Origin of the sequence: Flavobacterium zhoui (assembly GCF_042787235.1) — a bacterium.
GTDB lineage: Bacteria > Bacteroidota > Bacteroidia > Flavobacteriales > Flavobacteriaceae > Flavobacterium > Flavobacterium zhoui.
The window spans coordinates 57,672-153,500 of record NZ_JBHZPY010000011.1 but is presented as its reverse complement, the minus strand read 5'-3'; the positions used below and the strand labels follow the sequence as shown (position 1 = coordinate 153,500).

Genomic DNA, 95,829 nt, shown 5'->3' with positions numbered 1-95,829 from the left:
AACTATTAATCCAAAACCAGTTGTTCCTGTAAGTGGAGGCAATCAAACGGTATGTGCGTCGACTCCAATTCAAACTTTGACTGCTGGAGCGACAGCTCAAACAGGAGAATCAGTAGTCTGGTATGATGCAGCAACAGCAGGAAATAAAGTAACGAATCCAACTTTAAATAGCTTAGGAACGGTAACTTATTACGCAGAAGCAGTAAACAATGCGACATCTTGTGCAAGTACTTCCCGTGTCTCAGTTACATTAACTTTAAACCCAACACCAATTGTTCCAACAAGTGGAGGGAATCAAACGGTATGTGTCTCCTCACCAATTCAAACATTAACGGCTGTGGCTTCAGCTCAAGCAGGAGAAACAGTAGTTTGGTATGATGCAATAACTGGAGGAAACGTAGTATCAGATCCTTCTTTAAGTGCATTAGGAACAATTACCTATTATGCTGAATCGGTGAAAAACACAACACCATGTGTAAGCAACTCTCGAACTTCAGTAACCTTAACTATTAATCCAAAACCACTTGTTCCAACAAGCACTGGAGATCAAACGGTATGTGCGTCGACTCCAATTCAAACTTTGACTGCTGGAGCGACAGCTCAAACAGGAGAATCAGTAGTTTGGTATGATGCAGCAACAGCAGGAAATAAAGTAACGAATCCCACTTTAAATAGCTTAGGAACGGTAACTTATTATGCAGAAGCAGTAAACAATGCGACAGCTTGTGCTAGCGGCTCACGTGTTGCAGTAACTTTAACTTTAAATGCTACTCCAGTTGCTCCAACGAGCGGAGGTAGTCAAACAGTATGCGCTTCTTCTCCATTACAAACCTTAACCGCCACTGCATCGGCTCAAGCTGGAGAAACAGTGGTATGGTATGATGCAGCTACTGGAGGAAACGTAGTTTCAAACCCAACATTGAATTCATTAGGTACTGTTACTTATTATGCAGAAGCGGATAGTAATTCAACACCTTGTATGAGTATTTCCCGTACTGCAGTAACTTTAACAATAAATCCATTACCAGTTGTTCCTGTAAGTGGAGGCAATCAAATGGTATGTGCTAATACGCCAATTCAGACTTTAACCGCTGGTGCTACAGCACAATCAGGTGAATTAATAGTTTGGTATGATGCAGCAGCAGGCGGAAATGTAGTAGCTAGCCCTACTTTAAGTTCATTAGGAACGGTAACTTATTACGCAGAAGCAGTAAACAATATTACAGCTTGTGCTAGCAGCTCACGTGTTGCAGTAACTTTAACTTTAAATCAGAGACCTGTTGTCCCAACTAGTGGCGGAAATCAGACAGTTTGTACAGACGGAACAACAACCCAAACTTTAACAGCTACAGCTACTGGTAATACAGTAACATGGTATACTGCTGCTATTGGAGGAAGTCTAGTTCCAAATCCTAAGCAAGTAGGTGTTGGTACAGTTACTTACTATGCTGAATCTTCAAACGGACTTTGTTCTAGTAGCACTCGTGCAGCTGTTACTTTAACAATTGTAGGTGTAGTTCCAAATCCAATAGCTAACGATCAGACAGTTTGCGCAAATGGAACAACCACTCAAACTTTGACAGCAACAGCTACTGGGAATACAATTACATGGTATACCGCCGCAGTAGGAGGAACTGTTGTATCAAGTCCTACTCAAGTAGGTGTGGGGACGGCAACATATTTTGCAGAATCTTCCGTTGGAAATTGTTTAAGCGCAGCCAGAACTAAAGTTGTTCTAAGTATCACTGCAGTTCCGGCAATACCATCGGCAACGACGAATAAACAACCAACTTGTACTAATTCAACTGGAGAAATCACTTTTGTCAGTCAAACAGGCGCTGAGTACAGTATTGGAAATGGGTTTCAAGACAGTCCTGTTTTCATAAACGTTGCCTCAGGTACATATACAATAAGCGTCCGATATAAGAATAATACCACTTGTGATATTAAGGGTGCGGCTTTGACAATAAGACCAATTCCTCAACAAATTCAATTCGAAATTAACGGAGAGTGTGTAGATAAAGATTATGTGTTAACAGCTACTCCATTGTCTAATTCATATGATCCTAATAATGTTGATTATGAATGGAAAGATAGTGCAGGTATAACTGTAGGAACAAATTCTAATGTTTTTAATGTTTCGAATTTGATTGCTTCAACTTCTGAAAAAGAAATTTTTCCTTTAAATTATACTTTAACAGTAACATCAACTTCAACAGGTTGTCAAACTATAAAAGGAGTAACAGTTGAAACTATAACTTGTAATATTCAAAAAGGAATTTCGCCTGATGGTAACGGAGCGAATGATAACTTCGATTTAAGATTAATGGATGTGAAAAAACTGCAGATATATGATAGATATGGTATAAAGGTTTACAGTCAATCGAATTATACAGACCAATGGAAAGGACAGTCAGATAAAGGCGATGATCTGCCTAGTGCAACATATTATTATGTAATTGAGCTTAATGAAGGTCAATCAAAAACAGGTTGGATATATCTAATCAGAGAAAAACAATAAATTAATTTATTTTTGAAGTCCATGAATATCTTTTGGACGAATAAAACGAAAAAACAAATAGATATGAATAAAATATTTTTGACCTCTCTTTTAGTTCTTATTGCCTATATAGATTCAAATGCGCAACAGAACCCTCATTATACCCAATATATGTATAATATGAATGTCGTTAATCCTGCTTATGCAGGTTCGAAAGAAAGTATTTCTTTTGGAGCATTGTATAGAAAGCAATGGGTTAATATAGAAGATGCTCCAACTTCTTTTACTTTTTCTGGACATGCGCCAGTTGGTAATAATGTTGGACTGGGTTTGTCTTTTATATCAGATAAAATTGGACCTGTAACTGAACAGAATGTGTTTGGAGATTTTTCCTATACTTTGCAATTAAATGAGACAAGCAAATTGGCATTGGGAATAAAAGCGGGTGTCTCATTTCATCAAGTTGGTCTGAGAGATATACAATCTTCCTTACCGGATCCTTCAGAAGGTATTTTTGGTCAAGATATAAATGACGCATCATTAAATTTAGGTGTAGGGGCATTTTATTATACAGATAATTATTATGTTGCTTTTTCAATTCCAAATGTAGCAAAATCAGCCCATTTAGATTATAACGGTCGTGAATACGGTTCAGATGTATCCCATTATTTTTTAACAGCGGGATATGTATTTGACATTAATTATGAATTAAAATTCAAACCCTCGATGATGTTGAAATCTGCATTTAATGTAACTCCTTCCTTAGATGTTTCTGCAAACTTTTTGTACAAAGAAAAATTCGAAATAGGTGCCACTTATAGATTGCAAGATAGTTTTGGTGGAATGGTTAATTTCGCAGTAACACCAGAATTAAGAATTGGTTATGCATACGATCACATTATATCAGATCTGAAAGTGACCACTCCTTCTTCTCATGAATTTATTTTGTTGTATGATCTATTTACGGCTAAAAAAGTTTCACGTTCTCCAAGATTTTTCTAATATTAAACTTTACAATTAATGAAAAAAATTACTATACTGTTGTTTTTGGTGCTAATTAATATTTCACTAATGGCACAAAATAAAGATACGAAGAGTGCTGATAAACTTTTTGACAGATATGAATATAGTTCAGCTGCTAAAGAGTATCTGTCTTTAGTTGAAAAAGGTACTTCTGACCCTTACGTTTATAAACAACTAGGGGATTGTTATTATAATATGTCTAATACTGCTGAAGCAGAAAAATGGTATTCAAAAGCAGTAGAGTCTAAACAAGGTTTAGAGACCTTTTATAATTATGCGCAGATGTTAAAATCAAATGGTAAATATCTAGAATCCGATAAACAAATGAGAGTTTTTGCTGCCATGTCACCTAATGATCAGAGAGCAATAGAATTCAACAATAATCCTGATTATCTTGTGAAGCTAAAAAATATAGAAAAGCTATTTGATATAAATAGAATCACTGTAAATTCTGAAAAATCTAATTTTGGGGCTGTTCTCTATGGTAATTCTCTTTATTTTGCGAGTGCAAGAGATAAAGGAAGCAAAATTTACGGATGGAATAACGAACCTTTTTTAGATTTATATCAGTCTGATTACAATGAAACAGCAGGAACGTATTCAGAACCAACCGCAATTTCAGAATTAAACACGATTTACCACGAAGGTCCATTAACGATGACTAAAGATGGGAATACGATTTACTTTTCAAGTGAAAGTTTTAATCAAAAATTATTTGTAAAAGATAATTCAAAAAAATTAAAATTTGGACAAGTTAGCTTGTATAAGGCTGTTAAGGATGGCGGAAAATGGTCATCAGTTACTCCGCTACCGTTCAATAGTAAAAATTATTCTACGGGTAATCCATCTATAGATAAAGAAGGGAAAACACTTTATTTCGCGTCTAATATGCCTGGCTCAATTGGAGGTACAGACATATGGAAAGTAGTAGTTAATCCCGATGGTACTTTTGAAACTCCAGAGAATCTAGGAGATAAAATAAACACGGTGGGTGATGAAAATTTTCCATTTATATCTGATGATGGCATTTTGTATTTTTCTTCAAATGGTCTAATGGGTTTTGGGGGATTAGATGTTTTTTATGTGGATTTGAATAAAAATGATTCGCCATATAATATGGGGAGCCCTGTCAATACAGAAAAAGACGATTTTTCATTTACATTAAATAAAGAAAAAAACAGTGGGTATTTATCCAGTAATAGAGCGGGTGTAGATAATATCTATAATGCAATCCCAATATGTAAATCAGAGATGCTTGCTATCGTAAAAAATGCCAAAACAAATGCATTATTAGCTAATTCCAGAGTGGTTTTTTTAGATGCTGATAAAACTGTTTTAGATACAAAGATAACTAACGATAAAGGAGAAGCGTTATACAGTACTGATTGCCAAAAACAATTTTCTATCGATGTTTATAAAGATGGGTTTGTTACTAAATCTTATCCTGTTAGTATGATTGAAAAAGGAGTTCGTACGACTATGGATATGTTTATAGATCCGATCGAAATGACTGTCGCAGAAACAGAAATTATATTAAACCCAATTTATTTTGATTACAACAGAAGTAATATTACGCCGCAAGGTGCAACGGAATTGGATAAATTGGTCTATGTAATGTCTCAAAATGATAAGTTGAATATATATGTAAAATCTCATACCGACATTAGAGGTACTGATGAATACAATTTTTACCTTTCGGAAAGAAGGGCTAAATCTACCGTCGCATATATCATTTCAAAAGGGATTAGCGGGGAAAGAATTACAGGTAAAGGTTTTGGGGAATCAGAACTAAAAGTAGATTGCAAAGAGAAATGTACCGAAGAAGAACATGCTTTAAACAGACGTTCAGAATTCATGATCATCAAATAACAAGCAAATAAGGTAAAAAAAAAGGATGTTCAAAAATGGGCATCCTTTTTTTACAACTATTTTCAAAAATATTACCCATGTACGGTTTCGTTTTTTCCGTACTTAACAATAATTGAAGTTTCAAAGTCAATCCATTCTTGCCAGCGTTTGTCTACATCAACGTTATCTGCATATTTTTTGGCAAAACCAATAAAAGTGGTGTAATGCCCAGCTTCAGAAATCATAAGGTCTCTATAAAATTTAGCTAACTCGGGGTCTTTTATGTTTTCTGATAACACTTTAAATCGTTCGCAACTTCTCGCCTCAATCATCGCTGAAAATAATAAACGATCACATAACGCATCTCTTCGGCTTCCATCTTTTTTCATGAACTTAAAAAGTTCATTTACATAATGGTCTTTTCGTTCTCTGCCTAATGTTAAACCTTTACTTTTCATTAAATTATGAACTAATTGTAGATGGTCTAATTCTTCTTTTGCGATAATTAACATTTCGGTAACCAATTCTTCTAATTCAGAATTATAAGTCACTAAACTTATCGCATTTGATGCTGCTTTTTGCTCGCACCACGCATGGTCTGTTAAGATTTCTTCTATGTTCGATTCGACTATATTTACCCAGCGTGGGTCTGTGGCTAATTTTAAACCTAGCATAATGTTGAAATTTATTTAGTTGCAAAATTAGTGTTTTCTTCCTGATTTTTATTCAAAACGAAGGAATTGCAATTAAAATAGTATTATTTTGCACGTATAATTTTATTCAAATAAGAATCAAGTGCAACAACTTTTAATTATTGGTTTTGTGTGGCCTGAGCCCGATTCGTCTGCGGCAGGAGGAAGGATGCTGCAATTAATTTCACTTTTCAAAGAACAAGGATATAACATTACGTTTGCGAGTCCGGCCCAAGACAGTGATTTTATGGTGGATTTGGAAGATATTGGAGTTGAAAAGAAATCGATTGCTTTAAATTGTGCCAGTTTTGATGGCTTTATAAAAGGGTTGAATCCTACTGTTGTCTTGTTCGATCGTTTTATGATGGAAGAGCAATTTGGTTGGCGAGTTGCCGAGAATTGCCCAAATGCCTTGCGATTATTAGATACCGAAGATTTGCACTGTTTACGTTTGTCACGCCAAAAAGCATTCAAAGAAAATCGTTTGTTTCAGACTTCAGATTTAATGACAGAAGAAGTGGCAAAACGAGAAATTGCCAGTATTTTGAGATGTGATTTATCGTTAATGATTTCTAAATTTGAGATGGAGTTACTTACAAGTAGATTTAAAATCGATAAAGCACTTCTGTATTATTTGCCTTTTTTATTGGAACCAATAACTGTATCAGCTTTCGAACAATTCCCGCCTTTTGAAGAAAGGAAAGAATTTGTTTTCATCGGAAATTTTCTTCATGAGCCCAATTGGAATGCCGTTCTATATCTGAAGGAGTCCATTTGGCCGCTTATTAGGAAACAACTTCCTCAAGTTGCTTTGAATATTTATGGTGCCTATCCTTCACAAAAAGTGCTGCAATTGCATCAACCAAAGGAAGGGTTTTTAATAAAAGGTCGTGCTGCTAAAGCACAAGAAGTGGTTTCGAAGGCTCGTGTTGTTTTAGCTCCATTGCGTTTTGGTGCGGGTGTAAAAGGAAAATTGATAGAAGCGATGCAATGTGGAACGCCAAGTGTAACAACTACTATTGGAGCCGAATCAATGCATGGTGATTTACCTTGGAATGGTGCTGTTACCGATAGCCCACAAGTGTTTGCGGATGTAGCAGTACAATTATACAATGATAATAAACGGTGGCTTGAAGCCCAATACAACGGATTAACTATTATCAATCAGCGTTATTTAAAAGGACTGTTTGTGGAAGATTTCAATAAGCAAATACTATTTTTGCAAGCTAATTTGCATCAACACCGATCGAATAACTTTATGGGAGCCATGTTGCAACATCATACGTTAAGCAGTACAAAATACATGTCTCGTTGGATCGAAGCTAAAAATAAATAAAAAAATCCCGTCAAGTTTTATAACATGACGGGACTTGTATTTTAAAAATCAAATTGTTACGCAAGCATTGTAACGGGATTTTCTATAAATTGTTTCAATGTTTGTAAAAATTGTGCTCCAGTTGCACCATCAATTGTTCTGTGATCACAAGCTAAGGAAAGCATCATTGTATTACCAACAACAATCTGACCGTTTTTAACCACTGGTTTTTCAACAATAGCTCCTACTGAAAGGATGGCAGAATTCGGTTGATTGATAATAGAATTGAACTCAACAATTCCAAACATTCCAAGATTAGAAACAGTAAAAGTACTTCCTTCCATTTCAGTTGGGAGTAATTTTTTGTTTTTAGCTCTTCCGGCAAGATCTCTTACGCTTCCGCCAATTTGAGATAAACTCATGGCATCAGTAAATTTCAATACGGGAACTACTAATCCATCTTCAACAGCTACTGCTACTCCAACATTCACATGATGGTTGATGGTAATAGCATCTTCTTTCCATTGGGAATTAATTTTTGGATGTTTTTTCAAAGCCATCGCGCAAGCTTTAATAACCATATCGTTAAAGGATACTTTTGTATCAGGAACGCTGTTTATTATCGCTCTTGATTTCATTGCTTCATCCATTGTAACTTCAATTGTTAAGTTATAATGAGGTGCAGTAAATAAAGATTCTGCCAAACGTTTAGCGATGATTTTTCGCATTTGCGAATTTTTGATTTCTTCTGTGAAAACTTCTCCTGCCGGAACAAATACTTTTGGTGCAGCCACAGTTTCTGTTTTTGCTGGTGCAGATGTTGCCGTAACTGGAGCAGAAGTAGCTTGAGGTGTAAAGTTTTCGATATCGCTTTTTACGATACGTCCATTTTCACCAGAACCTTTTACCTGTGTCAATTGAATTCCTTTGTCACTTGCAATTTTCTTTGCTAATGGCGATGCTAAAATTCTTTGTCCATCCGTTGATGCTTCTTGTACAATTGGTTCTGCTGATTTTTCAGCTGGAGCTGGTTTTGCTTCTTCAGTTGCAGTTGCAGCTTGTGGAGCTCCTCCAGTTTTATAATTTTCAGCAATACCGCTAATGTCAGTTCCTTCAGGTCCGATAATAGCCAACAGACTATCAACTGGAGCCGAATTTCCTTCTTGAATTCCGATATATAATAATGTTCCTTCATTGAAAGATTCAAATTCCATTGTAGCTTTATCAGTTTCGATTTCAGCAAGAATATCACCTTCGGCAACTTTATCTCCTACTTTTTTCAACCAAGTTGCTACGGTTCCTTCGGTCATTGTATCGCTTAAACGAGGCATTGTAACTACCACAACTCCTTGAGGAAGTGATATTGTTGTTGCTGCTACAGGAGTAGTAGCAGTTGTAGTTTCGGAACTTTTAACATCAGGAGCAGTTGCTGTTTCTTTAGATTCAGGTTTAGCTTCAGCCGTATCAGGAGTTGCAGGAGTCGATTTTCCAGCTATTAAAGCGGAAACATCTTCGCCTTCATTTCCTATAATCGCCAGTAAAGAATCTACTGGTGCAGTTTCTCCTTCTGGGATACCTATATATAAAAGAGTTCCTTCATTGAAAGACTCAAATTCCATTGTTGCTTTGTCCGTTTCAATTTCTGCTAGGATATCACCTTCGCTGATTTTGTCACCTACTTTTTTTAGCCAAGCCGCTACCGTTCCTTCCGTCATCGTATCGCTCAAACGAGGCATTGTTATTATTGTTGCCATAATTGATTTATAGTTTATGAGGTAAAAATGGATAGTTTTCTTGATCGTATACTACGTCGTATAATTGTTGGATTTCAGGATAAGGTGATTCTTCAGCGAATTTTACGCATTCTTCAACCAAATCTTTAACTCGCTGATCAATAGCTTCAATCTCTTCTTCTGTAGCATACTTTTGATCTTTAATTACATCTAAAACTTGAGTAATTGGATCAATTTTTTTGTACTCTTCCACTTCATCTTTCGTGCGGTATAATTGCGCATCAGACATAGAATGCCCTCTATAGCGGTAAGTTTTCATTTCGAGGAATGTTGGTCCGTCACCACGACGAGCTCTATCAATAGCCTCTGTCATTGCTTCGGCAACTTTAACGGGATTCATTCCGTCAACTGGTCCACAAGGCATTTCGTACCCTAAACCTAGTTTCCAAATATCAGTATGATTAGCAGTCCTTTCTACAGAAGTTCCCATAGCGTAACCGTTATTTTCTACGATAAAAACGACTGGAAGTTTCCATAACATCGCCATATTAAAGGCTTCATGTAATGAACCTTGACGAGCGGCACCATCACCAAAATAGGTCATAGTAACTCCCCCAGTTTCAAAATATTTATCTGCAAAAGCCAATCCGGCTCCTACTGGAATTTGACCTCCTACAATTCCGTGTCCACCATAAAAACGGTGTTCTTTTGAGAAAATATGCATAGAACCACCCATACCTTTTGAGGTTCCGGTAACTTTACCCATAAGTTCTGCCATTACGCGTCTTGGATCAACACCCATTCCTATTGGTTGTACGTGATTTCGATATGCAGTAATCATTTTGTCTTTTGACAAGTCCATTGCGTGTAAAGCACCAGCAAGAACTGCCTCTTGACCATTGTATAAGTGTAGAAATCCTCTAACTTTTTGTTGAATGTATAATGCTGCAAGTTTGTCTTCAAACTTTCTCCAAAGCAGCATGTCTTCATACCACTTTAAATAAACCTCTTTTGTAACTTCTTTCATTTGGATTTTTTCTTTTGCTTAAGCGTTATTGTGTTATAAAATGTTACTTATAACGCAAAATAGTTTCCTCACACAAATTTGCGAAAAGCAAAAATAAGACATTACAACTAAGAAGTGAAATTTATAGAGTAGTTTTTGGGTTTTTTAAAGGAATTTTTTGTCAAACATGAATGGAAGTAAATTTTTTAGGGATGCTGATTTGTTTACTTCGCCTTCTTCTCCCATAAAGTAAATTTCTATTGGGATGTCTTGTTTTATTTCATATTCTGCGATAGATTGTCTACAGGAACCGCAGGGAGGAATGGGAGTAGTGGTCTTGTTCGTATCTGAAGCGGCAGTAATTGCCATTTTTAAAATTTTTGCTTCCGGATAGATTGATCCAGCATAAAAAACAGCGACTCTTTCTGCACAAAGTCCTGAAGGATAAGCGGCATTTTCTTGGTTTGAACCTAGAATAATTTGTCCGTTGTCTAAAAGTATGGCTACGCCAACTCTAAATTTTGAATAAGGTGCGTACGCTTTTTTTCTTATGGCGACGGCTTCTTCCATTAGGCTGTAAACATCTTTTGGTAATTCTTTAACTGAATCGAAAACTGTGAACTGAGTTGTTATGGAAATTTCTTTCATTCTTTTTTTTTGAGGAAAAAAAATCCAAATCTCATCAAGTTGAAATTTGGATTTATAGTTATTTAAAATTTTTAATACTACTAATATTCATCGTACTTGTCACCGAAATTAAAAGTAAGGGAGAATCTAAGGGTGTTTTCTAATGGATTTTTGACTTTCGAGGCTGAGAATAAGTAAGATACATCTACTTTTACGATATTGTATTTAAATCCTGCTCCAAGCGAGAAAAACTGACGTGCCCCTTTTTGTGGGCTTTCGTGAAAATATCCCATTCTCATTGCAAATGAATCTTGATATAAATATTCAGCACCTGCGGCATACGTGAATTCTTTTAATTCCTCTCCAAAACCATCCGGAGCATCTCCAAATGATTTAACGACACCTGAAACCCATCCGATAGAGCGATAATCTTCAAAATTTTGTGCACGTTCTTCAGTTGTTACCGTTCCGTCTCCGTTTAAATCTGGATTTTGTGGAGTTGGCACTAATAATTTATTAAACTCCAGATTTAAAGCTACTTTATTATAGTCATCAAAAATGAAATCAAAACCAGTTCCTATTTTTAAATTGGCTGGCAAAAAATTAGTACTAAATTCATCGTTGTCATAACTTATTTTTGGACCCAAATTTTGGATGTTAAATCCGCCTCTCCATCTTCCGTTAAATTCGTTAAAAGCAATTTCTTCAGATTGATAGAATCCTGCTACATCAACCGCGAATGAGCTGGCTGGTGTTGCATCACCATTATCAGATGCGACTTTTAAGCTGGAATGAATGTAACGCCCTGCTACTGCCATAGAAAATCGTTCACTTAGTTTTAATGAATAAGAACCGTCAAAGGCAAATTCATTTGGAGAAACTATTCTGGGTACTTCGTCCGGATTGCCAGTTTCACGCAATTCGATGTTACCTAAGCCGAAATAACGCAAGCTTGCTGCAAAGGCACTTTTTTCGTTAAATCTGTTGTAATAAGTCAATTGTCCCAACGAAATATCATTTACTAAATCTGTAAGATAAGGAGTGTAACTCACGGAAAAACCTTGTTTGTCTATTGCAAAGGCATATTTAGCCGGATTCCACTGTTGTGAAAAGGCATCTGCAGAAGATGAAACTCCCACATCAGCCATACCTGCAGCTCTTGCATCTGCAGAAACTAATAAAAACGGAACTCCTGTTGTAATAACTCTATCCTGCGCGTTTGCAAGAAAAATTATAAAAAAACAGATAAAAAGTAAAGCTATTTTTTTCATTTTTATATAAAAATTGATTGGACAAATATAATATTTTATTAAAGTATTACAAGTTTTTCGTACTTTTCAGTCTTTTTATTAGTCAAATTAGATTTTACGGTAAGTTTATATATGTAAACTCCTTTTCCAATTTTACTTCCAAAGTCATCTTTGCCATCCCAAGTAATATCTTTAGATAAAAACCCATCGGTGGTAATGATCTGATTTTTAGTCCAGACCACTTTTCCTGTTATTGTCATAACTTGAACCTGAACTTCAAGAGCTTCGTAAGGTCTATTGTGCGTAAACCAAAACTCCGTGTAATTGACAAATGGGTTGGGGTAGTTCAATACGTGCGTCAATGTTATGGTTTCATCACCAACTACTATAAACTGAATTTCGACTATAATGGGATTGTTATAAACATCCCAAGCTTTGAATGTGATTGTATGTAAGCCTAATGATAAATTATGTAGTGGAAATCGAAGTGTTCCACTAGTATAATCATCTAATGTTGTTTGGTAATAATCGTTTAGTATATAAGGATTATTCACATCGCCATCTAATATTGCAACAATATCATGACCTATTCCGCTGGCTGTATTTATGCCGTTTTCATCTTCAAGAAAAGCAAGAAGGAAAGGAGATTCATTTGTTGTGCCTCCCGAAACAAAAGTTTCGTCATTCATATATAACTTAACTCTTGGACTAATATTGTCTGCGACTGCATTTTCATTTATTCCGCCCACTTTGATGCTTGTATTATAGCCGGTTTCATTTTCTAAAAATTGATTTTTTTTTGCGTAAAAACTGATTTTTCCGTTGGCTAATGGAATACGGATGTCTCGGGGAACGACAAAACTAAATTCAAATTTGCCATTTGTAACTGATGCATTTCCTCTAAATATTGTTTCTCCTAATACATTGAAATTTAGTGGAGCACTATTGCCGTCATTATTGAAAGTTGTTCTTGCAATGATTTTATCAAAAACAGTTGTGGAAAGTTCACCATTATAGGTTGTTAATAAATTGTTATTCTCATCCGTGATTTCGCCGGTCAATTTTATCTTAGATAATGATTTGAAGTCATCAATGGATTGCGATATTGAAATGTCATTAACTTTTGTAAGACTTATTTTTGGTTTTGGTATGGCAAGCATCAAGGCTGGGTCACCTATGTAAAAAACTACATTGGTTGCTGAATTTGGGTTGCTGTTTTTAGAGATGCGCAAAGCTTCGGCAATAGATGTATATTGGTTTGAACCATACGATAATAAGTTTTTGGATAATACATCATTGAAATTTTCGGCGCTATATTGTCCTATTGCTCTTATGGTTGTAATCATAGCAATTGCTCCTCCTTTTGGGTTCCAATACGTATATTCGCCTGCGGTAGGTCTGGACGGATTGTCAAAACGAGAAAATTCACAAGTTATAGTTATGAATAAGGGATATTTATATTGATTGCTTAAGTTTTGGCCATCAGATTTCTCCCAAATGCGTTCGCTGGATAAGCCATCTTCTCCGCCATGTCCCAAATAGTTAAATATTAATGCCCCTTTTTCGAAAGCATTAAAAAAGTCAGTTCTTGCTTTTGGATATCGGAAGCCACCAGCTGATGCTTCTTGGATATAAGAGTCTAAAAGTATTTTAGTGACGTTTAAAAAAGGTTTTTCTGAAGCAATACCATCTGCTAAACTATTTTGTCGGTTCTGTAAACTGGCATCCGATGTTCTATCTGAATCGTCAGAAACTAGAACAATATTATTCCTCCAACTGCCGTAAGATTTTAAGTCATGGTATTCGATTATTTTATTTACCATTTCATCAGCTTGCTTGTTGTCATTGACAAGCATTCTTCCAACAGCAATGTCGATTCCTCCAAAATAGGAAACAATATTTCCTTCGTTTGAATCCATCAATCCATAAAAATCATCAGAAGCGAATGAAGCTTCGCCAGATGTATTACTTTTTAAGGCGTGGTATATAGGAACAATATTGGTGTTATTGGCAATTCGGTTTTTAAAATCATATGAGGCGTCTCCAAAAAGATTTACATATTTTATACGTTTCTCAGGGGTTGAGGCATTTTCATAAATATATTTGATGCAATTTCTTATAGCAGAAATATCTTGTTTACCTGAAGAGAATTCTAGATAAATAGATTCAAGAGAGATTACTTTTACATTTAAATTTGATTTCGAACGATGAAAAACGGCTAATTTTTCTGCTTGATTTGTTAAAAAAGCGGGAGATATAATTGCATAATCAATGTCTTGAAATTGACCTTGAGCATTTTTGAAAATTGTTCCTTTTAAGTTCTGATTGGCAATTTTAGTTTTGGTACTTTTTAAAGGTGTAAGATAATCTGACGTATCAAGTGCAATATATTTTCTAAGCTCACCTAGATTTGATTTAAAACTAAACGTACTCTGATTTGGGTTTTCAGCTTTGGTTACATTATATAGGTCTGTAACATCCCAAACTTCAGGAATACTTGCAGAATTTGCGATAGAATAAGTTGCAACTCCTAAACTAGAATTTGATAAATCATATTGAAAATGAAATTGCTTTCCGTAACCTTGAAGTTTTCTTTTGGCGATAAGCTGGATAAAATCAAGATATCCTTTTGATCCTGGAACCCCGTTGTTATTGTACGTTAATTTAATTTTTACATTTTCGGAAGCAGTGAAAGTGACGTTGCTTGGTAACGATCCGGTATTAAATTCGGTATCTGAATTTGTGTTTAAAGCGGGAAAAGGGATATTTCCTATTTCTTGTCCGTTTGCTGATATTTTGAACGAGGTAGGGGCAAAAGCTGCCGAAGCTACTGTAGCCTTTATTTTAATTGCAGAAGATAGCTCGACGTTTGGAAAATTAAACTCAAATTCTTGTTCTTGATTTATGTCAAAGGATTCGCCAAACCATTGTCTGCCCAAATGTGAGATGTTTACAAGATCTGTTTCATGATATTGTCGGTCATCAAAGGTGTTTATGGTGATTGTGCTGTTTCCTGCAGGCTGATTCATCGGTGCCATTCTTTTTCCTTCGGTATCTTGAACTGTTACATAATAGTAAGACTTTGTATCGTATAAATTAATATTGGTTTGACTTTCTTCATTCCAAGTATCTAATCCCTCCCCATAAAATAAGATATAATCGTCTTCATTAAATACACCATCGTTTTCTCCTATAACTTCAATAGCGTTTTCAGTTAAATCTGAAGGATAGTAGGTGTTGTTTGATAATGGGAGCATTTTTCCCCCATTGCCATAGATTTTTATTTTTTTTGGATCAATGCCACTTGTGGTTAATCCTAACTGTTGTAAGAAACTTTTAGAAATCTTATAAACACCAGATTTCTCTATGTAAAATTGATAAAAATCCCCTGAAGCTAAAATGGAATTAGAAATAATGTTTGTGCTTTTATTGGATTGTAAAATTCTAGAAGAACTACTTTTTGTACTATAAGAAAACGATTTAATCCGCTTGAACCCAAAGTTGTCTTTTACTATCGGGGAAAGCACAAGAAAGGTGTATTTAAGTTCTCGGGCAGTCGTTGTTTTTAAGTAGGCATCAGGTGTTTCGGGTATGTTTTTCGGGTCTAAATCGCCAAGGTAAGATGCTGAAACGGGTTCGTAAATAACGTTGGTAATTTCAATATTATTATTGTTTAAAGAACCAAGTTCTGCTATTTTTAAAGAATAAGTAATTGCTTTTTTTGAGACGTCATAATAATAATTTTCACCGATAAATTGAGGAGCGTTCATTACGATATCCCCAAAAGAAATTTCTTTTTTTTCTAACCATTCAATGGTAATGTTGCCGTTAATTTGGGCAAAAGAGATAAATGGGATTAGAGATAAATAAACTAGAAGTGTTTTTCTCATTGTGTTTTTTAACGGGATTGAGACTGAATTATTACGAATGAGTAAAAATAAATCATTTAGTGTAATTGTAAATAATAAATATTATAAATTTGCGTTTTTGTAATATGATTTTTTGATAAACTTTATTAAAAAAGCATTTTGCAAGTTAATGGTTAATTGTTATATTGCGTCACTTTAAAATTATTACCTACTAAAGAGTATGAAACTAAACAAAATTTTGGCCTTTCGATTGATAATGTCAATACTAATGATTGCAGGTTTGGCTAGTTGCAGTAAAAAATCTAGTTCCAAAAATGCGTCAAGGGCTACCGGATGGAATGTGGATAGTAAGAAAGGTTCAAAAAGTAAAAAACAAGAAGCAGGACCTGGTTTGGTTTTTGTTGAAGGTGGTACATTTACAATGGGTAAAGTACAAGATGATGTTATGCATGACTGGAATAATACGCCAACGCAACAACACGTTCAGTCCTTTTATATGGACGAGACTGAGGTAACAAATTTCATGTATTTAGAATACTTAGATTGGTTAAAACAAGTATTCCCACCAACAGAAGAAAATTATAAAAACATATACGAAGGTGCTTCACCAGATACTTTAGTTTGGAGAAATAGATTAGGTTATAATGAAACGATGACTAATAATTATTTGAGACATCCATCTTATGCTAATTATCCGGTTGTTGGTGTAAACTGGATTCAAGCAGTTGAATTTAGTAAATGGAGAACAGATCGTGTAAATGAAGCTGTTTTAGAAAAAAATGGGTATCTTAAGAAAAATGCTAAAACTCAAGATGTAACCGCTGAAAGTTCTTTTAGTACTGAAACTTATTTAAATAGTCCTACATCAACTTATGGCGGAAATGAAGAGATTGTTTTAAAAGGTAAGAAAGGAGCGAGAGCGCCTAAAGCTGGGAAAGATGGTAAAGTCACAGAAGCTAAAAATATATATGCACAACGTTCTTCTGGAATTATTCTTCCAGAATACAGACTTCCAACTGAAGCAGAATGGGAATATGCAGCTGCAGCAGATGTAGGGCAAAGAGAGTATAATATTTACAAAGGACAGAAAAAATATCCATGGTCAGGAGATTATACTCGTTCAGGAAAAAGACAAAGTAAGGGTGACCAATTAGCCAATTTCAAGCAAGGAAATGGAGATTATGGTGGTATTGCCGGTTGGTCTGATGATGGTGCTGATATTACTAATGCAGTAAAAAGCTATCCAGCAAATGATTTTGGATTGTATGATATGGCTGGAAATGTAGCCGAATGGGTTCAAGATGTTTACAGACCAATTATTGATAATGAATCTAATGATTTTAATTATTTTAGAGGAAATCAATACACTAAAAATAAAATTGGGGCTGATGGTAAGGTTGAAATCGTTACCAAAGATAATATGAAATACGATACGTTGAGTAATGGAAGAGTGATGGCTAGAAATTTCCCAGGACAAATTGCTCAAGTTCCAGTTGATGAACAAGAAACATATTTGAGACAAAATTTTGATAAAAGCGATAATAGAGATTACAGAGACGGTGATAAACAATCTACAAGATATTATAATTTTGGATCTGAAGCAGAGAACGAAAAACAAAAGGAGGAAAAAATCATGTACAATTCTCCTAAACACAATGTAACAACTGACAGTTTAGGGAAGATGGTTAGAAAATATGATAAATCAAGCAAAAGAACTACTTTAATAAACGATGAAGTTAGAGTTTATAAAGGTGGGTCTTGGAGAGATAGAGCTTATTGGTTAGATCCAGCTCAAAGAAGATACTTTCCTCAGGATATGGCTACCGATTATATCGGATTTAGATGTGCCATGTCAAGAGTCGGAGCTAAATCGGACAAAAAGAAATCAGCAAGAAATTAATTTTTCATAAATAATAATCAAAGCCCTTTCATTAGGGCTTTTTTTTAAATCAGTTTTAAATGAATATAGCGAGCATTCATAATTTATTTTTAAAGTGTAAATCAGTTTCAATAGATACTCGTAAAATTGAGCCCAATTCCTTATTTGTAGCCATAAAAGGGGAGCGTTTCGATGCCAATACTTTTGCTAAAGAAGCATTACGAAAAGGAGCGTCTTTTGTGATAATTGATAATGAAGCATATTTCATTGACCAAAGAACTATTTTAGTTGAAGACAGTTTAGTAGCGCTTCAGGAATTAGCGAAGTTTCATCGGGAATATCTAAAATTACCTATTATTGCTCTTACAGGTAGTAACGGGAAGACAACTACAAAAGAACTTATAGCTGTTGTTCTATCGAAAAAATATAAAATCAAAGCTACCGTTGGCAACTTAAATAACCATATTGGTGTGCCATTGACTTTGCTTTCTTTTAATTTAGAAACTGAAATAGGAATTGTAGAAATGGGTGCCAATCACAAAAAGGAAATTGAATTTCTATGTGAATTAGCCAAGCCGGATTATGGCTATATCACTAATTTTGGCAAGGCGCATTTAGAAGGATTTGGTGGAGTAGAAGGTGTGATTGAAGGGAAAAGCGAGATGTATCAATATCTTTTGAAGAATGAGAAATTGGCTTTTATAAATTTAGAAGATCCAATTCAAGTTGAAAAAGCAAAAATATTAAAATCATTTTGTTTTGGAATAAATAATGAAACAGCTGATGTAAATATTACGGAAGTAAAAGCAAACCCTTTTGTGGTAATCCGTCATTCTGATTTTACGATTTCATCTCGTTTAATAGGTCTTTACAATGCTAATAATATAAATGCGGCACTAACTATAGGAAAGTATTTTGATGTAGCGGATTTAGCAATTAAAGAAGCGCTGGAAAGTTATATTCCTGAGAACAATAGATCGCAATTATTAACTAAAGGAACTAACCAAATTATTCTGGATGCTTATAATGCTAATCCAAGTAGTATGAATGTTGCAATCGAAAATTTCCTGCAGTTAGATAATCCAAATAAGATTATGATTTTGGGGGATATGTTTGAGTTGGGGCAGGAAAGTCAAAATGAGCATCAAGCAATTGTAACAATGCTTTTGAATGAAAAAAATGTAACCAGTTACTTTATTGGTAAAGCATTTTATGACAATAGAATTGATAAAAATAATTTTCATTTTTATGAGACATTTGATGCCTTTTCAAGTCGTTTAAAGGAAACTAAAATTGAAAATAGTACTGTTTTAATAAAAGGTTCTAGGGGCATGGCTTTGGAGCGAACATTAGATTTCCTGTAGTAACGAATTCATTTTTTTATTTCAAATACTCATTAAAAAACCAGTGAGATTTTCTTTTTTATGAAGTTCTATTTTTTTTCGTAGTCGGTATCGGGCTAATTCAACACCTCCGCTTGAAATATTCATGATTTCGGCAATTTCTTTCGTGGACATATTCATTAGTAGATAGGTAGATAGATCTAATTCTCGTGGAGAAATTGTTGGATATTTGTCTTTTAATCTTTTTAGGAAATCAAAATGGACATTCTTAATGTGTTTTTCTAAATCCTTCCAACTTTTGTCTGCATTTACTTCCTTCGTAATACTTCTGTTCAGTTTCGTAAATTGGAACTTGGTCGATTCATCAAAGGATGATACATCTATATCTTTTAGCTTATAGATGATTCCGTTCAGGATTTTGTTTTTCTTTACTACTTGCAAGGAATTATTAACAAGTTCCTTGTCTTTTGCTAAAATTTTAATTTGAAGCTTATCATTTTTTAATTTTTCAATTTCTTTTTCCAGTTCATATGATTCTTGCTTAATTTTTGATTCTTTTTCTAAATAAAGTCTTCGCTGTTCTATGGTTTCGTAGTATTTGTTTTTGCGAATTTTTATTTTTATTCGTTTTCTAATAAGAAATACCGATGCTGCAATAAGAAGTAAATAAGCGAAGTAAGCCAGAAAATGCCTGTACCAAGGAGGAGAAATGCAGAAATTTAATATGGTTTGTTCCGATTGTTTACCATAATTAGTTCTAGCTTTTAACTTCATAGTGTAATCGCCTTCTCTTAGATTGGTGTATTCTTTAATGACATTTGTAGACCAATTACTCCATTGGTTATCAAAGCCCTCCAGCTGATAAGAAAATTCAAGATTCTCAAGATTTTCATACGAAGGAGATGAAAAAGTGAATTTTACATGATTAGAAACATATGGAATTTTATAATTATCCAATGCTTTTTGGCCATTTCCTAAAACTATGGTGTCTCCGGGGAAGGAAAAGCCTCTTATATAGGCTTTTGGTTTTGCTTCGTAATTGGTCAATAAATTAGAATCATAATGAGCTAATCCATCTGTTAAACCAATGAATGTATCATTAGGGCCAGTCGTATTTATGGATAGATTATTATATACTATATTACCGGTAAGTTTTGAAAAGGGAGATACAATATTTTTGTAATTACCCGTTTTGGTTTTCATTAAGACGCCTAATGATTCATCAAAAACATACCAAATATTTCCATATTTATCTTGAGTTAAAGTGTTTGTTTTTGGAAGATTAGCAAATAAATCACTCATTTTTTTATCTTCAAAAAATAAATTTTGGTCGTAGGAATAGTTATAAAAGTGATTGTTTGTTTGAAAATAGACCTTGTTTTCCAACTGTTGTATATTTCCAATTCCTTTTACCGTTTCCGACAAATCTTGATATGTTTTTATAGATTCAAACCTTTTCAGGTCGTTACTTAATGTCATTCTATAGGCTAAGTTGTCTTTTTTTATCCAAATGTTTTTTCCTTCCATTTCAAATGATCCAGATGACTTAGAAAAGCCTTCAATTCTATTTTTAAATTGCCAGCCATTTAGTGTTTTTTCAAATATTGAAAAGCCATTATAATTGGAGCCAATTAAATAATTTGGATGATTGGGGATTTGCATAAATTTCCAATAGCCTATGTTGTCCAATATCTTTATAGTTTTTGCTCCCGCTATCAATAGCGCTCCTGTGTTGTGTGAACAAAATAATTGGTCGTCAATCACTTGTATGTTCCATGCTTGTCCGGTAGTTCCTTCTACTAGTTTAAAAGTATCTTCTTTGGTTGAATTATTCCAAGAATGATAAAAAACACCTTGATTAGTAGCTACATATAGATTCCCTTTATGCAATGCCGTACCATAAACAGTACTTAGATTATAACTAAATCCAAAATAAGTAAAAGGAGAGTTTTCATTCACAAAAGAGATTCCGTTATCAAGGCCTAGCCATAGATTGTTTTTGCTGTCAACAAAAGAGGTGAGAACAGTATTGTTTTGCAACCCTTTTGTGCGGTTGATATGTTGAATAATTTTTCCATATAAATCACATACAATTATTCCCTCTAAAACGGAATTGAGTACAATGAATTTATCTTTTATTGCTACACCACCAAGTGAACTATTCTTTCTAATGAAAACATTCGCTTCGGTATTCCAAGGAATCATTTTTTCATTGTCATATATATAAAGACCTTTATTTAAAGTGGCAATTAATAACTTATTTTCTGGTAAAGTAAAAATACCCCAGATTTCTGTGTTATTTAAAATGGTGGAATTTTTTAGTTGGAATAGTTTTCCGTTTTTGTACTCCAATATTCCCATTGAAATATCTTGTATATAAAGGTGGTTTTTTACTTGAAATGAGAATTGGAATCTTTTAGGGGCCTTGAGGATTTTAATTTTTTTGTTTTTAAAGATGTACGTTCTTTCAAATGATTGAAAAATAACTTCGTCATTATGAATGTGTATTTTCCAGATAAAATCCATCAGTTTTAAATTGGACTTGTTTATCATTTTAGACAAAGAAAAATAAACCAATTTCCCTTTTGAATCGGATTTAAAATAACCAAATTCACTGTACCCTCCTACGAAAATTTTTCCTGAGCCATTAATTTTTACGCATCTTACCGCGGTGGAGTTTGGTATATTATATTTTCGCCATGAAGTACCGTCAAATTGGAAAAGACCATTGTTATTAGCAAAATATAAATTGCCATTTTGGTCCTGATCAATATCCCAGTTTTGTGTGCCTCCTTTATAGTCAGTCCTTTTATAATTTTGAATGTCTGGAAGTCCAATGTTTTTGACCTGACTGCAGAGTGCTTGTGTTACTAATAAAATAAGAATATGGTATTTTGTAAATCTCATGATTAAATTCTAAAATGTAATGAATTGATTATTATTTGAAAGAAAATCAATTTCTGTTCGTAAAAGGATAAAAAGCTGGGCTTATTTTTATCAAATTTAAAGAAAAATGTGTCTTTTTCGTTGATTTTATAAATGTAGTGGTTTTTTTTTAAATTAACATTTGTATAACAGTATTATTATAAATTTAAAGCGCTTAAAATAAAACATTTATTTAAATTTTGATGTGTTTTTGTTATGTAATAAAAAAGCCTTTGATGTGTTTTTGTAAGGAATATTTAATGTGAATATAGAAAAAATAGATATAATATTGCTAGAAATTAGTAATTAATTAACCAAAATTTTTAGAAATATGAAATTTACAAAATTGTTTATTTTTTGTTTTTTATCTATTCTATTCTCAGTTTACGCACAAGCACAAGATGTTAATGTAAGCGGAAAAGTTTATGATGAAAACGGATTGCCCATTCCAGGAGTATCTATTTTAATTAAAGGAACTTCTAAAGCTACGGCTTCGGATTTTGATGGGAATTATCAGATAAAAACCGCTTCAAAAAGCACTTTAGTGTTTAGTTATGTGGGTTACATTTCAGTTCAAGAGTCTACTAACGGTAGAAATCGAATTGATGTAAAACTGAACCCTTCAACGGAATCTTTGCAGGAAGTTGTGGTCGTTGGGTATGGTACTCAGAAGAAAAGTGTTGTTACAGGAGCTATTTCCAGTGTTAGGGCTAAAGATCTTGAGAAAGTTCCTAATGGTCGTATTGAACAAGCGCTACAAGGTAGAGTTTCTGGAGTTACTATCGCTGCCAGTTCTGGTCAGCCTGGTGCTTCGTCCACAATCCGTGTTAGAGGTGTAACTACTTTTGGAGAAGGTGGTAATGATCCTCTTTGGGTTGTAGACGGTGTCGTAGTAGATGGCGGGGGAATTGGATTTCTTAATCAATCTGATATTGAATCAATCGAAGTTCTTAAAGATGCTGCCTCAGCTGCGATTTATGGAACACGTGCTGCTACTGGGGTTATTTTGGTTACAACTAAGAAGGGTAAATCTGGAAAAATTTCTGTTAACTATAATGGATTTTCTGGAATTTCATCACCTGAAAAGACGCTACATTTGCTAAACGCAACGCAATATGGTGCTTTGTTAAATGAAAAATCAGTTGCTGCCGGCGGACCGCTTGTGTTCCCTAATTTAGCTGCTTTGGGTGTTGGAACAGATTGGCAAAAAGCTATTTTTAATACAAATGCTTTTCGTTATTCTCACGAATTGAGCATTAGTGGGGGAAGTGATGTCTCAAATTTTTACGCTTCTTTTGGGCTTCAAGATCAAGAGGGGATTGTTTCTACTGAAATTTCTAATTACACTAAAAAGAATTTCCGTTTAAACTCGACACATAAAATTTCTAAAGTATTTACTTTTGGACAAACTTTTGGATTTTCGAGACAAAAAACAATTGGAATCGGAAATACGAATAGTGAATTTGGTGGGCCATTGAGTTCTGCAATCAATTTGGATCCGACTACTCCGATTGTGGAAACCGATCCTGTTAAAGCAAATGGTGCTCCTTATAGTACAAATCCTGTAATCCGTGATGCAAATGGAAATCCTTATGGAATTTCAAGTTTAGTTGGCCAAGAAATGACTAATCCTTTGGCTTATGCCAAAACTAGGTTAGGAAGTTATGGTACTTCTGATGATTTAGTGGGGAATGCTTATTTAGAAGCAGCAATTACAAATCACATCAAGGTTAGATCAACCCTTGGTGGGAAATTATCGACATGGGGAGGTCAAGGTTTTACTCCAGTTTTTTACTTAAGTGCGACTTCAAATGTGCTTAAAAACAGTTATAGTAAAAATGACAATAAAAGTTTTGCATGGAATATTGAAAATATATTAACGTATGCAAATGATTTCGGGAATCATAATTTAACCGTTTTATTGGGTCAAGGATCCTATGTAGATAATATTGGAGGTGGGTCTGGTTCAACATTGTTTGGATTGCCTGTTACAAATTACCATGATGCATCATTTAACTTTGATATACCGCAATCAGATAGGAGTAGTCATACCTTCGATTTGACGGAACATAAATTGACTTCTTTGTTTGCACGTGTAAATTACGATTTTAAGGAAAAGTATTTATTTACAGGAATTATTCGTCGTGATGGTTCAAGTCGTTTTGGAGCAAATAATAAATTTGGAGTATTTCCATCATTTAATTTAGGATGGGTTGTAACCAAAGAAGATTTTTGGAAAGAAAACAAAGTGCTTAATACTTTGAAAATTAGAGGAGGATATGGAGTTGTAGGAAATGATGCAATCCCAAATTTCAGATACCTTTCTTTAGTTGAAGGTGGTTACAATTATTCTTTTGGAAATGCAGGGGCGATAACTACTGGTTATGCGAATCTTACTTTAGATAATCCCGATTTGAAATGGGAGGAAACTTCTCAGACAAATATCGGTTTTGAATCTAGATTTTTCAATGCCGTAAATCTTACGGTAGATTTATACAAAAAAACAACTAATGGAATTTTGCGCCCTATTAATATACCTGGTTATGTTGGGGTCGCTTCAAATCCCACAGGTAACGTTGCTGATATGGATAATAAAGGTATCGAGGTTGAATTAGGTTATAAAAAGACTTTTGGAGATGTAAGTTTTTCTGTTAATGGGAATGTTGCTTATTTAGAAAATAAAGTTACTTATATAGCAGCTGATTCTGATTATATTTCAGGAGATGCTTCTTTTCAATCTATGGGACAAGTGACAAGAACCCAAGTTGGACAATCGTATAATTCATTCTACGGATTTAAAACAGCAGGTATTTTTCAAAATCAGGCTGAAATTGCATCTTATACAAATGCTGCAGGTGGTCTAATTCAGCCAAATGCACATCCTGGAGATTTTCGTTGGATTGATACTGATGGTAATGGTTCAATAGGTGAGAGTGACAAAAAGTTTTTAGGAAGTAATATTCCAAAATATACATTTGGTTTAACCTTGAATTTCGATTACAAAAATTTCGATTTTATGGCATTTACTCAAGGGGCCGCTGGGAATAAAATTTTCCAAGGATTACGCAGATTAGATGTTGGTAATGCTAATTATCAAACTGTAACATTGAGCCGTTGGACTGGTGAAGGAACTTCTAATGATTATCCTAGACTTACAAATAATGATTCGAACGGAAACTTTAGCAATATGTCAGATTTCTACCTTGAAAAAGGGGATTATCTGAGATTGAAATTAGTTCAATTAGGGTATTCGTTGCCTAGTAATGCCATCAGTAAAATTGGAGCCAGCAAAGTCCGTTTGTATATAACGGCCGAGAACTTATTGACTTTAACTAAATATACAGGATATGATCCTGAAATTGGCGGAGGTGTATTCGGTATAGATAAAGGGATTTATCCACAAGCAAGAACGTTTATGTTTGGAGCCAATGTACAATTTTAATAAAATTAAGAATTATGAAAACGATAAAATTTAAATACTTTCTTATTGCAATAGCAATGGTTTCTTTTGGATCCTGTTCGGAAGATTTTGTGAATATAACACCAAAAGGGGCTTTTCTTTCGGATAATTATTATGCCAATGAAGAGCAAGCTACAGCTGCTTTAGTTGGAGTTTACGATGCTATCAGAAAAAATTCAGGTGGTTTTGAAAATATGATTTCTATGATGAATGCAGGTTCAGATGACTTCTATGCAGGTGGTGGTGGAGCAAGTGACGGGGCAGGAATTCAAGGATTTTCTACGCACACACTTAACGCTACAACTGTTCCGGGAAGTTTTTGGAACGATCATTACCAAGGAATTTTCAGAGCGAATACTTTGCTTGTAAAATTACCAGAGGTTGCTATGGCTGATAATTTAAAAGTAAGATTTGCAGCAGAGTCAAAAGCATTGCGTGCTATCTATTATTTTAATTTGGTACGAATGTTTAAAAACGTTCCATTATTATTGAATCCTTTAACAGCGACTAATATGTATGATGTGGAGCAAGCAACTCCTGAAGCAGTTTATACTCAAATCGAAAAAGATTTATCAGATGCAATAAGTAGTTTACCAACAACGGTTCCAGCAGCTACAGAGTCTGGACGTCTTACAAAAGGTGCTGCTCAAGCCATGCTTGGGAAAGTATATTTGTACGAAGGCAAAAAAACAGAAGCAGCTGCCGTTCTAGCTCAAGTAAATGGAACTCCAGGCGCAACAAATCAATATGGCAATAAATTGTTGTCTAACTTTAATGATTTATGGGTAGTTGCCAATAAATTTAATACGGAATCAATTATAGAAGTATCGCATACAAGTGCTGGTAATTCTGATTGGGGATTCTGGGGAAGTGGTAGAGACGAAGGAAATTCATTAAATGTTATGATAGGTCCTAGAAGTTACTCTATACCTTCTGGTTCCACAGCTCCAGATTTACCATCCGGATGGAGTTTTAACGTTATTACACAAGATTTATATGATGCCATTAAATTGGATCCAAGATTTGGCGCTACAGTATTTGATCTTAAAGCTTTGAAAGCGGCAGGTAAGGCAGATTACATTGGTGGATATCAAGATACAGGATATTTCTTGAATAAATTTCTTCCTAGAAAAGCGGATGTTCGCACAGGCGGTGGAGCAGCCGAGTTGAATTACAGACAGAATACGTACGTGATTAGACTTGCAGATACTTATTTAATGGAAGCTGAGGCATTAGGTTCAGGAGCAAGAGCACAAGCATTACTTGATGCAGTTAGAACAAGAGTTGGTTTACCTTCTGTTCCGGTTACACTTGCAGCCATTAAAAACGAAAGAAGAATGGAACTTGCAGGCGAAGGACATAGATTCTTTGATTTAGTGAGATGGGGAGATGCTGCTACTAAATTAGCAAACAGAGGCTTCGTAGCAGGTAAAGATGAAATTTTTCCTATACCAACGAGAGAACTTCAAGGAACTAAATTGAAACAAAACTCAGGGTATAATTAATAAAAGATAAAATTATGAAAAAGATAAAATTTATTTTCAGCTTTGTATTACTACTGGCTGTTACTATAAGTTGTACTGTTGAGGGAATCAATAATGACACTGCTCTTTTAGGGACAGATTCATCAGCGAATGTCAATAAAATATTTGATATCAGTACGGATAACTCAGGGAAAGTAAAGATAACTCCAACAGCTGATGGCGCTACTTCGTTTCAAGTAGTTTATGGACAAGGTACTGGGTCGCCAGCTACAGTTGCTCCAGGAGCAAGTACAACTCACGTTTATCCAGAAGGAAAATATACGGTAAAAATTATCGCTACTTCTATTTCGGGTGCTAAAACAGAACAGACATTTCCATTAGATGTTGTTTATAGAGCTCCCGAAAGCTTAATCATTTCTACCTCTGGTGAGATGAAAGTAAAAGCTACGGCTTTATATGCCAAATCATTTTTAGTTTACTATGGAGATGTAGCGAATGAAGTTGGGAAAGCTATGGCAATAGACCAAGAATTACCAGCTCATACTTACCCGGCAACAGGCGGTCCTTTTGTCTTGAAAGTAGTAGCTCAAAGTGGTGGTGTTGCGACCAGTCAAGCAACTAAAACATTATTTGGATTTCCTATTGATTTTGAAACGGCAGCAGTAAATTACTTTTTTGGAACTTTTGGGGATGTGACTTTTTCTAAAGTAGCAAATCCAAACGCGACAGGTTTAAACACGAGTGCAACAGTAGGTAAATATACGAAACCAACTGGAGCAGCTTCATGGAGTGGTACTTATAGCCCATTAGATGTTCCTGTTAATTTTGCTTATGGCAGTAAAGTCAAAGTTTTTGCTTACAATCCAGATCCTGCAAATATTGGTAAGAAACTAAATGTTGAATTAGAATGGGCTGTTGGAGGAACTCCTGCAAATGGAGTTGCCGTACTAAAAGCACCATTTACTACATCTGGCGCTTGGGAAGAAATTGTATTTGATTACGGTGCTATTTCAGGAATACCTGTAGGAGCCAAATTTACGCAACTTGTTTTGCGCTACAATGATTCGGATTCTGGAATTGGAGAAGTTATTTATGTTGACAACATTAGATTAACAAATTAAAATAAAACTATGAAAACAAATATAAAATTCATTTTTGGAATTTTCTTTGCGTTACTTCTAACAGTTAGTAGTTGTACGCAGGAAAACTATTCGTTAGGAGATTTGAGTGCTCCGTCAAACATTATTGTCAATACACAGGTTGTAGGGCAAGATGCAACACATCCAAATGGTGATGGTTCAGGTAAAGTAAAAATTTCTATAACTGGTGACAATGCTCTTTCTTATAAAATAGATTATGATGCCAGTACACCGGTTGATTTAGTTTATTTACCAAATGGTACTGTTACTAATAAATACACAACTCTTGGTGTAAAAACCTATCGTATTACTGTCGTTGCTTATGGTAAAGGGGGATCTTCAACTAATGTTACTAAAGATGTTACAGTAAGAAGTGATTTTACCGTAAATCCTGCAATTGTTACTGCTCTAACAAATGACGCATCAAAAACTTGGGTTGTTGATAAAAGTGTACCAGGTCATCTAGGTGTAGGTCCTTGGAATGTATCTTCTATTAGACCGGAATGGTGGGCTTCAGGAATTAATGAAAAGGTAGCTTCTGCAAATTGTTTTTATACTGCCTCTTTTACTTTTGCTAAAGTTGCCGGTACAGGAACTTATTCTTTACAAGTTGCTACTCCAGATGGGGCATTTACAAAAACAGGTTCATTGACAACTCTTCCCGGTATCCCCGCAACAGGAGATGAAGGATGTTACAATTATGGAGGAGGAACTTCAGCTTTTTCTTTTATTCCTTCTTCAAGTGGAGCACCGGCATTGCCTTCAATGGCCGATAATTCACCATCAACTCAAACAAGTATTCTATTATCTGGAGTTACTACTTTTATTGGATATGGTGCTGTTCAGAAAGAATATGAGATTTTGGTTATAACATCAACTTATATGTATGTTAGAGTACAAGGAACCGAAACTGGAAATGCCTGGTATTTAAAATTAAAACCGGCACTCTAAGAAATTGAAATGAAATATAAGCTCAGAACTACATTTGAGAGTTCTGAGCTTTATTTAAATATTGATCAAAAAAAATAAATGATGAAAAATAATGTATCGCTTCAATTTTTTAAAAACAATGAATTCTCGAAGGCTTTGTTTTTTATCACTTTAGCTAATTTTTTAATGTTGTTTTCTTGCAGTGGGAATAACAATGAAGGAGACGAAGCAATAATAACACCTTCAAATCTTGCAATTTCTGCAACAATAGTTGGAGCAAATGCACAAAATCCAAACGGGAATGGTAGCGGAACCGTAAATTTTAGCTTAAGCGCAACTAATGCAACTTCTTATAAAATTTTACTTGGAAATGGAGAAACTAAAGAGCTGACAAGTGGTGATTTTACTTATACTTATACAACATCAGGAACAAAGACTTATGTTATATATGTATCTGCATATAATTCGGGGCATTTTGTTTCTACAACACTTTCAGTAACAGTTTTCGTAGGATCGTCTTTAGTTTGGTCAGATGAGTTTAATATTGACGGAGCGCCTGACGCCTCCAAATGGAATTTTCAAATATGGGATCCAGGTTATGTGAACGACGAACTTCAGTCGTATACCAATCGTTCAGAAAACACAATTGTTGAAGGGGGAGTTTTAAAAATAAAAGCCATTAGAGAAAAATATGGAAAGGGCGACTTCACTTCTGGAAGAATTGAATCCAATGGAAAATTTGATTTCACTTATGGAAAAATAATAATTAGGGCAAAAGTGCCTACTGGAGTAGGAACATGGCCAGCAGTCTGGATGCTGGGTAGTAATATTGGGAGTGTAGGATGGCCAAAATGTGGCGAGATAGATATTCTAGAGTCTGTTGGGAAAAATTTAAACCAGAATCATTCTTCTTTACATTCAGAAGGACGTTCTGGCGCTACTCCTGATACTGGTATTATAAAAGTACCAAATAGCAATACAGAATTTCATATCTATACAGCAGATTGGACAGCTACTTCTATAAAGTTTTACGTTGATGATATTTTGTATTATACTTTTGTAAATTCAGATAAATTTCCATTCAACAAGAACTTTTACTTGATTATAAATTTAGCAATGGGAGGCGTTTGGGGAGGTCCTGTAGATCCTAATTTCACATCATCAACTTTTGAGATTGATTATGTGAGGGTTTACAATTAATAAGTTTGTTTGGTTAGTCAGTTCTTCATTGTGAGCTTCTATTTGTAAGTTGGATAGAAGCTCTAGTGGGGAATAATAATTTAAAATAAAAAAATGAATCAGTCAAAAAAAATAATTTATTCCGTGCTTTTTCTTTTAATGAGCGTTTATTTTAATGCTCAAACATTAAAAGTGATGACATACAACATTCGTCTTGATATTGTGAGTGATGGGGAGAATGATTGGAATCATCGTAAAGATTATTTTACATCGCAAATTCAATTTTACGAACCGGATATTTTTGGAGTTCAAGAAGCAAGACCCAATCAGGTTATTGATATTGCATCATCGTTATTGCAATATAATAATGTTGGTATGGGAAGAGAAGGAATAGGGAAAGGTGAATCTTCTAATATTTTCTATAATAAGGAAAAATTTAGAGTTAAAGAAACTAGTACTTTCTGGCTATCTGAAACGCCAAATGAAATTTCCAAAGGCTGGGATGCTGCTTTTAACAGAGTTTGTACCTACGCACTTTTCAAAGATTTAAAAACAAAACAACTATTTTGGGTTTTTAATACCCATTTGGACCACATTGGCGAAGACGCAAGAACCAAAGGAATACAGCTTATTCTTTCGAAAATAAAGGAATTGAATACTAAAAAATATCCTGTAATTTTCATGGGAGATTTCAATTCAGAACCCAATGAAAATAGAATAGTTATACTCAAAAAAGTGATGGACGATTCTAGAGAGATTTCACAAGAGAAGCCTTTTGGTCCCTCAGGAACATTTAATAATTTCATTCACAATCAACCGGTGACCAAATTGATAGACTATATTTTTATTTCTAAAAACAGTATTTTAAAAGTAAAAAAATATGCGATTTTGAGCGATTCAAAAGATTTAAGATATCCATCAGATCATTTGCCAGTTTATGTCGAAATAAACTTTAAATAAAATATGAACACTATAAAAAATACCATGAAAATTTTCATTTTAATAACCTTTTCATTCCTGCTGTCAAAATGTTCTCCGGGTAGTGACACTGTTAATCCGGCTCCAACGCCAACTCCTCCGGTGGCTGTAAATGAAGTTGACTTTTGGTTGACCAAAGGCAATCAGACCGTAAGTCTTCAAAAGCAAACATCAATTTTAGCATTTGGGACATCCTATAATAATTATGCCTCTGTTGAGGTTGATGATTCACAAATTTTTCAAACTGTTGATGGATTCGGTTATACTTTAACGGGTGGAAGTGCCCAAGTTATTAATCTATTAAACCCGCAAAAAAGGCAAGAATTATTGCGGGAATTGTTTGGTGCCAATGATAATTCAATTGCTGTAAGTTATTTAAGAATCAGTATTGGTGCCTCAGATATGAATGCTACGCCATTTACTTATGATGATTTGCCAAGCGGACAAACAGATGTAAATCTGGACAACTTTAGTTTGGCTCCAGATAAAACGGATTTGATTCCAATGTTAAAAGAAATTGTAGCAATCAATCCTAAGATTAAAATTATGGCTACGCCATGGTCACCGCCAGTATGGATGAAAGATAATGCTAATTTTGTTGGAGGAAGTTTAAAACCGCAGTATTACGGAGTTTACGCACAGTATTTTGTGAAATACATCCAAAAAATGAAAGCCGAAGGAATTACCATTGATGCCATTACACCTCAAAATGAACCGTTGCATCCCGGAAATAATCCTAGTATGCTGATGCTCGCTTTACAACAGGCTGATTTTATCAAAAATCATTTGGGTCCTGCTTTTCAAACTGCAAATTTGACGACTAAAATTGTAGTATATGACCATAATTGCAACAAACCGGAATATCCAATAGCAGTGTTAAGCGATGCTTCGGCCTATCCTTTTATTGATGGCTCAGCTTTTCATTTGTATGAAGGAGATATAAGTGCTTTGTCAACAGTTCACAATGCTTTCCCTAATAAAAATTTATATTTTACGGAACAATATACTTCCTCTACCGGAAGTTTTGAAGGGGATTTGAAATGGCATGTAAAAAATGTAATAATTGGCTCTTTGCGAAATTGGAGTAAAACCGCATTAGAATGGAACTTGGCTAATAATGCCTCTTTTGGACCGAATACTCCGGGCGGTTGTACTACTTGTAAAGGAGCTTTAACTATAAATAGTAGTGATAATTTTACCAGAAATGTGGCATATTACATTATTGCACATGCCTCTAAATTTGTGCCTGCCGGTTCCGTTAGAATTGCAAGTAATATAAGCGGTAACTTAAATAATGTAGCTTTTAGAACGCCAAGTGGTAAAAAAGTTTTAATTGTTGAAAATGATGGAAGTACAGCCGAAATTTTCAACATTAAATTCAATGGAAATTGGGTTACAACTTCTTTAGAATCAGGTTCAGTAGGAACATATATTTGGTAGAAGTTCTTATATTTGGGAAACAACAATAACATTAACATAATATTTTTAGGTATGAAAAAAATAATCACGACAGCGCTTTTGGCTGTGTCTTTTTTTGCAATTTCGCAACAGAAAAGTAAAATAAAACCAGTCTCTTTTTCTGTAAAGGGGAAGACAGTTGCTGTTTACACCTCTGCTGACGGTACAAATTTAAGATTAACAAAAACAGATAATCTACAATTCACGGATCTAAAACAACCGTTAGAAACTCAACTTTGTGTTTTTGTGAATCCAAGTAAAACCTTTCAAACATTTTTGGGTATTGGTGGAGCAATAACGGATGCAAGCGCTGAGGTTTTTGCTAAATTGAATAAAGAAAATCAGAAAGAATTCTTAGAAGCTTATTACGATAAAGAAAAAGGAATTGGGTATTCCATAATAAGAACCAATATTCATAGTTGTGATTTTAGTTCAGGAAGTTATACTTATGTCGAAGAAGGTGACAAAGCGTTAAAGAGTTTCAACATCGAGCATGATAAAGAATTCAGAATTCCATTAATCAAAAAAGCAATTGCAGCTGCAGGAGGAAAGGCTACATTATATGTAACTCCATGGAGTCCACCCGCTTTTATGAAGGATACTAAAAACATGTTGAAAGGTGGTAAACTGTTACCTGAATTTTATCAGTCTTGGGCTAATTATTACGTAAAATTTATTAATAGCTACCAAAAAGAAGGAATTCCAGTTTGGGGATTAACAATCCAAAATGAGCCAATGGCTACACAATCATGGGAATCTTGTATTTATACTGCCGAAGAAGAACGTGATTTCCTGAAAAATTATTTGGGACCAACATTGAAAAAAGCGGGGCTTGGAGATAAAAAAATTACGGTTTGGGATCACAACAGAGATTTATTAGCACAAAGAGCAAGTACAATTCTAGATGATCCAGAAGCCAATAAGTATGTTTGGGGAATTGGTTTTCATTGGTATGAAAGTTGGAGTGGAGGAGAATCCATGTTTGAAAATGTTGGAAAAGTGCACGAAATGTATCCTGACAAAAACTTAATGTTCACAGAAGGCTGCGTGGAGAAATTTGATTATAAAAAATTACAACTTTGGGCAAATGGGGAACGATATGGAGAATCCATGATTCATGACTTTAATAACGGAACTGTAGGTTGGACAGATTGGAATATTCTTTTGGATGAAAATGGAGGGCCAAATCATGTAGGTAATTTTTGCTTTTCGCCGATACATGGCAATACAAAAACAGGGGAATTAATTTATACGCCTTCCTATTATTTTATTGGTCATTTTTCTAAATTTATTGGCAAAAGTGCAAAAAGAATAAGTAGTGTTTCCAGTCAAAGCTATTTAATGACTACATCATTTTTAAATCAAGATGGTAAAGCCGTAACGGTTGTTATGAATAAAACCGATAAGAAGTTGAAGTATAATTTATGCATTGGAACAAAAGCAACGGAAATTAATATTCTGCCTCATGCTATTCAAACATTAGTTTATTAAATCTCAAAAACGGTTTGTTTTAAAACCTTCTTTATGAAAAAAATAGTTTTAATAGTCTTTGGTTTCCTATCAGTTTCCTCCTTCGGACAAGGGTTTTTACATAGAAATGGGCAAAATATTGTCGATGGAAATGGACAAAATGTTGTGTTGCGAGGTTTAGGATTAGGCGGTTGGATGGTTCAGGAAGGATACATGCTTCAAACCGGTTCGTTTGCAGGTTCGCAACATGCAATAAAGCAGAAAATTACCGATTTAATTGGCACAAAAAACATGGAGAAGTTTTATGACTCCTATAAAGCAAACGGAATTACAAAAAGAGATATAGATTCATTGGCGGCTTGGGGTTTCAATTCCATTCGATTGCCAATGCATTATAACTTATACACATTGCCTATTGAAAAAGAAGCGGTTTCGGGTCAGAATACTTGGTTGAAAGAGGGTTTTAAAATGACCGATGATTTATTGAAATGGTGTGCTACCAATAAAATATATTTGATTTTAGATTTGCATGCAACTCCAGGAGGTCAGGGAAAAGATGCAAATATCTCCGATTATGATGAATCAAAACCATCACTTTGGGAAAGTACTGCAAATCAGGATAAAATGGTGGCGCTTTGGAAAAAGTTAGCGGTGCGTTACAAAGATAATCCTTGGATTGGAGCCTATGATATTATCAATGAACCCAATTGGAATTTCACGGGAACGAATCAAAATGGTTGTGATGAAAAGTCGAATGCGCCTTTGAGAGCGTTGCAACTCAGAATCACAAAAACCATAAGAGAAGTGGATACCAATCATTTAATTTTCATAGAAGGTAATTGCTGGGGAAATAATTACAATGGGATGTTCCCGCTGTGGGACGATAATATGGCGTTGAGTTTTCACAAATACTGGAACGATAATGATACGGCTTCCATACAGAATATGTTGAATTTTAGAACGCAATACAATGTGCCAATTTGGTTGGGTGAAAGTGGTGAGAATTCTAATGTTTGGTTTAAGGAAGCTATTTCTTTGGTTGAATCCAATAATATAGGTTGGGCTTTTTGGCCAATGAAAAAAATTGAAAATTTAGCTGGAGTTACTTCGGTTACAAAAACACCAGAATACGAGCAATTATTGCAATATTGGACAACCGGAGGAAAAAAGCCAACAGTAGCTTTTGCAAAAAAAGCATTAATGCAAATTGCTGAAAACTACAAAATGAAAAAACTGACTATCAGATACGATGTAACCGATGCGATGTTCAGACAAGTACAAACAACTGATACTAAAAAATACAAAAATCATCCATTGCCAGGGAAAATATTCGCGACTGAATATGATTTAGGACAAAACGGATTTGCTTATTTTGATAAAGATATCGCCAATTATGACGGAACTAAATTTACCAAATGGAATAAAGGTGGCGCCATGAGAAATGATGGTGTTGACATTCAATCTTGTACGGATAAAAGTACGAATGGTTTTCATGTTGCGTTTATTGAAGACGGAGAATGGTTGCAATACACCGTTGAGGTAAAAGCCAAAACTACTTTTGATGTTGCTATTCGGTATTCAAGCGAGGTCGCAGGAGGGAAGCTTTTTCTTAAAGATGAAAACGGGCAACTTTCTGAAACTATTACTATTCCATCTTCTGGAGGGATTGATAAGTGGCAAACGGTGACTTTGAAAAATGTGGTTTTAAAACAAGGAACGAATAAAATCAGAGTCTATTTCGAAAAAGGAAATTTCAATTTAAACTTTTTAGAATTTAAAAAACCAAGTGAGTAAAAAATAAAATGCCATTTCCTACTCTTTGGATTATGGAATAAATGAATTTGATTATAAAAATAACACTGCACTTAGAAATGAAAAAAATAGTAACTACAACACTTTTATTGACCTGCTTTATTGCGTTTTCTCAACAAAAAACGATTGACCAAAAAGTGGATGCTTTGCTAAAGCGAATGACTCTTGAAGAAAAAATAGGGCAACTTAATCAATATACCGGTGACAATGCTGCTACTGGACCCATTACCATAAATCCAAATAAACAATCTGAGATTAAAACAGGTTTAAATGGTTCTATGTTGAATGTTTTGGGAACGCAACACACGAGACAATACCAAGAATTAGCGATGCAATCGAGATTGAAAATCCCGTTGTTATTTGGCCAAGATGTTATTCATGGATATAAAACTACTTTTCCGATTCCTTTGGCGGAAGCCGCAAGTTGGGATTTAGATGCGATGGAACTTTCTGCAAGAATTGCTGCAACCGAAGCGGCTGCAAGCGGAATCCATTGGACATTTGCGCCCATGGTGGATATTGCGCGTGATCCTCGTTGGGGGCGTGTAATGGAAGGTGCCGGAGAAGATACCTATTTGGGTTCGAGAATTGCTTATGCGAGAGTGAAAGGTTTTCAAGGAAAATTAGGTGATGTTAATTCTGTAATGGCTTGCGTGAAACATTTTGCTGCTTATGGCGCTGCAATTGGCGGAAGAGATTATAACTCGGTTGATATGAGTGAAAGAATGCTTTGGGAAACGTATTTGCCGCCTTTCAAAGCCGCTTTGGATGCAGGTGCCGCAACCTTTATGAATTCGTTCAATGACCTTAACGGAATTCCGGCAACAGGGAATAAATATTTGCAAAGAGACATCTTGAAAGGAAAATGGAATTTTAAAGGTTTCGTCGTTTCGGATTGGGGTTCAATAGGCGAAATGATCAACCACGGATATGTAAAAGACAGTAAAGAAGCGGCATTAGCTGCTATAACTGCGGGAAGTGATATGGACATGGAAAGCAATGCGTACCGATATAATTTGGCACAATTAGTAAAAGAGAAAAAAGTGCCAATTGCCTTGATTGATGATGCCGTGAAAAGAATTTTACGCAAGAAATTTGAATTGGGATTATTCGAAGATCCTTATAAATATTCGAATCCGGAAAGAGAACAAGCAGCGTTAAATAATCCGGAACACAGAAAAGCAGCTAGAGAAATTGCGGCAAAAAGTATCGTATTATTGAAGAATGAGAAAAGTGTTTTGCCAATTTCAAAACAAACAAAAACAATTGCTTTTATTGGCCCTTTGGTTAAAGAACGAAAGCAAAACATGGGTTTTTGGTCTGTAGAATTACCGGAAGTGGATTATGATAAACATGTTATTTCACAATGGGAAGGTTTGCAAAATAAAGTAGGGAATACGGCCAAATTGCTTTACGCCAAAGGTTGTGAAATTGAAGGGGATAATAAAGATGGTTTTGCAGAAGCAATCGCTATTGCGAATCAAGCGGATGTTGTGATTTTAAGCATTGGTGAAAGAAGAGATATGAGCGGAGAAGCTAAAAGCCGCAGCAATCTTCGGTTATCTGGTGTTCAGGAAGAGTTGATAAAAGCGATTCAAGCAACTGGAAAACCAGTTGTGGTTTTAATCAACGCAGGAAGACCACTTATTTTTAATTGGACTGCTGACAATGTTCCTGCAATTCTGTATACTTGGTGGTTGGGAAGTGAAGCAGGAAATGCTATTGCCGATGTTTTGTTTGGCGATTACAATCCTTCGGGGAAATTACCAATGTCTTTCCCGAGAGAAGAAGGTCAGATTCCTATTTATTACAATCATTTTAACACAGGAAGACCAGCGAAAAATGAAAATGAAACAAACTACGTTTCGGCATATACAGACTTAAAAAACAGTCCGAAGTTTCCTTTTGGATATGGATTGAGTTATACGACTTTCGAATATTCGAATTTGAAATTGTCTAAAAACAAAATTAAAAGTACGGAAAAAATTACCGTATCATTAAATGTAACCAATTCAGGAAAAGTAGCTGGAGAAGAAGTTGTTCAGTTGTATTTGAGAGACAAAGTAGGTTCAGTAATCCGTCCAATTATTGAATTGAAAGATTTTCAAAAAATAAAACTGAATGCTGGGCAAACGAAAACGATAAAATTTAGTATTGACAAAGAAAAAATATCTTTTTATAATGCTAATTTGCAGTGGGTTGCTGAGCCTGGAGATTTTGATGTGATGATTGGTTCGTCTTCTGCGGATATTCGCTTGAAAGATAGTTTTGAATTATTGAATTAAGAAAAGCAATATAGTATCCAATTTGTATTGTTGAAAAATAAAATAAGATTAATAAGAAATCCATTAGAAATAATGGATTTTTTTGTGATTCATTCGCGACTTTTTGAGAAGTGTTTTTATAGCTGTTTTAGTATTTTAAAGGAGTTGTTAGTCATAAATAATTTATAATTATGATCTTATCCCATCCCTATCGTCATTAAAATGCACTAACTTAACCAAAGTTAAAAATTTTAAATACTATGACGAATCTAAAACTTAGGGCTTTTATACCTCTTTTTTATCTTGTTTGGTCCGATGACCTATTGACACAAAAAGAGTTTTTGACTTTACAAGAGTTTATTGGTTCACAGAACTGGCTTTCCGAAAAGGAGAAAGAATTGCTTTTTTCGAAAGTGAATGTTTTAAATCCGCCGTCACGGGAACAGCTTATTGATTGGAAATCTAAAATAGAAAAAATTATTCAAGATAAACCTTCGGTTAGGCGCATTTTTGATATTTCTATAATACTTTCAGAAAACGACAAAACTATTATAGAATTAGAACAGGCATTTACAAAACTTGAAAATGACCTCGGAATTTTAGGTGGAGAAGTTTTTGGGGATTTTAAAACTACTGCAAATACCTTAACTTCAAATTGTCAAACGGTCAAACGGTTCGACACAGAAAAACTGACACAGATTCTGGACGGTAAAGAGGCCGAGATTATCAAGAAAGTGAAATCAATCATCAGCCGTCTGGATTTTGCCTACGAAACTTCGACTGATACTGATGTCTATCGTGAAAAAGTATACGATTGGTGTAAAATTCTCGCTGAAGAAAACTTAGGGAATATGGCCTATCCAAAGCAATATGGCGGAGGGGGAAATCTGGCTGATTATTTTGCCATCATGGAAACATTAAGTTATCATGATTTGAGTTTGGTGATTAAATTTGGAGTTCAATTTGGGCTTTGGGGTATGAGCATACAAGCGCTGGGTACACAAAAACATTATATAAAATACTTAAAAGATATTGGTTCACTAAAATTACCCGGTTGTTTTGCAATGACAGAAACCAATCATGGTTCGAATGTCAAAGGACTTGAAACAACGGCGACCTATAATCACGGTGACCAAACATTTACTATTCACACACCGAATGAAAATGCGCAGAAAGAATACATTGGGAACGCGGCAAAACACGGCCAAATGGCTACAGTTTTTGCGAAATTAATCATTGGCGGTAATGATTATGGTATTAATGCGTTTATCGTTGCGTTGCGTGATACTAGCGGTAAGATACTAAAAGGGATTGCTATTGGTGATTGCGGACTTAAAATGGGGCTTAATGGTGTTGATAACGGGACGATCCGTTTTGAAAATGTTGTCATTCCGAAAGAAAATATGCTAGATCGGTTTGCTTCAATAAATGAAAAAGGAGAATTTGAAAGTCCGATTCCAAGTGACAATCGACGGTTTTTTACCATGCTCGGGACTTTGGTAGGAGGCAGAATTGGAATTCCAAGATCTGCATTGGCTGCAGCCAAATCAGGATTGACAATAGCGATTAGGTACAGCAACCAGCGCAGGCAATTTGGACCTGAAGGCAGCTCGGAAGTTCCAATTTTAAATTACCGAATGCACCAACGCCGACTAATTCCATTGTTGGCAAAGACCTATGCGATTCATTTTGCTTTGCAATATCTGACTAACCGTTTCATTAATAAAAATGAATCTGAAATGCAGGAAATCGAGGCTCTTGCCGCTGGAATGAAAGCCTATTCAACATGGAGTACCAGAGATACATTGCAGGAATGTCGCGAAGCTTGTGGCGGCAAAGGATATTTGTCCGAAAATCGTATAGATGCCTTAAAAAATGATACGGAGATTTATACCACTTTTGAAGGCGATAATACCGTATTGATGCAATTGGTAGCCAAGAATCGTCTGTCAGAGTTCCGTAAATCATTTGGTGAAATGGATGCAATGGGAATAATCAATTACGTTTATGAGAATGCTAAGACCGCAATTTCTGAAAGAAACCCGATTATAACCCGAAAAACGGATGATGATCATTTGCTCGACGACCAGTTTCATTTGCATACCTTTCTGTATAGGGAAAAAACGACATTGGCATCAGCGGCAAAGCGACTTAAAAAACTCATTGATGGTGGGCTTGAATCTTATGATGCCTTCAATGTAGTACAGCACCAAATGATTGATGTTTCTCAAGCTTATCTCGAAAGAATAATCCTCGAGCAATTTCAGGCAGCCATACAATCCATTAAGGATGAAAAGTGCAGAGAAATAGTATTGAAACTGTGCCAATTGTATGCGCTTTCGCAAATTGAAAGGAATAAAGGCTGGTATCTTGAAGATGGTTATATGGAAGGGGTAAAGACGAAAGCAATCCGTAAGATGGTGAATCAACTTAGCTGGGAAATCAGACCGGATGCGGTTTCTTTGGTTGAAGCGTTTGACATTCCCAAAAGTTGTCTTGCGGCACCTATTGCGTTGTACTAATCTATAATTTTTTTGGGATATTAATTGGACCCTTTTTAAAGTTGTTATTTGAGGTTTGTGCGGGATGTTTTAAGCGAAATAAGACATAAAAAAAACTCCTTAATTTCTTAAGGAGTTTTTTGTGGGCTGTCAGGGACTGCAATCGAACACTTGGTGCCTATATTGACATTTTTTGACAACTTAAAGTAACATTTTCAAGTTCGTTCTTTAGTACGACATAGAGAGTGAAAATAGATAATTTTTCAGGATTGATAGAAAAAAAATTAGTTTTTACAGTTTTATAATGAGCTTTATCTTGCTTTACTATAACTGTGATCTTCTACGTTTTAAAGTTTAATATTTATAAATAATTATATTTCAATAAATTTATCTTCAAGTCAATGTACTCCAATTGAAGATTATTTTTCAAAACATCATATTCCGCCGAAAGCGATTGATTTTTCACTGAGGAATATACAATAGCTTCCACTTTACCACTTGTAAATTTAGCTTGTGTAGTGGCTAAGGAAGATTTGGCAAACTTTTGCTTCTCCATCAATTTATGCTGAAGTTGCGAATAATTCCTTTTGTTTTGTTCTTCCAATACAACTTGTTTGTCCAATAGTTGTTTTTCCTGCTCTATGACTAGTTTTGCCTTATCACCTACTATTTTTGATGCACTGATTTTTTTATTGTTTCTAAAGCCATTAAAAATTGGAACGCTCAACTGCATACCAACTTGTTGACTTTTATTATCTTCTAATTGATTGAAAAAAGAATCTGTGTTTGCATTTTCTTGTTTAATATTTTTATAATAAAAAGTGGAATACCCATAATAGGCTGACAATATTGGATAATTACTCGTCCTTTCTAAACGGATCAACTTCAAACTGTTTTGATAATTGAGCTCGGCAAGTTTAATTTTAGGATTATACAACTCATTATCAGAATCTTTAGTTCGTTCCTTTAAATATGGTTCTAATACAACATCATTGGTCGCTACATCCGTAACATTCATCAACTGGAATAATTCTGTTTTTTTTATGGCACACAATTGTTCAGTTTCAAGATTTCGATTTTCTTCTTCCGAAAAGCTCAATTGCATATCGTACAAATCACTTTGAGGTTTACTCCCAATGGTCACTTCTTTAGCTACTCTGTCCAGATTGAATGAAGCTTGCCTAAGCTGCTCTTTTTGGATTTTCGATAACTCCTGAGTATAAAGTGCCTGATAATAGCTTTCCAAAAGCTGCAATTTATATTCGTTTTCTAAGACTTCTTTTTCGGCTTGGGCTTGCTCAATATTGATTTTATCTTTTTGAGCATTCGCAAAAGCACTAAAATCTATCAGATTAGTTCTGGCATTAAGGTAGAAATTATTATTTTGAATGTTAGAGCTTACTCTTCCGTTAGTCGACGGATCAATCGTAGATCCAAAATTATATCCTTGTTCTGCATACAAGTTAATAGTTGGTAACATTCTATTTAAAACTGAATTCTGTGACTTTTGAGTTCTTTTTATTTCGAGTTGTCCGATTTTTATTTCGATATTATTCTTCAAAGCCGTTTCCATACAACGTGTGAGCGACCAAGAAGTATCCTGAGCACTTGCCAATGCACAAAAGGCTAAAAAGACAACCGTAAAAACAATTTTTTTATTCATATTTTAAATATTTCAAAACATCTGTTTTTGTTGCTTGATAGGCTCTTGACAAAACAATGATTAACGTTAAAACCAATAATATTATAAAGCCAAAAAGGAATGGAAACAAGGTCATTTCAATTCTAAAAGCAAAATTCTCAAGCCACATATTCAATAAATAATAGGTGGGAAACAAAGCAATTAAAAACCCAATGACACAATATAAAACATACTGTTTAGAGAGTTCTTTCAATAATAAATTGGTTTCTGCTCCAAGCGTTTTTCTGATTGCAATTTCTTTCATGCGTCTTTGAATTGAATACGAAGCCAAGGCGAATAACCCGAAAAGCGCAATACCAATTACAACAATATTTAACAATGAAAAAAGATTCTTTTGCTTCACATACGATTCATAGGTTCTAGCGTATAGTTTATCTACAAAATCGTATTTAAACGGATATTCGGTATCGACTTTGCTCCATAATTTTTCAATATCGGCAATCGTATTTTCAATATTATCTGCTTTTAGTTTTATATAAACTTTATCTATGTTTTGAGCAATACCAATTGTTTTAAGATGATAGAAATACATCCCGGACACCGCAACTTCAGGACTTAATAAATTAAAATCTTTTACAACTCCTATGATTTTTAATTTTCGTTCTTTGATAATTAGTTCTTTTCCTATAGGCTCTTTCATGTTCATCAACTTTTGTGCTGTTTCATTAATCACCACAGAAGTAATAGTATCCGAAGCATGTTTCTGATCTAGAGACCTTCCTTTAACTACTTCTATTTTCATCATTTCGAACATACCAAAATCAACTGCAATTGTTCGTGCTTTAAAAAGTTCATCATTGTACAATACACCTCCTAATGAATCATCTGAACCATCAAATGAAATCAATCCTGTAGAAGCTTGTTCTACACCTTTTATTTTAGCCAGTTCTTGTTTTATTGTACTGTATTTGTTGTAGATATTTTGCCCTACGTTTTCCACTTCATAATCCGAATCAGGAAAATTCAAATTAATTTCAATCACTTGATCTCCTTTAAAACCTAAATCTTTATTGGTTAGATAATCGATTTGCTGATACACAATGTAAGAACCAACAATAAAGAAAGTAGCCACTGTAAACTGGAAAATCAACATTCCGTTACGCAACCAGATTCCGTTTTTATTTCTTCCAAAATTACCTTTCAGAACTTTTAAAGTTTCGAAATTAGCAACATAAACGGCTGGAAGTATTCCTGCTACCAAAACTGTAATACTAAAAATCAGAATTAATTGCAGATAAAACTGACTGCCTATTATTCGTAAACTCTTATTTAAAAAATCATTGTAATACGGCAAAGTCAACTCAACAATAACTAATGCTAGTAAAATCGAAAACAAACTTATTAGAGCAGTTTCAAAAATAAATTGAATAACAATAGTACCTTTTGAAGCCCCCACAACTTTACGAACACCAACTTCTTTAGCACGTTTAACCGCATTCGCTGTAGCCAAATTGATATAATTTACAATCGAAAGAATGAGAATTAAAACAGATAACCCAACCATAATCAACAAAAACTGATAATTTCCTCTCCCTTCTGGATATCCATCTGTAATAGAATGTAATCTCGCTTTTGAAAGTGGCTCTATAACTACATTAAAATGACCTATTTTCTTAGCCATTTCTTCTAAAGTAAAACCTTCTTCCTGCGCAATTCTCCGAACAAAATCTTGGTTGTAAGTTTTCTCTAAACTCTTTCGAGTATTCTCAATTTTTAATGGATCTTTAATTTTAAGAAGTAACTTGAATATAAAAGGTCCTGTCGTATTTTCACTTTTGAACTGCGTCATTTTATTCATTATAACATCTGGAGCAATTGAAGAGTTCCCTGGAATATGATACACAGCGCGCACTATAAACATTTGATCCAAACATGTTATTTGTTTACCAATCGGATTTTCGTCACCAAAAACTCGTTTAGCAATCACATCTGAAATAGCAACACTTGAATCATCCTTTAATGCCGAAACAGCATCTCCCTTAATAATTTCAAATGGAAAAAGAGAAAAGAAATCAGGCTCAACATTAATAATTTTATCAACTATTTCTTTCTTGCCTTTGTAGATAATTTTATCCTTTTGATACCAGCTGTCAGCATAAACTACCTTTTCTACATTAGTATCTTTATCTAAAATAGGTTTTAGGAATAAAGCACAATCTGAAAAAACTGGCATTCCTGTTAACTGTACTAAAACCTGATATATATTGTCTTTTTCGGGATTCCAAGCATCATAACTTTGTTCTTCATTCCAATACAGTAATGCGAAAATTAATCCTGAAATTCCAATGGCCAATCCAAAAATGTTTAGAAATGAAAACAGTTTGTTTTGCTTTAAATGATAGAGGAATATTTTTATATAGTTTAATAACATTATTTGGGTTTTGGTTAGTTAAAAAAGGGTATAAATCTTTTAATTATTCGTATTTTAAATATTTTAAAACATCCATTCTGGTTACTTGAAAAGCTTTTGCCAATACAATTATTAATGTTAAGAACAGTAAAGACAGAAAAGCAATTGCAAAAGGAAAAATTTGAATTGTAATTCGGTACGCAAAATTTTCGAGCCATTTTTCTAATAATAAGTAGGCAGGAACTACGCCGATTACAAAACCTATTAAACAGAAAACAAAATATTGTTTTGATAATTCTTTGAGCAAAACATTGGTTTCGGCACCTAAGGTTTTTCGAATAGCGATTTCTCGTAATCTTCGCTCCATAGAGAAAGAAGCCAGAGCAAACAATCCAAAAATGGCAATAAGAACAACCACCACATTTAGGATTGAAAATAGATTTTTTTGTTTTACATATTCCTTAAAAGATCGTGCGTATTTTTTATCTACAAACTCATACGAGAACGGATATTCGGTATCCACTTTAGTTTTCCAAAATTGTTCAATATCGCTCATCGTTTCTTCAATATTTTCTCCTTTTACTTTTACAAAAATTGAATTTATACCTTGCAACATCAATGGCATTGTCTTTAGATGCGTAAACACCATTGATGAGTTTTTTTCTTGAGGTCCTCTTAAATTGAAGTCTTTTACAACGCTGATTATTTTGAATTTCTCACCATTACGAGAAACAATTTCTTTTCCTACTGGCTGTTTGATTCCTAATATTTTTACAGCTGTTTCATTAACCATTACATTATTGATGGTGTCTGAAGCGAATTGAGAATTGAAATACCTTCCTTCACTTAATTTGATATTCATCATTTCCATCATTCCAAAATCAACAGCCATGTTTAGCCCTTGAATGCGAGCGTTTTGAAAAGCATAATCGCTTGAAGAACGTGCACCATTTCCAAAAGAGAAATTTGCAGTAGCCACTTGATTAACGCCTTTCATTCTGCTCAATCTATCTTTTGTTGCCAAATAGTTCTTAAAAAAATCGTTCTTATAACTTGCCTCAGATTGTTTGTCAAATTTTTTCAGAAAATCAATTTCAATAACTTGATCACCCTTAAAGCCAAGGTTTTTATTGGTTAAGTAATTTACCTGTTGGTAGACAATCGTTGTGCCGATAATAAAAAAAACAGCTATAGCAAATTGAAAAACCAACATACTGTTGCGCAACCAAATTCCAGTCTTACTTCTGTTAAAATTCCCTTTTAAGACTTTTTGTGCTTCAAAACTTGAAATATATAGCGCTGGGAAAAATCCTCCTAATAAAACCACTGTTCCGAAAATAAATAACAATTGTAAATAGAATTGACTACCATAAATTTTCAAATCTTTGTCTAAAAGTTCATTATAATAAGGCAATGAAATCTCGACAATTACTAATGCGAAAAGAATAGAAAGGAGAACAATTACTAGTGTTTCCGAGATAAATTGAAATGTGATATTCCTTTTACTTGCACCCAGTACTTTGCGCACTCCTACCTCTTTCGCTCTCTTAATAGCACTGGCAGTAGCTAAATTTATATAATTAATAATGGAAAGAATCATTATTAAAATAGACAATCCTGCCATTATGATTAAATATTGATAATTTCCCACTCCTTCTGGATATCCCCAACCTCCTACTAATGAAGAATTGAGACGAGCCTCTTTAAGTGGTTCTAGATTTATAGCAACTATCCCATGTTCTTTTATTTGCTGTTGTAAACTAATATTGGCTTCTTTAGCTTCGGGTTTAATAACATTATCAATAAAAAGTTGCTCAATTTTTCGTTCTACTAACTCTTTTTTAGAATTATCCTTAAGTTTTATAAGCAAACAAAAATTAAAAGTCTCCCATTGGTCTAAACTCTGTGTTATAACTTTTATAAAGTTATCTGTCATCACAACATCAGGAGCAAAAGAGCTTTTCATTTCATTTTTATAAACACCACTAACGGTATAAAAGTTTTCTCCAAATTTTATTTGCTTACCTATTGGGTTTTCTTTGTTAAAAAAAGTATTATAAATTTTCTCAGAAATAGCAATAGAAGAATCATTTTTTAAAGCATTTTTAGCATTTCCGAAAATAAAAGGAAAGGGGAAATAATCGAAAAATTTGTTTTGAGTATTAAATGCCTTCGCTATTTTTTGTTTTTTTCCATTATAGCTAAACAAATCTGAATCATACCAATTATAGCTGTAATTGTAACTTGCTACATTGGGATCATTTTTCAAATATTGTCCTATGGGAGCAACTGTATAAGGCCATTTATTGTTGTTCAAAGTATTTATAACCATATAAACGTTATCCTTTTCAGGATTCCATTTATCATAACTATGTTCGTCATTCCAATATAAAATGGCGAAAATCACGCCTGCAATACCAATGCTCAAACCCAAAACGTTGAGAAAAGAAAACAATTTATTTTGCTTTAAATGATAGAGAAATATTTTTATCCAATTGAGAATCATAACTTTTTGATTGATTTAATTTTGATTGATGAAGTTTAAGAGGTTTACAAAAGTATTTTGCAAAGCAACTTAAAAATGATTGTGATAATTGATATGAGAATAATTATCATTTTTATACTTTAAAAACATCAACATTTCTTTGATTTACCTTTTCAGAAATGACAACTCCATCTTTCATAAGGATTGTCTTCTGCGAGAAGGAAGCATCATAATCTGAGTGCGTCACCATCAGGATTGTGGCACCGTTGGCATGCAAATCAGTCAATAATTCCATTACTTCATTTCCGTTCTTGCTGTCTAGATTTCCTGTTGGCTCATCGGCAAGAATAATCTTTGGGTCGTTAATCAAGGCTCTTGCTACCGCTACACGTTGTTGCTGTCCTCCGGAAAGTTGCTGTGGAAAATGTTTTAATCGGTGGGAAATTCCTAGTTTATCAGCTATTGCTTCTACTTTTTTCTTTCTGTCAGAGGATGGAACTTTATTGTAAATCAACGGCAATTCAATATTGTCATAAACTGATAATTCATCTATTAGGTTGAAATTCTGAAAAATAAAGCCAATATTTTCTTTTCTTGCTTTCGATTTTTCTTTCTCTTTCAGCCCAATCATTTCTTGATTAAGTAACTGATAACTCCCGCCCGAAGCACTGTCTAGCAACCCAACAATATTTAATAAAGTGGACTTTCCGCTTCCCGATGGTCCCATAATCGAAACAAAATCTCCTTGATTAATGGTTAATGAAACTTCACTTAATGCCATGGTTTCCACTTCTTCGGTTCTAAATACTTTTGAAAGATTTTTAATTGTGATCATACTATTCGTTTTTTGATTGATGCTATTTTTATCTAAATTAATTATTCACTACTTTTTTTATTCTAAATTCAAAACTTCGACTTCTTTGTAATCTTTATAAGAGGAAGTGATCACTTTTTCACCTGCTTTCAATCCGCCGAGTACTTCATAGTATAATGGATTTTCTCGACCCAATTTGATTGCTTTTCTCTCTGCTTTGTTACCCTTGACTACAAAAATCCATTTTCCACTAGTTTCTTCGTTAAAGCTTCCTTTGGAAAGTACTACCGTCTTGGTTTTTTCTGATAGGTTTAATTTTACGCCAAAACTCAATCCTTGTTTTAGATCTAATTTTTCAGCAGAAACAAAATCCAATTCTACTTGAAACCTTCCGTTTTTAATTTCGGGAATCACTTTAGTTATTTGAACTTCGATGGATTTATTTTCAAAATCTACTGTTCCTTTTTGTTGCTCTGCAATTTTATCCAAATAAAATTCATCGATGTCGGCCATCAATTTATAGCCTTTCCTGTCATCAATAGAACCAATACTTGTATTTTGTACATAGGTTTTCCCGAGTATAGGTTCAAAGGAAGAAAGTCTTCCAGAAATTGGTGCTGTAATAAGGAAATTCTTTTTATTCATTCTTAAAATATCCAAACTTCTGTTCATGAAACCAATGGATTGATTCAATTGTCCTATCTGGACTTGATTTGCCAATTTTTCTTTTTTGACACTTTTTTTGATGATATTCATGCGCTCTTTTTGAAAACGATAATTTTCTTGGGTCTTTTCCCATTCATTTTTAGAAAGTATTTCTTTATCAAAAAGTTTTTGGTTCAATTCGAATAAGTTTTTAGCATCAAGATAATCGTGCTCTATCCCAATCAAGTCTTTTTCTAAATTCAGTTCCTGATTTCTTAAATCGAGTTTGGCTTTGTTCAAATTATTGATTTGTTCGATAATCGCTGTTTCCTGTTGCATATACGCAAGTTCTGCATTAGGATTATACAAGCGCGCTAACGGCTGTCCTTTTACAACCATATCTCCGTTTTCAACAAATATTTCCTGAACTGCTCCACCTTCTATAATATTAACTAACATTGAATTTAAAGGAACTGCTTTTGCCTGAAAAGACATAAAATCTTCGAAAAAATTATTTTCTACGGTCTTGATCGTAATTTCAACTTTTTTTACGTTCAAACTTCTTTTTTTGGTCGCAGAAGTAAAAACAAAATACCCAAAGAGTAAGATAATTGGCAAAGCGATTAAAAGATACTTATTTTTGTTAGTTTTACCTGTGATTACGGTGTCCATTGTTTGTTATTTGTTAACCTTAAAGGGATTTTTATGCCGATATTTTAAACATTGTAATAGCCTTATTTTTAAGTTTTTATTTTTAATAAAATTCACACGGTGTCCATTATCGAACATCTTTTGTCCGAAACCGAACAGTAATGAAATCTTTTTGATTCCAAATTAAAATTCAAAATAGAGAAAAAAGATTCCATGTTCCTCTAAAAAAGCAAATATTAGCTTCACATGAAAAAGACCAACGCCTCCATATTAGTCATAGACGACCAAGAAGATATTCTTTTTGCTTCCAAAATGCTTCTTAAAAAGTACTTTGAAAATATTTATACACTCAATAATCCAAAAAATGTAGTTGAATTATTGGCAAAAAACACCATTGATGTGGTTTTACTCGATATGAATTACAGAATTGGGTTTGAGGATGGTAAAGAGGGTTTGTATTTGTTAAGAGAAATAAAAATGCTTTCGCCAAAGACTATAGTCATTTTGATGACTGCTTTTGGCAAGGTTGAAACGGCCGTGGAAGGTTTAAAAGCAGGTGCTTTTGATTATATTTTAAAACCTTGGGAAAACGAAAAATTACTTAGCGTTGTTAAGCAAGCTGTTGATAAAAGCAGGAAAGAGCAGAAGAAATCAAATGATTTCGGGATTGCAGAAGAATTTTTTGTTGGGAATTCGGATATTATAAAAAAGGCTTATTCGCTGGCAGATAAAGTCGCAAAAACCGATGCCAATGTTTTAATTCTTGGCGAGAACGGAACCGGTAAATATGTTTTATCACATCATATTTATTGCCAATCGGAGCGGAAAAATAATCCTTTTATTCATGTTGATTTAGGTTCGTTGAACTCCAATATTTTTGAAAGTGAATTATTTGGCTATGCTAAGGGCGCTTTTACAGACGCAAAAGTTGATACTCCAGGACGTTTTGAAATGGCTCAAAACGGAACTATTTTTTTGGATGAAATTGGAAATGTCCCATTGCATTTACAATCTAAACTCTTGCAGGTTATCCAAAACAAAACGGTAACCCGATTGGGAGAATCAAAAGCGAGACCGTTAAATGTCCGGATTATTACAGCTACTAACTTAAATCTGAAGCAGGCAGTTGTAGATAAAAACTTCAGGGAAGATTTGTATTATCGCATCAACACTATGGAAATCGTGTTACCTCCATTGCGAGAACGAGACGAAGATAAAATCCCTTTGGCACACTATCTCTTGCGAAAAATGATAGCTAAATACGGACGGGATGAAATCACTTTTAACGAAAAAGCATTGGAACAAATAGCAAAGCATGCTTGGAACGGAAACATTCGGGAAATGGAAAACAGAATAGAACGCGCTGTGATTCTTTGCGAGAATAATCACATTACTGTCTCCGATTTGGATTTGGGACAAATAACCACTTACGAAGAAAACCAAGACGATATTCAACTTTCAGCTGTCGAAAAAACAGCCATCGAAAAAATATTATTCAAGAACAACAACAATATCAGTAAAACCGCTGAGGAATTGGGATTGTCCAGAGGCGCATTATACCGACGTTTAGAAAAATATAAAATCAACTAATATGTTTACATCCTTAAAAATATACCAGATCCTTTTTCTTAGATTAATTTTTATTCTTTGCCTTTCCGGAATTTCCATATTTATTTTAAAAAAAGGATTCGTCTTTTCAGCACTTTTTGGGCTACTCGTACTTTTTATTCTCTTAGTCGAAATGTATTTTTATATTAAAAATACGTTTTTGCTTTACGACAGAACAATCACTTCGATTCTGCAAAATGATTTTACATCGGATTTTTCGAAACATAAATCGTATCAAAATTATTCTATTTTATTCAAGCTGTACGAAACGCTAAAAAATAAAGAAAACGAGCAGGTTTCAAAAGATATTGTCTACCGTTCTATTTTAAATACTATCGAAACAGGAATTATCATCTTGCAAAAGGAAGGAAATGACTGGAACATTTTTTTGATGAATGATTTTTTTGCTAAACATTTTGATGTACCAAAAGTCTCCAAATGGAAGTATCTAAAAAATCATTTACCTGCGTTATGTGAAATTATCGAGAAACAGGATTTTCAGGAAATTAAAACATCATTAGAGATTCGTGTCAATCAGCAAGACACGCAAACATTTGTGATGCAGACTTCGAGTAGTGAAATTTATAAACAACATTATTTTATTGTTTTACTGGATTCAATTCAAAATGTAATTGAAAAAAAAGAGAAAGAGGCTTGGATCAATTTGATGAAAGTAATCTCGCATGAACTTTTGAATTCGATAACTCCAATTCGCTCACTGTCCCAGAATTTACAGGACATGGTTCAGCAAGAAACCATTTCGGCAGAAGATTTGGACGACATGAAAAGCAGTGTTGCTACAATGTTGAGACGAAGCGACCATTTACAACAATTTGTAGAAAGTTACCGTAAACTGGCCATGTTGCCATCTCCAAAAAAAGAAAAAACCGAATTGTTGCAGTGGATTGAAAACGGCTTCCAAATTATGGCTCCAATCTTCAAAAAAGAACAAATAGAAGTCATAAACACGATTGCTTTCGACCACAGGCTAAATGTTGACATGCAACAAATGGAACAAGTACTGATTAATCTTTTTACGAATTGCATTTATGCTTTGGCAAATGCAGAAAAAAAACAGATTATTATTTCGGCAGAAGTTAAAGAAAAGAGAATTTTTATCATGATTACCGATAACGGAAAAGGCATCGAAAAAGAAATAGAATGTAAAATATTCTTACCCTTTTTCACCACTCGCAAAGAAGGTGCCGGAATTGGCTTGACTTTATCCAAAAGTATTGTAGAAGCTCATGGCGGCTATTTGGCGCATAGAAATCATGATGGAAAAACCACTTTTGTAATTTGTCTGGTTGATCATTAAATTTTAGTTACGGAAAAATGCTAAAAAGAGGAAGAAAATGTAGGAGATAAAAACCATTATTGCTATTGAATTATGTCTTAAGACCTTACGCAATTCGAACCTGCCATTGTTAGTAATCAATGGTGTTGAGAGATTTTATAAAATATCAGTCAATTTTTCAAACAAAAAAAACCTCCAAAATCAAATGATTTTGAAGGTTTGTGAATTATGGTGGTCCATACGGAACTGTTTACGAACCATTTTCTATATGATTTCAAGAAGCTGGTATTAAAAACTTAATGATTAGAGATGCACACTATTCATACTTTGTCTATGGCTTTGTTTCATACAGTACCCCCCCCCCCCCCCAGTTAATATTGATCTTTGACAGTTTGTTATGTAATCCTTTCTTCAATAAAACCTTTCCAAATTACAAAACCTTTTCTGTCAGCTGAATAATCGTGAAGTATTCTACTAAAATTATCTGGTGGATTTTCTATAAAAGCTTGTCTTCCGTCATTTCTAATGATATTTAGGTAGCTATCAATTTGTTTTAATTTATTAGGAAGGGATTGTTTGTCATTGTCAAAATGCCAAATATAAGTTGCTTCTTCTGTATTTAGCGTTTCTAAAACAATATGAAATCCTGTTTTCCCAGCTAGAAGAAAAACAAATGAAAATGGATTCAAAACGAATCGGATTTTAAGAATAGTTCTTTCATGATGGTTGGCTAAATATTCTAAATGCGTTTGGTGTTTGTAATTTTTATTTTGTAAAAAATCATTCAATAATTCATCTCCCGAATTATATAATTTGATATTATTTTCATTTTGTAATTGATTTATATCGAGTAAATTTTCTTGACTAACGGGATTTTGTTTTCCTAAGAAAGTCGTGGCTACAAATTTAAACTTTACACTTTCAATCAATTCTCTATTTATTTTTTTTAGATCATTGGATAATGCCAATTGCGACATTAGTTTTCCATTTTCAAATTCTGCGTGAATAGTAACTTCTATATTTTTAATTTTGAGTGTCTTTGAAAAATAAGTCTTCAAAACCTCAAATTCTGGTCTCATTTCAAGATTTTCAATATCAAATTCAAGTTCGGTTTTCATTTCTGAAATTTCATATTTAAAAGATATACTTCCATAACGAAATTCAAGTTTTTCAAATGCAATTTTTACTTTTTTATCAATAATAAAATTGCTTTTTGAAACAATAATTTCCTCTTCGGGTTCGTCAAATAAAGTTGCCTGTTTGTCTATTTTTCGATAATAGACATTTCTTTTCAGAAACATTTTGTTCAAATAATCAATTTTACTATCACGATAATCATAAATAGTTGGTGTTATTTCTAAACGTTGCACTCTACCGATGTATTGGATTAGTTTTCCTTCAAAAGAAAACGGATAAACTAGAAAAAGACAATTGGCATTTTGCAAATCGGTTCCTTCGCCAAAGAATTGCCCAGTGGTTACGATTACTTGATAGCTTCCTTCTTTTAGCAATTTCCATTTTGAGTTTTTACTGCTTTCAGAATCTTCTCCACTCAACGTAATTGTTTCGTAAGACTGCTTTAAATATTGATAAAGCGAGTCAATATGTTCTTTACGTTCAGTAATAATAATGACTTTTCTATCCGATTTTAATTCATTGATAACATCTTGAAGAATGGTTTTGTTTCTTGTGGAATCGTGAATTAGGATTTTTGATAATGTCTCAAATTTGTCCGTTTTTGAATTGAATGGAACATCAAGTTCTGTGTTTCTAATAATGATTTTCGGTTTTTTAGAGGTAGTTATTTCATCAGATTTTATTTCCGCAATCATTTCGCCCAAATGAATAAAAATCAATTTACTATCGTTGTATTTTCGGAATGGTGTTGCCGTCAGCCCATACAAATAAAAGGTTTGCAATTTTGAAATTGTATTTCTAAATGTTTCAGCAGGAATATGATGGCATTCATCCAAAATAATAGTGCCAAAAGCATTCAAAATTTTCTCGCCATCAGGTTTCTCCAATTCTTTTGACAAACTTTGAATCATTGCAACCGTTATCTGCTTACCGATTTTGGTTTTCCCTTGACCAATTTTTCCAACCTCATTTTTTGGAATTCCAAGAAAAGTTTCAATTCTTTCTATCCATTGGTCTGCAATTTGCTTGCGATGGGTGATGATTAATGCAGGTTGTTTTTTCTCTGCAATTATTTTTAATCCCACTATAGTTTTTCCAGAACTTGGAGGAGCAACAATTACTCCTAAATCTTTCTTTGCAATTGTGTCAATCACTATTTGCTGATGTTCTCGGAGTTGTGCATTGAATGAAAAAGCAACCTCTTTTAACTTTTTCCTTTCATCTTTAAAATTATAATCGATTTTATTTTCTCTACAAAATCGAATTATTTTCCCGATAAAACCTCTAGGAATAATGACTTCGTTTTCTTTTTCTTCAATCAGTTTGAAATAACGTTCTGTTCCAAAAGTGTTTTTGCCAATCTTCTTTTTGACTAAAAATTCCGTATTCAGAAAATTCAATTCTTCTTTTAGAAAATTAATTAATGGAGTTGAAATAGCATTGTGATTAATTTTTATGTCATTTGCCAATCTTATCGTTAGCTTTTCATTGTCCAATTTGGGTACAATCGAAGCAGTAATGTTTTGTGGTGTATCAATAATTTGGTATAATTCATCAAGCTTTATTGTCGAAATTCTTTGAATATTTTTTATGTAATCCCATTGATTTGGAATTGGCTCTAGACTTTCTACATCTATAAAACAACTGTTTCCTTGTTCATAAGTTTTCTTATACAAAGGAAGTGCTATCAAATTTCCAAATCCTTTTCCGGAAAGAAAATCTTGATTGGGAAACATTCTGTCAAAACTGGAGCTTTTGTCAAACAAAGAAAAGACTCCTGTTTGTTGTAAAACAGAAATAAATAACTGCCTGCTTTTTATGGCTGGATATGGCTTTTCAAAAAACACCCAAACGTGTCCGCCTTTACCTGATCGAGAGCGTTCCAAATAGGCAGGAATTCCTTTTTCATTACAAGCATTTATAAACTTTTTGCAGTCATCAGCCCAATCTACTTTATCAAAATCTGCCACGATAAACCACGAAGTATTGTCTTTGAGTAATGGATAAACTCCAATATGTTGTTCTCCGTTTAAGTGTTTTTCAATTTCCCTTTCTGTAAAAGGCAAATATTCTTTATCTGCATAATTTTGAAAAGTGCCACTATTCATTTTATGAACTCGATACCGATATGGGTCATAAAAATAGGCTGGCATATAGCCACTGTTACTCCCTTTTTCCCACCGAACTGCAAATACATCTTCTCTTCCTGTAAAAATAGATTTGAATAGTTGGATGTTATTTCTCTCGGCTGATGTTGACATAATTTTAATGTTCAAATAGTCTATTCGTTAAAGAAATTACAAGTGAATTAGAATGTTAGATTTACAGACTATTTTATATGCGTTGGATATAATATATTTTGTAATTTATCAATTGCTTCTTTGTGCTTTTGGGTAGGCATTTTTTCAAGATTTATCATTTTCCAAAGCACCGAAGGAAGGTTAGAAATAACGTCAACATTTTCCATTTCTAGTAAATTCCAATCAGGAGTTTTGTTTTTGAATGACAAAAGAAATTTCTTTTCATTATCTGTCATTTGAGAATTGATTTGATGAATTAGATTTTCTCTAGCTTCTTCCAATTGTTCTAAAGGAACATCCACTTCAGCCATTTGTTTGAACTCTGTTTCGTAAATTTCACTAATTTCTTTTCGATTTGGGGCCAACAGTTCTGACATTGGTCTTTGATGACTTATTAGAAATATTAAGAATGTTTTTCGTAAATTATCCGTTATCCCTTCGTTTTCGAGAAGAAATTTTACATCAAATAAATCCCTTGGATGTTGTCTGTCTAAAGCTGCACATAATTTACCAGCATATAAATCTGGAAGTGATGCTACTTGCATTTCTACATATCCAAATTCGTTTTCCACTTCTTCAACAACCTCCATCCTTACTTCTGGAAAAACAGTTCCTCTAATTACTGGCGATAATTCTACCTTAATACGTATATCTCCTTGACTAACAATTAGTCGTAATGCATCGCTTTGGTCGTGTGCATCTTGTACTTTACTTCCAGGTATTTTTTGCTGTATCAATTTGCTTATTCTTGATAAAGCAGCTCTAATATTAATCAATGCTGTTTCTCGATCACCCATTGGTATGTATAGTAAATCGATGTCAACCGAAAGTCGAGGAAGTGTTCTGTAAAATAAATTGATTGCAGTTCCGCCTTTTAGCGCAAAACATTTTTCGGTGTCCACTAACGGTAAAACACGAACTAAAAGTTGTACTTACCTGCGGTATATATTGTTTGCGTCTATAGCCATTCTGGAACTGTTATTTTATATTTGTTATCTAATTTTCCGCCTTTTATTATCATTCTGTTTCCAGAACCAAATGTTATGTTTTCTCGATTTATTTTACCCAACCAAACATAATTTTGACGGTCTGCAAACCAAAAGAAAAGCCGTTTTACTTTCACGTTTTGACACCATTCTAGTGTTTTTTGAAGATTTCTAGGCGACAATGTTGTTAGCCCTTGCATTAATTGATCAGCGTGTTCAAAAGTTATTTTTTTTGGTACGTCTAACAATACTTCGAGATACGCTCTTTCTGGCGAAGATATAATTAGTTTTCGATTATCATTATCCCAATCCCTTTTTGATGTAAAAGGTTGTAATTGTTTGTTTTCTTCTGGATTTTTAACAAATAAACTATTAGTAGTATGTCTAACAAATTTTACATTCAAATCTAAATTTGCAACCCATTCCGGCAGTACATCATTTCCGAATAAATGTACTATTTTGTTATCTGATAATGATAAGTAATGCGATAATCCCTGTATTTTGAGTGCTGTTAAACCACCTACAACCAAATCTGTTTTCAATATTGACTGCAACGAGAAAACTACCGACTGCCAAGATATTTTACTGACATTTCTAACATAAACTCCTTTGCTTATAGATTCTAATTGGTTGCTTTTAAGTAAATTGTCTATTGCATGACGGCTTAAATTATTTTCCATAAGCCATTTATGAGTAGTTACTAAACCCTCGGGCATTATTTCGTATAACTCTTTTCTTCGCGCTACATTTACTGCCATAATTTAAAAATTTAGCATATTACGGCGTTAATCGCCGTTATGTAAAGGTAATATAAATTATTTGGTTTACAAAATATTGTTTTAACGGCGATAATCACCGTTGTTTTTAATTGGTTTAAATTCTGCAATTATGGTGTTTTTTATTACAAATGTAATATGTAGGGCTTTATTGTTAAAGAGACCTTACGTAATTCGAATCGTCTAATCCAAGTAAATTTAGGGGCTGACAAATATTAGATAAATATCAGTCAATTTTTCGAACCAAAAAAAAACCTTCAAAATCAAATGACTTTGGAGGTTTGTAAATTATGGTGGGCGATGAGGGGTTCGAACCCCCGACCCCCTCGGTGTAAACGAGGTGCTCTGAACCAGCTGAGCTAATCGCCCTAGTGCAATTTAGTTACTTTCGTTCCCGTTATTGCGTGTGCAAATATACGCCACTTTTCTAGATTTGCAAGTAAAAAATAAAAAAAAATTATAAAATTTCTGCTACTACAAAGGTGCTTCCGCCAATGAATATAAGGTCAGAATTTGCAGCGTTCTGTTTCGCTTTTTGATAAGCGTCTGTTACAGAATTGTATACTTCTCCTTTCAGGCCGAACATAGTTGCTTTTTTTTGTAAAATAGAAGCCTCTAAACCACGAGGAATATTAGGTTTACAGAAATAATAAAATGCATTTTTAGGGAATAAGGGAAGTATTTCATCCAAATCTTTGTCATTTACGACACCAAATACCATATGTAAATCATCAAATTTTTCTTTTTGTATTTGTTTCAAAACAATCTCCAGTCCATTTTTGTTATGTGCAGTATCACAAATAACTTTAGGAAATTGACCTAATTGTTGCCATCTGCCTTGTAAGCCGGTATTTTTTACTGCCGCTAATAAACCAGATTTTATATTTTCTGGTGTAATTTTAAATTCCTTTTGAGTATTTAAAATTGAAATAGTCTCAATAACGGTTTTTTTATTATGCATTTGGTAGTCCCCAATTAAATCTGAAGGATAATTCTCTGAAATCAAATCAGAAGCAAAATAGATTTCTGAATCGCATTCTTTGGCTTTAGCCAAAAAAACAGCTTTTGTTTCAGTAGTATATTCTCCAATCACTACGGGAATGGTTGGCTTTATAATTCCTGCTTTTTCAAAAGCGATGGCTTCAACGGTGTTGCCAAGAAACTGGGTATGATCCAAACCAATATTTGTAATCACGGATACAATCGGTATAATGATATTTGTGGCATCTAATCTTCCGCCCATTCCAACTTCGATGATGGCGATGTCCACTTTTTCTTTTGCAAAATAATCGAAAGCTAATCCAACGGTCATTTCAAAAAAACTCATGTCGTTTGATTCGAAAAAAAATTTGTGCTCATTTATGAAATTAGTAACAAATTCTTCAGAAATATCCTTTCCGTTTATTTTTATACGTTCTCGAAAATCCTTTAAATGTGGTGAAGTATACAATCCAACTTTATAACCCGCTTCTTGAAGTATGGATGACAACATGTGTGAAGTGGAGCCTTTTCCGTTAGTTCCTGCAACATGAATACATTTTACTTTTTCTTGAGGATTATGAAGATGAGCTATTAGTAAATGCGTATTGGTTAAATCTTTTTTGTAGGCCGAAGCGCCCTGTAGTTGGTACATCGGGAGTTGATTAAACATCCAATTTATAGTTTCCTGATAGTTCATTTTTTGAATAAAATTGTGGTTGTTTAAAATATTTTTCGTTTTTTTTAGTTTAATAGTACATCGAAAAGTATCTTTATTGCAAAATTGAAATAATTTTTAGAATTAATGAGTAAAAATCAATAATAATATATGTTTAGTTTTATACAATTACAAGCCGACACCATTGCCAATGCTGCGTCAAACGTAGTAATCGAGAAAATTGCTCCAAATACTGAAATATCTGTTTTGGAATTTATTTTAAAAGGAGGGTTCTTCTTAATTCCAATTTCAATCCTATTATTCTATACTTTTTATTTGATTATAGAACGTACTTTATACATTAATAAAGCCTCTAAAATTGATCACCGATTGATGTTAGATGTCAGAGACAATCTTAATTCCGGTAATTTGGAATTGGCTCGATCCATTGCCGAAAGAAGCAACACGTCTTCAGGTAACATTATTAAAGAAGGAATTCTTGTTATTGGCAGACCTATTGCCGAGATTGAATCTAATATGGATCGCGCTGCCGACATTGAAATTGGAGAAATGGAAAAGCATCTGGGACAATTAGGTCTTATTGCAGGGATTGCACCTACATTAGGATTTATTGGAACAATTTCAGGAGTAATTAAAATATTTTATAGCATTTCAGTTACAGAAAATATTAGTATTGGTAACATTTCGGGAGGTTTATACGAGAAAATGATCAGTAGTGGTTCGGGGTTATTAGTTGGTATTATTGCGTACAGCGCGTACCACTTATTGAACGGAAAGATTGATAACTTTGCTTTAAAAATTCAAAAACAGATACTGGAATTCGTAAATATTATTCAAAGATCGTAACATGTCTATAAAACGAAAAAGGAGATTTCATGCCGAAGTAGCTACTTCGTCATTGAGCGATATTATGTTTTTCTTGTTGTTGTTTTTTTTAATTATATCTACTTTGGCCAATCCAAATGTCATAAAAATGACGTTGCCAAAAGCAAAAGCAAACGAGAAAACAAATAAGCAGTACATTAGTTTGTCCGTTACAGAAGACAAGAAGTTTTTTATCGACAAACAGCCCGTAACATTTGAGGAGTTAGAAACAACTTTAATGTCTAAAATGAATAGTGAAAAGGATCAAACCGTTGTGGTAAGGATCCCATTCAATTTACAAGTGCAGGATCTGGTTGATGTATTGCAGATTGGAGTAAAAAATAATTTAAAATTTGTGATTGCTACGAGTCCTAAGTAATGTCATCTTTAGTATAAAAAAAATGCCTCGACTTATCGAGGCATTTTTTTTATGTTTAAATTATTGAAATTGGCATTTGATTTTTAATTCAAATTGAAATTGTAAACTATTTTTCCAACTTGTTTTTCCGGGGCATCGCTACTTGCATCCCATCTAGTATTCATGGCAGCGATTTTTGCTTGTTCTAATAAACAACTTGCCGTATTAGTTGTTCCTTTTATTCCGGCAACCGCATTTATCGTTCGGCCATTTCTATCAACGGAAACTTCAACTACCACTTTACCTTGTTCGTTACAGGTATATTTTGGAGCGGGTTTAGAAACCGCTTTTCTATTTCCTAAAGAATAACCAGTACCGCCACCAGAACCACTTCCAGATCCTCCGCCGCTTCCAGAACCATATCCGCTTCCAGTTCCTATTCCGTTTCCAGTACCATTTCCTCCGCCTGTTCCTCCACCAGAACCTCCGGTGCCATAATAGCCATTAGAACTCAAACTTCCGTTTGATTTTCCTTTATTTCCCGCTGTTTTATCATTACCATCTCCTCCTTTATTAGATCCTTTTAGGATACTGGATAACGCATCATTTGTATTATTGGAAACTTTAGGTTTTACAACAACTGGTTTTGTTATTTCTTTTACCGGAACGATGGTTTTTTTAGTCTTTTCTTTTTGAGGGATTACTACACTTTCTTCCGTTGTATTTTCCTGTGAAAGGATAGCTTCGTCAGGTGTTGCTTTTACAGGGATTTGTTTGGTTTGGTTTTTTACTTCTAAAACTTCACTCTTGTAATTCGCTCCTGAGCCTAAATCACTATCGCCGAAATTTACAGTAACTCCTCCGCCACCTCCGCCACCAGCTAATTCAGACATGTTGGCTGGGGGCCAAAATCGGATGAAAAATAAAATTAGCAGCAAAGTTGCATATAAAAGTAAAGATATTGCTAATGATTTCTTTTGATCTGAAGAAATGGTGGAACTCATCGGTATTTTAATATTTAAAAAGGATATGAATAAAAACGTTGAAATGTACTAAAAATTGCCAAGAGAGAAAAGGTAATCTATTGTTAAAATTAATTATTGCTGTTTAAAGTAAAAAAAACTCGGATTAAACAGATATCGTGAATCTGTTTAATCCGAGCAGTATTAAAATTATAGTGTTTTATCTTTTATGTCAATTGCTTCAATGCAATTTCAAAGGCAGTAGCACTAATATTTGTTTTTGATGGATTCAAATTATACGCTTTTTCAATCGCATTTTTTATAGTTGCCGAAGTATCTTGAAAGATAGCTTCATCCGTCATTTGTACTTTCTTTTCCATGAAATAAGCAAAAACACGAGCCATTCCGCAGTTAGAAATAAAGTCAGGAATCAAACTCACTTTATGATCTACGTCTTCCATAATTGGACCAAAAAATATTTCTTTGTCTGCAAATGGTACATTGGCACCACAAGAAATTACTTCAAGACCATTAGCAATTAAGCTGTCAATTTGAGATTGAGCAACTAATCGTGAAGCTGCACAAGGAGTGAATATTTCAGCACCAATTGTCCATATTTTTTGATTGATTTCTTCAAAAGGAATCATATTTTCTGCAACAAGTTTGTTTCCGTCTTTGGCAAGGAATAATGCTTTTATTTCTTCGAAAGTAAAACCTTCTTCGTTAATCAAACCACCATCTCTATCAATGATACCAATTACTTTTGCTCCCATTTCGGCTAAATAAAATGCTGCGGCTGAGCCTACATTTCCAAAACCTTGAACTATAGCTTTCTTGCCTTTTACATCACCGCCGTAAATAGTGTAATAATTACGAACCGCTTCAGCAACCCCAAAACCAGTAATCATATCTGCAATAGTATATTTTCTAGAAACGTCTGGTGAGAATTTTGGATTCTCTATTACTTTAACCACACCTTGACGCAACTGACCAATTCTATTGATTTTATCCGCTTCGGTTGGTTTAAAATGACCATTAAAAACACCTTCTTGCGGATGCCAAACACCACATTCTTCCGTCATTGGAATCACTTCGTGAATTTCATCTACATTTAAATCACCACCAGTTCCGTAGTAACTTTTCAATAATGGCGATACTGCCTTATACCAACGTTGTAAAACGCCTTTTTTTCTTGGGTCATTTGGATCAAAATTAATTCCAGATTTAGCACCGCCAATAGCGGGTCCTGAAACCGAAAACTTGACTTCCATTGTTTTTGCCAATGACAAAACCTCATTCATATCTAATCCTTTTCTCATACGTGTTCCGCCACCGGCAGCACCACCGCGAAGGGAGTTGATGACTGTCCATCCTTCAGCTTCAGTTTCGGGATCTTTCCAGTTAAAAATGATTTCGGGTTCCTTATTTTCGAATTTCTTTAATAAATCTTTCATTTATTGCGATATGTTTAATTTGGGCAAATATAAAAAATAGAATAATGCGAATTATGTATTTGGAATATTATTTTTGGGAATAGATATTTCCGGTACTGTGATCTGTTTTGGCCCCCGTTACACTGCTTAACACATTGATTTCTCCCCGCAATTTCAGTACGCCTAGCAAAGCAAATATTAAAGCTTCTTTGAATTCCAATATTTTTTTATCGGGAATTATAATTTTCATTTCCGGTAAATAATATTGAATCCTTGCAATTAGGAAGTCATTATAGGCACCACCACCAGTGATAAACAGGTTTCCTTTTTTATTAGGTAAAGCCGCTGCGATTTGTAGGGCGACATGTTCAGCAAAAGTTCTTAATTTATCTGCTGTAGTAATTTTGTAGCTTTCAATTATTGGCAAAACGAAATCTATTACAAATTCAAGCCCTAATGATTTTGGATGTTTTTTTTGGTAGAAATCTAAAGTATTTAATTCAGTCATTAAATTTTCGTTGCAAATTCCAGTTCTTGATATGCTGCCTTTGTCATCATAATCAAGGCCAATCTGGTTTGCATAAAAATTTAAAACTGTATTAACAGGAGAAATGTCAAAAGCAATTCTTTTGCCATTTTCTTCGAAAGAAACATTTGAAAACCCGCCTAAATTCATACAATAGTCATATTCAGGAAATAACATTCGGTCGCCTATTGGAACCAAAGGAGCGCCCTGCCCTCCCAATTGAACATCCTGAACCCTAAAGTCACAAACTACGGTTTGGTGAACCAAGGATGAAATCTCAGGGAGATTGCCAATTTGAAGTGTGAAGCCTTTTTGTGGCTGGTGCAAAACGGTATGACCATGCGAGCAAACAGCATCGATGTTTTCGATATTGTACTTTTTAATGAAATTAGAAATGGTACTAGCAAGAAGTTGAGTGTACTTTTGGTCTAAAGCATCCAATTCGTTTATTGAAAAGTTTACAGCCATTTTTAAACTATTTATCCAGTCCGAGCTATAGCTAATTGTTTCGCTTTCAATTATTTCAAACGACCATTTTTCTTTCGCTACCCTAAATTCAATATGAGCTAAATCGACTCCGTCTAGCGATGTTCCTGACATTACTCCGATAACGTTATAGTATTCTGCTTTCATACCCCAAATTTACGAATCAAAATTGATAAATTCACAAGAAAAAAGTATCTTTGGCTACTTTTTTTAAATAATTCACAACATTTTATTTTATATAATTATGGATTTTAATCTAACCGAAGAGCAGTTAATGATTCAACAAGCCGCTAGAGATTTTGCTCAAAACGAATTGTTGCCAGGAGTAATTGAAAGAGATGAACACTCTAAATTTCCTACGGAGCAAGTAAAGAAAATGGCGGAACTTGGCTTTTTAGGAATGATGGTCGACCCTAAATATGGTGGTTCAGGATTGGATAGTGTCTCTTATGTTTTAGCGATTACTGAAATTGCAAAAGTTGACGCCTCTGCTGCAGTTATTATGTCAGTAAATAATTCATTAGTTTGTGCAGGATTAGAAAAATACTGTAACGAAGAGCAAAAAATGAAGTATTTGGTTCCTCTTGCGAAAGGAGAAGTTATTGGTGCTTTTTGTTTGTCAGAACCAGAAGCGGGATCTGATGCGACTTCGCAAAAAACGACAGCTATTGACAAAGGAGATCATTACTTGTTGAATGGTACGAAAAATTGGATTACTAATGGATCATCAGCTTCTACTTATATCATAATTGCACAAACGGATGTTGAGAAAGGACATAAGGGAATTAATGCCTTTATAGTTGAGAAAGGTTGGGCTGGTTTTGATATTGGTCCAAAAGAAAAGAAAATGGGAATTCGCGGATCTGATACGCATTCTTTAATGTTTAGCGACGTTAAAGTGCCTAAAGAAAACCGAATAGGAGCTGACGGATTTGGATTTAATTTTGCAATGAGTGTGTTAAACGGAGGAAGAATAGGAATTGCTTCTCAAGCTTTAGGTATAGCTACTGGTGCTTACGAATTGGCACTGAAATATTCTCAAGAGCGTAAAGCTTTTGGAAAAGAAATTTTCAAGCATCAAGCAATCGCCTTCAAATTAGCAGATATGGCAACTCAAATTATGGCAGCAAAAATGTTATGTTTTAAAGCTGCCTCTGAAAAAGATTTGGGAATGGATATTTCGCAATCTGGTGCTATGGCAAAATTGTTCGCCTCTCAAACCGCAATGGATACTACAATTGAAGCAGTTCAAATTCACGGAGGTAATGGATATGTGGCTGAATATCATGTAGAGCGTATGATGCGTGATGCTAAAATTACTCAGATATATGAAGGAACTTCTGAAATTCAGCGTATTGTAATTTCAAGAACTTTAGTTTCTTAAATATGATTTTATAGGAATGTTAACCCTTTTCAATTTCGATTGGAAAGGGTTTTATTTTTTAAATCGTTTTTTTAATACATTTACTAAAAGATTTACTTTATGCATGAAGAATTAAAATATTGGTATTTACGCGATCACAAATTGTTTCAAACGTTGAGTTTCGGTCAAATTAGACAATTGTGTATAATTACTGGTTTTAAAAAAGCGCAAAAAGGGGAGATTATTTATTTTTCTTCTTCTGATGTGCCAAGGATTTTTCTTTTGAAAAAAGGAAACATAAAAATAGTTGCGGTCGATGAAGAAGGAAACGAAACGATAAAGGATATTATCCAAAAAGGAGATCTATTTGGTGAGCTAACTTTAGAAGCTGATGATCAGACCAATGAGTATGCAAAGGTTCTGTCTGATGATGTGGCGATTTGCAGTTTCTTGCTGTCTGATTTTGAAAATTTACTATTGCAAAATCCTAGTTTAGCTTTGTCTTATACAAAATTTGTCGGATTGAAAATGAAACGCATCAAAAACAGTTACTCTAATTTGATTTCTAAAGATGCCAAAACCAGATTGTTTCAGTTTCTAAAAGATTGGGCTGAAAAAGAAGGTGTAAAGGAAGGTCGTAAAGTAGTAATTGAAAATTATCTTACACAAAATGACATTGCTCAGATTATTTGTACTTCGAGACAAACTGCGACACAATTACTTAATGAAATGGAAAATAATGGAACTTTGACTTATAATCGAAAAGAGATCATAATTTTGGATATTACAAAACTGTAATTGCAACTATTTCGTATCTACTGTAAACTAGCTGACAAATATTTTAGGAATAGTAAAGTAGTTTTGTGTCATAAAAAATATAGTACTATGAAGAAAATAATTTGTTTAGCATTGTTAACATTTGGTTTGACGGCTAATGCTCAAAATGATTTACCAAAGTCAGCTATCGAAATTGCACCATTGTTGATTGGAGAAAAAATAGCCAGTTTGACGCTAAAATCAGTTGACGATGATGATGTTGTTTTAGAAACTTTGTTCTCTAAAAAAAGGACTATTTTGGTTTTTTATCGTGGTGGATGGTGCCCTTATTGTAATTTGCATTTGGCAGCTTTAGGTGAGGCCGAAAAAGATTTACTTAGTTTGGGATACCAAATCATAGCGATTAGCCCGGATGCTCCAAAGGCTTTAAAAGCTACCGAAGAGAAAGATAAAGTAAATTATATTTTATTGTCAGATAGTAATGGTGAATTTGCAAAATCGATAGGAGTTGCTTTCCAAGCACCCGAAAATTATAAGCCTCTTATCAGTAAAGGTTCTGAAGGAGTAAATAGTACTTTTTTACCGGTGCCGGCTGTATTTATAGTAAATTTAAATGGCGAAATAGAATTTGAGCATATTACGCCAAATTATAAAAATAGGATTTCAAATGATTTACTTATTGCGGTCGCAAAATCTTTAAATAAATAATTGTGAAAAAGTTTTTATTTATTTTAGTATTATTTTTTACTGTTGGTGCTTTCGCACAAAACGCTAAGATCAGAGAGGCGGAGTTCAATTTAGAAAGAAAGGTGGCAATACATGGCTATGACCCTGTCGCTTATTTTAAACAAGGGAAAGCTGTAAAGGGGAAAAAAGAACTAATAGCAACATATGAAGGTGTAACGTATAATTTTTCAACAGCTGTAAATAGAGAATATTTCTTAAAAAATCCTTTAAAATATGAACCGCAATTTGGAGGTTGGTGTGCTTATGCTATGGGAGATTCTGGTGAAAAAGTGGAAATAAACCCACAAACTTTTAAGATTGTTGACGAAAAACTATATTTATTTTATAATGCTTATTTCAATAATACATTGAAAAGTTGGAATAAAGATCAAGCTAATTTGAAGTCAAAGGCAGAGCATAATTGGAAAAAAATCATCAAATAAAAAAGAGATCATGAAAACAACTATTTTATCTTGGATTTTACGAATTACAGTATCGGTAATTTTATTGCAAACATTGTATTTTAAATTTACAGGTGCTGAGGAAAGTATTTATATTTTTAATGCATTGGGGGTAGAACCCTATGGTAGAATTGCTACCGGAATTCTAGAAATGATTACTGTAATTCTAATTTTAATGCCCAGAACGGTATTGCTTGGAGCATTATTGGGTTCTGGAATAATGGTAGGTGCTATTTTTTCGCATCTATTTGTTCTTGGGATCGAAGTTCAAGGTGATGGTGGAACACTATTTGCATTGGCTAATATTACCTTATTAAGTTGTCTTGCTTTAATTTTTTTAAATAGAGATAAACTGCCAAATTTGTTGAAATTAAAAATATAATATGCTTATACCTTCCATTAATAATAGTCTAAACGAATTAATTGATTTGCTGAATCAGTTGTCTAAAACGGATTACTCAAATCCATGTGTTGAACTGAGTAATGCCAGTATAGGGGAGCACACGAGGCATATTATCGAAATGTTTCAATGCTTAGAAAATCAATACGATTCAGGGATTGTAGATTATGATAAAAGAGAGCGCAATGTGTTAATTCAAAATGATATGCAATACGCGATCCGTCATATTTTAGAAATTAAAAGTAATCTTGAAAAAGATAATAAAACCATCTATTTACAGCAAGTTATCGATAATGAAGAAATCCGAATACAAAGTAATTATTATAGAGAGTTACTGTATAATTTAGAGCACTGTATTCATCACCAGGCCTTGATTAAGGTTGCGGTTTTAAAATGCGAAAGTGTTATAGTTGATGAGAATTTTGGAGTTGCCCGCTCTACAATTGAATATAGAAAACAATGTGCACAGTAAGTTTTGTCAATAGCAATGATACAATTATCATTACCTCAAATCGAGATGAAAAAATAATTAGGCCTTCTGCAATACCACCTGGCGATTATACCATAAACGGTAAGAATGTTATTTTTCCAAAAGATCCAAAAGCTGGAGGAACGTGGTTCGTTGTAGATGCAAATGGTACTGTTTTAGTTCTGTTAAATGGTGCTGATGAAAAACATAAAGTCGAACTTCCTTATAGAAAAAGTCGTGGTTTGATTGTATTGGATATTATCAGCAGCTTTTCACCAAAGGATTTTTGGCAAGAAATTGATTTGAAAAACATAGAACCGTTTACATTAGTTTTATTTCAAAATAAGGAATTGTTTCAATTGAGGTGGAATGGAATTGCGAAAGAATCGGCTCCTTTAGATCATAATAAGAAATATGTTTGGTCTTCATCCACTTTGTATTCTCGCGAAATTAGGGAAAAACGTTCCAATTGGTTTTATAGTTTTTTGGATTTAAATGAAGAAATTTCAGAAAAAGAGATGCTGCATTTTCATCGTTATACTGAGGATGAAAATCAGGAAAACGGATTGGTTATTAATCGGAATAACGAAATGAAAACCCTAAGTATTACTCAATCTGTAATTGAAAAAAATAAAGTCGCTATATTGCATTGCGATTTGATTGCAAAAAAAGAGTATAAGACTTCATTTATCACTATTTAAAATTTTTTCAATTGAAATTACTTTTTCATAAGATTACGCATTGGGAATATTGGCCGTTCCAGATTGTTTATATTCCAATTTATTTTCTTTGGTCCTATTACTCTATCAAAGCAAAATCGATTTTTTTCTTTAATGCCTCAAATCCAATGATTAAAAATGGAGGATTTATGATGGAATCTAAAAAAGCAATCTACGATTTAATTCCGCAGCGATATTATCCAAAAACCGAACTCATAATGGAAGGAACTTCAATCGAGGAAGTTGAAAAAATCATTAAATCGGTTGAGATACAATACCCTTTGATAGCAAAACCAGACATTGGTTTGCGAGGTTCGGGAGTCAAGAAAATTGATACTGTTGCGGATTTAAAAATATATGCTAAAAAGGCAAATTTTGATTATGTAGTTCAAGATTTAATTCCTTATTCAAATGAAGTTGGCATTTTTTATGTGCGTTATCCTGATGAAAAAGCAGGAAGAATTACAGGAATTGTTTCCAAAGAATTTTTAATTATCATCGGAAACGGATACTCTACCGCAGAGGAACTGATTAAAGAAAATCCTAGATACGAATTGCAACTTAAGGTGTTAAAGCAAGAATATGGCGATGAATTATTGGAAATTCTTCCAAAAGGGCAGAAATTAAACTTGGTACCTTACGGAAATCACGCCAGAGGTGCGAAATTTATAGATGGCAGTGATTGGATAACCCCAAAATTAGCAGAAACCATTAATGAAATGTGCGTGCAAATTCCGGGTTTCTTTTTTGGAAGATTGGATGTTATGTACAATACTTGGGAAGAACTAGAGCAAGGAAAAAACTTCTCTATCGTTGAGTTGAATGGAGCGGCAAGTGAACCCACACATATTTATGACCCAAAACATTCGTTGTTATTCGCCTGGAAAGAACTTGCTCGACATATTAGGTATATGTTTGAAATAAGTGTGCTTAATCATAAAAAAGGGATTCCGTATTTGTCTCACAAAGAAGGGATGAAAGAATACCGGTTGCATTTAGAACAAAGCACTAAAATTGTAAATTTTTAATTGGATGAGAGCTCTTAAAAATATCTTTGTTGGTCTTCTGGTGAGTTTTATTGGCTCAATTCCGCTTGGGTATTTAAATATTATTGGTTTCGAAATTTATTCGAAATTTGGAATAAAGAGCTTGGTTTTTTATTTGCTGGGCGTTATTTCTGTTGAGGTTTTTGTGATTTATTTCACTTTGATTTTTGCTAAAAAACTGGTTAATAATAAAAAACTCATGAAGGCCATTGATTATTTTGCTATTGTGTTTCTTTTTGTTCTGGCCTATTCTTTTTATGCTCACGCTAATCAAACTAGCGGACGTCAAAATGATTTAGAAAAATATGTTATGTATTCTCCTTATCTTATAGGCTTGATTCTTAATTGCGTTAACTTTTTGCAATTCCCATTTTGGACGGGGTGGAATCTTTATTTAATGAATGGAAACTATATTGCAGTCGAAAATAAATTGAAATACTTTTACGTTGCAGGAACCGCAATAGGCACATTTTTAGGGATGTTAATATTGGTTTTGATTTTAAATAATCTATCTCAAAATACTACTTTCTTTTCTCAATATGTAATACCGGTAATTATTCCTTTATTTTTCATAGTTTTAGCTTTTATTCAAATGTATAAAGTCTATAGAAAATATTTTAAAGTTAAAGGTGGGATTTAAGCAGTTCCATTATAATTTAAGATAGTAAATATCCAATTATGAAAAAAACACTTCTATTAGTTTCGTTAGTTATTTTTGGTTGTAAACCAACTTCAACAGTATTATCTGAATCATCTAAAAAAAATGTGCAAGCGCCAGTAGAGATTACGTACAAAGTAAAAGAAAATGCAGTTGCTGAAACATTGAAATACCTTGCTTCAGATGAATTAGAAGGCAGGGAAACGGGAACTAAAGGAATGGTAAAAGCAGCTAATTATTTAGAGCAGTTTTTTAAAGACAATAAGGTAAAGCCTTATTTTAAAAGCTATAGAGATACGTTGTCTAATTTTAAAGAACCAGCCTACAATATTGTTGGTTATTTAGAAGGATCCGACCCAATTCTAAAAAAAGAATTCGTTGTCATAAGTGGGCATTACGATCATATAGGAATCGCTAAAGAAGGGGTGAACGGGGATTTTATAAATAATGGCGCCAATGATGATGCTTCCGGAACAACTGCTGTGGCTGAAATGGCTAAATATTTCAGTGTTACCAAATCAAATAAAAGAAGTGTGCTATTTGTATTCTTTGTAGGCGAAGAAAAAGGATTGTTAGGCTCTAAATATTTAGCCAAAAAACTAAAAGCACAAAATTTTAATTTATATGCGCAGTTTAATATTGAGATGATTGGAGTGCCAATGAAAAGGGAATATCTGGCTTATATTACTGGTTTTGACAAGTCGAATATGGCGAGTAAAATCAATGAGTATACTGGAAAAAACACCATTGGTTTTTTGCCTAAAGAAGCAGAATATAAATTGTTTTACAGATCTGATAATTATTCTTTTTACGATGTTTTCAAGGTTCCTTGTCAGTCTGTGAGTACTTTTGATTTTGAAAATTTCGAATATTATCACCATGTTTCCGATGAGTTTAAAGCTATGGATATTCCCCACATGACTTCATTCATTCAGGAATTATTACCTGCAATAACAAAAATGACCAATTCCCCGACACATGAAATTATTATGAATTAATGAACCTTAAGAAACGGGTTGATTCATATCATACGCTAATATAAAGTAGTTGTTATTGTTGAATTGAAAATCAGCGATAATAGTCCATTTTAATTTTTCGGTATGCGCTTTTGTTGATGGAATATTAGTTTTATTGATAAAGGTTAAAGCCAACGGATATCGCTTCACAATATGAATTCTCATGAACTCAAAAAGGGGCTTTATTAATCCTTTTCCCCGATATGCTTTATCAATACAAATGGGGCCGTATTGAAAGCTGGTGATTGTGTTAATATCAAAATTTAAAAATATAAGATCAGGAAATAGCGTAGTCATATAGTTAAATATAGGCCATTGGTTAAAAAAGTCCCAACCACCTGCAAAAATATATGCAATGATTTTATTGTTGTCTTTAGCAAGAAATAAACCTTCCTGTCCTATGACTTCAGTTAATTGAGGAATTGAAAAAGGCGTGGTCACAAATCCTGAAGCTTTTTCTTCTTCGGATAAATTGGAGACCAAATAGCGTTGCTGCAGTGCTAATATGCCATCTATGTCACTTAATTTTGCCACTTCTAATTGTAAATTTTCAATCATTTTTTACGGATATAAGTTCATTTATTTTTCTAAACAAAATTAAGGAAAATTTCAGGAATCCTTATTTATATATCAGAAAGAATCCTTTCTGTAAAATGGTATTTTTTATCGTTTTTGTTTATTTTTGCTATATGAAAAATATCATTGTAACCGGCACAAGTAGAGGAATAGGTTTCGAGTTGGCATTGCAGTTTGCCAATGCTGGACATCAAGTTTTGGCCATTTCCAGAAAAATTCCACAAGAATTAATTGACAACGAAAATATCACTTGTCTTTCTGTTGATTTGTCAAATGAATCTGAATTTGAAAAAGTAGAATCTTTTCTTTCTTCTTCTTGGAAAAAAGTAGATGCGATTGTTCATAATGCAGGAAGTTTATTGCTGAAATCATTTTCTGAAACAACTCAGGAAGATTTTGAGAATATTTATAGAGTAAATGTTTTTGGAGTTGCAAATTTGACTCGTATTTGTTTGCCTTATTTACTAAAAGGGAGCCATGTAGTTAGCATAAGTTCCATGGGTGGTATTCAGGGAAGTTTAAAATTTGCCGGACTATCAGCTTATAGTTCGAGTAAAGGAGCAGTGATTACATTATCTGAATTACTAGCCGAAGAATATAAAGAGCGTGGAATTTCTTTTAATGTTTTGGCGTTAGGTTCCGTTCAAACAGAAATGTTAGCGGAAGCTTTTCCAGGCTATCAAGCTCCAATATCTGCGAGTGAAATGGCAGATTATATTTTTAATTTTACGCTGACTGGAAATAAATATTTCAATGGAAAAGTATTGCAGGTGTCTTCTACCAATCCGTAACTTAGAGTTGTAATTTTTAAGTTATGAGCGAAACACTTTCAAGATATTTACCGGAACATGCCGTAAAACCCGTTTTTGAACTTATCGTTGCCAATCAGGTGCATCTTAAGATTGTAAACGAAAGGCAAACACGTCATGGAGATTATCGAAAAGGCTTGAGTGGGAAACATGAAATCACGGTCAATTCAAACCTTAACAAATACAAGTTTCTAATTACGCTTATACATGAAATCTCACATTTGGTAGCGTTTGAAAAATTCGGGCGAAACATTAAACCACATGGCAACGAATGGAAATATTCGTTTCAACGCTTGATGATTCCTTATATTCGTCCAGAGATTTTCCCCAATCATTTATTGCCCTTATTGGCCAGACATTTCAAAAATCCAACTGCAAGCAGCGATACAGATGCTACTTTAGCTTTGGCATTGAAACAATTTGACCAGCAAAATGATAAAAATTATGTTTTTGAAATTCCTTATGGCAGTGTTTTTAGGATTCAAAACGGAAAAATTTTCAAGAAAATAGCCATCAGAACTAAGCGGTTTGAATGTTTGGAAATAAGTTCTGGAAAAACATATTTATTTAATCCAAATGCTGAGGTTGAGTTATTAAAATCCAGTTAAATGGGTAAGTGTTTACTCTTTCAAATACGCTTCGCGAACTTTCTTGAATAAATTAGAAGAATAAACGAAGGCTACAACTGCTTCGTTATCCGTTCTGAAAATTTCTTCTTTGGTTCCTTCCCAAGCTTTTAAACCGTCTTTTAGGAATAAGATTTTCTCTCCAATTTCCATCACGGAGTTCATGTCATGCGTATTTATAACGGTAGTGATATTGTACTCTTCTGTAATTTCTTTTATGAGGTTGTCAATCAATATGGCAGTATTTGGATCTAAACCTGAATTAGGTTCGTCACAAAACAAATATTTAGGGTTGTTTACAATAGCACGGGCGATTGCTACCCGTTTTTGCATTCCTCCAGAAATCTCCGAAGGTAATTTTTTGTGAGCGTCAGTAAGATTTACTCTTTTTAATACAAAGTCTACTCGTTCCTGAATTTTTTTGCTATTGTCTCGCGTAAACATTTTTAATGGGAAGCCTACGTTTTCTGCTACAGTCATAGAGTCAAACAACGCACTTCCCTGAAAAACCATTCCTATTTCAGTTCTCAGTTCACGTTTTTCATCGGCGTTTAAGTCACAATATACTCTTCCATCAAAAGAAATCGTCCCGGATTCTGGTTGGTGAATACCAAGTAGACTTTTCAGCAGAACTGTTTTACCTGATCCACTTTGTCCTATAATTAAATTTGTTTTTCCAGTTTCAAAAACTGTCGAAACACCTTTAAGGATTTTGATGTCACCAAATGATTTTTCTACGTTTTTTACTTCTATCATTACGTTAATAGTAATTGTGTTAAAATATAATTCATCAAAATTATGGTCACGGAGGTCCAAACAAAGGAAACCGTACTTGCTTTCCCTACTTCCAGTGCGCCACCTTTCATGTAATACCCATGAAATGATGGGATTGTAGCTAATAATAAAGCAAAGATGAAGGTCTTTATGAACGCGTAAGCAATATGAAAGGGGATAAACTCTCGTTGTATACCGTCTATAAATTCGCCACTGCTTCCAAAACCGCCATAAACGCTAGCAATATACCCTCCAAGAATCCCAAGAAACATGGCGATCCCAATTAGGAACGGATATAATAATAATGCCATTAGTTTAGGGAAAACCAGATAGTTTAGGGAATTTACTCCCATTACTTCCAGTGCGTCAATTTGTTCAGTTACCCTCATCGTACCAATACTAGAGGTAATGAAGGATCCCATTTTTCCGGCCATTACTACTGAAATAAAGGTAGGTGCAAATTCTAAAATGATGGACTGTCTCGTTGCATAACCAATAAGGTATTTAGGAATTAACGGATTAGTCAAGTTCAGTGCAGTTTGTATGGCAACAACTCCTCCTACGAAAAAGGAAATGAATGCTACAATACCAAGAGAACCAATTATTAAATCGTCGATTTCTTTAAAAATAAGATTTTTCATAACGGACCATTTAGTCTGTTTATTGAAAATTTCTTTCATCATTAAGCAGTATCGTCCTATCTGCGTTATATATCTTAGGAGCATCATAGTTTTTGAAATATTGGCTAAATTACGAAAATACTTAGCAGTTAAAAGTTTTCAATTAGGTGTTTTCGTTAGAAAAGTTTTTCTTTCATTTTCTGTAAACGGTATTTCCTTATGAATTTTGCTTGTTCCGGAGTTACCAATAAAGGAGTTTTAGCTGATTTGGCTTTTATGAAACCTTTTATGTAATCCAAAAATAGAAAAGGCTTTCTCTTCATCATTGCCAGTTTTGCCGAAGCAATTGATGTGATTAAAAATCCGTAGCCTAAAGTGTAAAATGCTTCGCCTTGTTTGTAACGGGCTGTTTTATTATAATTCGCTCCAGTTGGTTTTAAGTGTTTTACGATAAGAGAAGAGTCTGTGACTACTTTCCAGTCATAAAATTTAGATAGTAATTCGTCAACTGTATCCCAACCCATGGCAGGTTTTAAGTTTCCTATTTGTTGAAAGCAAGCTTTTCTGTACGCTTTAAATGCACCTCTAATATGATCTTTATCTGTTAAATTTTCCAGTATCCATTGACCATTTTTTTCAATATAGGCAAATCCTCCAGCCATTCCAATTGTATCATCCTTTTTGAAAATGTTTAAAACAGTTTCAAAGTAATTGTTGGGTAGAATTAAGTCGGCATCCAGTTTTACGATAACATCATAATTCTCGTCCAATGTCTCGAAACCTTTGTGAAAAGCCTGAATTACTTTGCTTCCAGGCAAATGTATCGCTTCGGAGGTTTTATTCACCAGAGTGATAAACGGATTTTCTTTGGCGAAAGCAGTAACAATTTCGGCCGTTTTATCAGTAGAATTGTCATTGACAACGACTACTTTTTTTGGCAAAACGGTTTGAGAAATCAAAGAATCTAAAGTTAAAGCAATAAACGCCTCTTCGTTATGAGCCGGAATAACAATATAATAATCCATTATTTTATTTTTTCAGCGTAAACAATATAATATCTATTGGTGAACTTTCTCAATAAGGGACGAAGACCAAATTTCTTAACTGGATTTGTCCATTTTTCTCTGTCGATTATTTTCCATCCTGTTTTCTCTAAAAGCCAGTCTAATTGCCAATCTTCAAACTCATGATAATGTCTGTCCCACATGTCAGTTTTGTTTCTATAGGCCGGTGAAAACCACAAACGCATGGGTATAGATATAAAAATTTTATCTGCTTTTATTTCTTTTAAAATAGTGTACGGATTAAGTAAATGTTCGAAAATTTCAAAAGCAGTAACGACATCCGTTTTTTCTGATTGAAGTACAGTTTGATTATTATCTAAATCTTCTCCAGTGGTGTTTTTAACTGAAAATCCTTCTTCTTTCATTATTTTAGAAAAGGGATTTTCTACGCCTAAATCTAATATGGTGTCTGAACTTGAAGTGTGTTTTTTTAGAAATTCTAAAGTATGCTTGAATCTTTTATTGGGAAACGTTTTTTCGTACATTTTTTTATTTTTTAACGGCAAAGACGCAAAGGTACAAAGATATGTTTCTTATTTGTAGAATTTTTAGCCCAGATAACAACGAGAAAGCCCACGACTTAAAAAATGTAGTTTTTATTAGCTTAAAAAAGCGACTGAAAGAAGCTCTTTTTAAGGTTTAGAAAAACACATTTTTTAGGTGTGGACTTGAAGTGTATAGCTGGATTAGCTCCAAATAAGTTTAATATCTGTAAACAAATGCATTAACATTCATTCCTGCTCCAACGGATGCAAAGAGTAGAACATCTCCTTTTTGTATCGATTGGTTTTCTATTTCTCCACGAATTAACAGGTCGAAAAGGGTTGGAACGGTTGCAACACTGCTGTTTCCCAGTTCATGAATGCTCATAGGCATGATGTCTTGAGGAACCGGCCTGTCATGCAATTTATAAAAACGTTGAATGATAGCTTCATCCATTTTCTCATTGGCTTGGTGAATAAGTATTTTTTTAACTTCATCTATGCCAATACCACTTTTATCTAAACAACTCTTCATTGCTGCTGGTACAGTATTTAACGCAAATTCATAGATTTTTCGGCCGTACATTTTTATGTATCGGGTGTCTGCATCTAAATCTGGATTGTATGATTTTCCAAAAAACAAATAATTAGCTTCGTCGTTAGCGTATGTGCCACTTTCGTAGGAAAGCATACCGGTTTCATCGTCAGAAGCTTCTATTATTGCAGCACCTGCGCCATCTGAATAAATCATAGAATCTCTGTCATGAAGGTCAACTACTCTCGATAATGTTTCAGAACCAATGACTAGGCAGCGTTTTGCCATGCCAGATTTGATAAATGCATTTGCTTGAAGAACGCCTTCTATCCAGCCCGGACAACCAAAAAGGATGTCGTAAGCAACACATTTTGGGTTTTTTATTTGCAATTTATTCTTAACGCGCGTGGCTAAGCTGGGAAGCATATCAGATTGAATTGTTCCGTATTTTACATCGCCAAAGTTGTGTGCAAAGATGATATAGTCTATCGTTTCAGGATCTATTCCTGCATTTTCTATTGCCTTTTGAGAAGCAAAAAAAGCTAAATCAGATGAATTTAAATGATCCTCCGCATATCGCCTGTGTTCGATTCCGGTTATGCCTTTAAATTTATTAATGACGACTTGGTTTGGATAACCAAAAGCTGTTCCGTCTTCATTCAAAAAAACATGTTCGCTAAAATCTGTATTGCTTATTTTTTTCTCAGGAATATAACTTCCTATTCCAGTTATTTTTATTTTCATCGGGTTGGTTTTCCAAAAATTCAGGCTAATTTAATCATAAATAAATTATTAGACTCACAAAATTTACTATGCGTGCATATAATTACGAAATAATAATTTATTGGCAAAAATATTAATTATTTCATTAGGAATTGCCAAAAATGATGCGATATTTATTTCCTAATTGTTGCAATTGATAAAATGTATATTTTTAAGAAAATGAATTAAACTATTTTTTAAAGTTTGGATGTTTTTTTAAGTGCAAAAAAAATGTCCCGATTTCTCGAGACATTTCTTTTGAGTTAATTTCAAAATTAATTTTCCATGTAGGCTTCAATTGGAGCACAAGAACAAACTAAGTTTCTGTCTCCATAAGCATCGTCAGCACGACGAACAGTTGGCCAGAATTTATTTTCAGCTATATAGTCTAATGGGAAAGCTGCTTGTTCTCTAGTGTAAGGAAAATTCCAAACATCAGTTGTAAGCATTGCTAAAGTATGAGGAGAATTTTTCAAAACGTTATTGCTATCGTCAGCATTACTGGCTTCAATTTCTTTACGAATTGAAATCATTGCATCACAAAAACGGTCTAGTTCTTCTAAGTTTTCACTTTCTGTTGGTTCAATCATTAAGGTTCCTGCAACTGGGAAAGAAACAGTAGGAGCATGGAAACCATAATCCATCAAACGTTTTGCGATATCAGTCACTTCAATTCCTTTTTGTTTGAAAGGACGACATTCTAAAATCATCTCGTGAGCTGCACGACCCATTTCACCTGAATATAACGTGTCGTAATGACCGTTTAATTTTTCTTTGATATAGTTTGCATTTAAGATTGCGTATTCTGTAGATTGTTTTAAACCTTCAGCACCTAACATACAGATGTAACCATAAGAAATCAAACAAACTAAAGCAGAACCCCAAGGTGCAGCCGAAATAGCTGTGATGGCATTTTTACCACCAGTTGCAATTACTGGATTGGTTGGTAAAAATGGCACTAATTGCGGAGCAACACATATTGGTCCAACACCTGGTCCTCCACCACCGTGAGGAATAGCGAATGTTTTGTGTAGGTTTAAGTGACAAACGTCAGCACCAATAGTCGCAGGATTTGTTAATCCTACTTGGGCGTTCATGTTGGCACCATCCATGTATACTTGTCCACCATTATCGTGAATCAATTGTGTAATTTCTTTAATAGCACTTTCAAAAACACCATGTGTTGATGGATAAGTCACCATTAAACAAGAAAGATTGTCTTTGTGAAGAATTGCTTTTTCTCGTAAATCTTCCACATCGATATTTCCGTTTTCGAGTGTTTTTGTAACAATCACTTTCATTCCTGCCATAGCTGCCGAAGCTGGATTAGTTCCGTGAGCTGATGATGGGATTAAAGCAATGTTTCTATGATGATCACCTCTTGACTGGTGGTACGCACGAATTACCATCAATCCTGCATATTCACCTTGAGCACCAGAGTTAGGTTGTAACGTAGTTCCGGCAAAACCAGTAATAACATTTAATTGTTGTTCTAATTTAGCCAACATTTCCTGATATCCTTGGGCTTGATCAAGCGGTGCAAATGGGTGAATGTTATTCCATTGTGCATTACTCAAAGGCAACATTTCAGAAGCAGCATTCAATTTCATCGTACAAGATCCCAATGAAATCATCGAATGATTCAACGCCAAATCTTTTCGTTCCAACATTTTGATGTAACGCATCAAAGCGGTTTCAGAATGGTATTTGTTGAAAACATCGTGTTGCAAAAACGTTGATGTTCTGTTTATGTTTTCTGGAAAATGATTGGTTTCAGATAAACTTTCAATTGTAGTTGCCTGAATCGCTTTTGCGGAAGCAAAAACAGCAACGATTTTATTTAAATCAGCAATACTTATCGTTTCATTCAAAGAAATAGAAACCGTATTTTCGTCAATGTAATAAAAGTTAATTTCGTTTTGTTCAGCAATTGATTTTACTTTTTTTGCATCAGCTTTTACAACGATGGTGTCAAAGAACGCAGTATTGGTTTGTTGTAAACCTAATTTTTCTAATGCGTTTGCCAAAGTTGCAGCAGATGCATGAACCTTGTCAGCGATATATTGCAATCCTTTTGGACCGTGATAAACAGCATACATTCCAGCCATAACTGACAATAAAACTTGTGCAGTACATATATTTGAAGTCGCTTTATCACGTTTAATGTGTTGTTCACGAGTTTGCAACGCCATACGCAATGCACGGTTTCCATTTGTATCAACGGTTACTCCGATGATTCTTCCCGGCATGCTTCTTTTGTATTCATCTTTTGTAGCAAAATATGCTGCGTGTGGCCCACCATAACCTAACGGAATTCCGAAACGTTGTGTAGTTCCCAGAACAACAGCAGCACCCATTTCTCCAGGAGGAGTCAATTTTGCTAAACTCAAAATATCAGCGGCAACAGCTACCTTTATTCCATTTTCTGTCGCTTTAGCTATAAAACTAGCATAATCATGAACTTGTCCGAATTTTCCAGGATATTGAAGGATTGCTCCGAAAAAATCCGTTGAAAAATCGAATTCTTCATGGTTTCCAATCACTAATTCAACACCAATAGGAGTTGAACGGGTTTGTAAAACCGATAATGTTTGTGGTAAAATTTCTTCAGAAACAAAGAATTTACAAACGTTAGCTTTCTTTTGATCACGAGATCTTACGTCGAATAATAATGCCATCGCTTCCGCGGCTGCAGTTGCTTCATCTAATAATGAGGCATTGGCAATTTCCATTCCCGTTAATTCGATAACCATGGTTTGGAAATTCAGAATCGCTTCTAAACGACCTTGAGCAATTTCAGCTTGGTAAGGTGTGTAAGCAGTGTACCATCCCGGGTTTTCAAAAACATTTCGTTGAATAACTGCAGGAATAATTGCTTGATTGTATCCCAACCCGATATATGATTGGAACATTTTGTTTTTATTCCCTAATTTTTGAATATGATTTGCAAATTCATATTCGGTCATTGCAGGTTCTAAATCTAAATCTGATTTCAAGCGAATGTCACTTGGAATAGTTTCGAAAATCAATTGGTCTAGCGTTTCCGCGCCAATTGTTTTCAACATATGTTGTAGGTCGTTTTCTCTTGGGCCTATGTGTCTTAAAGCAAAAGCATCTGTTTTCATACAAAAATATAGGTGTTGTTTTTTAGTGGTGCAAAAATAAGTATTATTAATAATTTAAAAGGTATTTTGTGGTTCCTATTTTGTCAATTTTTCAACTAAAGGATGGATTTGTTCACAATTGACTAATTTTGTCTAATGAAGATATTTAAACAAGTATTTAATTTTTACATAAATAGTAGCATTCACGTTGCTTTATCCTGTTATTTCTTAGTCAGGATGACGCAACACATGTTCAACATTTCTTCTGATGAACCAATTGCTAATTTTGTTTTTTTTGGAACAATTGTAGGATATAATTTTGTAAAATATGATGCGCTGGCCAGAGCCAAAAAACTAAGAATGCGCACTGAATTAAAAATAATTGCTTTATTTAGTTTTTTTGCGCTCCTTTTGGTTGGTTTTTATTTTTTTAAGCTGGAAAGGATTACTCAAATTGTTGCGACTGCTTTTTTGAGTATCACTTTGTTGTATACGCTTCCGTTTTTTCCAAATAGAAAGAATGCCAGAAACTGGGCTGGTGTGAAAATTTATATAGTGGCTTTATGTTGGGTTGGGGTGACTTTAGGTTTGCCCATTTTAAATGCAGAAATTGCTATTACTTCCGATTTTTATCTAAAGTGCATTCAGCGATTTATCTTAATTTTTGTCTTGGTTCTTATTTTTGAAATCATTGATTTGGCAAATGATGATCCTCATTTGCAGACCGTTCCGCAACAAATAGGAGTGAAACGCACCAAAATATTGGGAATGCTACTTTTGATTCCGTTTTATTTTTTGGAGTTTTTGAAAAGTAATTTTGATGAAAAACAATTAATTGTCAACTTGATTTTAGTTGTTTTGATTTCTTTATTTCTGTTTTTTGCCAATGAAAAACGCTCTAGATATTATGCCGCTTTCTGGGTAGAAAGTATTCCGATTTTGTGGTGGTTACTGTTGATTTTATTTCAATAAAAAACCGAAGCTCTCACTTCGGTTTCTAAAAATGTAATTATCCAATAATCTATAATAATCCTGCTCTCTTTAGCAAAGCTTCTGGCGATGGTTCTTGTCCTCTAAAGCGTTTGTATAAAATCATGGGTTGTTCAGTTCCTCCTTTTGAAAGTACATTCTCTTTGAATTTTGTTGCTACTTCTTTGTCGAAAATTCCTTTTTCCTGAAAATAAGCAAAGGCGTCGGCATCGAGAACTTCAGCCCATTTGTAACTGTAATATCCAGACGAATATCCGCCTTGAAAAATATGTGAAAAAGAAACACTCATGCAATTTTCGGCTACATCAGGATATAAAGTAGTGTTTTCGAAAACTGCTTTTTCAAAAGCTTTCACATCAGTTATTCCGTTTGGATTGTTACTGTGAAAAGCCATGTCCAACAGTCCAAAACTGATTTGACGTAGGGTCGCCATCCCTTCTTGGAAACTGGCGCTTTCTTTAATTTTTTCGACATATTCTTGCGGAATAATTTCTCCAGTTTGATAATGATTGGCAAATAAAGCTAAGGCTTCAGGCTCATAACACCAGTTTTCCATAATCTGGCTTGGCAATTCCACAAAATCCCAATATACGGAAGTGCCGGATAAACTAGGATAAGTTGTATTGGCTAACATGCCGTGTAAACCGTGACCAAATTCATGAAACAAAGTCGTTACTTCATTAAATGTCAATAAAGAGGGTTTAGTTTCTGTTGGTTTGGTAAAATTACAAACATTAGAAATATGTGGTCTTTCGTTTATACCATCTTTTATATATTGTGATTTAAAAGAGGTCATCCAGGCACCATTGCGTTTACCTTTTCTTGGGAAAAAATCAGCATAGAAAATGGCAACTAGTTGGTTGTTCTCCTCTTTTACTTCGTAAGTCGTAACTTCATCATGGTATTTATCGATGTCGAAAATTTCAGTAAACGTTATTCCGTATAATTTCTGAGCAACCGTAAATGCTCCGTTCAAAACTTTTTCTAATTGAAAATAGGGCTTTAGTTTTTCATCATCTAAATTGAATAATTTTTGTTTCAATTTTTCAGAATAATAAGCACCGTCCCATTTTTCTAAATGGTCAATGCCGTCCAGTTCTTTTGCGAAAGCGGTAAGTTCAGCAAATTCTCTTTCGGCTGCAGGTTTAGCTTTAACCAATAAATCATCCAAAAAGGATTTTACTTTCTCTGGATTTTGTGCCATTCTTTCTTCCAAAACAAAATGAGAATGAGTCTCGTAGCCCAGTAAATTAGCTCTTCCATGACGCAATTTGGCAATTTTTAACACATTTTCCTGATTGTCGTATTCATTGTTTTTGAATGCCTTTTTTCCTGCTGCAATGGCAATTTCTTTTCGGAGCTCCCGATTATCAGCATAAGTTACAAACGGAATGTAACTGGGAAAATCCAATGTAAAAATCCAACCTTCCACATTTTTAGATTTCGCCAAAGATTTTGCGGCTTCAATTGTTCCATCCGGTAATCCTTTTAAATCTGCTTCCTCGGTAATAATTAATTCGTAATTATTGGTTTCGGCTAAAACATTTTCACCATAAGTCAGTTTCAGTTTGGCTAATTCGGTATCAATTTCGCGTAAGCGTATTTTTTTATCTTCAGAAAGTAAAGCTCCGTTTCTAGAGAAATTTTTAAATTTTTTATCTAATAATGTGGCTTGTTCAGGCGTTAAAGTCAAACTCTCTTTTTGCTCAAAAACTGATTTTACTCTTTTGAATAAATCGGCATTTAAGGTAATATCATTACTGAATTCTGTTAGTAATGGCGAAACTTCCTGAGCGATTTTCTGCATTTCGTCACAGGTTTCTGCCGAATTCAAATTGAAGAATATACTTGATAAACGGTCTAGTGCATTTCCGGAAAAATCCAAAGTTTCTATAGTGTTTAAGAAAGTCGGGGATTCGGGATTGTTTACAATTGCATCAATTTCGGCTTTTGCCGACGCAATATTTTCGATAAAAGAGGGCTTGTAATCTTCCAATTTTATTTGGGAAAATGGTGCAGTATCGTATTTAGTTTTGAAATGTTGAGTAAGAATTTTCATTGTAGAGTCGTTAATTATCATTAATTGAAATATAATATTTCAATATACAAATGTAGGGATTTATTAAAAAAGAAGGGAGTTTTTAAACGGATTGGTCAACTGTTAAACTTTATAAAACGTCAGTGTGTCCTGCGGTTAAAAAGACCTACATTGTAAAAAATGGTGGGTTAGTAAGTCCATTAATTATAATAAAGTTAATAAATTAAGTGAGATATGAAATATCAAGTTACAATAAAAAGTGCCTTTAGTGTAGATGAAATTGAAGACTATTGGACCAATGAAGATTATATAAAATTACTGGAAAAATTCGATTATCCAGATGCAGACGGAGATACAACCAGTTTAAAAGAATTGTTGTTTATGGCAATTTCTGATTTTGAACCTAAAGAAGCTGCTGTAAGCGTGCTGACTTATAAATTATCGGAACAATTAAATGAAGGACAAATCCAACAGATTTCTAATGACATGTTTTTAGATAAAGTTTGCGAAGAATATCCTGAAATCGGTTTGCATTCGAAACTGTTTCACGTCAATCAATTGCTTTTCAAGGCTTATAATGGGAAATTCCCTAATGCTAAAGCTACTGTTGTAAAATGTAGTTTTACCCCTTTAGAGGATGAAAATGTCAAAGAGTTGACAAAGGAAGACGTCTTGAAGCTGTTAAGCGACGGATTATCTGAAAGTACTCTTATCAAAAGATTGTTTGATCAGGCGATGACTCAAAATGCTCCATTTTCAGAAGCAGAGGATATACTTTGGGATTTATCAACAACGGATAATGTCAATTTCACTATCGTCACTTCTGAATATTGGTTAAATAGAGATGATATTATAGCTTCAGAATTTGAGGGTTTTTTAGAAGTTGTAGCGGAAGCAGAGTAAAATATTCAAGTGTAGAAAGAGAATTTTTAACTTGAGTTGTGAGAAATTTACAAAAAAATTTAAACACAAATTGCACCAATTTACACGAACAGATTTGTGTAAATAAGTGCAATTCATGTTTTTTTATTTTTGGATGCTTTCTGAAGCGATAATTACTGCTTCTTTCAATCCTGTTTTATACAATATGATTCGGTCGAGTACTGCTTTGTTATGACTTCCTATGATTTGAGCGGCAAGAATTCCAGCATTTTTCGCTCCGTTTAATGCAACTGTTGCTACAGGAACTCCTCCAGGCATTTGAAGAATAGACAAAATACTGTCCCAACCATCAATAGAATTGCTTGATTTTACCGGGACACCAATTACTGGAAGAGGTGACATAGAAGCTACCATTCCAGGTAAATGTGCTGCACCGCCAGCACCGGCGATAATAACCGTAATCCCGCGATGATGTGCATTTTTACTGAAATCAAATAGTTTTTCGGGAGTTCTGTGCGCAGAAACAATGTCAACTTCTGTTTCTATATCAAATGCTTTTAAGATGTCTATCGCTTCTTGCATTACCGGCATATCAGATATGCTTCCCATTATTACGGCTACTTTCATTATTTTTTATTTAAAGATTACTTCGTCCGTTCGCCCTTTGGGCTCGGGTGAAAAATTTAAGATTGGAAAATTATTTAAAACTCTATTTAGCTTACTGCAATTTTTAAATCATTAAATCTTTTAATTATTCAATTTGTCACTGATTACTCTAATCGTATTCTTCACATCTTCAGCAATTCTTCGGGCTTCGCTAATGTTTTCATTTATTATAGTAACATGTCCCATTTTTCTAAAGGGACGCGTTTGTTTCTTTCCGTAAATGTGTGGCGTAACACCATCCCATCCTAATATTTTTTCTATATTTTCATATATGACATTACCTGAAAAACCTGATTCGCCAACCAAATTCACCATAATTCCCGCTACTTTGCTATCCGTTTTTCCAAGCGGTAAATTAAGAATCGCTCTTAAATGGTTTTCAAATTGTGAAGTATAGCTGGCTTCAATAGAATAATGTCCTGAATTGTGTGGACGTGGAGCGACTTCATTAACGATGATTTCGTCGTCTTCAGTTTGAAACATTTCAACGGCCAATAATCCTACGTGATTGAATTTTTCGGAAACGGTTAAGGCAATTGCTCTTGCTTTCTCAGAAACTTTATCATCAATTCTGGCTGGGCAAATCACGTATTCTACTTGGTTTGCTTCCGGATGAAATTCCATTTCAACCACAGGATATGTTTTTATGTCGCCCGATGGATTGCGACAAACAATAACTGCTAATTCATTTTTGAACGGAATCATTTCTTCAGCAATGCATTCAACATTAGCTAAATTATCTAAATCCGAGATTTGTCTTATTACTTTAACGCCATTTCCGTCATAGCCAAATTCCGTACATTTCCATACAAAAGGTAATTTTAGTTTAGAATCGAGAATATCAACAACTACGCTTTTTAAATTTGGAAATCGCTTGTAATTTGCAGTTGGTATACTATGTTGTATATAAAAATCTTTTTGAATCCCTTTATTTTGAATAAGTTTCAGTGTTTTAGGAGAAGGATAAACTTTCAATCCTTCCTCTTCTAGTTTTGCTAAAGCTTCGAGATTAACCAGCTCGATTTCAAAAGTCAAAACATCAACTAGTTTTCCAAAATTGTAAACGGTCTCAAAATTCATTAAGTCGCCTTTGAAAAAATGGTCACAGGCTATTTTGCAAGGTGCTTCATCACTTGGATCAAGTACATAAGTTTGTATGTCGAATTTTCGGGTGTCAGATAACAGCATTTTGCCCAGTTGTCCGCCACCGAGAATCCCCAGTTTAAAATCGGAAGAAAAATAATTCATGGTGTAGTTGTATGTTTGAGCAAAGATACTTTATAATCATTAAATCCGAAAATTCTATTTTATTTTGTTCACTAATTCTAGGGCATTAATTATTGCTTTTAATACATTTTGAGCGCTTTTCTTGTGAAATTTACTTAAAAGTACAAAATAATGTCCATTTATCAATTGTCAAATTCGAATTCTGTATCTTTGCACATTATTTTAAACACGAAAATAATGATACAACTTCACGATAAACAATTTGTTCCGTTTATTTCCGCTAAAGAAATTGATTTTGCCATTGCTAAAATGGTTGCACAAATCGAAGATGATTTTGCTGATGAAACTCCGGTATTTGTAGGTGTTTTGAATGGTGCTTTTATGGTCGTTTCTGATTTTATGAAACTTTATAAAAAACCTTGCGAAGTATCTTTTATAAAAATGGCTTCTTATGAAGGGACTTCTTCAACAGAAGAGGTTAAGCAATTAATTGGGTTGAATCAGGATTTAACAGGACGTACGGTTATAATAATAGAGGATATTGTCGATACCGGTAATACTTTGGTAGAACTGAAGGCATTATTCAAAAAACAAAATGTTAAGCATTTTAAAATAGCCACTCTTTTCTTTAAACCAGAAGCGTACACAAAAGACATCAAAATAGATTATGTTGGAGTCAGAATTCCAAATAAATTTATCGTAGGATTCGGATTGGATTATAATGGTTTAGGAAGAAATTTACCCGAAGTATATAAATTAAAAGAATAACTACACAACAACATGACTAACATTGTTTTATTTGGAAAACCAGGAGCTGGTAAAGGAACTCAAGCCGAGTTTTTGAAAGAAAAATACAAATTAACACACATATCCACTGGAGATGTATTTCGTTTTAATTTAAAAAACGATACTGAACTAGGCAAACAAGCAAGAGTGTATATGGATGCCGGTGATTTAGTACCGGATGAACTGACTACTAAAATGCTTATCGATGAGGTAAATAAACACCCGGACACAAACGGAATTTTGTTTGACGGCTACCCAAGAACAATTTCACAGGCTGAAGCATTGGATGCTTTTCTTGAAACAATTGGGTCTAAAGTTGCTGCAACAATTGCACTTGAAGCGGATGATGAAATCTTAATTCAAAGATTATTGGAAAGAGGAAAAACAAGTGGTAGAATAGACGATCAAGATGAAGAAAAAATCAGAAATCGCTATCAGGAATACAATGAGAAAACAGCTCCTTTAATGGAATATTACCAGGGGCAAGGCAAATTTCGTGCAGTAAACGGAATAGGTTCAATTGCTGAAATTACTCAAAGAGTAAGTAATGTGATTGATAACTTATAGGAGCAATTCCAGCTGTACATTGCAAGTCCTCGCTAAAAAAAATATTTTTCTAAGCCCTAAAAGGAGCTCCCTATGGTCGCTCTTTTATGACAAGAAAAGCTAATTTTTTTTATCTGCGGGCTTTTCATTTCCATCTGGGCTAAAATCCAAGGGGTCGATTGATGAAAGCAAGTAGTGAAAAAACAAATTTTGATACATAAACGAATCAACTAAAAAATTGGAAATAGTAATAATATTTTTTCTAATACTGTTAAATGGCGTTTTCTCTATGTCTGAAATCGCATTGATTTCAGCAAGAAAAAATAGATTAGAGACAGCAGCAAAAAAAGGAAATAAAAGTGCCAAAATTGCTTTGGATTTGGCTAATTCTCCTAATAAGTTTTTGTCAACAGTGCAAATAGGAATTACCTTGATTGGGATTCTTACCGGTATTTACAGTGGAGATAAAATCACCAAGGATGTAGAAACGTTTATTAAAGGATTTGAAATGCTAATACCCTACGCGCATCCGTTAGCGGTAGGAATTGTAGTTGTAATATTGACTTTTTTCTCTCTTGTTTTGGGAGAATTATTGCCTAAAAGAATAGGTTTAAATCATCCTGAAGCAATAGCCAAAGCTGTGGCATTACCCATGAAAATTGTTTCAATTGTTACCGCGCCATTTATTTGGTTGTTAACTCATTCAACGGATTTCTTATTGAATATTTTACAAATAAAACCCACTGCTGATGGTAAAGTAACCGAGGAAGAAATAAAAGCGATTATCAAGGAAGGTACTGAAGGGGGAGAAGTACAGGAAATAGAACAAGATATAGTGGAACGTGTTTTTCATATTGGGGATAGAAAAATAAATTCTTTAATGACCCATAGAAAATCAGTAATGTTTTTGCCATTACATTCGAACAAGGAACAAGTTAAAGATTTTATGCTTAAAGAATTGCATTCTATTTATCCTGTATATGGGGATAACTATGATGATATTGTAGGCGTTGTAAACCTGAAAAATATTTTTGCTCATTTCGAAAATAAAAATTTCAATCTCGCAGATATAATGACGGAAGCTCCTTTTATGATGGAGCAAACGACCGCTTATAGAGCTCTTGAAAACTTCAAAAAAACAGGTATTCATTACGCATTTGTTTCTGACGAATATGGTGTTTTTCAAGGTGTAATTACTTTGAATGATATTTTGGAGGCTTTAGTAGGTGATGCCTCTGATTTTTATAAGGATGATTTTAAATTAATTGAAAGAGAAGATGGTACGTGGTTAGTAGATGGGCATTATTCACTACATGATTTTCTGACTTACTTTGAATTAGATGAGTTGATAAATGATTATGAAGTAACTACGGTGAGCGGATTAATAATGACTGAACTTTCTCATATTCCTAAGCAGGGTGAGAAATTAGTTTGGCAGAAATTTGAGTTAGAAGTCATTGATATGGATGGCGTGAAGATAGATAAAGTGATGGTGAAAGCATTGCACATGTAAAAATAGTTTATAGGATTGAAGAACTCAAAATGAGTACTGAAACTATAGTTGAAATTGAATATTAGAAAAGATGACTGAAGGGAATTTTGTAGATTACGTTAAAATATATGTTTCTTCCGGAAAAGGGGGAAAAGGATCTACGCATTTGCATAGAGAAAAATTTATTGAAAAAGGTGGTCCTGATGGTGGTGATGGTGGTCGTGGTGGACACGTTTATTTAGTGGGTAACAAAGGTCTTTGGACTCTATTTCATCTTAAATTTGCCCGACATATTAAAGCCGGTAATGGCGGTGATGGAAGTGGGGACAGAAGTACTGGTGCTGATGGAGATGATAAATTTATTGAAGTGCCATTAGGAACTGTTGTAAAAGACAAAGAAACCGGAGAAATTTTGTTTGAAATCACCGATGATGGCGAAAAACAAATTCTTTCCAGAGGAGGTAAAGGCGGTTTAGGAAACTGGCATTTTAGAAGCTCAACGAATCAAACTCCTAGATATTCTCAACCGGGTTTGCCTGGAGCTGAAATGGATGTGATTTTAGAATTGAAAGTTTTGGCCGATGTCGGTTTGGTAGGTTTTCCCAATGCAGGAAAATCAACATTGTTGTCTGTACTGACTTCTGCTAAACCAAAAATTGCAGATTATCCTTTTACAACCTTAAAACCCAATCTTGGAATCGTAGCGTACAGAGATTTTCAATCTTTTGTAATTGCTGATATTCCTGGAATCATTGAAGGTGCTGCCGAAGGAAAAGGTCTCGGACATTATTTCTTACGTCATATTGAACGTAATTCAACATTATTGTTTTTAGTTCCCGTGGATACGCCAGATATAAAAGCGGAATATGATATTTTAGTAAACGAATTGACAAAATACAATCCAGAAATGCTTGACAAAGAGCGTTTATTAGTGATTTCAAAATGCGACATGCTCGATGATGGGTTGAAAGCAGAATTAAAAGTGGAATTAGACGTTGCTTTCAAAGATATCCCTTACATGTTTATCTCTTCGGTTGCTCAACAAGGTTTGACCGAATTGAAAGACAAATTATGGAAAATGTTGAATGACTAACACTTTATAATTTTATACTAAAAGGTGCTCTGAAAAGGGCACCTTTTATTTTTCATGATTCAGTTTGGATCATAAGTGTCAAATAAAAATTGCAAGGTTTCAGGAATATTGTTCGCTTGTATTTTTGGATATTTTATATTGGAATCGAGCCAGTTTTCTATCATCAAATAAAAATCATCACCCACATCATAAAGAACTGGTACACCCATTTTTTTGAGCGCCGCTGCATTGCATTCTTGTTCATAGTGCTTACGAATAGGTATAGAAAGTATTTTTTTTTGTAAATATAGTGCCTCAGCTGGCGTTTCAAATCCTCCACCAGTTATAATTCCTTCGCAATTTATGAGGCTTTTATTGAAGTAATCTTGATTTACGGGAAAATACGTTATGTTTTTAATAGTATGCTTGGTTTTCACATCATTCAAAAACCAATGAAAGGAATAATTAGGCAGTTTATTGAATGCTTTTTCTAAACATTCTTTTTGAAAAGAAGGCAAATAAACGGTAATGTGACCTTTGTTTTTAGGTACGGCATTTACAATTTCATCTTTGATAATTGGCGGTCGTATAAAGGAGTCGTATTTGTTAAAATGCAATCCAATATATTGAGGAGAAGGTGCATAATGTTTGAGAATAATTTCTCCCATAATGCTCTTTTTTTCTGGTCTGGGAGTCAAAGGGGATATAAAACTGGCTTGATGACCAAATTGAAGCGAATGCACTTTTTGTAATTTGCATGCCAGAGAAGTAATCGAATCAAAATCATTGATGATTACATCATAGTTTTTTAGTGGCAAAGAATTTGCATCTTTATATATTTGGTTTGGTTTAATGTTTTTGGCAATATCCCAATAATTCAAACCACCACATTTACTGTAATGTAAGCTACAGCCATTACTTTTGAATTTTATAGGCAAATTGACATCCAGACTGGCATTGTTGCCACTCATAAAAAAATCAACTTCACCAAATTTTTGTAAATAAGGGTGCAATTGAATCGCTCTACTGATATGTCCATTACCTGTTGCTTGAATAGCATAAAATATTTTCATTACTCTATATTTTGATTTTTAAGGATGCTTGTTGTTTTTTGAATGCGCTTTTAGAAAAGAATTTTGTTGACAATATCATGAACTATTTTTTCCTCTAGGGTGTCATGGTCCTTGTAGTGTTCCGCTTTATAATGATAAAGGCTCCACTTTTCTTTTTTGTATTCTAAGGCGGTGAGGTTTTCAACCCAATCTCCACTGTTTAAATACATAACTTTTCCGTGTTCGTTTTGGACTTCCTTCATTTGAGGTTTGTGAATATGTCCGCAAATCACATAACTGTATTTTTTTTGAATGGCTATTTCTGCAGCGGTAGTTTCAAAATTGGACACAAACGAAACTGCTTTCTTGACACTATCTTTAATCATTTTTGAATAGCTTCTTTTCTCTTTTCCTAAAAGTACTAAAACCCAGTTAATCAAACTGTTTATTAAAATCAATAAATCATATCCTTTTCCACCCAGTTTGGCTAATATTTTAGCGTAGCCTTTCGTAGAAGAGTCAAAGACATCCCCATGGAAAATCCAGGTTTTCTTTCCGTCTAAATCCAGAATTAATTTATCAGCCAATTCAAAATTCCCTAAAATAAAATCAGAGTATTTCCGTAAAGCTTCATCGTGATTTCCGGTGATATATATAACGCGGGTTCCTTGATTAGACATTTTTATAATTTGTCTCAAGACATTCATGTGAGAAGCAGGGAAATAACTTTTAGTGAAACTCCACATATCGATGATGTCTCCATTTAAAACCAAGGTTTTTGGTTGAATAGATTTTAGATATTGCAGTAATTCTTTGGCATGACATCCATATGTGCCAAGGTGTATGTCACTTATGACCACCAGCGGAATTTGTCGTTTCTTTTTCATAATTAGTTTTTACTAAAGTAATTCCTCTATGTTAGGATAACGTTTTAGGAATATTATTATATCTTTTTATTTTGTTGCTTTTATAAGCAGAACAAAATATGTTTATTACTTTAAAATTTTCTTATTTTTGAAAGATGAAAAAAACAGTGTACTTTTTTTTATTACTTCCTTTGATGATTTTGGCGCAATCCAATTTCGATAAGGGGGAAAAACTATTCAAAGAAGAAAAATTTGATCAAGCACAGTTAATTTTTGAATCTATTTTAAAAACTAATCCTCATGATTTAAAAACCATTGAATATTTAGGAGACATAGCCGGAAAAGATAAATCTTGGGATGCAGCGATTGGTTACTATAAAAAACTAAAACAACTCAAGCCTTTAGAAGCCAATTATTATTATAAATATGGGGGTGTTCTTGGAATGAAAGCTATAAATGGCAATAAATTCAAAGCGCTTGGAATGATTGATGAGGTTAGAGGTTCTTTTGAAAAAGCAATTGCGTTGAATCCAAAGCATATTGAGGCACGTTGGGCGTTAATTGAGTTGTATATACAGTTGCCCGGAATTGTTGGTGGGAGCCAGTCTAAAGCAGTTAAGTATTCTAATGAATTAATGAAACTTTCACTAGTAGATGGATATCTGTCAAGGGGTCATATTGATGAGTATTTTAGAAGGTATACTGCAGCCGAAGTACAATTTAAAAAAGCAATAGCCATAAGCGGTTCAAAAATGAGCTATCAAAAATTGGCTAATTTGTATAAAAACAAAATGAATGAGCCTGAAAAAGCTAGATTAGTTTTGGAAGAATATAAAAATAAAAAAGGATAATAAGTCAAAAATCTAATTTTGACTTTTTCGAATTCAACAACCATAAACCATAAACTAAAATGCGTACACATTTTATAGCGATCGGTGGTAGTGCCATGCACAATCTGGCCTTAGCGTTACACAATAAAGGATATCAAATTACAGGAAGTGATGATGCTATTTTTGAACCATCAAAATCAAGATTAGATAAAAAAGGGATTTTACCCGCAGAATTGGGTTGGTTCCCTGAAAAAATAACACCTGGTATCGAAGCAGTAATTCTAGGTATGCATGCTAAAGCTGATAATCCAGAGTTGTTGAAAGCACAAGAATTAGGATTGAAAATATATTCCTATCCTGAATTTCTTTACGAACAATCCAAAAACAAAACACGGGTAGTTATAGGTGGTTCTCACGGAAAAACAACCATAACTTCAATGATTCTTCATGTGATGCATTACCATAATATAGCAGTCGATTATATGGTTGGAGCGCAATTGGAAGGATTCGATACCATGGTGCATCTTACAGAAGAAAATGATTTTATCGTTTTAGAAGGGGATGAGTATTTGTCTTCGCCAATAGACAGAAGACCAAAGTTTCATTTGTACCAACCGAATATTGCTTTAATTTCTGGTATTGCTTGGGATCATATCAATGTTTTTCCTACGTATGAAAATTATGTGGAACAGTTTGAAATTTTTATTGGTAAAATTACCAATGGTGGAATTTTAGTTTACAATGTAGATGATTCCGAAGTGAAACGTGTTGCCGAAGCCGCTATAAATCCAATCCGAAAATTAGCGTATCATACCCCAAAATATACCGTAAACGATGGTGTTACACTTCTCGAAACTCCGGAAGGCGACATGCCAATAGAAGTTTTTGGAGCGCATAATCTTAATAATTTGGCTGGAGCCAAATGGATTTGCCAAAATATGGGCGTTGATGAAGCTGATTTTTACGAAGCAATTGCAAGTTTTAAAGGCGCATCAAAGCGATTAGAAAAAATCGCTGAAAGTAAAACTAAAGTGGCGTATAAAGATTTTGCCCATTCACCAAGTAAAGTGGCGGCAACTACAAGAGCTGTAAAAGAGCAATATCCAAATAGAACTTTAGTGGCTTGTTTAGAATTGCATACCTATAGCAGCTTGAATGCTGAATTTTTAAAAGAATATGAAGGCGCATTAGAGTATGCCGATAAAGCAGTTGTTTTCTATTCTCCAGATGCAGTAAAAATTAAGCAGCTGGAAGAAGTGACTTATGAACAAATAGCAAATGCATTCAACAGAAAAGATTTAATTATTTATACCAATCCAAAAGATTTTAAAAACTATTTATTCAACCTAAATCTTGATAATTCAGCTTTATTATTGATGAGTTCCGGGAATTATGGTGGATTGAATTTTGATGAAGTGAAGGAATTGATGAAATAGAAATAGCATGAATACCAAAATAGAAATTATTAAAACAACCAGTGAGAATGCTGATTTAGGCTCTCTCATTACGGCATTAGATGCGAGTTTGTGGACTCGTTATCCAGAATTAAAAACAAATTATTGGAGAAATAATATAATTGAATTTAATCCTAATGTTATTATTGTTTATCTTGATGACAAAGCAGTTGCCTGCGGTTGTTTTAAGAAGTATGATAAAAATACGATTGAATTAAAGCGTATGTTTGTCTCTCCAGAAGCACGAGGCTTAGGCTTGGCAAAAAAAATAATACTTGAGTTGGAACTTTGGGCACATAAGCTTGGTTTTTCTTGCTCTGTACTGGAAACGTTGTGTAAACAAAACGAAGCGATCGGATTATATCAGAAAATGGGCTATACAATTATAGATAATTATGAGCCATATATAGGTTTAAAAAATAGTATTTGCATGCAGAAACAAATTTAAATCATAAGTGAATGGCCGAAAATTCCTTTTTTCCTATTACCAATTGGTCCGAAGATGACAAGCCACGAGAAAAACTAATGCTAAAAGGCAAAAGTGCTTTGAGTGATGCAGAATTGATTGCTATTTTGATTGGCTCCGGAAGCCGGAACGAATCGGCGGTTGATTTGAGTAAAAGGATTTTAGCAAGTGTCAATAATAATCTGAATGCGTTAGGAAAATTATCTATTTCTCAATTGACAAATTTTAAAGGAATCGGCGAAGCAAAAGCAATTTCGATTATAGCGGCTTTAGAACTTGGGAGGCGGAGGAGGTCAGAGGATGCTGTTGAGCTAACAAAAATTACTTCCAGTAAAACAATTTTCGAAATCATGCAGCCTATTATTGGTGAATTGCCACACGAGGAATTTTGGATTGTATATTTGAATAATTCAAACAAAGTCATTTCAAAATCACAACTCAGTAAAGGCGGTATAACTGGAACTTTGGTAGATGTTAGATTGGTTTTTAAAACGGCACTTGAAATGGGAGCAACAGGATTAATATTATGTCACAATCATCCCTCAGGAACATTGATACCTAGTGAAGCGGATAAACAAATTACTAAGAAGTTGAAAATTGCGGGGGATAGTTTGGAAATAAAAGTTCTAGACCATTTAATTATTATAGAAGCGAATTATTTTAGTTTTGTGGATGAAGGAATATTTTAGAAAATAAAAAATGAACAACACGAATATAAGGGATGTTTTCTTTGATTTAGATCATACGCTTTGG

At 34.0% G+C, this 95,829-nt stretch carries 74 protein-coding genes, 1 tRNA gene and 1 pseudogene (1 of these 76 cut by a window edge); 44 read left to right on the top strand and 32 right to left on the bottom strand.

Annotated elements, in window-relative coordinates:
* The 3 genes from ACFX5F_RS12945 to ACFX5F_RS12935 all read left to right on the top strand — a co-directional run.
* A partial coding sequence (locus tag ACFX5F_RS12945; RefSeq protein WP_379852420.1) for a T9SS type B sorting domain-containing protein occupies positions 1 to 2,521 on the top strand: 2,521 nt, incomplete at its 5' end.
* 63 nt (positions 2,522 to 2,584) lie between these two features.
* The gene (locus tag ACFX5F_RS12940; protein WP_379852418.1) at positions 2,585 to 3,502 is read left to right on the top strand and encodes a PorP/SprF family type IX secretion system membrane protein; all 918 of its coding nucleotides are present in this window, start codon (positions 2,585 to 2,587) and stop codon (positions 3,500 to 3,502) included.
* Positions 3,503 to 3,520: 18 nt separating this feature from the next.
* The gene (locus tag ACFX5F_RS12935; RefSeq protein ID WP_379852417.1) at positions 3,521 to 5,392 is read left to right on the top strand and encodes an OmpA family protein; all 1,872 of its coding nucleotides are present in this window, start codon (positions 3,521 to 3,523) and stop codon (positions 5,390 to 5,392) included.
* A gap of 71 nt (positions 5,393 to 5,463) precedes the next feature.
* Here the strand turns inward: ACFX5F_RS12935 and ACFX5F_RS12930 are convergent, their stop codons facing one another.
* Complete coding sequence (locus ACFX5F_RS12930) at positions 5,464 to 6,045, bottom strand: MiaE family protein (protein ID WP_379852416.1); 582 nt, start codon at positions 6,043 to 6,045, stop codon at positions 5,464 to 5,466.
* A 121-nt stretch (positions 6,046 to 6,166) separates the two neighbouring features.
* Here ACFX5F_RS12930 and ACFX5F_RS12925 point away from each other — a divergent pair, with 121 nt between their 5' ends.
* Entirely contained in the window at positions 6,167 to 7,399 is a 1,233-nt protein-coding gene (locus ACFX5F_RS12925; protein ID WP_379852415.1) for a glycosyltransferase, read from the top strand.
* Positions 7,400 to 7,455: 56 nt separating this feature from the next.
* Here the strand turns inward: ACFX5F_RS12925 and ACFX5F_RS12920 are convergent, their stop codons facing one another.
* The 5 genes from ACFX5F_RS12920 to porU all read right to left on the bottom strand — a co-directional run bounded on the left by ACFX5F_RS12920 (position 7,456) and on the right by porU (position 15,884).
* Positions 7,456 to 9,132, bottom strand: a complete 1,677-nt coding sequence (locus ACFX5F_RS12920; RefSeq protein WP_379852414.1) for a dihydrolipoamide acetyltransferase family protein — start codon at positions 9,130 to 9,132, stop codon at positions 7,456 to 7,458.
* A gap of 7 nt (positions 9,133 to 9,139) precedes the next feature.
* Positions 9,140 to 10,138, bottom strand: a complete 999-nt coding sequence (gene pdhA / locus ACFX5F_RS12915; protein ID WP_073210253.1) for a pyruvate dehydrogenase (acetyl-transferring) E1 component subunit alpha — start codon at positions 10,136 to 10,138, stop codon at positions 9,140 to 9,142.
* Between the two features lie 144 nt (positions 10,139 to 10,282).
* Positions 10,283 to 10,765 (bottom strand): cytidine deaminase, encoded by a 483-nt coding sequence (gene cdd, locus ACFX5F_RS12910; protein WP_379852413.1) that lies wholly within the window; start codon positions 10,763 to 10,765, stop codon positions 10,283 to 10,285.
* A gap of 80 nt (positions 10,766 to 10,845) precedes the next feature.
* Entirely contained in the window at positions 10,846 to 12,015 is a 1,170-nt protein-coding gene (gene porV, locus ACFX5F_RS12905) for a type IX secretion system outer membrane channel protein PorV (RefSeq protein ID WP_379852412.1), read from the bottom strand.
* Positions 12,016 to 12,053: 38 nt separating this feature from the next.
* Positions 12,054 to 15,884, bottom strand: a complete 3,831-nt coding sequence (gene porU, locus ACFX5F_RS12900; RefSeq protein WP_379852411.1) for a type IX secretion system sortase PorU — start codon at positions 15,882 to 15,884, stop codon at positions 12,054 to 12,056.
* Between the two features lie 199 nt (positions 15,885 to 16,083).
* On the opposite strand from porU, the gene gldJ reads away from it, so the two are divergent.
* A complete protein-coding gene (gene gldJ, locus ACFX5F_RS12895; RefSeq protein WP_379852410.1) occupies positions 16,084 to 17,763 on the top strand; it encodes a gliding motility lipoprotein GldJ in 1,680 nt (559 codons plus the stop codon).
* A 59-nt stretch (positions 17,764 to 17,822) separates the two neighbouring features.
* Complete coding sequence (locus ACFX5F_RS12890; RefSeq protein ID WP_379852409.1) at positions 17,823 to 19,106, top strand: UDP-N-acetylmuramoyl-tripeptide--D-alanyl-D-alanine ligase; 1,284 nt, start codon at positions 17,823 to 17,825, stop codon at positions 19,104 to 19,106.
* Between the two features lie 21 nt (positions 19,107 to 19,127).
* Here the strand turns inward: ACFX5F_RS12890 and ACFX5F_RS12885 are convergent, their stop codons facing one another.
* Positions 19,128 to 21,992: a triple tyrosine motif-containing protein gene (locus tag ACFX5F_RS12885; RefSeq protein WP_379852408.1), complete on the bottom strand. Its 2,865-nt coding sequence runs from the start codon at positions 21,990 to 21,992 to the stop codon at positions 19,128 to 19,130.
* 349 nt (positions 21,993 to 22,341) lie between these two features.
* Here ACFX5F_RS12885 and ACFX5F_RS12880 point away from each other — a divergent pair, with 349 nt between their 5' ends.
* The 11 genes from ACFX5F_RS12880 to ACFX5F_RS12830 all read left to right on the top strand — a co-directional run bounded on the left by ACFX5F_RS12880 (position 22,342) and on the right by ACFX5F_RS12830 (position 40,706).
* Positions 22,342 to 25,452: a SusC/RagA family TonB-linked outer membrane protein gene (locus tag ACFX5F_RS12880; protein WP_379852407.1), complete on the top strand. Its 3,111-nt coding sequence runs from the start codon at positions 22,342 to 22,344 to the stop codon at positions 25,450 to 25,452.
* A gap of 14 nt (positions 25,453 to 25,466) precedes the next feature.
* Positions 25,467 to 26,975: a RagB/SusD family nutrient uptake outer membrane protein gene (locus tag ACFX5F_RS12875; RefSeq protein WP_379852406.1), complete on the top strand. Its 1,509-nt coding sequence runs from the start codon at positions 25,467 to 25,469 to the stop codon at positions 26,973 to 26,975.
* Between the two features lie 14 nt (positions 26,976 to 26,989).
* Complete coding sequence (locus ACFX5F_RS12870) at positions 26,990 to 28,075, top strand: hypothetical protein (RefSeq protein WP_379852405.1); 1,086 nt, start codon at positions 26,990 to 26,992, stop codon at positions 28,073 to 28,075.
* A gap of 9 nt (positions 28,076 to 28,084) precedes the next feature.
* Entirely contained in the window at positions 28,085 to 29,044 is a 960-nt protein-coding gene (locus tag ACFX5F_RS12865; protein WP_379852404.1) for a hypothetical protein, read from the top strand.
* A gap of 78 nt (positions 29,045 to 29,122) precedes the next feature.
* Positions 29,123 to 30,223 carry a family 16 glycosylhydrolase gene (locus ACFX5F_RS12860; protein WP_379852403.1) on the top strand — a complete coding sequence of 367 codons (1,101 nt, stop codon included), beginning with the start codon at positions 29,123 to 29,125 and terminating at the stop codon, positions 30,221 to 30,223.
* Positions 30,224 to 30,316: 93 nt separating this feature from the next.
* Complete coding sequence (locus ACFX5F_RS12855) at positions 30,317 to 31,162, top strand: endonuclease/exonuclease/phosphatase family protein (protein WP_379852402.1); 846 nt, start codon at positions 30,317 to 30,319, stop codon at positions 31,160 to 31,162.
* Between the two features lie 3 nt (positions 31,163 to 31,165).
* Positions 31,166 to 32,620 (top strand): glycoside hydrolase family 30 protein, encoded by a 1,455-nt coding sequence (locus ACFX5F_RS12850; RefSeq protein ID WP_379852401.1) that lies wholly within the window; start codon positions 31,166 to 31,168, stop codon positions 32,618 to 32,620.
* Positions 32,621 to 32,671: 51 nt separating this feature from the next.
* A complete protein-coding gene (locus tag ACFX5F_RS12845; protein WP_379852400.1) occupies positions 32,672 to 34,129 on the top strand; it encodes a glycoside hydrolase family 30 protein in 1,458 nt (485 codons plus the stop codon).
* Positions 34,130 to 34,162: 33 nt separating this feature from the next.
* Positions 34,163 to 35,902: a cellulase family glycosylhydrolase gene (locus ACFX5F_RS12840; protein WP_379852399.1), complete on the top strand. Its 1,740-nt coding sequence runs from the start codon at positions 34,163 to 34,165 to the stop codon at positions 35,900 to 35,902.
* A 77-nt stretch (positions 35,903 to 35,979) separates the two neighbouring features.
* Complete coding sequence (gene bglX / locus ACFX5F_RS12835; RefSeq protein WP_379852398.1) at positions 35,980 to 38,205, top strand: beta-glucosidase BglX; 2,226 nt, start codon at positions 35,980 to 35,982, stop codon at positions 38,203 to 38,205.
* Between the two features lie 239 nt (positions 38,206 to 38,444).
* The gene (locus ACFX5F_RS12830; protein WP_379852397.1) at positions 38,445 to 40,706 is read left to right on the top strand and encodes an acyl-CoA dehydrogenase family protein; all 2,262 of its coding nucleotides are present in this window, start codon (positions 38,445 to 38,447) and stop codon (positions 40,704 to 40,706) included.
* A 340-nt stretch (positions 40,707 to 41,046) separates the two neighbouring features.
* Here the strand turns inward: ACFX5F_RS12830 and ACFX5F_RS12825 are convergent, their stop codons facing one another.
* From ACFX5F_RS12825 to ACFX5F_RS12805, 5 genes are all read right to left on the bottom strand, one after another.
* The gene (locus ACFX5F_RS12825; protein WP_379852396.1) at positions 41,047 to 42,348 is read right to left on the bottom strand and encodes a TolC family protein; all 1,302 of its coding nucleotides are present in this window, start codon (positions 42,346 to 42,348) and stop codon (positions 41,047 to 41,049) included.
* Positions 42,341 to 44,758, bottom strand: coding sequence for an ABC transporter permease (locus ACFX5F_RS12820; RefSeq protein ID WP_379852395.1), 2,418 nt, complete (start codon positions 44,756 to 44,758; stop codon positions 42,341 to 42,343). The genes ACFX5F_RS12825 and ACFX5F_RS12820 overlap by 8 nt, the downstream gene beginning before the upstream one ends.
* A 43-nt stretch (positions 44,759 to 44,801) precedes the next feature.
* Positions 44,802 to 47,243 carry an ABC transporter permease gene (locus ACFX5F_RS12815; protein ID WP_379852394.1) on the bottom strand — a complete coding sequence of 814 codons (2,442 nt, stop codon included), beginning with the start codon at positions 47,241 to 47,243 and terminating at the stop codon, positions 44,802 to 44,804.
* A gap of 112 nt (positions 47,244 to 47,355) precedes the next feature.
* Positions 47,356 to 48,057, bottom strand: a complete 702-nt coding sequence (locus tag ACFX5F_RS12810) for an ABC transporter ATP-binding protein (RefSeq protein WP_379852393.1) — start codon at positions 48,055 to 48,057, stop codon at positions 47,356 to 47,358.
* Between the two features lie 57 nt (positions 48,058 to 48,114).
* Positions 48,115 to 49,353 (bottom strand): efflux RND transporter periplasmic adaptor subunit, encoded by a 1,239-nt coding sequence (locus tag ACFX5F_RS12805; RefSeq protein ID WP_379852392.1) that lies wholly within the window; start codon positions 49,351 to 49,353, stop codon positions 48,115 to 48,117.
* A 225-nt stretch (positions 49,354 to 49,578) separates the two neighbouring features.
* Here ACFX5F_RS12805 and ACFX5F_RS12800 point away from each other — a divergent pair, with 225 nt between their 5' ends.
* Positions 49,579 to 50,922, top strand: coding sequence for a sigma-54-dependent transcriptional regulator (locus tag ACFX5F_RS12800; protein WP_379852391.1), 1,344 nt, complete (start codon positions 49,579 to 49,581; stop codon positions 50,920 to 50,922).
* A 178-nt stretch (positions 50,923 to 51,100) separates the two neighbouring features.
* Complete coding sequence (locus ACFX5F_RS12795) at positions 51,101 to 52,258, top strand: sensor histidine kinase (protein ID WP_379852390.1); 1,158 nt, start codon at positions 51,101 to 51,103, stop codon at positions 52,256 to 52,258.
* Between the two features lie 374 nt (positions 52,259 to 52,632).
* Here ACFX5F_RS12795 and ACFX5F_RS12790 read toward each other — a convergent pair whose 3' ends face one another.
* From ACFX5F_RS12790 to ACFX5F_RS12770, 5 genes and pseudogenes are all read right to left on the bottom strand, one after another.
* Positions 52,633 to 55,635 (bottom strand): TOTE conflict system archaeo-eukaryotic primase domain-containing protein, encoded by a 3,003-nt coding sequence (locus ACFX5F_RS12790; protein WP_379852389.1) that lies wholly within the window; start codon positions 55,633 to 55,635, stop codon positions 52,633 to 52,635.
* Between the two features lie 68 nt (positions 55,636 to 55,703).
* Positions 55,704 to 56,591, bottom strand: a pseudogene (locus ACFX5F_RS12785) (nucleotidyl transferase AbiEii/AbiGii toxin family protein); the annotation flags it as partial.
* Between the two features lie 41 nt (positions 56,592 to 56,632).
* Positions 56,633 to 57,418: a type IV toxin-antitoxin system AbiEi family antitoxin domain-containing protein gene (locus ACFX5F_RS12780; protein WP_379852388.1), complete on the bottom strand. Its 786-nt coding sequence runs from the start codon at positions 57,416 to 57,418 to the stop codon at positions 56,633 to 56,635.
* Positions 57,419 to 57,727: 309 nt separating this feature from the next.
* Positions 57,728 to 57,805: transfer RNA gene (locus ACFX5F_RS12775), tRNA-Val, on the bottom strand.
* Positions 57,806 to 57,893: 88 nt separating this feature from the next.
* Complete coding sequence (locus ACFX5F_RS12770; protein WP_379852387.1) at positions 57,894 to 59,114, bottom strand: bifunctional folylpolyglutamate synthase/dihydrofolate synthase; 1,221 nt, start codon at positions 59,112 to 59,114, stop codon at positions 57,894 to 57,896.
* Between the two features lie 129 nt (positions 59,115 to 59,243).
* Between ACFX5F_RS12770 and ACFX5F_RS12765 the strand changes: the two genes are divergently transcribed.
* Both ACFX5F_RS12765 and ACFX5F_RS12760 read left to right on the top strand, forming a co-directional pair.
* Positions 59,244 to 59,939, top strand: a complete 696-nt coding sequence (locus tag ACFX5F_RS12765) for a MotA/TolQ/ExbB proton channel family protein (protein ID WP_039110270.1) — start codon at positions 59,244 to 59,246, stop codon at positions 59,937 to 59,939.
* Position 59,940: 1 nt separating this feature from the next.
* Entirely contained in the window at positions 59,941 to 60,336 is a 396-nt protein-coding gene (locus tag ACFX5F_RS12760; protein ID WP_379852386.1) for an ExbD/TolR family protein, read from the top strand.
* 83 nt (positions 60,337 to 60,419) lie between these two features.
* Here ACFX5F_RS12760 and ACFX5F_RS12755 read toward each other — a convergent pair whose 3' ends face one another.
* The 3 genes from ACFX5F_RS12755 to ACFX5F_RS12745 form a co-directional block, all read right to left on the bottom strand.
* On the bottom strand, positions 60,420 to 61,319 hold the full coding sequence (locus ACFX5F_RS12755) for an energy transducer TonB (protein WP_379852385.1): 900 nt from the start codon (positions 61,317 to 61,319) through the stop codon (positions 60,420 to 60,422).
* 185 nt (positions 61,320 to 61,504) lie between these two features.
* Positions 61,505 to 62,731 (bottom strand): Glu/Leu/Phe/Val dehydrogenase dimerization domain-containing protein, encoded by a 1,227-nt coding sequence (locus ACFX5F_RS12750; protein ID WP_073210274.1) that lies wholly within the window; start codon positions 62,729 to 62,731, stop codon positions 61,505 to 61,507.
* A gap of 67 nt (positions 62,732 to 62,798) precedes the next feature.
* Positions 62,799 to 63,869 carry an anhydro-N-acetylmuramic acid kinase gene (locus ACFX5F_RS12745; RefSeq protein ID WP_073210276.1) on the bottom strand — a complete coding sequence of 357 codons (1,071 nt, stop codon included), beginning with the start codon at positions 63,867 to 63,869 and terminating at the stop codon, positions 62,799 to 62,801.
* Positions 63,870 to 63,966: 97 nt separating this feature from the next.
* Between ACFX5F_RS12745 and ACFX5F_RS12740 the strand changes: the two genes are divergently transcribed.
* The 10 genes from ACFX5F_RS12740 (at position 63,967) to ACFX5F_RS12695 (ending at position 71,339) form a co-directional block, all read left to right on the top strand.
* Entirely contained in the window at positions 63,967 to 65,106 is a 1,140-nt protein-coding gene (locus tag ACFX5F_RS12740; protein WP_073210277.1) for an acyl-CoA dehydrogenase family protein, read from the top strand.
* A 99-nt stretch (positions 65,107 to 65,205) separates the two neighbouring features.
* On the top strand, positions 65,206 to 65,883 hold the full coding sequence (locus ACFX5F_RS12735) for a Crp/Fnr family transcriptional regulator (RefSeq protein ID WP_379852384.1): 678 nt from the start codon (positions 65,206 to 65,208) through the stop codon (positions 65,881 to 65,883).
* Between the two features lie 87 nt (positions 65,884 to 65,970).
* Positions 65,971 to 66,570, top strand: a complete 600-nt coding sequence (locus tag ACFX5F_RS12730; RefSeq protein WP_379852383.1) for a peroxiredoxin-like family protein — start codon at positions 65,971 to 65,973, stop codon at positions 66,568 to 66,570.
* A gap of 2 nt (positions 66,571 to 66,572) precedes the next feature.
* The gene (locus tag ACFX5F_RS12725) at positions 66,573 to 67,031 is read left to right on the top strand and encodes a YHS domain-containing (seleno)protein (RefSeq protein ID WP_073210284.1); all 459 of its coding nucleotides are present in this window, start codon (positions 66,573 to 66,575) and stop codon (positions 67,029 to 67,031) included.
* Between the two features lie 10 nt (positions 67,032 to 67,041).
* The gene (locus ACFX5F_RS12720) at positions 67,042 to 67,431 is read left to right on the top strand and encodes a DoxX family protein (protein WP_379852382.1); all 390 of its coding nucleotides are present in this window, start codon (positions 67,042 to 67,044) and stop codon (positions 67,429 to 67,431) included.
* 1 nt (position 67,432) lies between these two features.
* Complete coding sequence (locus tag ACFX5F_RS12715) at positions 67,433 to 67,921, top strand: hypothetical protein (protein ID WP_073210286.1); 489 nt, start codon at positions 67,433 to 67,435, stop codon at positions 67,919 to 67,921.
* Complete coding sequence (locus ACFX5F_RS12710) at positions 67,909 to 68,619, top strand: NRDE family protein (RefSeq protein ID WP_379852381.1); 711 nt, start codon at positions 67,909 to 67,911, stop codon at positions 68,617 to 68,619. The genes ACFX5F_RS12715 and ACFX5F_RS12710 overlap by 13 nt, the downstream gene beginning before the upstream one ends.
* 11 nt (positions 68,620 to 68,630) lie before the next feature.
* Entirely contained in the window at positions 68,631 to 69,665 is a 1,035-nt protein-coding gene (locus ACFX5F_RS12705) for an ATP-grasp domain-containing protein (protein ID WP_379852380.1), read from the top strand.
* A gap of 4 nt (positions 69,666 to 69,669) precedes the next feature.
* Complete coding sequence (locus ACFX5F_RS12700) at positions 69,670 to 70,323, top strand: hypothetical protein (protein WP_379852379.1); 654 nt, start codon at positions 69,670 to 69,672, stop codon at positions 70,321 to 70,323.
* Between the two features lie 38 nt (positions 70,324 to 70,361).
* Positions 70,362 to 71,339: a M28 family peptidase gene (locus tag ACFX5F_RS12695; protein ID WP_379852378.1), complete on the top strand. Its 978-nt coding sequence runs from the start codon at positions 70,362 to 70,364 to the stop codon at positions 71,337 to 71,339.
* A gap of 6 nt (positions 71,340 to 71,345) precedes the next feature.
* Here ACFX5F_RS12695 and ACFX5F_RS12690 read toward each other — a convergent pair whose 3' ends face one another.
* Positions 71,346 to 71,915, bottom strand: coding sequence for a GNAT family acetyltransferase (locus tag ACFX5F_RS12690; protein WP_379852377.1), 570 nt, complete (start codon positions 71,913 to 71,915; stop codon positions 71,346 to 71,348).
* A 131-nt stretch (positions 71,916 to 72,046) separates the two neighbouring features.
* On the opposite strand from ACFX5F_RS12690, the gene ACFX5F_RS12685 reads away from it, so the two are divergent.
* Together ACFX5F_RS12685 and ACFX5F_RS12680 are read left to right on the top strand one after the other, a co-directional pair.
* Positions 72,047 to 72,724, top strand: coding sequence for an SDR family NAD(P)-dependent oxidoreductase (locus ACFX5F_RS12685; protein ID WP_379852376.1), 678 nt, complete (start codon positions 72,047 to 72,049; stop codon positions 72,722 to 72,724).
* A 23-nt stretch (positions 72,725 to 72,747) separates the two neighbouring features.
* Positions 72,748 to 73,350 carry a SprT-like domain-containing protein gene (locus ACFX5F_RS12680; protein ID WP_073210296.1) on the top strand — a complete coding sequence of 201 codons (603 nt, stop codon included), beginning with the start codon at positions 72,748 to 72,750 and terminating at the stop codon, positions 73,348 to 73,350.
* Positions 73,351 to 73,362: 12 nt separating this feature from the next.
* Here the strand turns inward: ACFX5F_RS12680 and ACFX5F_RS12675 are convergent, their stop codons facing one another.
* The 6 genes from ACFX5F_RS12675 to gcvP form a co-directional block, all read right to left on the bottom strand.
* A complete protein-coding gene (locus tag ACFX5F_RS12675) occupies positions 73,363 to 74,124 on the bottom strand; it encodes an ABC transporter ATP-binding protein (protein ID WP_379852375.1) in 762 nt (253 codons plus the stop codon).
* Positions 74,124 to 74,870: an MlaE family ABC transporter permease gene (locus tag ACFX5F_RS12670; protein WP_073210300.1), complete on the bottom strand. Its 747-nt coding sequence runs from the start codon at positions 74,868 to 74,870 to the stop codon at positions 74,124 to 74,126. Before ACFX5F_RS12670 ends, ACFX5F_RS12675 begins: the two co-directional genes overlap by 1 nt.
* 68 nt (positions 74,871 to 74,938) lie before the next feature.
* Complete coding sequence (locus ACFX5F_RS12665) at positions 74,939 to 75,787, bottom strand: glycosyltransferase family 2 protein (protein WP_379852374.1); 849 nt, start codon at positions 75,785 to 75,787, stop codon at positions 74,939 to 74,941.
* Complete coding sequence (locus ACFX5F_RS12660; RefSeq protein WP_379852373.1) at positions 75,787 to 76,311, bottom strand: methyltransferase domain-containing protein; 525 nt, start codon at positions 76,309 to 76,311, stop codon at positions 75,787 to 75,789. Before ACFX5F_RS12660 ends, ACFX5F_RS12665 begins: the two co-directional genes overlap by 1 nt.
* A 217-nt stretch (positions 76,312 to 76,528) precedes the next feature.
* The gene (locus tag ACFX5F_RS12655) at positions 76,529 to 77,587 is read right to left on the bottom strand and encodes a 3-oxoacyl-ACP synthase III family protein (protein WP_379852372.1); all 1,059 of its coding nucleotides are present in this window, start codon (positions 77,585 to 77,587) and stop codon (positions 76,529 to 76,531) included.
* Positions 77,588 to 77,880: 293 nt separating this feature from the next.
* Positions 77,881 to 80,730: an aminomethyl-transferring glycine dehydrogenase gene (gene gcvP / locus ACFX5F_RS12650; RefSeq protein WP_379852371.1), complete on the bottom strand. Its 2,850-nt coding sequence runs from the start codon at positions 80,728 to 80,730 to the stop codon at positions 77,881 to 77,883.
* Positions 80,731 to 80,865: 135 nt separating this feature from the next.
* Here gcvP and ACFX5F_RS12645 point away from each other — a divergent pair, with 135 nt between their 5' ends.
* Entirely contained in the window at positions 80,866 to 81,681 is an 816-nt protein-coding gene (locus ACFX5F_RS12645; protein WP_379852370.1) for a UbiA prenyltransferase family protein, read from the top strand.
* Between the two features lie 49 nt (positions 81,682 to 81,730).
* Here the strand turns inward: ACFX5F_RS12645 and ACFX5F_RS12640 are convergent, their stop codons facing one another.
* On the bottom strand, positions 81,731 to 83,758 hold the full coding sequence (locus ACFX5F_RS12640; RefSeq protein WP_379852369.1) for a M3 family metallopeptidase: 2,028 nt from the start codon (positions 83,756 to 83,758) through the stop codon (positions 81,731 to 81,733).
* Between the two features lie 213 nt (positions 83,759 to 83,971).
* Here ACFX5F_RS12640 and ACFX5F_RS12635 point away from each other — a divergent pair, with 213 nt between their 5' ends.
* The gene (locus tag ACFX5F_RS12635; RefSeq protein ID WP_379852368.1) at positions 83,972 to 84,640 is read left to right on the top strand and encodes a hypothetical protein; all 669 of its coding nucleotides are present in this window, start codon (positions 83,972 to 83,974) and stop codon (positions 84,638 to 84,640) included.
* A gap of 123 nt (positions 84,641 to 84,763) precedes the next feature.
* Here the strand turns inward: ACFX5F_RS12635 and purE are convergent, their stop codons facing one another.
* Positions 84,764 to 85,249, bottom strand: a complete 486-nt coding sequence (gene purE, locus ACFX5F_RS12630) for a 5-(carboxyamino)imidazole ribonucleotide mutase (protein WP_379852422.1) — start codon at positions 85,247 to 85,249, stop codon at positions 84,764 to 84,766.
* A 117-nt stretch (positions 85,250 to 85,366) separates the two neighbouring features.
* Positions 85,367 to 86,533: a 5-(carboxyamino)imidazole ribonucleotide synthase gene (locus ACFX5F_RS12625; protein WP_379852367.1), complete on the bottom strand. Its 1,167-nt coding sequence runs from the start codon at positions 86,531 to 86,533 to the stop codon at positions 85,367 to 85,369.
* A gap of 216 nt (positions 86,534 to 86,749) precedes the next feature.
* Between ACFX5F_RS12625 and hpt the strand changes: the two genes are divergently transcribed.
* The 4 genes from hpt (at position 86,750) to obgE (ending at position 90,429) form a co-directional block, all read left to right on the top strand.
* Positions 86,750 to 87,280: a hypoxanthine phosphoribosyltransferase gene (gene hpt, locus ACFX5F_RS12620; RefSeq protein WP_379852366.1), complete on the top strand. Its 531-nt coding sequence runs from the start codon at positions 86,750 to 86,752 to the stop codon at positions 87,278 to 87,280.
* A 12-nt stretch (positions 87,281 to 87,292) separates the two neighbouring features.
* Positions 87,293 to 87,865 (top strand): adenylate kinase, encoded by a 573-nt coding sequence (locus tag ACFX5F_RS12615; protein ID WP_379852365.1) that lies wholly within the window; start codon positions 87,293 to 87,295, stop codon positions 87,863 to 87,865.
* Between the two features lie 217 nt (positions 87,866 to 88,082).
* Complete coding sequence (locus ACFX5F_RS12610; protein ID WP_379852364.1) at positions 88,083 to 89,357, top strand: hemolysin family protein; 1,275 nt, start codon at positions 88,083 to 88,085, stop codon at positions 89,355 to 89,357.
* 70 nt (positions 89,358 to 89,427) lie between these two features.
* Complete coding sequence (gene obgE / locus ACFX5F_RS12605; RefSeq protein ID WP_379852363.1) at positions 89,428 to 90,429, top strand: GTPase ObgE; 1,002 nt, start codon at positions 89,428 to 89,430, stop codon at positions 90,427 to 90,429.
* A gap of 59 nt (positions 90,430 to 90,488) precedes the next feature.
* Here the strand turns inward: obgE and ACFX5F_RS12600 are convergent, their stop codons facing one another.
* Both ACFX5F_RS12600 and ACFX5F_RS12595 read right to left on the bottom strand, forming a co-directional pair.
* Complete coding sequence (locus tag ACFX5F_RS12600) at positions 90,489 to 91,481, bottom strand: glycosyltransferase family protein (protein ID WP_379852362.1); 993 nt, start codon at positions 91,479 to 91,481, stop codon at positions 90,489 to 90,491.
* A gap of 50 nt (positions 91,482 to 91,531) precedes the next feature.
* Entirely contained in the window at positions 91,532 to 92,347 is an 816-nt protein-coding gene (locus tag ACFX5F_RS12595) for a UDP-2,3-diacylglucosamine diphosphatase (protein WP_379852361.1), read from the bottom strand.
* 134 nt (positions 92,348 to 92,481) lie between these two features.
* Here ACFX5F_RS12595 and ACFX5F_RS12590 point away from each other — a divergent pair, with 134 nt between their 5' ends.
* The 5 genes in view from ACFX5F_RS12590 to ACFX5F_RS12570 are tightly spaced (at most 59 nt apart) and all read left to right on the top strand, a layout consistent with a single transcriptional unit that may run on beyond the window.
* Positions 92,482 to 93,177, top strand: coding sequence for a tetratricopeptide repeat protein (locus ACFX5F_RS12590; protein ID WP_379852360.1), 696 nt, complete (start codon positions 92,482 to 92,484; stop codon positions 93,175 to 93,177).
* A 59-nt stretch (positions 93,178 to 93,236) separates the two neighbouring features.
* Positions 93,237 to 94,592 carry a UDP-N-acetylmuramate--L-alanine ligase gene (locus ACFX5F_RS12585; RefSeq protein WP_379852359.1) on the top strand — a complete coding sequence of 452 codons (1,356 nt, stop codon included), beginning with the start codon at positions 93,237 to 93,239 and terminating at the stop codon, positions 94,590 to 94,592.
* A gap of 7 nt (positions 94,593 to 94,599) precedes the next feature.
* Positions 94,600 to 95,058: a GNAT family N-acetyltransferase gene (locus ACFX5F_RS12580; protein ID WP_379852358.1), complete on the top strand. Its 459-nt coding sequence runs from the start codon at positions 94,600 to 94,602 to the stop codon at positions 95,056 to 95,058.
* An 11-nt stretch (positions 95,059 to 95,069) separates the two neighbouring features.
* Positions 95,070 to 95,765 (top strand): RadC family protein, encoded by a 696-nt coding sequence (gene radC / locus ACFX5F_RS12575; RefSeq protein ID WP_379852357.1) that lies wholly within the window; start codon positions 95,070 to 95,072, stop codon positions 95,763 to 95,765.
* A gap of 10 nt (positions 95,766 to 95,775) precedes the next feature.
* On the top strand, positions 95,776 to 95,829 hold the start of the coding sequence (locus tag ACFX5F_RS12570; RefSeq protein WP_379852356.1) for a YjjG family noncanonical pyrimidine nucleotidase. The gene runs 636 nt beyond the window's last position; only the first 54 of its 690 coding nucleotides appear in the window; it begins with the start codon at positions 95,776 to 95,778; the stop codon falls past the right edge of the window.

What these genes read in the sequence shown, in the direction of transcription:
- ACFX5F_RS12940 (WP_379852418.1), top strand. Translation starts at nt 2,585, where the DNA reads ATGAATAAAATATTTTTGACCTCTCTTTTAGTTCTTATTGCCTATATA.
- ACFX5F_RS12935 (WP_379852417.1), top strand. Translation starts at nt 3,521, where the DNA reads ATGAAAAAAATTACTATACTGTTGTTTTTGGTGCTAATTAATATTTCA.
- ACFX5F_RS12930 (WP_379852416.1), bottom strand. Translation starts at nt 6,045, where the DNA reads ATGCTAGGTTTAAAATTAGCCACAGACCCACGCTGGGTAAATATAGTC.
- ACFX5F_RS12920 (WP_379852414.1), bottom strand. Translation starts at nt 9,132, where the DNA reads ATGGCAACAATAATAACAATGCCTCGTTTGAGCGATACGATGACGGAA.
- pdhA (WP_073210253.1), bottom strand. Translation starts at nt 10,138, where the DNA reads ATGAAAGAAGTTACAAAAGAGGTTTATTTAAAGTGGTATGAAGACATG.
- cdd (WP_379852413.1), bottom strand. Translation starts at nt 10,765, where the DNA reads ATGAAAGAAATTTCCATAACAACTCAGTTCACAGTTTTCGATTCAGTT.
- porV (WP_379852412.1), bottom strand. Translation starts at nt 12,015, where the DNA reads ATGAAAAAAATAGCTTTACTTTTTATCTGTTTTTTTATAATTTTTCTT.
- porU (WP_379852411.1), bottom strand. Translation starts at nt 15,884, where the DNA reads ATGAGAAAAACACTTCTAGTTTATTTATCTCTAATCCCATTTATCTCT.
- gldJ (WP_379852410.1), top strand. Translation starts at nt 16,084, where the DNA reads ATGAAACTAAACAAAATTTTGGCCTTTCGATTGATAATGTCAATACTA.
- ACFX5F_RS12890 (WP_379852409.1), top strand. Translation starts at nt 17,823, where the DNA reads ATGAATATAGCGAGCATTCATAATTTATTTTTAAAGTGTAAATCAGTT.
- ACFX5F_RS12885 (WP_379852408.1), bottom strand. Translation starts at nt 21,992, where the DNA reads ATGAGATTTACAAAATACCATATTCTTATTTTATTAGTAACACAAGCA.
- ACFX5F_RS12880 (WP_379852407.1), top strand. Translation starts at nt 22,342, where the DNA reads ATGAAATTTACAAAATTGTTTATTTTTTGTTTTTTATCTATTCTATTC.
- ACFX5F_RS12875 (WP_379852406.1), top strand. Translation starts at nt 25,467, where the DNA reads ATGAAAACGATAAAATTTAAATACTTTCTTATTGCAATAGCAATGGTT.
- ACFX5F_RS12870 (WP_379852405.1), top strand. Translation starts at nt 26,990, where the DNA reads ATGAAAAAGATAAAATTTATTTTCAGCTTTGTATTACTACTGGCTGTT.
- ACFX5F_RS12865 (WP_379852404.1), top strand. Translation starts at nt 28,085, where the DNA reads ATGAAAACAAATATAAAATTCATTTTTGGAATTTTCTTTGCGTTACTT.
- ACFX5F_RS12860 (WP_379852403.1), top strand. Translation starts at nt 29,123, where the DNA reads ATGATGAAAAATAATGTATCGCTTCAATTTTTTAAAAACAATGAATTC.
- ACFX5F_RS12855 (WP_379852402.1), top strand. Translation starts at nt 30,317, where the DNA reads ATGAATCAGTCAAAAAAAATAATTTATTCCGTGCTTTTTCTTTTAATG.
- ACFX5F_RS12850 (WP_379852401.1), top strand. Translation starts at nt 31,166, where the DNA reads ATGAACACTATAAAAAATACCATGAAAATTTTCATTTTAATAACCTTT.
- ACFX5F_RS12845 (WP_379852400.1), top strand. Translation starts at nt 32,672, where the DNA reads ATGAAAAAAATAATCACGACAGCGCTTTTGGCTGTGTCTTTTTTTGCA.
- ACFX5F_RS12840 (WP_379852399.1), top strand. Translation starts at nt 34,163, where the DNA reads ATGAAAAAAATAGTTTTAATAGTCTTTGGTTTCCTATCAGTTTCCTCC.
- bglX (WP_379852398.1), top strand. Translation starts at nt 35,980, where the DNA reads ATGAAAAAAATAGTAACTACAACACTTTTATTGACCTGCTTTATTGCG.
- ACFX5F_RS12830 (WP_379852397.1), top strand. Translation starts at nt 38,445, where the DNA reads ATGACGAATCTAAAACTTAGGGCTTTTATACCTCTTTTTTATCTTGTT.
- ACFX5F_RS12825 (WP_379852396.1), bottom strand. Translation starts at nt 42,348, where the DNA reads ATGAATAAAAAAATTGTTTTTACGGTTGTCTTTTTAGCCTTTTGTGCA.
- ACFX5F_RS12820 (WP_379852395.1), bottom strand. Translation starts at nt 44,758, where the DNA reads ATGTTATTAAACTATATAAAAATATTCCTCTATCATTTAAAGCAAAAC.
- ACFX5F_RS12815 (WP_379852394.1), bottom strand. Translation starts at nt 47,243, where the DNA reads ATGATTCTCAATTGGATAAAAATATTTCTCTATCATTTAAAGCAAAAT.
- ACFX5F_RS12810 (WP_379852393.1), bottom strand. Translation starts at nt 48,057, where the DNA reads ATGATCACAATTAAAAATCTTTCAAAAGTATTTAGAACCGAAGAAGTG.
- ACFX5F_RS12805 (WP_379852392.1), bottom strand. Translation starts at nt 49,353, where the DNA reads ATGGACACCGTAATCACAGGTAAAACTAACAAAAATAAGTATCTTTTA.
- ACFX5F_RS12800 (WP_379852391.1), top strand. Translation starts at nt 49,579, where the DNA reads ATGAAAAAGACCAACGCCTCCATATTAGTCATAGACGACCAAGAAGAT.
- ACFX5F_RS12790 (WP_379852389.1), bottom strand. Translation starts at nt 55,635, where the DNA reads ATGTCAACATCAGCCGAGAGAAATAACATCCAACTATTCAAATCTATT.
- ACFX5F_RS12780 (WP_379852388.1), bottom strand. Translation starts at nt 57,418, where the DNA reads ATGGCAGTAAATGTAGCGCGAAGAAAAGAGTTATACGAAATAATGCCC.
- ACFX5F_RS12770 (WP_379852387.1), bottom strand. Translation starts at nt 59,114, where the DNA reads ATGAACTATCAGGAAACTATAAATTGGATGTTTAATCAACTCCCGATG.
- ACFX5F_RS12765 (WP_039110270.1), top strand. Translation starts at nt 59,244, where the DNA reads ATGTTTAGTTTTATACAATTACAAGCCGACACCATTGCCAATGCTGCG.
- ACFX5F_RS12760 (WP_379852386.1), top strand. Translation starts at nt 59,941, where the DNA reads ATGTCTATAAAACGAAAAAGGAGATTTCATGCCGAAGTAGCTACTTCG.
- ACFX5F_RS12755 (WP_379852385.1), bottom strand. Translation starts at nt 61,319, where the DNA reads ATGAGTTCCACCATTTCTTCAGATCAAAAGAAATCATTAGCAATATCT.
- ACFX5F_RS12750 (WP_073210274.1), bottom strand. Translation starts at nt 62,731, where the DNA reads ATGAAAGATTTATTAAAGAAATTCGAAAATAAGGAACCCGAAATCATT.
- ACFX5F_RS12745 (WP_073210276.1), bottom strand. Translation starts at nt 63,869, where the DNA reads ATGAAAGCAGAATACTATAACGTTATCGGAGTAATGTCAGGAACATCG.
- ACFX5F_RS12740 (WP_073210277.1), top strand. Translation starts at nt 63,967, where the DNA reads ATGGATTTTAATCTAACCGAAGAGCAGTTAATGATTCAACAAGCCGCT.
- ACFX5F_RS12735 (WP_379852384.1), top strand. Translation starts at nt 65,206, where the DNA reads ATGCATGAAGAATTAAAATATTGGTATTTACGCGATCACAAATTGTTT.
- ACFX5F_RS12730 (WP_379852383.1), top strand. Translation starts at nt 65,971, where the DNA reads ATGAAGAAAATAATTTGTTTAGCATTGTTAACATTTGGTTTGACGGCT.
- ACFX5F_RS12720 (WP_379852382.1), top strand. Translation starts at nt 67,042, where the DNA reads ATGAAAACAACTATTTTATCTTGGATTTTACGAATTACAGTATCGGTA.
- ACFX5F_RS12715 (WP_073210286.1), top strand. Translation starts at nt 67,433, where the DNA reads ATGCTTATACCTTCCATTAATAATAGTCTAAACGAATTAATTGATTTG.
- ACFX5F_RS12710 (WP_379852381.1), top strand. Translation starts at nt 67,909, where the DNA reads ATGTGCACAGTAAGTTTTGTCAATAGCAATGATACAATTATCATTACC.
- ACFX5F_RS12700 (WP_379852379.1), top strand. Translation starts at nt 69,670, where the DNA reads ATGAGAGCTCTTAAAAATATCTTTGTTGGTCTTCTGGTGAGTTTTATT.
- ACFX5F_RS12695 (WP_379852378.1), top strand. Translation starts at nt 70,362, where the DNA reads ATGAAAAAAACACTTCTATTAGTTTCGTTAGTTATTTTTGGTTGTAAA.
- ACFX5F_RS12690 (WP_379852377.1), bottom strand. Translation starts at nt 71,915, where the DNA reads ATGATTGAAAATTTACAATTAGAAGTGGCAAAATTAAGTGACATAGAT.
- ACFX5F_RS12685 (WP_379852376.1), top strand. Translation starts at nt 72,047, where the DNA reads ATGAAAAATATCATTGTAACCGGCACAAGTAGAGGAATAGGTTTCGAG.
- ACFX5F_RS12680 (WP_073210296.1), top strand. Translation starts at nt 72,748, where the DNA reads ATGAGCGAAACACTTTCAAGATATTTACCGGAACATGCCGTAAAACCC.
- ACFX5F_RS12675 (WP_379852375.1), bottom strand. Translation starts at nt 74,124, where the DNA reads ATGATAGAAGTAAAAAACGTAGAAAAATCATTTGGTGACATCAAAATC.
- ACFX5F_RS12670 (WP_073210300.1), bottom strand. Translation starts at nt 74,870, where the DNA reads ATGATGCTCCTAAGATATATAACGCAGATAGGACGATACTGCTTAATG.
- ACFX5F_RS12665 (WP_379852374.1), bottom strand. Translation starts at nt 75,787, where the DNA reads ATGGATTATTATATTGTTATTCCGGCTCATAACGAAGAGGCGTTTATT.
- ACFX5F_RS12660 (WP_379852373.1), bottom strand. Translation starts at nt 76,311, where the DNA reads ATGTACGAAAAAACGTTTCCCAATAAAAGATTCAAGCATACTTTAGAA.
- ACFX5F_RS12655 (WP_379852372.1), bottom strand. Translation starts at nt 77,587, where the DNA reads ATGAAAATAAAAATAACTGGAATAGGAAGTTATATTCCTGAGAAAAAA.
- gcvP (WP_379852371.1), bottom strand. Translation starts at nt 80,730, where the DNA reads ATGAAAACAGATGCTTTTGCTTTAAGACACATAGGCCCAAGAGAAAAC.
- ACFX5F_RS12645 (WP_379852370.1), top strand. Translation starts at nt 80,866, where the DNA reads ATGAAGATATTTAAACAAGTATTTAATTTTTACATAAATAGTAGCATT.
- ACFX5F_RS12640 (WP_379852369.1), bottom strand. Translation starts at nt 83,758, where the DNA reads ATGAAAATTCTTACTCAACATTTCAAAACTAAATACGATACTGCACCA.
- ACFX5F_RS12635 (WP_379852368.1), top strand. Translation starts at nt 83,972, where the DNA reads ATGAAATATCAAGTTACAATAAAAAGTGCCTTTAGTGTAGATGAAATT.
- ACFX5F_RS12625 (WP_379852367.1), bottom strand. Translation starts at nt 86,533, where the DNA reads ATGAATTATTTTTCTTCCGATTTTAAACTGGGGATTCTCGGTGGCGGA.
- hpt (WP_379852366.1), top strand. Translation starts at nt 86,750, where the DNA reads ATGATACAACTTCACGATAAACAATTTGTTCCGTTTATTTCCGCTAAA.
- ACFX5F_RS12615 (WP_379852365.1), top strand. Translation starts at nt 87,293, where the DNA reads ATGACTAACATTGTTTTATTTGGAAAACCAGGAGCTGGTAAAGGAACT.
- obgE (WP_379852363.1), top strand. Translation starts at nt 89,428, where the DNA reads ATGACTGAAGGGAATTTTGTAGATTACGTTAAAATATATGTTTCTTCC.
- ACFX5F_RS12600 (WP_379852362.1), bottom strand. Translation starts at nt 91,481, where the DNA reads ATGAAAATATTTTATGCTATTCAAGCAACAGGTAATGGACATATCAGT.
- ACFX5F_RS12595 (WP_379852361.1), bottom strand. Translation starts at nt 92,347, where the DNA reads ATGAAAAAGAAACGACAAATTCCGCTGGTGGTCATAAGTGACATACAC.
- ACFX5F_RS12590 (WP_379852360.1), top strand. Translation starts at nt 92,482, where the DNA reads ATGAAAAAAACAGTGTACTTTTTTTTATTACTTCCTTTGATGATTTTG.
- ACFX5F_RS12585 (WP_379852359.1), top strand. Translation starts at nt 93,237, where the DNA reads ATGCGTACACATTTTATAGCGATCGGTGGTAGTGCCATGCACAATCTG.
- ACFX5F_RS12580 (WP_379852358.1), top strand. Translation starts at nt 94,600, where the DNA reads ATGAATACCAAAATAGAAATTATTAAAACAACCAGTGAGAATGCTGAT.
- radC (WP_379852357.1), top strand. Translation starts at nt 95,070, where the DNA reads ATGGCCGAAAATTCCTTTTTTCCTATTACCAATTGGTCCGAAGATGAC.